This window comes from Myxococcus sp. XM-1-1-1 (genome assembly GCF_020037095.1).
Taxonomy (GTDB): domain Bacteria; phylum Myxococcota; class Myxococcia; order Myxococcales; family Myxococcaceae; genus Myxococcus; species Myxococcus fulvus.
The window spans coordinates 230,687-343,360 of record NZ_JAIQDH010000009.1; the positions used below are offsets into that span (position 1 = coordinate 230,687).

The following is a 112,674-nucleotide window of genomic DNA, read 5'->3' on the forward strand; positions in this document are numbered from 1 at the left end:
GCGCAGTTCCTCGTGTCGACGCAGCGCTTCCTGCCGTGGCGCGCCTTCAACGTACTCACCGGCCTGGGCCTGTTCGTCTACGCCTTCATGCTGCTGGGCCGCGGGCCGTCACCCCTGGGGCTCCTCGCGTCCGTGCTGCTGCTGGGCACCAGCACGCTGCTGTTGTACTCGCTGTGGATATTGACGGTGAGCGCCGCGTTCTTCGTCGTCCGGGTGGACAACCTCACCTTCCTCTTCTCGTCCATCTTCGACTTCGCGCGGTGGCCCTCGTCGGTGTTCAAGGGCGTGGCGCGCGGCGCGTTGACGCTCGTCTTCACCTACGTGATTCCCCTCGCCCTGATGACCACCTTCCCGGCCGAAGCCATGTTGGGCCGGCTGCCGACGGTGTCCCTCGTTGGCGCGGTGGTGGGCTCGGCGCTCTTCGCGTGGGTGGCGCGGCGCGTCTGGATTCGCTCCATCGGCCATTACACCTCGGCCAGCAGCTAATCCCTTTCATCTCGCCCGGTTCCGCCGGGCGGACGGGCGCTTGTCGACTCGGCGGTGGGGTGTATCAACCCCACCTGTCGCAGGGGTGGAGCGTGTTTTTTCAGAGGCGGGATTGGCCTCGCTCCCAGGGATTGGGTTAAGCGCCGCCCTGTGCGGGCCATCGGGCCCCACATCCCCCTCGGGAAAGGACCTCCCTCCATGAAACGATGTATCAGGCTCGGCCACCTGGCCGCGCTGGTGACGGCGCTTGTCCTCACGGGATGCTCACACGAAGAATTTGCAGAGCCGTCGGAAGCCAGGGGGGCGGGTGCGGGGCTGACCGCCGCGCCCGTGCCGGAGCTGGGCTGGTCGTTGACGGCGAGCATGACGTTGCAGCGGGTGGACCACACGGCGACGGTGCTGCGCTCCGGCAACGTGCTGGTGGTGGGGGGGCAGTCTTCCACGAGCGCGGAGCTGTATGACGTGAGGGGCGCGCGCTGGCTCACAGGCGGCACGCTGAACGCGGCGCGGCGGCGACACACGGCGACGCTCCTGGGCAACGGCAAGGTGCTGGTGGTGGGGGGCGACTCGGCGGCGTCGGCCACGGGCACCGCGGAGCTGTATGAGCCGTCGCTGGGCTCGTGGGCGCCGACGGGCAGCCTGGACTCGCTGCGCTCGGGCCACACGGCGACGTTGCTCGGCAACGGCAAGGTGCTGGTGGTGGGCGGGGAGAACGGCGCGGGCGCGGGGCTCGCGAGCGCGCAGCTCTATGACTCGGCCACGGGCACGTGGTCCCAGACGGGGGCGCTGCGCAGGCCGCGCGTGGGCCACACGGCGACGCTGCTGCCCAACGGGCGGGTGCTGGTGGTGGGCGGACGACAGGGGCCTCGGGGCGCGTTCCTGCGCGACGCGGAGCTGTACGAGCCGTCCACCGGGACGTGGAGCGTCGCGGCGAGTCTGCTCGTGGCGCGCGCGGGCCACACGGCGACGCTGCTGTTGTCCGGCAAGGTGCTGGTGGTGGGCGGCTTCGTGGACGAGTTCACCGCGACGCGCGGCGTGGAGGTGTTCGACCCGGGCATGGGGAGCTGGAGCCCCGTCACGCAGGCCTTGCCGGCGGAGCGCGCGCAGCACACGGCCACGCTCCTGCACTCGGGCGAGGTGCTCGTCACCGGAGGCTCGGACGGCAACGAGCCCTACCTGGAGACGGCGCTGCTGTATGACCCGGCGCAGGGGCGCTGGACGCAGGTGGCGTCCATGAGCACGAGCAGGCTGGGCCACACGGCGACGTTGCTGGTCCAGGGCGACGTGCTCGTCACGGGCGGAAGCCCCGACAGCGTGCAGCGCTCCGCCACGGCCGAGCGGTACTCGGTGCCCACGCCGCCGTGGCGCCTCACCACGAGCATGGCGACGACGCGCTATCAGCACACGGCGTCACTCCTGGGGTCCGGCAAGGTGCTGGTGGCGGGCGGCACGATGGGCGGCGCGGGCCTGGGCGGCGCGGAGCTGTATGACGAGGCCCAAGCCACGTGGACGGCGACGGGCAGCCTCGTCACCCCGCGCTTCCTGCACACCGGGACGGTGCTGCCCTCGGGCAGGGTGCTGGTGGCGGGAGGTCAGGCCTCCGGGTCGTCCTACCTGTCCTCCGCCGAGGTGTACAACCCGGACACCGGCCTCTGGAGCACCACCGGCGCGCTCGCGGGGACGCGCTCGCGGCACACCGCGACGTTGCTGCTCTCCGGGCAGGTGCTGGTGACGGGAGGGCGGTCTTCGTCGAGCTTCGGCAGCATCCAGGCCACGGCGGAGCTGTATGACCCGCCATCGGGCACCTGGCGCGCCACGGGCTCGATGAGCGTGAAGCGCATCAACCACACCGCCACGATGTTGTTGTCGGGACACGTGCTGGTGGCCGGTGGCACCACGCCCACGGGGGACACGGCCACCGCGGAGCTCTACGACATGAACACCGGGGTGTGGTCTCCCGCGGGCTCCATGTCGGGCACGCGCTATGGCCACGTCGCGGTGTCGCTGCCGGGAGGCCGCGTGCTGGTGGCGGGCGGCTGGGGCCAGGGGGGCGCGTTGGCCTCGGCCGAAATCTACGAGCCCGCGCTGGGCCTGTGGATGCCGGTGGCGCCCATGTCGAGCAGCCGCTACGGGGCGATGGCGTCGGTGCTGCCGTCGGGCCGGGTGCTGGTCATGGGCGGGGACGCGGGTGCCGCCACGGGGCTGTTGCCCACCTCCGAGGTGTATGACCCGGCCACGGGCCTGTGGACGTCCGCGGGCGCGCTGTCCAATCCGCTGTCGAGCGCGGCGGTGTCGCGCCTGGCGGGCTCGGACCGGTTGCTCGTCACCGGCGGGCTGGGCTCGAGCGGCGCGGTCTCCACCGTGGAGCTCTACTTCCCGGCGCCCTGAGACGCGGTGTCATGTCCCGCGCGTGCGGGATGCCGCGGGCGGGACGTGGCGTGGAGGGCCGCGCTCACGCGCCGGGAGGCGGCGCCTCCGTCTCCTCGGACTCCACGCCGTAGTAGGCCAGACACTCCACCTCGCGGCCCCGCACGACGCGCCGTCCATCCAGCGGCCCGCCGTGCGCGGTGACGACGGTGCACTGGCCCTCGTCGCCGTCCTTGTCGAAGTAGAGCACCACCCACTCGCGCGTCGCGTCCTGCTGGTGCGCGAGCGCCGTGTTGGAGAACAGCGCGCGCACGCTCCACCCGTCCACTTTGCGCCGCAGCACCGGCAGCCACGCCTCGCCCGTGGGGTTGAAGCGCCGGGGCGCGATGGTGCGCAGCTCGCCGGCCTCCGCGCGCCGACGGTACTCCTCGTCCACCTGGAGCAGCAGCCCGACGTCCGGCTGGGGACCGCCTTCCTCCCGTTGCTCCTGCTTGCGCGCCAGCCCGCGCCGGTTGCGGCCCAGCCGCGCCGCCAGCAGGTCGCGCACCTGCTGCCCGCGACGAGGACCGAAGCCCTCCACCGCCTCCAGGTGCCCGTCGTGCGCCGCCTGCTCCAGCTCCTCGAGCGAGCGCACCCCGAGTTCCTCATGGATGCGCCGCGCGAGCTCCGGCCCGATGCCCGGCACGCTGGCGAGCAGCTGCTCGGGAGAGGACTCGTCCTCCAGGCGCTGCAACAGCCCCAGGTGCCCGGTGCGCACCAGCTCCGCGATGGAGGCCGCGATGCTCTTGCCCACCCCGGGCAGCTCCCGGAGACCCGCCTCGCCCTTGGACGCGAGCAGCTCCGCCACGGAGTCCGGCCACTTCCCCACCGTCGCCGCCGCCTTGCGGTAGGCCGATACCCGGAAGGGCATGGCGTCCTGCTGCTCGAGCAGGTCTGCCACGCGCTCCAGCGCGTCCGCGAGGCTGATGTTGTCCTTCCATTCGACGCCCATGGCTCCCTCCAACTTGGAGCGTCGCGTCCCAGGCGGCCACCCCGACCTGGGACACCGGGCGGGCAGGGGAGCGCCCGCTCCTCAGGACGTCGGAGCCGGCGCGTCCGCCACGATGGCGTCCGCTTCAATCTCCACCAGCATCGCCGGGTCGATGAGCTTGCTCACCTCCACCATCGACGTGGCGGGGCGGATGGCGGCGAAGAACTCCCCGTGGGCGCGGCCCACCTCCTCCCAGCGGGAGATGTCCGTGACGTACATGCGCGTGCGCACCACGTCCTTCAGGCTGGCGCCCACGGCCTTCAGCGCGGCCTCGATGTTGCGCAGGGTCTGCGTGGCCTGGAGGTAGGCGTCCCCGGGGCCCACCACCTGGCCCTGGGCGTCCGTGGCGGTGGTGCCGGAGACGGAGACGAAGGGGCCCACGCGCACCGCGCGCGAGTAGCCCACGCGGGGCTCCCAGGGAGTACCTGTCGAGTGGTGGGTCCGCTGCATGGCCGCCTCCAGGGGCGAGAAAGGGTGGGCGGACCCTCCCACGGGCGTCGGGCGGACCGCCAGGGGCTCCTTGCTGGCTGCAAGGAAACACGGCCCGTGGTAGTTGGCCTCGGGTCATGACGAACGAGCTCGACAGGGAGGTCGCCCGGCGGCGCACCTTCGCGATCATCTCCCACCCCGACGCGGGCAAGACCACGCTCACCGAGAAGCTCTTGCTCTACGGCGGCGCCATCCACCTGGCCGGCAGCGTCAAGGCCAAGCGCGCGAGGCGCCACGCCACCAGCGACTGGATGGAGCTGGAGAAGGAGCGCGGCATCTCCGTCACCTCGTCCGTCCTCCAGTTCTCCTACCGGGACCACGCGGTCAACCTGCTGGACACCCCGGGCCACCAGGACTTCTCCGAGGACACCTACCGCACGCTGGCCGCGGCGGACTCGGCGGTGATGCTCATCGACGCCGCCAAGGGCGTCGAGCCGCAGACCAAGAAGCTCTTCAAGGTCTGCCGCATGCGCGGCATCCCCATCTTCACCTTCGTCAACAAGCTGGACCGCTACGGCCGCGAGCCGCTCGAGCTGATGAACGAGCTGGAGCAGGTGCTCGGCATCCGCTCGTACCCGATGAACTGGCCCATCGGCATGGGGCCGGAGTTCCGCGGCGTCTACGACCGGCAGGCCCGCGTGGTCCACGTCTTCTCCGCGGAGGGCTCCCACGGCGAGTCGGAGGTCGCCGAGCGCTCGGTCTCCATCGACTCGGATGAAATCAAGACGGTGCTCACCGAGGCGGAGCTGGCGAAGCTGCACGAGGACATCGAGCTGCTCGACATCGGCGGGGACGAGTTCACCCGCGAGAAGAGCGACGCGGGGCAGTTGACGCCCATGTTCTTCGGCAGCGCGATGACGAACTTCGGCGTGCGCCCGTTCCTCGACGCGTTCCTGGACCTGGCGCCCGCGCCCACCTCGCGCCCGACGACGAGCGGCCCGCGCGAGCCGAACAACCCCAGGTTCGCGGGCTTCGTCTTCAAGATTCAGGCGAACATGGACCCCGCGCACCGCGACCGAATCGCCTTCATGCGCGTGGTGAGCGGCCGCTACGTCAAGGGCATGAACGCGTACCACTCGCGCCTGGGCAAGGAGGTGCGCCTGGCCAAGCCCAGCCAGTTCATGGCCGCCGAGCGCACCGCGATTGAAGACGCGTGGCCCGGGGACGTCATCGGCCTGTTCGACCCGGGGCAGTACCGCATCGGCGACACGCTCGCCGAGGGCACGGACGTGGAGTTCGAGGGCGTGCCGCGCTTCAGCCCCGAGTACTTCGCCGTGGTGCGCTCCAAGGACCCGCTGCGCCGCAAGCAGATGGAGAAGGGCCTGGAGCAGCTGTCGGAAGAGGGCACGGTGCAGATCTTCCAGCAGCTGGCCATGGGCATGAAGGACCCGATTGTCGGCGTGGTCGGCGCGCTCCAGTTCGAGGTCCTCCAGTACCGGCTGGAGCACGAGTACGGGGCGAAGATCGCCCTGGACCGGCTGCCCTTCAGCCACGCGCGCTGGGTGGTGGGGCCCAACTTCGACCCCAAGTCCTTCGACTGGGAGGGCAACCGTCAGACGGTGCAGGACCGCGACGGGCTGCCGCTGGTCCTCTTCCGCGACGACTGGGCGCTCCAGCACGCCGAGGACAAGCACCCGGACCTGAAGTTCCTCAACGAGGCCCCGCAGCTGCGCAAGGCGCTGGCGCTCAACACGGGGAGCTGAGGCTCCCCGCGCGGCGGGCGGCTACTTGTAGACGTTGACCGTGCCGCCGCGGAACTGGGAGTCGCGAAGGACCAGGCCCTCCTTGTAGAGGCGGGCCGCCTTGGGGCCGACGAAGAAGTCCTTCGGCTGGCCCCGGCGGTACGTCTTCTTCACGTGCTCCTCGATTTCGAGGAACAGGCCCCGGAAGCGGTCCGGCGCCGCGTTCTTGCGGCCCGTCTGCGCGGTGATGTCCAGCTCCGCCCAGAGCTTGCCGGAGACCAGCTCGCCCTCCTCGTTGGTGCGGCAGCGCTCCATGAAGATGACGGGGGAGCGCACCTCGTCCACGCGCCAGCTGCCCTTGTCCGGGCCGCGCTTCACCTTGTCGACGATGGCGGGGCCAATCTCGCTGGCCACCAGGTACAGGTCCTCCTGGGGCAGCCGGTCCATGTGGTCCTGGTGGGCGCGGAACGTCACCCAGTCCTCCGGGACGCGGCGGGGGTACACCTCCAGCACGAAGCGCTCCAGGTAGCGGAAGAAGGCGAGCTCGTCGTCGGGGGTCATGAAGAACTGGAGGACATTGGCCATTGCCGGGCCCTCATACCCTTGTGTCCTCCGGGGCGGAAGTCCGGGGTGAGGCGCGCTATAGAGTCCCCATGGATACCTGGCTGCTCTCCCGGATGCAGGAGCTGAAGGACCTCCAGGGGCTCATCGGCCTCGCCACGTGGGACCAGGAGACGTACCTGCCCTCCAAGGCGGGTCCGGCCCGCGCCCAGCAGCTCTCCACCCTCCAGGGGCTCCACCACGAGCGCCTGGTGGACCCGAGGCTGGGAGAGGCCCTCTCCAAGGCCTCCGTGGACCCTGGGCTGACCGGGGACGAGCAGGCCATGGTGGCCGTGCTCCAGCGGGAACGGGAGCGCGAGGTGCGCGTGCCCGCCGCCCTGGTGCGTGCCCTGGCCGAGGCCCAGAGCCATGGCCTCCACGCCTGGCGGGAGGCCCGCAAGGAGCGCCGCTTCGCCCGGTTCCAGCCCGCGCTCCAGCGGCTGTTGTCCCTGCGCCGCGAGCAGGCGGACGCCTACGGGCATGACGGTGAGCGTTACGACGCCCTGCTGGAGGGGTACGAGCCGGGCATGCGGGTCTCCCGACTGACGCCGGTGCTCACGGCGCTGCGCGAGCAGCTGGTGCCCATGGTGGGCAAGCTCACGGGGACGGGGACGCGTCCTCGGCCCGTGTTCGACGGGCGCCGCTTCGACAAGGACGCGCAGTGGCGCTTCACGTTGAAGCTGCTCGAGGGCATCGGCTTCGACCTGGAGGCGGGGCGGCAGGACTTGAGCATCCACCCGTTCACCGGGGGCACGCATGCGCTCGACGTGCGGCTCACCACGCACGTGGACGAGTCGAATCCGCTGTCGGCCATCTTCAGCACCATCCATGAAGCGGGGCACGGGCTGTTCGAGCAGGGCTTCGCGCCGGAGCTGCACCGCACGCCGCTGGCGGCGTCTCCCTCGATGGGGCTGCACGAGTCGCAGTCGCGGCTGTGGGAGAACCAGGTGGGCCGGGGCCGGCCGTTCTGGGAGCACTACTTCCCGCTGCTGCGTGACAGCTTCCCGGAGGCGCTGAAGGGCGTGGACCTGGAGGACTTCCTCGCGGCGGTGAACGAGGTGCGGCCGTCGCTCATCCGCACCGAGTCCGACGAGGTGACGTACAACCTGCACATCGCCGTGCGCTACGAGCTGGAGCTGTTGCTCCTGCGTGACGCGCTCCCGCTGGACGACGTGCCCGCGGCGTGGAACGAGCGCATGGAGCGCTACCTCGGCGTGACGCCGCCGGATGACACGCAGGGCGTGTTGCAGGACATCCACTGGGCCTGGGGCGAGCTGGGGTACTTCCCGACGTACTCGCTGGGCAACCTCTACGCGGCGTCGCTCTACCGCGTCGCGGGGCGGGAGCTGCCGGACCTGGACGCGCAGCTTCGCCAGGGGAAGATGCTGCCCCTGCGCGACTGGCTGCGCGACCGCGTGCACCAGCATGGCTTCCGTTTGCCCGCGGAGGAGCGGGTGCGCGTGGTGACGGGGCAGGGGCTCACCGACGCGGACTTCCTCACGCACCTGCGCTCGAAGTACGGCGCGCTCTACGGCATCACGCTCTGAGTCGAGGCGCGCTCACTTCCCGGAGCGCACCGCGGCCATGATGAACTTGGGCAGCAGCTCCTCACGGAACTTCCGCCAGAGCGCGACGTGGTTGTAGTTGCCCGCGGTGAACATCACGACGAGGTCCAGCTCGGGGACGACCATCACGAGCTGTCCGCCGTTGCCGCAGGCCTCGTACTCGGAGAACACGCGCTCTCCGACCTTCAGCTCGTGACGCCACCACGTGTAGCCGTAGGTCTGCTTCTCGTTCATCGTCGCGTGCTTCGCGATGGACTGCTCCACCCATCGCTTGCTCACCACGCGCCGGCCGTTCCACGTCCCTCCCGAGAGGTACAGCTGCCCGAGCTTCAGCGCGTCGCGCGGGCGCATGTAGATGCCGCCGCCCAGGTACTGCTCGCCGTCCGGCATCAGGTCCAGGTGGTAGTCGCGCATCTGGAGCGGCGTGGCGAGGTGCTCGGTGAAGAACTCCGGAATCCACCGCTTCGTGGTGTTGCGCAGCACGCCGCCCACCAAATTGATGTTCGCCGAGCAGTACACGCCCTTCGTCCCCGGCTCGGACACCATGGGCAAATCCAACGTGTACTTGTACCAATCCGGGACGGAGTCCTCGAGCCGGTCCTCGTTGCCCGGTGACTCCGCGTCATCGTCGTCACACGCCAGCCCCGTGGACATCGACATCAGGTGCGCCACGTCGAGCCTGCGCTTGCGCTCATCCAGGTGCGCCACCTTGCCCTGGTACTCGGGGAGCAGCGAGAGGACGGGTGTGTCGACGGTGAAGGGCGCGCCCTGGTCCAGCGCGATGCCCACCAGCACGGAGGCGTACGTCTTCGCCGCCGAGCGCAGGTCATGCGGACGCTCCTTGTCGAAGCCCTGGAAGTACTCCTCGACCACCAGCTTCCCGCGTCGCGCCACCAGCAGGCCCTGGATGGCCGGCGCCGAATCGGGGCTCGGCTCCTGGTCGAGAATCTGCTGCACCAGCTCGCGCAGCGGCTGCGCGTCCATGCCCACGTCCGCGAGTGACGCCGTCTTCCAGCCGTCATCCTCGGCGACAGGAGGCCGGTAGACGTAGGGGCCCGGCGCGGGCGTGCGCGCGTACAGGCCCACCGCCTGCGAGCGCTCCCGCCGTGTGAAGTCGAACGTCGTCTCGAAGGGCGGGTAGTGCAGCGACAGCCGCTCCGAGTCCGCGTCGAACGTCCCCTGGTACGTGGCCCCGCCCTTCGTCGGCGTCAGTCGCACGGTGTTGCCCTCGACGCTCACGCGGAACAGCACCCGGTTGCCCACGTTGCGCTCGGGGTTGCGCAGGAACGCCGTCACGGTGCCGTCGGTCTCCTTGCGCACCACCAGGTACAGCGAGAACCGGTCCTCCAGCGGCGCCACCTGTCCACGCCACACGTCCGCGCGCAGCGCACGCAGCTCCACCGGCGAGGCGAACTTCATGCCGCTCATCTGGACTCGCGGCTGAATCCAGTGGCCCCGGATGCGCTTGCCGTCCTTCGAGCGCGTGGCGCGCAGCTCGCCCTGTCCGCCCGGCAGGACGACGGAGACCTGGGTGCCCTCCACGCGCGCCGGAGCCTCGAAGCCGGCGATGCGCGCGCGCCACGTGTCTGCCTCGCGCGTCAGCGTCAATTCACCCCGGACCTGGGGACCGAGGACCCGCTCAGTGCCCCAGGTGCCCACCAGCCGCTCGGCGGACACCGGGGGCGCGGCGGCGGTCTGGCCACGCGCGGGGAGGGCGGAGAACACCAGCCCGAGGATGAGGAGGAAGTTGATGGTCGGGTTGTAGATGCAATTCATCTGACGCCGAGCCTAGCGCGGGCTCCGGCGGATGTATCGCGGCTCAGAACGAGAACAGCAGCGGGCGGCACGAGCGGGCGAGCCGCAGCGCGTCCCGGGCGAGCGAGTACGAACTGGCGTCATCCGCGTCCAGCCAGGCCGCGCGGGCCACCTGGTTGCTCAGCTCGAAGCACAGGTTGGTGGTGTGCCGCGCCAGCCGGCTCTCCTTGCGCAGCGCGCGCACGTTGAGCTCGCACAGCTCCGCGCACTGCCGCAGCGCGCGCACGGAGGCGCTGCTCAGCGTCTGGCCCTGGGCCAGCAGGCGCGCCATGCCCGCCTCGCACGACGCCTGACACTGGAGGCTCGCATCGATGCAGCGCGACACGTCCGCGCGAGCACCGCCCAGTCTCGCTCCCGTCATCGCAGGCACCTCCGTTGCGCCCACCAGGGTATGCACGCCGAGCGGCGGAGCAACTGGAAGTGGGCCATGGGATGCCCGATGTTAAACGTTCACCATGCCGAAGCTCACGCTCGTCCCGAATGAAATCGAGGAGTACGCCCGCGCGCACACCGCGGCACCCGCGCCACTGTTCGAGGAACTCAAGGACATCACCCGGTCGCGCACGACCTCTCCCGGAATGCAGGTGGGCCCCGTCGAGGGCGCCTTCCTGAAAATGCTCGTCTCCCTCACGAGTGCGAGGCGCGTCCTGGAAATCGGGACCTTCACGGGATACTCCGCTCTGATGATGGCGGAGGGGCTCCCGGGCGACGGTGAGCTCATCACCTGCGACATCAATCCCGAGACGGCGGAAATCGCGCGCGCCTTCTTCGCCAGGAGTCCGCAGGGTCGGAAAATCCAGCTTCGACTCGGGCCTGCCCTGGAAACCCTGAAGACGCTGCGGGGTCCTTTCGACCTCGTCTTCATCGACGCGGACAAGGGGAACTACGGCGCCTATTGGGACGCGGCGGTGCCGCTGGTGCGTCCGGGCGGGCTCCTGGTCGCGGACAACGTGCTGTGGTCCGGGCGCGTGCTCAGCCCGGAGTCGGAGTCGGACCACGCGATGGTGGCCTTCAACGCGAAGGTCGTGGCGGACGCGCGCGTGGAGCCGGTGCTGCTGACGGTGCGTGACGGGATGATGCTCGCGCGCAAGCGCTGACGTCAGTAGCGCGCGAGGAAGCGCGTGAGCCCGGGGCGCAGGGCCTCGCGCTGCGCGATGCACTGGTCCACGCGCTCCAGCGACTGGGCCAGCACGCGCTCGCCGCCCTCGACGTCGCGGGCGCGCGGGCCGAACACCCGGGCCACCTCGTCGCGGTGCGCGGCGTCGCAGAAGAACCCGCCGCCGCCGAGCAGCCACGTGGTGAGGTCGCGGGGCAGCCGCTCGCGCAGGGCGTCGAAGTGCTCGTGCAGGAAGGTGAAGGCCACCTCGCGTGTGGGCGCCTCCGACAGGAGCCCGAAGAGGATGGCCAGCGCCTCGCGCGTGTCCACCTTCGCGTCCAGCAGCAGCTCCAGGCTCTTCTTCGCGAGCGTCACGTCGCGGAAGCCGCCGAGCGTGGCGAGCAGCAGCCGGCGCTCCTCGTCGGTGGCGGTGCGCGCGGCCGCGCGCAGGCGCTCGTGCAACTCGGCGTCACCCGCCGCGGCGGCCGCGTTGAGGACGGTGGCCCGGTCCTCGGGCGCGAGCGTGCTCCGGTCCTGGAGCCAGCGCAGCGTGAGTCGGCGCGCCTCGGCGCGCAGCCTCGGGTCCTCGCCCTCGGTCGTCGCCATCGAGAGCAGGGAAGGGCGCATCAGCCGCGTCTCTTCACTCTCCCCGGGGCGCGACACGAAGCCCACCGCGCGCGCGCGTCCGCCGAAGAGCCCGCGCACGAAGCGCGCCCGGTGCGAGCGCAGCGAGTCCGGCACCAGGTCCCGATGCACGCTGTCCACCACCTCCGCCGCGCTGCTGACCAGCTCCGCGTCGCCCTCGCCCAGCCGCGCCACCAGCGTGAGCGCCTGGCCGACGTCCAGCTCGCCGCTGCCGACGAGCGCCCGCGCGTCCGCCATCAGCACCAGTCGCTCGGGGACGGTGAGGCGCGCGCCGCCGCGTCGCGCGAGCTTCTCCAGCCCGTCCCCCCGCAGGAGCGCGTGGTAGTAGCCGCGCGCGTCCGCGTTGGGGTGCACCCAGTCCGGGCAGCCCTTCGCCTCGGTCAGCGCCAGGGTGTCACGGGCGCCGGTGAGCACCGTGCATGCGCGGCCCTCCTTCTGGCCCACCGCGTAGCGCACGCACAGCGGCACGCGCCAATCCCGCGTCCCGGAGGTGTCCTTCGCGCCGAGGGGCAGGTAGCGCTTCTGCTCCAGCGCGAGCCGGGGCGCGCCGTCCTTGGGGCACTGGAGCGTCATCGCCACCAGGGGCACGCCGGGCTGGTCCAGGAAGGTGGAGAACGCGGGCGCCACGTCCTGCCCGGCCTCGAGCGACAGCGCGTGGAAGAAGTCCTCCGTGGTGGCGGTGCCGCGCGCGTGGGCGCGCAGGTAGTGACGCACGCCGCGCTGGAACGCGTCCTGTCCCACCCACGACTCGAACATCGCGAGCACCGCGGCGCCCTTGCCGTAGGTGATGCCGTCGAACGCGCCGTGGATGTCGCCGGGTGACTCAATCGGCTGGCGGATGCTGCGCGCGGTGACGAGCCAGTCCTCCTGCATCGCCTGCCCGCGCGCCTCCACGCGGCGCACGTCCGCGCGCCACCCGGGCTGCCAGCGCTTCACCATCTTGAAGGCGAGCCAGTCCGCGAAGGACTCGTTGAGCCACAGGTCGTCCCACCACGCGGGCGTGACCAGGTTGCCGAACCACTGGTGCGCCAGCTCGTGCGCCTGCGTCTCGGCGAAGCCGCGCTGTCGCCACAGCGTGTCCGTCTCCGGCGTGCGGAGCATCAGCGGCGCGCCGAAGGTGATGAGGCCCGGGTGCTCCATGGCGCCGCCCACGAGCCCCGGCACCGCGAGCACATCCAGCTTCGAGTACGGATAGGGCGAGCCGAACCACTCCTCCAGATGGGCGAGCAGCGGCGCGGTCACGGACGCGGCGTACGCGGCCTCCGCTCCCCGCCCACGGGGCACCAGCATGCGCACCGGCACCTTCGCCTCGCCCGCCGTGCCCGCGTCCACCGCGTCGAAGGGCCCCACCGCGAAGGCCACCAGGTACGTGGGCAAGGGCGGCGTCGTCTGGAAGCGCACCGTCTTCCAGCCCTCGGCCCCTGGCTCCTCGGCACGCACGGGCATGTTGGAGAAGGCGGCGTCCTCCGCGCGCACGCGCAGGGTGAGCGACCAGGGAATCTTGAAGCCGGGCTCGTCGAAGCAGGGGAAGGCGCGCCGCGCGTACAGCGGCTGGAACTGCGTCATCGCGTACCAGCGGCCCTCCTCCTCTTCACGGAAGACGCCGCTGTCCTCCTTGTCGTACGCGCGGCCCGAGTACTCGACGTGCAGCGTGACGGTGCCCGGCGGAAGCGGCGCCTGGGCGACGAAGGCGAGCAGGTCCTCGCCCACCGGCATCGCCTCCACCGGCACGCGCGAGTCCGCCGTCTGGACGTGCGCGCGCCGCAGCGCCAGCTCGGTGCCGTGCAGCCAGAGCACGCGCGTGGGCTCCGACAGGGACAGCTCCACGTCCACCTCGCCGCGGAACGTCTCCTGACGCGGGTCCAGCTCCAACGTCACCGACTGCCGCGTGGGACGCACGCCGGCCTCCAGGCGCAGCCCGGGTGGCACGAGCGCTTGGGGCATCTCCACGGGCGCGGGCACGACGCGAGGGCGAGGCATCGGCGTGGGCGCCGCGTCGCGTGAGCGCCCCAGGCACCCCACGAGGAGGAGCGTCAGCCAGAGTCCGAGGATGGCGCCAAGGTGTCCCAACCGCATCGAGGAGCTCCGTCCCGTCCGACACATGCGACGCGTGATGGTGTCCATTCCATCACCGCCGCGACAGGGACGGTAGCGCCTCGATGGGGGTCGCGGGTGACGCGCCCCTCGGAGCGAACGCGCGGTGCGTCAGCCGCCCTGCACGGGGAAGGCGGCGAGCAGCTCGATGAGGGCGGGGCCGTACAGCTTCAGCCGCTTCTCGCCGAGGTAGGGCACCCGGGCGAGCTCCTCCAGGTTCGTGGGCGGCTGGCTGAGCAGCGCATCCATCAGCGGGTTGGTGAGCACCACGCTCGGCGTCACCTTGCGCTCGGTGGCCTTCTCCACGCGGAACGCCTTGAGCGCGTCCTCGCGCTTGCGGCGGTTGGAGTCCTTGGGGCCCTTGTTCTCGCGCTCCGGCGCCAGCTCGCCCTTCTGCGACTTCTCGCGCTGCTCGCGGACGATGGCGAGCACCTCGTCGCCATGGGCCCGCACGAAGACGCCCCGCACGCCGGCCGCGCGCGCCAGGTCCTTGGGCGTGGAGGGCAGCCGCGTGGCGATGTCCGCCAGCGCCATGTTGGAGAGCATGCGCCCCATGGGCACGTTCTCCTGCTCCGCCCACTCCAGCCGCTTCTTGTGCAGCGCGTGCGCAATCGCGTTCGCCAGGGTGAACTGCGCGGGGGACAGCCCGGTGCGCGGCAGCTTGGGCTTGAAGTCCGCGCCCACGTCGGGCCGGGCGACGGCCTCGTCACACAGCCGCTCGCAGTCGAGCGTCACCTCTTCCAGGATGTCCGCGTCGATGCACGCCTGCCGCACCTGCCGGCCCAATTCGCACAGGTAGCGCACGTCGTTGGCGATGTAGGTATGCATGCCCGGGGGCAGCGGGCGCAGCGAGAAGTCCGACTGCTGGTGCTCCTTGGGCAGCTCCACGCCCAGCTTCTCGCGGGCCACGTCCGCCAGGCCTACCTTGGGCCAGCCCAGCAGCGTCGCGGCGCGGTGCGTGTCGAATAGGCCCCGCACGCGCACGCCCGCCTCCGCGAGGAACTGCAGGTCGCCCTGCGCCGCGTGGAAGTACTTGGTGCGCTCCGGGTCGGCCAGCAGCGGGGCGAGCAGCCGGGCCTCCACGTCGGGCTGCAGCGTGTCGAAGAGGAAGACGTCCAGGTCCGTGGCCACCTGGAGGAAGCACAGCCGGGCGCGGAAGGCGTGCATGGAGTCGGCCTCCAGGTCCACGGCCAGCTCACGCGCCGCCTCCAGCTTCTGGAGGGCGCTCCGGGCCCCTGCGGCATCCACCACGTCCACGTCACCCTGCGGGTAGGTAGGCATCGAGCTGAGCAGGCTAGCGGACCGGACCGCCTGAATGACGTGTTTTTTCCCGGGCCGCCGCTAGGATGGCCACGCCGATGAATGACGTCCAGCGCCTGGAGAAGAGTCTGCTTGGCCACATGGGCCGAGCCATCGCGGACCACCGCCTCATCGAGGACGGGGACCGCATCATGGTGGGTGTGTCCGGAGGCAAGGACTCCTACACCATGCTCTACCTGCTCCGGGAGCTGCAGCGCCGCGCGCCGGTGAAGTTCGACCTGCTCGCGGTGAACCTGGACCAAGGACACCCGGGATTCCCCGGCCACGTCCTGGAGGAGTACTTCCAGCGAGAGGGCTACGCGTACAAGCTCCTCAAGGAGGACACGTACAGCATCGTCCTGGAGAAGACCCCGCCGGGGAAGACGCAGTGCGCGGTCTGCTCGCGCATGCGCCGGGGCATCCTCTACACGGCGGCGGTGGAGCTCGGGTACAACAAGATTGCCCTGGGCCACCACCGCGACGACCTCATCCACACGCTCCTGCTGAACCTGTTCTTCGCCGGCTCCATCAAGGCGATGCCGCCGCTGCTCAAGAGCGATGACGGGCGCAACGTGGTCATCCGGCCGCTGTGCTACGCGCCGGAGAAGGACATCGCGAGGTTCGCGGAGCTGAAGGCCTTCCCCATCATCCCGTGCGACTTGTGCGGCACGCAGGAGAACCTGCAGCGCAAGCGGATGCAGAAGCTGATGGAGGAGCTGGGCAAGGAGATTCCCAACGTCCGTCAGAGCGTGCTGAACGCGATGGCCAACGTGCGGCCGTCGCACCTGATGGACCGGACGCTCAACCCGGACCCGCTCAACGCCGGCGGGGCCGAGTCGGGGGCGCCCACTCAAGACACGCAGGACACGCAAGGGGGAGCCAGCCCATGGCTCGAGAGCAGGCAGTGAGCGCGCGCAAGGAACGCAACGCCGCGCTGGTGGAGGTGATGTTGCTGGCGGCGATGGCGGACGGCCGTGTCTCTCAGCGGGAGATGCAGACGTTGATCAGCCGCGTGCTGGAGCGGCCGGAGTTCGAGGGCACGCGTCCGGAGGAGCTCAACGCGCTGGTGGAGTCCAGCGCGGCCCGGCTGTCGGAGGCGCGGGATTTGGAGGACGTGCTGGCGTCGTTGCGGCGGCGGCTGCCGGACCACAAGAACCGGATGCTGGCCTTCGGGCTGGCGGCGGCGGTGGCGCTGGCGGACCAGCGGGCCACGCGCACGGAGCTGGGACTCTTGAAGACGTTCCAGGCCGCGCTGGGCATCTCCGAGGACGAGGTGGCGCAGATCATCGACGTCATCGAGAACGGCGGCAGCCTGGCGGAGGCGCTGGGCGAGCCGCTGGAGCGGCTGTTCGCGGAGGTCATGGTGCTGGTGAGCGCGGCGGACGGGCGGCTGAAGGAGGCCGAGGCCCGGGCGCTGGTGGAGAGCTTCGCGGCGGACCCCCTGTTCGAGAACGTCAGCCCGGAGCGCGCGCAGAGCTTCGTGAGCGAGGCGGTGTCGGCCCTGTCCGCGGAGGGGCTGCCCCAGCGGCTCCAGGTGCTGGCCCACGGCCTGACGACGCACACCCAGCGGCTGAAGGCCTTCCGGCTGGCCACGAAGATTGCCCACGCGGGTGGGGAGCCCAGCCTGCCGGAGCAGCGAATCCTGGACCTGCTCCAGGCGACGTTCGGTCTGGCCGACGACGAAGTGGCGCGACTGGGCAGGGAGGGGTAATCAGGGGGCGGTCATGACCCTTCAAGTCCCTTCCGCGACCCGACACTCGTTCCGCTTCGGACTGCCGCCGTCATTGGGCAGTGAAACGGCGCGGGAGCGCGCGGACCGGCTGGCGGCCTTCCTCCAGCGGGCCATGGGCAAGCTGGTGGAGGTGAGCGTCGCGTCCAGCTACGAGACGCTCGCCAAGGACCTGCTTTCCGGGCGCGCGGACGCGGCGTGGGCGCCTCCCTTCGTGTGCGCGCGGATGGAGGCCATGGGGGTGCGGGTGGTGGTGCGCGGGGTGCGCCGGGGCATGTCGTCCTACCGCTCGGCGCTGGTGTGTCGGGCGGGGGCGGGGCTGTCGGTGGACCGGCTCAAGGGCGCCACGGCGGCGTGGGTGGACCGGGATTCGGTGGCGGGGTTCCTGCTCCCCACCGCGTACCTGAAGGCGCAGGGCCTGGAGCCGGCGCGGGCCTTCTTCGCGCAGCACTTCACGGGCTCGTACCGTGGCGCGCTGGAGTCGGTGCTGGACGGCAAGGCGGACGTGACGAGCGTGTTCTGTCCGCCGGCCTCCACGGGGCTGACGTACACGACGGGCGTGGAGGATGTGCTGGGGGCGGGCGCGGGGCGCCGCTTCGAGCTCATCGCGTACACGGACGAGGCGCCCAACGACGGCGTGCCGGTGGCCATGGGGCTGCAGCCGCAGCTGGTGACGGCGCTGGAGACGACGTTGCAGGGCCTGCAGTCGTCGCCCGAAGGCGTGGCGCTGCTCAAGGACATCTTCAACGCGGAGCGCTTCGAGCCCGCGCCGCGCATGGGCTACCGCGCGCTGTACCGCGTGGCGCTCGCGAGCCTGTAGCGCCTGGCGTGGGGTGGGCCGCATGCCGCGACGCGGCGCGCGTTTTCGCGTGGACGTCCGGGCGAGCGCATGCAGGATGCCGCGCATGAGCGAGCTCAAGAGCTACGAGGGCGGCTGTCACTGCGGGCAGGTGCGCTACGAGGTGAAGCTGGACCTGTCCCAGCCGGCCATCCAGTGCAACTGTTCCATCTGTCAGAAGACGGGGACGATGCTGAGCTTCACGCCGGTGTCGCAGTTCACGCTGCGCTCGGGCGAGAGCGTCCTGACGGACTACCAGTTCAACCAGAACATCATCCACCACCTGTTCTGCTCGAAGTGCGGCGTGCGCTCCTTCGCGCGCGGCAAGGGCCCGGACGGCTCCGAGATGGCGGCCATCAACGTGCGCTGCCTGGACGGCGTCGACCTGAACACGGTGAAGACGTTCCAGTACGACGGCCGCAGCAAGTGAGTCACCGCGCCTCCGGGACACGAGGTCGCGGTGTCCCGGGGGGCGTGGGAGGTCGTTCCGACGCGGGGCAGGGGATGTGATGCAAACACCAGCACCTCGGACTGCGAGCACCTCGAGGTGGGCCCGCGTCCTCGCGGTCGTGGCCAGTGCGTTGCTGTGTCTCTACGTGTTCCGTCCGCTCGACGGATACCTGGGGGAGCTGGCCTCGCTCGCCTTCAGGGAGGACACCGTCTTCGCGCCCGGCTATTCGGCCTTCAAGTTCTGGCGGATTCGCCGGGGGATGACCGAGGCCGAGGTCGAGCGGCTCGTGGGCGGGCCGCTGAAGACGTGGACGCCTCGGGATGTCGACCTGGATGAAGTGTATTGGAGCTACTCCCACTCACCTGGGGATACTCACTACCGCATGCGTCTGGTGTGTTTCCGTGACGGCCGCGTCCACGACCTCCACACCGAGTTCTATGTCGACTGAGGTCGAGCCGAACGCGAGGGTGCCGGGGCTACGGCTCCTCGGGTTCCTCGGGAGGCTCGGGAGTCCGCGTGGGCACGCGCTTGGGCGCCGAGCCCGCTGTCCTGCCCGGAGGCGGTGAGGGCGCCTTGCCGGAGCCGGTGCCTCCCTTGGCGGGCATCGGCGCGGCGGACGAGGTCGAGCCACCGCTTCGCGTGGGCGCCGCCGAGCCACCACTCGTCCCGCTTCGTCCGGCCACCGGCGCCGCAGCCGCGGAGGACCCCGTGGGCGCGCGCCGGGCGGGCGCCATGGGCGAGGTGGACGACGCGGACACACCGCCCGGGTCCTTCACCATCGCTGGCGCCGAGGCCGAGGAGCCTCCAGGCTTGCGCGCCGGCGTCCCCGCGGGCGTCGGACGCGCCGTGGGCCGCTGCCCGGAGCCCGCCGTGTCACCCGCCGCCGCGGCCGCCGCGGCCGCCTGCTGACGGGCCGCGAGCCTCGGGTCGTAGTGGATGACGGTGGGCTCGGCCGCGAGCCGCTCCTCCTCCAGCTCCTCCGAATACGTGTCCTGCATGAACGCCGCGAGGTGCGCGGGCGTCGCGTGCAGCTTCTGCTGCACCAGGAACTCATCCAGCGCGAGCTGCACCTCGCCCGCCGACGCGAAGCGCTCCTCGCGCTTGCGCGCCAGCGCCTTGAGCACGATGGCGTCCAGCGCCTTCGGGATGTCCGGCATCACCTCGGACGGCGGGACAATCTTCGTCCCCACCACCGCCTTGAGCGTGGCGATCTCCGTGTCGCGCTTGAACAGCCGCTGGTGCGTCAGCAGCTCGTAGAACACCGTCCCCAGTCCGAAGATGTCGGAGCGGTGGTCCAACGGCTCGCCCCGCGCCTGCTCCGGGGACATGTACGCGTGCTTGCCCTTGATGGTGCCCACCACCGTCTGGGAGAACTTCCCCGACGCCTTGGCCACCCCGAAGTCGATGAGCTTGACCCCGCCGTTGTAGCCGACGAGCACGTTCTGCGGCGACACGTCCCGGTGGATCAACGCCAGCTTGCGCCCCGACGGGCTGCGCGCGTTGTGCGCCGCATCCAGCCCCGCCGCCGCGTCCGCGATGATGCGGCACTTGAGCCCCAGGGGAATCGTCAGCTTGCGTTGCTGCGCCCTGAGTCCCAGCGGCCCCACCGCCTCGCCGTGCACGTACTCCATGGCGATGAAGTACTGCCCGTCCACGTCACCCAAATCATAAATCTGGGCGATGTTCGGGTGGTTCAGGTGCGCCGCGATGCGCCCCTCGTCCAGGAACATCTCGATGAACTCATCGTCCTCGGACAGGTGGGGCAGCAGCCGCTTCACCACCAGCAGCTTCTGGAAGCCCACCGGCCCCTTCTGCCGGGCCAGATAGACGGCGCCCATGCCGCCGATGGCGATCTTCCGGAGCAGCTCGTAGCGGCCGAATGTCTCCACGTCGACGCCACGATAGCCGCGCCGGGGCCACATGCGGAAGCCCGCGGCGCGTCATTTCCCCGCCACACCCAAGGCCCCACCTCCCGGAGGACGTGGGGCCTCCCGCACTCAGGGGCTCGAGGTGGGCGGCGCCTTGCACACGCTGCGGTAGCGCACCTCCACCGCCTGGCCGGGACGAGGCACCGCCGCGCCGCCGAAGACGATGGAGTTGGTCGCCCCGTCGTATGCCCACTGGCTCTCCGGCACCGCCTGGCCCTGCACGTACACGGACATCTCCGCTTGGCCCGTGGGCGTGGTCGTCAGCGGGAAGTCCGCCTGCAAGTCGCCCGCGCGCTGGATGACCGAGTCGAGCAGCGGCCGGTAGTTGCCCTCGCAGATGGACTCCGCCCGGCCACCCGTGCCGCGCGCCACCTCGACGAAGCGGTCCGCGTCGCTGCCCGCCGTGGTGCAGCGGCCGTCGGTGGGCACCAGCGCGTACAGCTGGCTGCGGTGCGACATGCCCGTGCCCTTCAGCGTCTGGAGGAACTGGATGTAGCTGTCCGGCGCGAAGCCCGAGTTGTCGTCCTCGTCCGCCAGCACCACCACCGCCATGCGCGCCGCCGGCCGCGTGAAGCCCCAGTTGCCGTCGTTGGGCTGAGCGGTGCGCGGGTCATCCGTCTGCTCGGACAGGGGCGCCGACAGGGCCTGCCGCATCGTCTCCAGGCCCTGCACCAGGTTGTGGCACAGGCCCACGTCGATGTTCGCCTGCAGGCCCGCCGCCGCGTTGGGGCTGGAGCTGGACAGCACGCGCGCCCGGTTGCCGTCCACCGGGAACAGGCGCCCGGCCTCGCCGCCGTTGGCCCCGCCGCCGCACTGCGGCCCGCGCTGCACCAGGCCCGTGCTGGTGACGCCCATGCGCACGTCCACGTTCTGCTGCCGCGCGTAGTCGAGCCAGCCCGGAATCGCCGCCTTCAGGCGCTCCTGGTACGGGTCCATGGTCGTCGTGTTGGAGACCACGAAGAGCACGTCCAGCTGGCTGTCGGTGCCCTGCGTGTAGCGGTCCACCTGGATGCCCTCGTGGTTGGTCTCGCCGAGCAGCGGCACCAGGAAGGGCGTCGGGTCCGTCGCGGTGCGCAGGTACAGGGGCGAGTAGTGCTGGCCCAGCACGGTGCGCGAGTAGTCCACCTCCAGCTCGAAGCCCTCGCCCGCCTGCAGCGTGCGCGGCTGGGGGATGGGCGTCAGCAGCGAGAACTGCGTGCTCGTCCCCTGGCCGATGTCCGCGCCCGTCACCGTGAGCGGCTCGCTGCACCGGTTGGAGATGTACGTCTTGCGAGGCGCCGCGGCGCAGTCGTAGCGGATGGGGCCGAAGTCCACGTAGGACGGCGTGGCCACCAGGCAGCTCTGGCGCGACACCCCCTTGAGCGGCAGCGTCACCGTGGGCGCCGCGGGGTTGTTCACCGTGAGCTTGAGCTCACCCGTGTACTCGCCCTCCGTCTGCGGCCGGAAGGCCACCATGGCGCTGAAGGCCGTGTCGTAGAGCACCACGCCGCCCGTCAGCCGGCCGCCCGGCATGAAGAACGCGCCGCCCGCGTCGTTGGACAGGTGCACGTCCTTCACCGCGCACTCGGCCCGGCCGGGGTTCTTGAAGCGGAAGCCCAGCACCGCGCCGCGGCCCGGCACCACGTTGCCGAAGTCCATCATCGGCTGCGGCGACAGCTCGTACACGCACGGGCCGCTGGTGCGCGAGCGACCGGTGAGGATGATTTCGCGCTCCGCGTTGAACAGGTCATCCGAGCGCACGCGCAGCCGGGCCCGGAAGCTGCCCTCCACCGTCGGCTCGAAGTAGACCTTCAGCTCCAGGGCGTCGTTGCCCGGGGCAATCTCCAGCCCGCCCGACTCCAGCGTGGGCCACGCGCCCGACGCCCACGGCAGCCGCTGCGTGCCGCGCGTGGGCACGTCCACGTTGAACTGGTTGCTGTCTCCGTCGGACGCCACGCCCATGAAGCGCAGCGAGCCGTTGGTGCCCGCGTTGGTGATGCGGATGACCTGCTCCACCTTGCCGCCCACCGGCAGCTCGCCGAAGTCCAGCGCCACGGGCGTCACCGCCAGCGTGGGCCGGCCGCCTCGCGCGTCCAGGATGACTTCTGACTGGCGCGGCTTGTCGGACGCGTACTGCACCTTGAGGTCACCCACGTTGGGGCCGGAGAAGCGCGCCGCGAACTCCATGGGCAGCTCCACCACCTCGCCCGGCGCCACCGTGGAGCCCTCCGGCTTGGAGAGCGGCACGAAGGCGTGGTCGCTGGTGATGAGCTGCGAAATCGTCACCGGCCGCCAGGTGATGTTGCGCGCGCGGGTGAACGACTGGGTGCGCTCGTGCACCGGAATCAGGTCGAACGGCACGGGCGCGGGGTCGAAGACGAAGGCGCTCGCCACCGAGTTGCCCTTGAGCTCCACCACCGACGGCGTGCACGCCTCGCACGAGCGGACCTCCAGCCTCGCGTCCATGCTGCCCAGCGCGCGCGGCAGGTACTGCGTGCCCACCTCCACGGTGGAGTTGGGCGGAATGGTAATCGTGTCGGGCGTGAAGGGGTCCGGCCAGTCGCCGCGCACCGCGAGCGTCAGCGGCAGGTCCACCGGGTTGTTGATGGTGACCGTCAGCTTGCGCTCGCTGTCCACCTCCAGCGTCTCGTAGTCGAGCACCGGCGGGAACAGGCCAATCTGCGTCGGCGTGCCCAGGCCGGTGACGCGCACCTGCGCCTGCGCGCCCTGGTTGGCGTCCGTGGAGACGAACACCGTCTCCTCCGTCACGCCCTCGGCCAGCGGATGGAAGCGCACCTTCACCAGGTGCGACTCACCGGGCATCACCCGGCCGCCACCGTCCGTCAGCTCCACCTCGTATGAGGGGTTGCCGATGATGGCCAGTGCCTCGATGGCGAAGAAGGGCACATAGCCGACATTGCGGATGCGCACTTCGCGCTCCCGCCACTCGCCCACCGGCACCTCGCCGAAGTCGAGCACGTCCATGTCCACCACCGCGGTGGCCTGCACCGAGCGGGTTTCATTCCCCTCGTGACACGCCATCGTGGTGGTGACGAGCACCGCCAACGCGAGGACTCGCCCCCTCAACCCCATCCCCATTGTCCGCTCCCTCACCCTTCTCCCCACACGCCCCCGGATGGGTCCGGTGCGTGATCCGCCGAGGCGCGGTAATCCAAATCGCATACCAACCGAAAGGACGAGGACGCTGTCCTGAATTCAAGGGGTTGGGATGCGCAGTGGCGGTAAGGAGCCTGGGGTGGAACCGACTTGCCCACGCCTGGGAAAGAGTTTTCCGGGCGTTCTGACCGGGTGACAGCCCTTCAGCGGATGAAGTCCGCGAGCGCGCGGGCGACATCCTGGGCACGCTCCATGTGGACGTGATGCCCACCCGGGAGCACGAGCGGAGGGCCCGAAAGTGTACGCAGCGCCGCGAGCCGCCGGTCCAGCTTCGCCGCGTCCGGCCACAGCCCGTCCTGGCCCCGGACGAGGAGCACCGGGCAGCGCACCTGCTCCTGCAGCGCCAGCCACTGCGCCTCGTCGTGTCCGTGCGCGAACCTCCGGCGGTGTCGTGGATCAAACGTGAAGACCACGCCTCCTTTCTCATGGGGCCGGGTGCCGTGCCGGGCCAGGTGCAAGGCGGCGGCCGGGGGCAGGGTGGGGTTGTTCTCCCTCAAGCGCGCGGCGGCGGCCTCCACGTCCGGATAGGGCTTGGAGTTCGGCGGCCGGCGCGCGTCGTTCATGAAGGCGCGCAGCCGCTCCACCGCGTACTCGGGCGGGCCGCCGGTGGGGCCCAGGCTCTCGATGAGCGCCACGTCCAGCACGCGCTCGGGCCGCACCGCGGCGTACGTCAGCGCGATGATGCCGCCGAGCGAGTGGCCGACCAGGTGGGCCTGCTCGAAGCCCAGCCCGTCCAGCGCGGCCTCCACGTCCAGGAGGTGGTCTCCCGCCTGGTAGTTCGCCTCGGGCGGGGCGTGGGCGCTCCGGCCCATGCCTCGGAAGTCGAGCAGCGCCACGCGCCAGTCGGCGGGCACGTGCTCGAGCACGGCGTCGAAGCTGTGGGAGTGGTCCAGCCAACCGTGGAGGAACAGGACGGCGGGCCGGGTGGGGGCGCCTGGACGCACGCGCACGTGCAGGCGCAGGCCCTGGGCGTCGACGAAGCGGGATTCGAGAGAGAGGGACACGGGCGGCTCCTGACCCGTGCCTTATCTCATGGTCCGCCTAGCGGACCGGCGACGGCGGACGCGGCGGCCCACCCGTGTCCGGCTTGGACATCACCATGGCCAGCTGCCGGGCCTGGTTCTCCGTGGCGCACCGGTACTCCTGCACCTTGCCGTTCTCCTTCTCGATACGGAGAACCCAGACGTCGTTTTCCTTCGTCACGTTCGGACGTTGAGACATGTGGCGGTTCCTCCCCGCCACGGCGGTAAGCATGTCTCATGCCCGACAACGGGGCTTGAGCCAAATACCTGATATCCGGATGCGCTCCCCCGCACAGGTGGGTGGAGGTGACAAATTTGGTTCGCCGTTGCGACAATTTTTGGAGGCTGACCCCGACAGTCCTTGCGTAGTACCCCAGGGCTGGGTCGGCGTGGACCTGCCGATGTGAGGCATTGCGCTCAGGGGGCGTCGGGCCACTCCCAGGCGGAGCGGTAGCCGGCGCTCGTTTGAGTTCCTTCGATGAAGCGGGCGTAGAAGGGGTGGCCGCTGAGGGTGGCGGAGTCGCCCACGACGAAGAGGTGGCGGCGCGCGCGGGTGAGGGCGACGTTCATGCGGCGCAAATCGTTGAGGAAGCCCACCTGGCCCTCGCTGTTGGAGCGGGTGAGGGAGACGAGGATGGCGTCCTTCTCGCGGCCCTGGAAGGCGTCCACGGTGTCGACCTCCACGTCGGGGGCGAAGGGCTCCAGCCGCTCGCGCAGGCGGTGGGCCTGGGCGCTGTAGGGCGTAATCACGGCGAGCTCGCGCTGGGCCAGGCCGTGGCCGAGCAGCGCGCGCACGCGGGCCTCGATGAGGTCCGCCTCGCCGGTGTTGAAGAGGCTGTGGGTGGTGGGCTCGACCTCCTCGTCGAAGCCCTTGCCGGCGGTGTCGAGGAAGAGGACGGGCGGGGCGTCGACCTCGGTGCCCGGGGGCAGCACGTCCTGGAGCGTGTGGTCCGCGACGGAGGGGTGCGCGCGCAGCTGGCCCGCGTACATCTCGCGCGAGGGGAAGTCCATGATGCGCGCGTTCATCCGATACTGCTCGCGCAGCATGCGCTTGACGCCGTCGCCATGGTCCTCGAGCAGGCGCTCGAAGAGGCTCACCGCCAGGCCCGCGCGCGCGGCTTCCTGTGAGAGCACGGTGGGCGGCAGCTGCTGCGGGTCTCCGGCGAGGATGACGATGGGGGCGCGCAGGAAGCCCAGGAGCGCGAGCGGCTCGGTGGCCTGGGTGGCCTCGTCGAGCAGGGCCAGGTCGAACTTCTCGCCGGCGAGCACGCTGGACTCCAGGCTCGCGAGCGTGACGCAGACGACGTCCGCGTTGGCGAGCACGGAGCGCACGGCCTTCTTCTCCAGCGCGCGGGCCTCGTCGAGCATGGCCTTGGCTTCCGTGGTGGAGGCGCGGGCGTTGGAGAAGCGCTCGCGGCTGCGGCCCTGGGTGCGCTGGCGCCGGGCGTAGCCGAGCAGGGAGAACGCCTCGTCGAAGAGGTCTCGGGAGATGACGCGGTCGGGGTGCTCCTCCACGACGATGTCCAGGGTGTGCTCCTGGAGTCGGGCCGCGACGCGGGCGGGGTGGCCCACGCGGATGGCGCGCAGGCCCTTGGCGAGGCACAGGTCCAACAGGTGGTCCACGGCGGCGTTGCTGGCGGCGGTGCACAAGAGGCGCTGGCCTTTGGCCACGGCCTGGGCGGCGACCTCCGCGAGCACGGTGGACTTGCCGGTGCCCGGGGGGCCGTGGACCAGGAAGAAGTCCTCGGCGGCGAGCGCGCGCTTCACGGCGTCGAGCTGCTCGGGGTTGAGGGGGCGGCTCGGCTCGAAGTCCCTGGGGGTATCGGAGCGCGGGGGCTCGTTGCCCAGCAGGACCTCGCGCTTGCGGCGCTCCAGGCCCTTGTCCATGGCCTTCACGCGCTGCAGGCCCGCGCGCATGCGCTCGTAGGTGATGTCGTTGGGGACGACGTCCAGGCGCAGGAGGCCCTCGTGGACGTAGGGCGGCGGGGAGCGCTCGAAGGCGAGCTGCAGGCGCGTGGCGCTGGCGCGGGAGACGAGGGCGCGCGCGGGCTCGCTCACCTCGGCGCGGCGGGGGAGCACGGCGACCAGGTCTCCGTTGTGGAGCCGGGCGGGCAGGCGCGCGCGGTCGGCGCGGGCGAGCGTCAACAGGACGCGGCCTCCCAGGCCGACCGCCTCCTCCACCGTCTCCAGGTCGAGGACGGACAGGCCCTGCTCCTCGCGCTCGTGGAGGGACAGGCCCTGGGCGAGGGTGGCCAGGCGGGCTTTCTCGGCCTCGCGCTCCTTGGCGAGGAGGGAGCCGAGCTGGTCGAAGAAGGAGACGTCACGGGCCATGGCGCCGAGTCATGCCACGCGGGCGAGTCGGGCGGCCAGTGTCTTGGGTGGGCCCGTGTCGCCCGGAGGGCGGAGCGGTGTTCCCGTGCACGTCGCGATGGTCAGCGCCGAGGCCAGGCCAGCGGACTTTCGCGCGGCGAGGACGCGAAGGACGGCCGCTGGCGGCGCTCCGTGAACGATGGATGCGGACGTCCGAGGCACGCCGCCGGACTCGAGGCGCTTCGGGTGCGCCGCTCGTCAATGTGGGGGCGACCTCGGTCCATCCGCGCGAGGCGGGAGGGCGCCTCGGGGGGCGATGCACCACCGGGGCCGACGGGCCGACCCCGGTGGTGTCCCGTGAGCCATGCGCTCACGGACGAGGTGTTCGGGCACGCGAGCCGAGGCCCGCTTCCCGGTCCCGGCGCGAAGGCGCTACGGGACGATGAGGCCGCCGCTCACCACCAGCGCGTACTTCGCGTCGATGACGCGCGTGGAGAGGTCGGCGTCCTGGACGATTTCGTCGCCCAGCACCTCCACCTTCCAGCTGCCCGCCTCGGGCGAGACGAGGAAGACGTTCTCGACGGTGTCGACCTTGTTGGACACGCCGCCCGCCGTGGAGACGTTGCCCGCGGACAGGCCGTTGTTGCCCCAGTAGACGACGCCCGAGGGCGACGTCACGCGCAGCGACAGGTCATTGATGCGCGCCTGGGCCGCGCCCACCGTGCCGGCCGGGTCCGTGTAGACGAGCGTGACGTTGAACTCCTTCTCGGTGCCCGTCACGGAGACCTTGTACTCGTTGACGCCCAGGGGCAGCAGGGTGTCCGTCTCGTTGATGATGCTGGTGGAGCCGGAGCGGTCATGCAGCCGCTTCAGGTCCGCGGTCCCCCAGCCCTGGCGCACGCGCGTCAGGTCCGCGTTGTTGCCGGTGACGTTCCAGTTGTAGCGGTGCGCCAGGTTGATCATCAGCGCCTTCGCGGTGGCCATCTGCGGGCGGCTGTCGAACACGTCCGCGCCGCCGCCGAAGCCCGCCCACACGCCCTCGTGCCACATCTGGAACAGGAGGCCGAAGTGGCCCGCCGTCTGCGGCGTGGCCGCGCTGGTGCCGCTGAAGTTGTAGTACGACGTGTTGCTCGAGTTGTTGGCCGAGCGGACCGCGTCGTAGAAGAACGACAGGTCCGGCTTGATGCGCCCGTCGGCCGCGGGGCCGATGCTCGCGCCGCCGTTCCAGCGGTCATCGTCGCGGTTGGCGTTGTCGTAGTGGTAGAAGCCGCCCACCGACACGATGTTCTTCGCCCACGCCTGGGGCCGCGAGTTGCGCGTGCCGGAGTTGCTCTGCGACTGGGTGCTCAGGATGGGGTGCTTGAACAGGTAGTCGTCCACCTCGGCGGAGATGGTGGTGTACGCGGTGCCCAGCGTGCTGCCCACGCTGGAGGTCTGGAACACGGCGCGGTAGGGGCCGGCCGGGTCCGTCAGCTCGCGGTTGATGTCGTAGCGCGACTTGGTGCCGCCGAACTGACTGGACTGGCTGTAGAGGAAGAAGATGCCCTGGCCGTCCGGCAGGAGCCCCTTCGCGGTGGCGTCCACGCCCCTGGCGAAGTTGATGCTGTAGCAGCTCGTCCCGTGCGCGCTGCCCGCGCTGGACGTGCTGTGGATGAGCGGCGGCGTCGCCCACTCCTGGTGCGTCGTGCGCAGCTCGGTGTCGAAGATTTCGCCGCGCACGCCCTGGCCGGTGAAGCCCTCGGCCGTCTGGATGTAGTTGGCGCCGCCGACCTCGCGCACGTTGTTCATGTCCACTTCACCCGGCCCGCCCCACCGGTCGATGTACTGGACGGCGTTGGAGCGCGCGAGCCGCTCCAGCTGGTCCTGCGTGAGCGTGGCCTCCACGCGCAGCCCGCCGGCCTCCACCAGCTCCACCGTGCCGCCCAGCTTGCGCACCGTCTCTGCGACCTCGCCCTGACGCGCACTTCCGCGCTCGCCCACCATGATGGAGTAGCGCTGCGGCTCCAGCTTCGCCGCGCGCCCCGTCAGCGACTCGCGCAGCACGTCCTCCACGCGGTACTCGGGATGGTACGGCCCCACCCAGCGCACGAAGGGCAGCTCCGCCACGCGCTTGCGCGCGTCCGCGTCCAGCTCCACCAGGTACGTGTGGTCCGTGAGGAAGCGCAGCACCTTGCCGCCCTCGCGCTCCAGCGCCTCGCGCAGCTCCGGCAGCGGCGTGGCCTGCAGCTGCACCAGCGAGAGCGTGTTCCCCGTGTCCGCGGCCAGCGCGTCGGCCACCAGCGGCGCGCCCTGTCGCACCGGGTCGAAGCTCACGTGCGCCAGTCGCACCTGGTACGAGGTGGGCTGCGCGCGCCCGAGCAGCTCCGTGCCGCCGCGGCTGTAGGCGAAGAAGTCCTGGCGCTTGCCGTCCGCGCCCGTCTCCTCCCAGACGTGCAGCTGCAGCGTCGTCTTGGGGACGGACAGCGTCCTCAGCGACTGGATGGTGTTGTCCGTGCGGTGCAGCACGCGGCCCGCGCCCGTGACGAGCGCGTGACGTCCGCCCGCCGTCGCCACCAGGCCCGTGGCCTGCTTCGCCGAGCCCACCGCCGCCGCGTCCACCACCCGCGCGGGGAGCAGCGACGCGCGCTCCACGCGCGAGGGGGACTTCGAGGCCGCGAGGACCGGAACGGGAGCCACCATTCCCAGGCCCAGGGCCATGACGGAGAGCCGACGCCAACGTAACGCATACGACGAGAGTGAGGTCTTCATGGGTGTCTCCTGCTCGGGTTGCGCTTCGTGCTGCGGCCGCCGCTTCCGGACTCCAGTCCGGGCGGCGGATTACGACATCTCTTAAAAATCAGTAATTCGAGACTTAATTGTTAATCGAGCAAAGCGAGTTGAATCAACACATTCGCCGTGAAAGGCGCGCGAGCTGTGCGGCGGCGTACATCGCGAGCGAATCCGGGTAGACGCGAGGCGGCACGCTCGCGCGACGTGATGAGTGGCGCGAGCGTGTCTCGCGCGCAGCGGCCCGGGGGCGAGCGTCAGCCGGTCTGTCGGCGCCGCGTCCGGAGGGCTTCCGTCATGGAACTCATCCTCTTCATCGGGTTGCAGGCCTCCGGCAAGAGCCGCTTCTTCCGAGAGCGCTTCGCGGACACGCACGTGCTGGTGAGCAAGGACCTGTGGCCGCACGCGCGTCGCAAGGAGGCGCGTCAGCGTCGGCTCGTCACCGAGGCGCTGGTGGCCGGGCGCTCAGTGGTGGTGGACAACACGCACCCCGACTGTGAGCAGCGCGCTCCGCTCATCGCCCTGGGGCACGAGCTGGGCGCGCGCGTCACGGGCTTCTATTTCGAGTCGCGCCTGGAGGACTGCCTCGCCCGGAACGCCCGGCGCGAGGGTCGGGCGCGGGTGCCGGAGGTGGCGCTGTACGCCACGGTGAAGCGGCTGTGCCGGCCGCGCCGCGAAGAGGGCTTCGATTCGCTGTACCACGTGCGCTGGGCCGCCGAGGGCGGCTTCATCGTCGAGGACTGGAAGGAGGACACGGATGCTGGACGCTGACGAGCTGGCCGGACGCATGCGACAGGGGGAGTGTTTCCACGCGCTGCGCCTCCTGCCGGGCGCCTGGGCGGTGCTGCGCGTGGACGGGCGGGGCTTCTCGCGCTTCACGCAGGAGCGCTTCGAGAAGCCCTTCGACCCGCTCTTCCACCGGTGGATGGTCCGCACCGCGAGCACGCTGCTGGAGGAACTCCAGGGCGTGTACGCGTACACGCAGAGCGACGAAATCTCCGTGCTGCTGCGGCCGGACGCATCGCTGTTCGACCGCGCGGTGGAGAAGCTGGTGTCGCTGTCGGCGGGCCTCGCCAGCGCCACCTTCACGCACGCGGCGGGCGTGCCGGCGGTGTTCGACGGGCGCGTGTGGCTGGGCGCGGACGAGCGCGCGGTGCTGGACTACTTCACGTGGCGGCAGGCGGACGGCAGCCGGTGCGCGTTGCAGGGCTGGTGCTACTGGACCTTGCGCAAGGAGGGCTTGAGCGCGGCGCAGGCCACGCGCGAGCTGGACGGCAAGCCGGTCGCCTTCAAGAACGAGCTGCTCTTCCAGCGCGGCATCCACTTCAACGAGCTGCCCTTGTGGCAGCGCCGGGGCTCCGCCATCTTCTGGGAGCGCTACGTGAAGGAGGGCGTGGACCCGCGCGATGGCTCCAGGCACCAGACGACGCGCCGCCGGCTGGGCGTGGACTCGGAGCTGCCGATGAAGGAGGCCTACGAGCGCTACCTGCGAGGCGTGCTTGCCGGGTCCACGCCGGAGCCGCGCTAGCCGGAGGTGACGGCGTCCAGCGGCATCACCCGCCACAGCCGGGGCTTGTCGTACTTGGGCGGAATCATGCCCGGTGGCCAGCCCTCGGCGGTGACCTCGGCGTACTGGTAGCTGCGCCCGCCGTGTCGCAGGCGGGTGCCCGTGCCCGGCAGGCCCACGCCCACCGCCGCGTGGGCCAGCGGGTCCGAGTAGAGCATCACCGCCTCGATTCCCACCTGCCGCAGGAGCATCACCGCGAGCAGCGCCTTGGAGTCGCAGTCCCCCCGGTTCCTCGCCGGCACCAGCGCCGGGGGGATGATGCCGAAGGGCTCATCGGTGGGCACCTCGTACTGGATGCGCTGCACGAAGCCGAGGATGAGCCGCGCGGCCTGCTGTGAGTCCAGCCCGCGCTCGCGGATGGTGACCATGAAGCGCTCGCCCAGCGCCTCCACGGGCCCCGCGTTGCCGCGCATCAGCTCCTCGTAGATGCAGCGCATGTCCGCGGAGCAGCCGCTCGGGGGCTGGTAGGTGAAGCGCTCTTGGCCCAGCGAGCGGTAGCGCAGCCTGCGCCCGAGCACCTTGTGCTGGTCCTCCAGCCACGCGTCCAAGAGCTCACCCAGGCCGTACCCCAGCCGGCTGCCCGGCGGCCGCAGCCCCTCCGTGTTCCAGTCGTACGTGAGCGCGCGCGAGGGCGACGTGTCGGCCGGGATGAGCACCAGGCCCAGGTCCACCACGTCCGCGCTCGGAGGCAGCCCCGGCTCCACGGCCGGCGCCTTCGTGTCCACCAGGTGCCCCACCATGCCCACGCCCAGGCAGCACAGCACGCTGGTCAGCGCGAACCCGGCGAGCAGCAGCTTCAGGGCCGTCTTCAGTCCGGCGCTCGTGGACATGGCCTCGTCCGTCGCCTCCCGTGTCAGGCCGGCGCCACCAGCGTCCCCTCGGGGAGCTGGGGGAAGGGGATGAGCCCGTTGAGGGCCGCCTGGAGCCCGGGCGCCGTCAAGAGCGCGAGCACCAGGAGGATGGCGGAGAGGATGAGCCCCGCGGCGACGTTGCCCTTGCGCACCTCCGCCAGCTCGTCGATGCCGGGCGTCATCCGGTCGAACAGGAGGATGCCCAGCGCCAGCACGGTGACGCCGACGATGAGCGACAGGCCCACGTGCAGCGCGGCCACGGCGACGAGCCCCGGCACCATGGACCATTGCAAGTGAGGGGCGCGCACGGCCAGGTCCACCGCGTCCGACGTGGCCTGCACCGCGTGCTGCACCAGCAGCCCCAGCGACACCAGGCTGGAGGCGTGCACCAGGCCCGCCGCCACGTTGCCCTGGCGCAGCTCCTCCTCCGGCCGGGAGCCGAGGATGCGGCTGAGCCCGCGCAACGCCAGCCAGATGCCCAGCGCGGCCACGAGGCCGCCCAGCACCACCTTGATGAGCCCGACGACGAAGAGGGTGAAGTCCATGGGGAGCGCGAGCGACGCGTCACCCGCGCCGCCACGTCCGGACTCTACACCCTGTGGGGCGTCAGCGGCTCACCCGTACTTGAGGCCCGGGATGAGCGCACCGGCCGTCCAGCCGCGGTTGTGGGCGCTGAAGATGTTCACCCCGTACGCGGAGCCGCGCGCCTCGATGGTGCGCCCGTCGCCCAGGCTGATGGCCACGTGGCCGGGGCGGTACAGGAGCGCTCCGCGCGTGCGCAGGGCCTCGTCCACGGAGATGGTGGTGCCCTTCTGCTTGAAGTACGGCAGCTGGTTCATCGTGCCGTCGGGCACCTTGACGCCCGCCTGGTGGGCCGCCCACTCGACCAGCTCCGAGCAGTCCCACTTCGACGGGTTCTTGTCGCTCATCTTCGTCTCCGCGCCGAAGACGTAGCGGTCCCCGCGCTGCGCGAGCGCCTTCTGCACGAAGGTCTCCGCGCTGCCCTTGGTGCCCGGCTGCTGCGCGGGCGGCTTTGTTCCGCCCGTCTTGTTCAGCGCGCCCCACGTCTTCGGGCCCACGATTCCGTCCTGCACCAGGCCCTTCGCCTTCTGGAAGGACAGCACCGCCGCCTGCGTCTTCGGCCCGAAGATGCCGTCCACGGGGCCCGGGTTGAAGCCCGCGGCGGCCAGCTTCTTCTGCAGCGTCGTCACCGTCGGGCCCTGGGAGCCCTTCTTCACGGTGGGCGGCGTGGCCGCGGTGGCGGAGGTGGAGACTCGACGCGAACCCGCAGGGGAGACAGTCGACATGGGGGACCTCCGTTTAGTGAGCAAAAACGGTTTCCCTTGTTGTCGGTGAGAGGCTTTGAAAGTTGTCATGCCCTCCCGGGCACGTCAGGGTCTGGCATTGCGGACCCACCACACCCGGAAGAAATGCAGACGACGTCCCTGGAAAGTTCCAACCAGCTCGACGTGCTCGTCCATGATTTCGAAGCGGTCCGTGAGGGCGGCGGGAGCGAACGGGCCATCCTCTTCCACCCAGAGCACATCTTTCCCAGGCGGGATGGGGGGCTCTCCCCAGACGTCATATTGGCTGAAGCGGACGGGGCCGGCGGTGCCCACGGGGACGCGGGCGTAGTGTGCGATTTGTGACGCCAGCTGATAGTTGCCGGCGAACACCGCGACGACGCTGTCTGGCTTCATCCCCGGGAAGAGCTTCTCGGGCGTGGACAGCTGGCTGAGCACGTCCCAGCCGTGGGTGCGCCACAGGGCTGTATCGCGTTTGAAGTTCAGCACCGGGAAGAACAGGTGCAGCGTCACCGCGAGCACCACCGCGAGCCCCGAGGAGGCCGCCGCGATTTGCCAGGGCCTGCGCATGCCCGCGACGCCCACGCAGACGCTGACATAGGCCATGGTGGTCCAGTTGACCTCGCCGCGCGCGCGCGACGCCGCGTAGCCGAAGAACAGCAGCGGCACGAGCGCGGCCATGCGCAGGAGGAACTGCTCGCGCGGGCCCTTGAACGCATAGACGAACGCGAGGGGCAGAATCACCAGCCCACCGAAGGCGAGCTGCCCCGCGATGAACTCACCGAGCGTGCCCCAGCCGCCCTTGCCCTCGAGGCCGTGACGCAACTGGAACGCGATGCCCACCCAGTCATGGCGCGCGTTCCACAGCAGCACCGGGAGGAGGCACAGCGCCGCCAGCGCGCCCGTGCCCCACGCGCCCTTGGGCAGGCGGCGCACCTTCACCGCGGTGATGAGGAAGGCCACGCCCAGGAGCACCGCCGGGAACTTGGCGAGCAGCGCGAGCCCCGACGCCACGCCGGCCCACACCCAGCGCTCGCGCCACAGGGCCCACAGGGCCAGCGTCCAGAACAGGAGCAGCGGCGAGTCCGGCGTGGCCCAGACGCCGGCCACCATGCCGCCGGGCACCACGCTCCACAGGGCCGCGGCGCTCCAGGCGGCCTGACGGCTCTGGTACACGTCGCGCGCCAGGCCCCACACCGCGGCGATGGTGCCCGCGCCGCACACGAGCGCGGTGGCGTGGATGCCGAGCAGGGCGATGAGCCACGCGACGAGCGGAGGGTGGTCGTAGTAGCCCCAGTCGAGTCGCCGCGACCATTGCCAGTAGTAGGCGGTGTCGAAGTAGACGTCGGTGCCGAACGCCAGCATGAGCCTCACGATGAGCGCCACGCCCACCAGGGCGATGCACGTCTTCAGTCCGAGGCCGACGGGGTTGGGCGGGGCGGGGGCGAGGGAAACCATGCTCACGTCTTGTCGACAGCGTACCCTGCTCGCGTTCGACAGTGGAGGGTCGCGCCGTTGGGACTTGCTCCGGATGGCGGGGCTCCATATGCCCTGGGTCCGGCAGTTCCCGCCCGGAGACCCCATGGCCACCCACCCTCCGTCGTCCGGCTCCACCAACCGTCTGGCCCAGGAGCCCTCGCCGTACCTGCGCCAGCACGCCGACAATCCGGTGGACTGGTTCGCCTGGGGCGATGAGGCGCTCGCTCGCGCGCGCGCCGAGGACAAGCCCATCCTGCTCTCGGTGGGCTACTCCGCGTGCCATTGGTGTCACGTGATGGCCCACGAGTCCTTCGAGTCGCCCGACACCGCGCGGCTGATGAACGAGGGCTTCATCAACATCAAGGTCGACCGCGAGGAGCGGCCGGACCTGGACCAGATCTACCAGGGCGTGGTGCAGCTGATGGGGCAGGGCGGCGGGTGGCCGCTGACGGTGTTCCTCACGCCGGACCTGAAGCCCTTCTTCGGCGGCACATACTTCCCGCCGGAGGACCGCTATGGCCGGCCGGGCTTCCCCCGGCTGTTGATGGCGCTGCGGGACGCGTGGGCGAACAAGCGCGAGGAGGTGCTGCGGCAGTCCGAGCAGTTCGCCGAAGGCCTGGGGGAATTGGCCGCGTATGGGCTGGACGCGGCGCCCGGCGTGCTGTCCGCGGAGGACGTGGTGACGATGGGCAAGCGCATGGTCCAGCAGGTGGACCCGGTGCACGGCGGCTTCGGTGGCGCGCCCAAGTTCCCCAACCCGATGAACTTCTCGCTGCTCTTGCGCGCGTGGCGGCGGGGCGGTGGCGCGCCGCTCAAGGACGCGGTGCTGCTCACGCTGGAGCGCATGGCGCTGGGGGGCATCTACGACCAGCTGGGCGGAGGCTTCCATCGCTACTCGGTGGATGCGCGCTGGTTGGTGCCGCACTTCGAGAAGATGCTCTACGACAATGCGCAGCTCGTGCACCTGTACGCGGAGGCCGAGCAGGTGGAGTCGCGCCCGCTGTGGCGCAAGGTGGTGGAGGAGACGGTGGAGTACGTGCGCCGCGAGATGACGGACGCGGGCGGCGGCTTCTTTGCGGCGCAGGACGCGGACAGCGAGGGCGAGGAGGGGAAGTTCTTCGTGTGGCGTCCGGAGGAGCTCCACGGGCTGTTGTCGCCCGAGCGCGCGGCGCTGGTGATGCGGCACTTCCACGTCACGCCGCAGGGGAACTTCGAGCACGGGGCCACGGTGCTGGAGGTGGTGGTGCCCGCCGACACGCTCGCGCGGGAGCGGGGGCTCCCGGTAGCGGAGGTGGAGCGCGAGCTCGTCGAGGCGCGGCGCGTGTTGTTCGAGGCGCGCGAGCAGCGGGTGAAGCCAGGGCGGGACGACAAGATTCTCGCGGGGTGGAACGGGTTGATGATTCGCGGGCTGGCGCTGGCGTCGCGGGTCTTCGAGCGGCCGGACTGGGCGCGGCTCGCGGTGGCGGCGGCGGACTTCGTGCTGGCGAAGCTGTGGGATGGGACGCGGCTTTCGCGCTCGTACCAGGAGGGGCAGGCGCGCATCGACGGGTTCCTGGAGGACTACGGGAACCTCGCCTCGGGGCTGACGGCGCTGTACCAGGCCACGTTCGACGTGAAGTACCTGGAGGCGGCCGAGGCGCTGGTGAAGCGGGCGGTGGAGCTGTTCTGGGATGAGGAGAAGCGGGCGTACTTCACGGCGCCGCGCGGTCAGAAGGACCTGGTGGTGGCGACGTATGGCCTGTTCGACAACGCGTTCCCCTCGGGGGCCTCCACGCTGACGGAGGCGCAGGTGGCGCTCGCGGCGCTCACGGGCCACGAGCACCACCTGGAGCTGCCGACGAAGTACGTGGCGAAGATGCGCGAGGGGCTGGTGGCCAACGCGATGGGCTACGGCTACCTGGGGCTCGCGGCGGACGCGCTGCTGGAGGGCGCGGCGGGGGTGACGTTCAGCGGCTCGCGCGAGGCGGTGGCGCCGCTCTTGAGCGTGGCGAACCGCGTCTACGCGCCGACGTTCGCGTTCGGCTGGAAGGAGGAGGGGAGGCCCGTGCCCGCGCTCCTGAAGGAGCTGTTCGAGGGACGCGAGCCGGTGGGCGGCAAGGGCGCCGCGTACCTGTGCCGGGGCTTCGCGTGCGAGGTGCCTCGCACGGATGCGAAGGAACTCGTCGAGCGACTGGCGCTGGCGCCCCGGGGGGCGTGAGCACGTCCCCCGGAGGTTCGCCGCGTTACTTCACCTCGACGACCTTCAGCGTGCCGATGAGGGGCGTGATTTCGGCGTTGCCCTCGTAGCCGAACGCGAAGTGGGTGGCGTCCGCGACGGGCTGGTTGAACGTGGGGTCCATCTGGGTCCACTCCCCCACGAACGCCTCCACCCACTCGTGCCAGTACAGCGCGGGCACGCCGTCCTGGTTCACCATGTAGATGACGCCGTCCACGCGCCGCGCCGGGATTCCCGCCGCGCGCAGCAGCGCCACGCTCAGCAGCGAGTGCTCCGTGCAGTCACCGCGCTTCTGGCGCAGCACATCCGTCGCCCGGTCCGCGCTGGCGCCGTAGTCCTTCTCCAGGTGTGTGGCCACCCACGTGTTCACCTTCTGTGCGGCGCGGTACGCGTCCTTCTCGTCCCCGATGATTTTCTTGGACTGCTCGCGGATGGCCGGCGCGTCGCTCTCCACCATGAGCGTGGACTTGAGGTTCTCCCCGCCGTCCGGGTCCGTCAGCGGCCGGGGCTTGCGGTTCGCCGTCGCGGGCGCCGCGGCCAGGAGCGTCACGTCCACGCCGCCATCCGGCCGGGCCGTGAACTTCTGCCGGTACGTCTCCACGCGGAACTTCTCCGGCAGCCCCTGCACCACCAGCTTCACGTTGCCGGGCACCGCGCGAGCCGCCTCGGGCAGCGGCTTGGGCAGCACCACGCGCGTGAGACCGAACACCTCCACCAGGTCCATCCGCTTGGCGACCGCCTCGGTCTCCTTGCGCGCCTGCATCGTCTTGCCGAAGTCCACCAGCACCATCTCCCCACGCTGCGTCACGTAGGAGTCCACCGGCACCTTCTCCTTCTGCGACAGGCTGCTGGCCTTGCCCAGCTTCACCTTCACCCCGTTGAGCGTGCGCTGCTCCGGGGCCTCCACCGTCGTCGACAGGCCGTAGGTCTCCAGGTCCATCCCGTCGAGCGAGAAGCCCTCCACCTTCGCCTTGCGAAAGAGCGCCACGCGCGCCTGGTCCGCGTCCTCCACGTGCTCCTTCGGCGCGGGCAACAGCGGCAGCACCTCGTCCGCGTAGCCCACGCGCTTGCGCACCACGCGCAGCTTCCCGTCGGGCGTCGTCGTGCCCTCCAGCGTCTGGTCGCCACCATCCCCGCGCTGCGTCACCGTGAAGGACAGGAGCCGTCCGCCGGCCTTCGCCTCGTAGACGCGCTCCTCGCGGTGGTTGCGCTCCGACAGGCGGGTGCCGACCAGCGCCTTGAACACGAGCTGGTTGACGCTCTTCACCTGGGGCACCGCCCCGGGCACCAGCACCAGGTCCGTGAACAGCCAGCCCACCTTCTTGTCCATGAGGTACAGGCCGAAGAACTCGCCGCCCTGGGGGCGCGGCGCCTTCAGCACGTCGGACGCGTCTGCGGGGAGGGAGGCGGCCTTCGCGGGCGCCGCGGCCTTGGCGGGCGCGGCGGCCTTCGCGGAGGGCGCGCCCGTCAAGAGGGCGCACAAGGCCACGAGGGCCAGGGACATCGGTCGGAGCGTGCGGGTCATCACGCCCCTTCTAACGGGGGAGGCGGGCAAAGTCTTCACCCGCCCCACACCCCGTGCGGTGGACTACAGCCGCTTGGTGAGGATGATGAGGTCGTCGCCCACCTTGTAGAAGTCGCGGATGCGCGCCTCCTCGCCGTACTTCATGGACGCGTAGAAGCCGCGCGTGGGGCCGTAGGCCTCCGTGGCGCTCGTCTCCACGCGGATGAGCCGGCCGTTGCGACGGCGCAAATCGCCCTCCATTCCGGACACCAGCGCCGCGCCCACGCCCTGGCCACGCACCTCCGTGGCGGACGCAATCCAGTACAGGTCGTACGTGTCCTCCGTCATCGGCGTGGGGCCGTAACAGACATAGCCCACCAGCTGACCGGCCCGGTCCGCGACGATGATGGCGTAGTCCGTGTTGCCCGACTTCAGGGCCTCGCCCACCAGCTCGATGGCGACCTCAACCTCCTGCGGCGAGAAGGTTTCGATCTTTCGAATCAGCGCGGCGAGGGGCTCCCGGTCCTTTTCTTCGATGGGACGGATGTCCATGGGCTCTTTCGGTAGCGACCTCCACCAGCCGGGCGGCCAGCGCGGCGTAGTCCAGGCCCGCGGAGGCCGCGGCCCTGGCGAACCCGGCTCCCGGATGGAGGTCGCAGTTGGGGTTGATATCGATGACGTAGGGCACGCCCTCCGGAGACACCCGGAGATCGACCCGGCCATAGTCCTGACAATCGAGTGCTGCGAAGGCTTCCAGCGCGACCTGCACACAACGAGCTTCCAGCGCCGCATCCACCTGGCACGGCCCGGCGGGCGTATCCCGGTACTCGTCGGAGCCCGCCTCCCACTTGGCGCTGTACGACACGATGTTCGGCCGGTCCTCGAAGGTCCGTCCGAAGTGGATTTCCGTCAACGGCAGCGCGCGGCGCGGCTGGTTGCCGAGCAGCGGCACGTAGATTTCGCGGCCGGCGATGAACTGCTCCACCAGCGCGGGCTGATGGAACTCGCGCAGCACCCGCTCGCAGGCGCGCACCAGCGCCGCCCGCTCGTGCACCACCGAGTCCCCGCTGATGCCCATGCTGGCGTCCTCGCGCGCGGGCTTCACGATGAGGGGCCAGGACAGGTCCACCGCCAGCGCATCCTCCAGCCGCTCCACCACCCGGAAGCCCGGGGTGGACACGCCGCGCGCACAGAGCAGCTCCTTCGCCTTGGGCTTGTGCAGCGCGAGGCCCAGCGAGAGGGCGGACGAGCCCGTATAGGCCAGGCCCAGCGCGTCCAGCAGGCACGGGACGGCCATCTCCCCGCGGCTGTCGGCGGCGAGCGACTCGCAGAGGTTGATGACCAGGTCCGGCTGCAGCCGCCGCAGCGTGTCCACGAAGTCCAGCCGGTCGCCCTCGATGGCGAGCGGCTCGGCGAGGGTGTCGCCCTTCGTGAGGGCCTCGGCGAGCGCCGCGGCGACCCGCACCACGTCCTCGCGGGCTTCCCGGCCCGGGTCATCCTGGAGGAGCTCGTGGTCGCGGTTGTGCAGCAGAATGATGTGCATTCGGAGGTGGCCGAGGGTTAGCACGTCCCTCGGTCCTCGCCCAGTCCGCAGGTGACGGTTGGTTACCTCCTGGGCTACCTCCCGCCAGGGCTTGAAGTACGGTGGAATACCTCCGGTGGGGGTATCCAGGAGTATGGAAAGGGCATCATGCGCATCCGCGACCCCATCCACGGCACCATCCCGGTGAGCGACGCCGAGAAGGCGGTCATCGACAGCCGGCACTACCAGCGGCTTCGCTATGTGCGGCAGCTCGGCTTCGGCGACCTGGCCTTCCCCGGGGCCACGCACACCCGGCACATCCATTCGTTGGGCGCCATGCACGTGGCCGCGCGGGTGTTCGCCGCGGTGGCCTCGCGCTCCACGCTGCCCGACGACGTGCGCGAGCGCTTCTCCACCGCGGTGCGTCTGGCCGTGCTGTGTCATGACCTGGGGCACATGCCGCTGTCGCACGCCTCCGAGCGCATCGCCCCGAAGCGCTCGCTCCTGCGGCTGCCCGGCTGGCTGGACTCGGCGGCCGAGGGCGAGCAGGCCACCCACGAGGACTACACGGCGAAGATCCTCCTCGACAGCTCGCTGACGCCCATCATCGAGCGCGAGTTCGGGCGGCTCGGCATCACCCCCATGGCGGCGGTGGCGTTGATCACCGGCGCGCGTCCGCCCAAGGACCCGGGCTTCACCTGGCAGGGCGTGGACTGGGCGCCCCTGCTGCGCGCCATCGTCTCCGGCGAGCTGGACGCGGACCGCATGGACTACCTGCTGCGTGACTCCTTCTACACGGGGGTGAACTACGGCCGGTACGACATGGATTGGATCATCAACAACCTCAACCCGGCGGTGAAGGACGGCCGGGCCTATCTGGCGCTGAGCCGGGCGGCGGCGTTCGCCTTCGAGGACTTCCTGCTCAGCCGCTACCACATGTTCGTGTCGGTCTATCTGCACCACACGTCGGTGAGCTTCGACTACATGCTGCGGCGCTACTACGAGGAGTCGCCGGGGGAGTTCGAGATTCCCTCGGACCCGGAGGCGTTCCTGCTCTGTGACGACTCGGCGCTCTGGTACACGCTGCGCCGCTCGCGCAACCGGTGGGCCCAGCGCATCATCACGCGGCAGGGCTTCAAGCTGCTGGCGCAGTTCACCGAGCGCGACGCCGGGTATGACCTGGACGTGCTGAGGAGCGCGCTCGTCTCGTCGGGCTTCGAGCACTACGTCGTCGAGTCCGTGAACGTGCTCAGCAAGTACGCCTCGGGGCCCTCGAGCACGGGGCCGAGCCTCTTCATCGTCGACGCCTCCACGGGTCGGCTGACGGAGGTGGCGCGCTACACGCCGCTGTATCAGCGCTACAGTGGCGCGGTGCGCCTCACCCGGCTGTATGTGAGGCCGGACCAGTCGGCCGCGGCGCACGAGCTGATGGGCCAGCTGTTGGGCCAGACGGTGCGAACATGAGCGAGCGACTCCCCGGTCTGGGCCTCGGCCTGGACCTGCAGCATGTCCCCAGTGAGCCCAGGGGCTCGGCCGTGGCGCTGTTGTACCGACGCGTGGGCGCGGGCGTGGAGGTGTACTGGGTGAAGCGCGGCAAGGCGCTGGCCTTCGCCGGCGGCTTCTATGCGTTCCCCGGAGGCAAGCTGGACGCGGCGGACGCGCAGGTGCCGGTGCGGGGTGTCTCGGGCGAGGAGGCCGCGCTGCGCTCGGCGGCGGCGCGCGAGCTGTTCGAGGAGGCGGGCGTGCTGGTGGCCGAGGGCGCCGAGGCGCTCTCGCAGGAGAAGCTGGACGCCCTGCGCAAGGCGTTGCTCGCGGGGAAGCTCGGGTGGGGTGAGTTGCTGCACGCGGAGGGACTGGCGCTGCGCGCGGACGACTTCCGGGGCGCGGGGCGGTGGATTACGCCGCCGTCGGTGCCGGTGCGCTTCGACACGCACTTCTACCTGGTGGAGCTGCCGCCCAAGGCGCGCGCGGAGCTGTGGCCGGGCGAGCTGTCGGAGGGGGCGTGGATTGCGCCCGAGGCGGCGCTGGCGCGGTGGAACGACGGCACGGCGCTGCTGCATCCTCCGGCGGTGCATGCGCTCCAGGTGCTGGGCTCGTTCAAGGACGAGGCGGATGCGCGGGCGCGGCTGCTGACGCCGCCGTACTGCCCTGGGTACATCTCGCAGCGCATCGAGTTCCAGAAGGGTGTGCGCGTGGTGGCGCTGGAGACGGCCACGCTGCCTCCGGCGACGCACACGAACGCGTACGTGCTGGGCAACGGCGAGCTGTTGCTGGTGGACCCGGGCTCCGGGGACGTGAAGCAGTACGCGAAGCTGTTGTCGCTGGTGTCGAGCCTGAAGGCGGAGGGGTGCAAGCCGGTGGCGGTGGTGCTGACGCATCACCACGGTGACCACGTGGGCGGGGCGCGCGCGGTGAAGGAGCGACTGGGGATTCCGCTCTGGTGTCATGCGAAGACGGCGGAGTGGCTCGACTTCCCCGTCGAGCGGCTGCTGGAGGATGGCGAGGTGCTGGAGCTGGCCGGGGACGTGCCGCAGCGCTGGCGCGTGTTGCACACGCCGGGGCATGCGCGGGGACACCTGTGCCTGGTGGACGAGCGCAGTCGCTCGGCGGTGGTGGGGGACATGGTGGCCGGCGTGGGCTCCATCGTCATCGACCCGCCCGAGGGCAACATGCGCGACTACCTGGCGCAGCTCGCCCGGCTTCGCGACTGGCCTGTCACGACGCTGTACCCGGCGCATGGGCAGCCGCTGCCGGATGGTCCCTCGAAGCTCCAGGAGTACCTGAACCACCGCGCGCAGCGCGAGGCGCTCATCTTCGACGCGGTGCCCGCGGACGGCGTCTCGCTGGCCGAGGTGGTGGAGCGCGCGTACGCGGACACGCCGCCGGTGATGCACCCGGTGGCGGAGCGCAGCGCGCTGGCCACGCTGGAGAAGCTGGTGGCCGAGGGCCGCGTGCGCGAGGAGTCGGCTCGCTACTTCCGACAGGGGAGCTAGAAACGCCCGATGAGACCGAAGCGGGGCCCGTGCTCGGTCATCCCGGCCACGGGCATCAGCCGCACGCCGGTGTCCGCGCGCGTGGGCGCCACGGGCTTCACGGCCGAGTGCGACTGGTGCGACAGTTCGTAGCCCGTGGTGGCGCCGATGACGGGCAGGAAGAGCAGCAGCGCGGAGACGGCCTTGTCGTCGTCGGCCCCGAGCACGAGCGAGCCCAGCAGCGCGCCGCCCCAGCCCACGAGGCTCCCGCCGACGGTCGCGAGGATGGTGCCCTTGCCGTCCATCAGCCGTCCGCCCGCCCACGTCCCCGCGGGCACGCCGATGACGACGCCGGTGAGCCCGCCCACCAGCGAGACGACGTTGCACTCGTCACAGCCCACGGTGGGCGCGCCCAGCAGGTAGCCCACCACGAGCCCCACCGCGCCGCCCGCGATGCCTCCCGCGGTGCCTCCCACGAACTCCACCGCGATGCGCGGGACCGGGTCCTCCACGGCCGCCTTGCGGCTGGGCCGGGCCTCCTCCGCCACCTGCGTCCCCGAGTCGTCCGGGGGCGTGTCCTGCGTCCGTCCGCTCGAGCCCTCGTCGTCGTCCTCGTCCGAGTCGGTCCTGTCGCCAGGGGACACGGGGACGAGTGGAGGAGGCGTCAGCTCGGGCGCGGGGCGCTTCGCGGGCTCGTCCTCGGAGACGTGCTGACCCCACGCGGGGCCCGTGCTCAGAAGGAGCAGGCCCACCAGGAGGACAGGATGCGCGCGCGAAAGCCTCACCCGCACACGCTACCGCAAGGCTGGGGTACTCGTCGCGTCAACTGGCGGACACCTCGGTGACGCGCTCGGGACGGGCCCGCCGACGCAGCAGCACCAGGGCCAGCGGCGCGGCGGCCAGGAGCACCTGGGGCACGAGCGAGAGCAGGTCCGGATAGATGCCCAACAGGTCGATGGTGACGAAGCTCACCGGATAGAGCGGCAGCGCGCCCACCTCCTGCAGCGAGTGCAGGCCCTTGCCCAGCAGCATCACCGCGGTGACGACGAGCACCACCGTGGAGATGTTGAAGAGCGTCTTCATGGGCAACCGGAAGCCGAGCCGGTTGATGAAGAGCACCAGGATGACCAGCGCCACCGAGCCCACCAGCGCGCCCCACGCCACGCCCGCGGGCGAGTCCAGCGCCAGGCCCTGCAGGAAGATGGCGGTCTCGAAGCTCTCGCGCAGCACGGCGGTGAAGGCGATGAGGAACAGGCCGAACAGGCTGCCTCGCCCCAGCGCACCCTTCATCTTCTCGCGCAGCTCCCCCATGAACTGGCTCATGTTGGAGCGCGCGTTGAGCCACAGCGCCGCGTACAGCAGCATGCCCACGGCCACGAGCGCGGCCACGCCCTCCATCCACTCGCGCTCGGCGCCGGCCAGCAGGTGGCGGCCCAGCACGTAGGCGATGGCGCCCACCACCAGCGCGGACATCCAGCCGGCGTGCACCACGCGCACGTGCTCGGTGGCCTTCATCTTCTTCAGGGCCGCCAGCAGCGCGGCGACGATGATGGCCGCCTCGAAGCCCTCGCGCAGCAGGATGAACACGGTGAGCCACAGCGTGGACACCAGGTCCGCCGCGCTGCCGCTGTCCCGGCGCGCCTGGTCGAGCAGCGCAATCAGCTCGCGCCCCTCGTCCTGCAACCTGGGGCTGCTGGTCTCCGCCGCCAGTCGCGCCTTGAGGAAGCCCTGCTCCAGCTTGAGCACCAGCGCGGAGTCGCGCGAGGTCAGCTTGGGCTCCACCGGCTCCAGCCCGTTGAGGTACGCATCCAGGAGCGCGGCCTTCGCGGCGGACGGGTTGCCCGCGGCGCCCTGGCGCATGGCCTCCTGCACGCCGTCGCGCGCCGCCATCAGCGAGCGCTCCTCGTCCACCTGGGGCAGCTTCCGACGCAGGCACGCGAGCTTGTCGGCGCCGAAGTCCTTCACCAGCTCGTCGTCGGTGGCGTTCGCCAGCCGCTCCAGCGACGCGCGCGGAGGCGTCCCCTCGCACGGGGGCAGGCGCAGGGTGAAGGCGAAGAACGCGAGCGACCAGCGCTCGTCCTCGGTCAGCGTGGGGAAGGCGGGCATGGCGGTGCCCGGCACGCCGAAGCTGGTGGTGTTGAACGCCTTGTAGGGCGTGAGGCCGCCCATCAGCTCCGCGTCCTGGAAGTTGGCGGGCGCGGGCTCCATCGTCGCGGCGATGGGCAGGTTGGCGCTGCCGTCCGCGGCGTGGCAGGCCGCGCAGTTCGTCTGGAAGAGCTCGGCGCCGCGCTGGAGGTCCGGCGGGTGACGGGGGCTGCGCGCGAGTCCACCGACGAGCACCAGGTCCTGCACCAGCGCGCCGCAGTCGCGGCTGACGCCCTCCGGGTCCTGCGACTGGTCCACGCGCGCCTGGATGGCCTTCACGCGGGGGACGAAGACCGAGGCCTGCGCACCCAGCTCCCGCGCCGCGGACACCGCCTCCGCCGCGAAGCTCTTCTGCTCCTCCAGCTCGAATGCGGACTGGGACTCGATGGCGGCCGGGTAGTCCGCCTCCAGGTACTGGAGGATTCCCACCAGCCGATGCCAGGTCCGCTCCTCCGCGCCGCTCTCGGCGGCGAAGGCCGACCCGGGCACCATGAAGAGCAGGACGAGGACGACGCGGACCACATGATTCATGCGTCCCGTCTACCAGCGGGGCCCGGTCGTTTCAATTCTGCGACTCAATCTCAAGATGGGGACTTCAGGCGGGAGTCGGAAGGCCCGGAATGGGGGCGGGGTTGCCCAGGGCTGTCCACCGTTCGACCTCCAGCGAGTGGATGCGGAGCCGGGCGATGCGCCAGTCGCCGCCGCGCAGGTGGCCGAGGGCGAGCGAGGCCACGGTGAGCGCGCCGATGGAGACGGCGCCGATGGCGAGCGCGCCCAGGCCGGTGGCGCCGATGGCGGTGGCTCCGACGGCGAGCGCGCGCAGGGCGCGTGGGCGGAAGCGGCGCTGACGTTGCTGGGCCTCGAGCTGACGCGAGAGGCGAGCGAGCGTGGTGGTGTTGGCGAGGGTGAGCGTGGCGCCGAGCAGGGAAGCGGCGCGCCAGGGCAGGCGCGGCGCGGGGAGCCAGGGGCTGAGCGTGAGTCGAGGGCCGAGGGAGGTGCGCATGCCGTTCCAGGTGCGCACGGCGCGGGAGCGAGACAAAGCCGACGTGGAACGCCGCGCTGCTCGACGAGGGAGCAGCGGCGTCAGCGCTCGTAGGTGAGGAACGCGTACGGCGGCTCGGACTCCGGATGCTGCTCCTCCTCGATGAGCCGCCAGCCGGACAGGTCCACCTCGGGGAAGAATGTGTCACCCGGGTAGTCGCGCGCGATTCGCGTGAGGTAGAGCCGCTGGATGCGGTCCATCGTCTGCGCGTACAGGTCCGCGCCCCCCGCGATGAAGACCTCGTCGTCGCCTCGGGCCTCGGCCTGTTGGAGCGCCTCCTCCACCGAGTGCGCCACCGTGACCCCCGATGGCGCGAAGTCCTTCTGCCGCGTGACGACGATGAACGTACGCCCCGGCAGCGGACGGCCGATGGAGTCGTACGTCTTGCGGCCCATCACGAGCGTGTGGCCCATGGTGAGCCGCTTGAATCGCGCCAGGTCCGCGGGCAGTCGCCACGGCAGTTGGTTGTTCGCGCCGATGACCCGGTTCGACGCCAGCGCGACGATGGCCGACAGCTTCATACGGCCACGGGCGCCTTGATGGCGGGGTGGGGCTCGTAGCCCTCGAGCGTGAAGTCCTCGTACCGGAATGCGAAGAGGTCCTTCACCTCGGGGTTGAGCTTCAATCGCGGCAGCGCACGCGGCGCGCGCGAGAGCTGCTCGCGGGCCTGCTCCACGTGGTTGAGGTACAGGTGCGCGTCGCCAATCGTGTGGATGAACTCGTGCGCGACCAGGCCCGTCGCCTGCGCCACCATCATCGTCAGCGCCGAGTACGAGGCGATGTTGAAGGGCAGCCCGAGGAACAGGTCCGCGCTGCGCTGGTAGAGCTGGCAGGACAGCTTCCCGTCGGCCACGTAGAACTGGAAGAGCACGTGGCACGGCGGCAGCTTCATGCCCGGCAGGTCCGCCACGTTCCACGCGCTGACGATGTGTCGGCGCGAGTCCGGGTTCTTCTTCAGCCCGTCGACCAGCGCCTTCATCTGGTCGATGTGGCCCCCGTCCGGCGCGCTCCACGAGCGCCACTGGTGTCCATACACGGGGCCGAGCTTCCCCTCGGCGTCAGCCCACTCATCCCAGATGGTGACGCCCTGCGCCTGCAGCGTGCGCACGTTGGTGTCACCCGCGAGAATCCACAGCAGCTCGTGAAGGATGGACTTCACGTGCAGCTTCTTCGTGGTGACGAGCGGAAACCCCTGCGTCAAATCGAACCGCAGCTGGGGGCCGAAGACACTCAGCGTGCCCGTGCCGGTGCGGTCGCCCTTCTTCGTCCCGTGCTTCAGGACGTGGTCCAGCAGGTTCAGGTAGGGCTGCATGGGGCCCAGCCGTCTAGGCGTCGTTGCCCCCAGTGGCAAGCACGAAGAAACGCAGTGCCCGCAACCCTGCAATCTCACTTGGGTCCACACACGTCCTTCGGATTGGACGCGCGGCGCATCCCGCCGGTAGAAGCCCGGACATGAAAATCTACACGAAGCGCGGAGACGCCGGAGATACCGGTCTATTCGGGGGCGGCCGGGTCCCGAAGGATGACGTGCGCGTGGATGCCTACGGCGAGGTGGACGAGCTGAACGCGACGCTGGGCCTCGTGCGTGGCTTCTCCCCGCCGCCGGAGCTGGACGCGATGCTCCACCGGCTGCAGGACCAGCTCTTCACCGTGGGCGCGGTGATGGCGACGCCCATGGACGCGAAGGCCGCCTCGCACCTGCCTCCGCTGAAGGAGAGCTGGGTGACGGACATGGAGAACGCCATGGACCGGTTCGACAGCGAGCTGCCGAAGATGACGCACTTCATCCTGCCCGGAGGCACGCAGGCGGCGGCCGCGCTGCACCTGGCTCGCACGGTGTGCCGTCGCGCCGAGCGCCGCGCCGTCCCGCTGCTGCGCGAGGGGACGATTCCCAAGGACGTGGTCATCTTCCTCAACCGGCTCTCCGACCTGCTCTTCGTCATGGCGCGCGTGGCGAACCACCGCGCGAATGTGCAGGACGTGAAGTGGATTCCGGAGAAGCCGTCCGAGTCCTAGTCTCTTCAAGGCGTCTTCTTGCTCCCCACCGCTCCGCTTCGTGACCTCGCCCGCTCGGTGGGCTTCGACCTGGTGGGCTTCGCCCGCGCGGAGCCCATCGAGCCGCGCTTCCTCCTGAGCTGGCTGGAGGCGGGCTACGCGGCGGACATGGACTGGATGGGCGAGCGGGCGGAGGAACGCCTGGACGTCGGCCGTCTCCTGCCGGGCGCGAAGACGGTCATCTCCTTCGTCAACAACTACTACCGCGACGAGGAGCCGTCGAAGGGCTCGCCCATCGCCCGGTACGCGCGGGGGCGCGACTACCACTCCACGCTGCGCGACCGGATGAAGGCGTTCCGCAAGGCCATCATCCAGATGGCCCCGGGGCTGGGCACGTACGGGAGCGTGGACAGCGGCCCGCTGATGGAGAAGGTGTGGGCCGCGCGCGCGGGCCTGGGCTACGTGGGCAAGAACGGGTGCTTCATCACCGAGCCCTTCGGCTCGTGGGTGCTGCTGGCCACGCTCGTCATCGACGCGGAGGTGGACGAATACGCGGACGGCCCCACGGCGGACCGGTGCGGCGCGTGTCGTCGGTGTCTCGTGTCGTGTCCCACGGGCGCGCTGGTGGGCAACAGCCAGGTGAACGCGGGAGCGTGTCTGTCCTACCAGACCATCGAGAACCGCGAGCGCGAGGTGCCCGAGGCCTTTCGTTTCAAGTTCAACAACCTCATCTTCGGGTGCGACATCTGTCAGCAGGTGTGTCCGTTGAACCGCAAGCCTGTGTTCGCGGAGCACCCGCGCTTCGCGCCGCGCGCGGTGGCGGAGCTGGGCACGCTGGAGCTGGCGGGGCTGACGACGGAGCAGTACGAGCAGCTCATCCCGGGGACGGCGCTGGCGCGTGCACGCTACGACGTGCTGCGCCGCAACGCCGTGTACGCGCTGGGGGTGGCCAGACAGGCGGACGCGCGGCACCTGCTCGAAAAGCTCAGCGACGATTCGAGCGAATTGGTACGTAGCGCGGCGCAATGGGCACTGCGCCAGCTGGTCCCCTGAACTCCTCCACGCCTTCGCTGCGCGGCGTCTACGCCGCCCTCCTCATCCAGGTGCTCATCAGCGCGGGGACGTACCTCGCCGCGAAGCGCGCCATGGCGGAGCTGCCGCCGCTCACGGTGGTGTTCTGGCGCTTCATGCTCAGCGGGCTCGTGTTCATCGCGCTGCTGGCGCTGGTGCCCGGGCCCAAGCTTCCTCCGCGAAACGCTTGGGGCCGCATCCTGTTCCTCGGGCTGATGGCGGGCCCGGTGAACCAGCTGTTCTTCTTCACGGGGCTGTCGCGCTCCACCGCCGCGCACGGCGCGCTCCTGTATTCGCTCATGCCGCTGGGCGTGTACGTGCTCAGCCTCGCGCGAGGACAGGAGCGTGCCTCGACGCGGACCCTCGCGGGCATCGCCGTGGCCTTCGTGGGCGTGGTGGTGCTGCTGCTCGGCCGAGGGCTCGCGGAGGCGCGCGGCTCGCTGACGGGCGACCTGCTCATCCTCTGCGCGGTGATGGCGTGGGTGGTCTACACGACGGAGGGCAAGCCCTTCGTCGCCATCCATGGGCCGCTGCGCGCCACCGCGTGGTGCATGACGATGGCCACGGTGATGATGCTGCCGTTCGCGCCGTTCGTCGCGAACCCGGAGGCGCTCGTGGCCACGAGCACGCTCGCGAAGGGCTGCATCGTGTACCTGGGCCTGCTGACGTCGGTGGTCGCGTACGTGCTCTGGTACTACGCGCTGTCGAAGGTGTCGGCGTCGAAGGTGGCCATCTTCTCCAACCTCCAGCCCGCCGCCACGGCGCTGGCCGCGTGGGCGCTGCTGGATGAGGCCCTGCACTGGGAGATCGCCGTGGGCGGCGTGCTGGTGCTCGCGGGCGTGCGGCTCACCCAGACGGCCGTGACGAAGCCGCCGGTCCTCGCTCCCACGACGGACCGTCCCGCGACCTGAGGACCTTTTTCTTTCGTGCCTCGCTTTCGCGGTGCCGACGGGGCCTTTGGAGGGATGTTAAGCATTCTTGACATGGAGTCTTGAATGCTTAACATTGTGCGGTACGTGAAGGGAGCGGTTCATGGAGACGCAGATGTCGTCCCGGGAGCGGTTCGCGTGGGTGTTCCTGGTGTTGCTCGTCATCAGCTACGGGACGTACTTCACCGCGGTCGCGGTGCTGGACGCGCGGGGTGAGCTCACGTTCTGGTCGCAGATCATCATGCTGACCGCGTCGGCGGTGTTCCAGGGCGTGGTGCTCGGTGTCTCGGCGATTGTCGGCCGGATGCGTCGGGCACCGGGCGAGAGGACCGGGCCCGACGAGCGCGACCGGGCCATCGCGCATCGCTCCGCGTCCGTCGCGTACTACGTGTTGATGGGCGGGATGATTCTCGTCGGCTGCATCATGCCGTTCGGCGCCAGTGGCTGGAAGGTGGCGAACGCGGCGATTCTCGCCATCGTCATCGCGGAGCTGGTGCACACGGGCCTGACGGTGTCGGGCTACCGCAGGGGCTTGCGTGCCTGAGCCTCGGCTGACCAACGAAATCCGCACGCTGCGCTTCCTCGCGGGCGAGATGACGCAGGCCGCGCTGGGCGAGAAGGTGGGCCTCACGCGTCAGACGATTGCCGCGATTGAGGCGGGCAAGTACTCGCCCAGCCTGGAGACGGCGTTCCGCATCGCGGAGGTCTTCGGCAAGCCGCTCGAGGCGGTGTTCCGCTGGGAGCGCTGAAGCCCGACACCGCGCCTCGTGGGCACTTCCCGAGGCGCGGTGTTCCCACTGGGGCGGGCTACTGCGGGTCCCATCCCGCGTTCACCGTCACGCGGTCCAGCGCGCGCACGGTGACGTAGGGCACGAAGCCCGCGGCGCGCGAGCGGGTGTACGCATCCGCGATGTGGGCGGACTGCGTGGCGTAGTCGGTGGACAGCACCAGCTTGCCCGCGGCGCGCACGCGAGCGGCGTTGGTGCGGTTCTCCTCGCACCAGCCCTCGTCGCAGGCCACGTCGTCGGACCAGTACATGTCCTCCATGCCCAGCCCGTCGATGGCGGGCAGGTAGGCCGGGTCATCGACCAGCTCCGGCGAGTTCTGCGGCACCACCTTGAAGTCCGGGTTGCGCGCCTTCGCGTACGTGTTGATGCGCGCGATGAGGGCCACCATCTTCCGCGCGAGGTCGGCGCGGTTGGTGCCGGCGGAGTTGGCGGGAATCTCCTCGTACGTGACGACCATGTCGAGGTAGCAGCCGTTGAAGCCCGCGGCGAGCGCGCGGTCGATGCGGCCCTGGACGATGGGCCACCAGCGCTCGTCCCAGTACTTCACGTACTGCTCGTCGGGCCAGCCGGACACGGGGCCGAGCTTCAGGTCCGCGGGCACCTGGCTCCACTCGGGGCGGTACTCCTCGATGGCGCCAATCTCGAAGTAGGCGAGCACCTGCTTGCCCCGGGCCTTGAGCGCCGAAATCTCCGCGGCGGTGAAGTAGCCGCTGGAGCCGTCGCGCACGAGCTCGACGATGGCCAGGTCGAACTTCGACGCGGCAATCGCGTCGAGCTTGCCCTGCGGATAGTTGGTGAGCTGGTACGTGAAGCTCTTCACGTTCGCCCAGGGCACCTGCGTGCCCGCGTCTGTCGGAGTCCCCGCGTCGGTGGGCGTGCCCGCGTCCGTCGGAGTCCCCGCGTCGGTGGGCGTGCCCGCGTCGCTCGCCGCCACCTGCACGCGCACGACGAGCAGGTCCAGCAGCGACGCATCCGCGGTGGAGTCCGTGCGGTAGCGCAGCTTCACCGGGCCGCCGGACAGGAAGCGCGCGGGCGTGGGCAGGGCCAGCGACGTGGCCGTCCAGCGCCACGACTGCGCGAAGGTGTTGTCACCCACCAGGGCCCAGCTGTTCGTCGAGTAGTCCCACGCCTCGATGACCCAGCGCATCTGCGCCTTCGCGGGGCCCCGGTAGTTCACGCCGACCTCGGCCGCGACGACGCTGTCCGCGCTCACGCCCGTGGGCAGCGGATAGGTGCACGTGGCGGAGCTGTTCGGCGCGAACTCGACGTACTCGGCCCAGCGGTCCTGCGTTCCGGACAACGTCTGGGTGTTGAGCCCCTGGCCGCTCTGTCCCGAGGGGAGGGCGCCGCGCTCGAACTGGAGCGTGGCGCAGGGCAGGGTCCGCGCGTCGGGCAGGATGGCGTCCTGTCCCGTGTCGAAATCATCGTGCGCGGCCTTGTCGCCACACGCGGCCAGCAGGGCCAGCCAGCTCCAAGCCAACAACCACTTCATCGCGACTCGCATGCAACGGCTCCTCAGGGGTGTGGAGTAGCGAGCCGGCCTTAACGCCGCGCGACGTGTGCGAGCAACGTGAAGTCTGTGCGCACGTCGTCGCTGCGCACGGACTCCCCTTCATCGCTGGAACATTCGTCCGAGCCTGGACGCGGACACGAACCTCGCCGTCCGAATCAGTCCCCGTTCGGGTCCCACTCGGAGATGTCGTACTTGGGGTCCGGCGGCGGCTTGGGGCGCGGAGGCGCCGCGGGTGCGGCAGGCGGCGCCTTCTTCGCGGTGGGCGCGGGCGCCGGCGCGGGCTCGCCGTCGAGCAGCGGGTCCTTCTTCTCCTCGGTCCGCGGGGCGGCCGGGGCCTCGGTCCGGGCGGGCTCCGAGCGCGGCGACGGCCTGGTCGCGGCGGTGGGCGTGGGCGCGGGCGGCGCGTCCAGCGGCTCCAGGTCATCGGGGATGTCCGCCGAGGGCTCCGGTGCGGGCTTCGGCTCGGAGTCCGACGCGCGATAGACGCCCTGCCGCGACACCGGCGGCGGAGGCGGCGACGTGTCGAGCGGCGCGGGCGTCGGCTCCTTCGGCGGGCTCGTGTCCTCGGCGGGAATCTCGTCGGGCGAGCGGTACGCGCCTCGCGGCCCGGGCGGACGCTCCGGACGCGCGTCGCCGAACGGGTCCTCCTCGCGGTTGGTGGTGCGCCGGGGCTCCGAGCTGGAGTTGGCGTCACCGAACGGGTCCTCCTCTCGGTTCACCGGCTTGCCCGGACGGCGCGACGGGCGACGCGGCTCGTCCGCCACCACGCCCGACGGCAGCCCTCGAATCGCCGAGTGCCGGTCGCTGCACTCCTCGCGGTTCTCCGTGCAGATGGAGAGGCACTGGGTGAGCTTCTTGAGCGTGCGGCCGCTGCCGCCGTACTCGATGGAACAGTCCTCCTTGCAGGTGGCGTAGTCCTCCTGACAGCCGGAGGGGACGGTGCCGCGCTGGGCGCTGACGGGGCTGGCGGCGAGCACCAGGAGCAGGACGGGAAGGGAACGCATGGCAATTGCGAAAACTACCAGTCTTCGTGCCTCCCGGCGCCAGGGGGGCGCGGTATGGTCCGGGGAGCGCGGCCGGAGCGCCCAAGGAGGAACATGGCTGTCAGGGTGGGCATCATCGGGAGCCATGGTCTGGAACACCTCCTGGGGTTCAATGGTCGTCTGGAGACCCACACCCTCGAAACGCCCTTCGGTCCCCATGCGGGGCCGCTGTTCTCCGGGGAGTTGGACGGCGTCTCCGTCGTCTACGTTCCACGCCACGGCCAGGGCCACCTCTTCAACGCCACCCGCGCCCCCTACCGCGCCAACCTGTTCGCGCTGAAGCAGCTGGGCGTCACGCACGTGCTCTCCACCAGCACCGTGGGCAGCCTCCAGGAGCACCTGCCGCCGATGCAGCTCGTCGTGCCGGACCAGGTCATCGACCGGACCTACCGGCGCCCCTGCACCTTCTACGACGACGTGGCCGTGCACGTGGAGCTGGGGCAGCCCTTCTGCGCGACGCTGCGCAAGGCGCTGTCCAACGCCGCCCTCGCCTCCAACGCCGTGGTGGCCACCCAGGCCACGTATGTCTGCATCGAGGGCCCCGCGCTCAGCACCCGCGCGGAGAGCCTGCTGTACCGCACCTGGGGCGGGGGCCTGGTGGGCATGACGGCCATGCCGGAGGCGCGGCTCGCCCGGGAGGCGGAGCTGCACTACGCCCTGGTGGCGCTGCCCACCGACTACGACTCCTGGCAGTCGCCTCCTGAGGGCCAGGAGCACGAGGCCCTCCTGGAACGGCTGTCGCAGAACGTGCAGGCCGTCACCTCCAAGGGCGCCGCCCTCATCCGCCGCGCGCTCTCGCGCATCGCGGAGACGCCCGTCACCTGCCGGTGTGACTCCGCGCTGGCCATGGCGCTGTGGACCGAGCGCTCCCGCATCCCCGACGAGGTCCGCTCGCGGCTTCGTCCACTGTTGGGCAGATACCTCCCGCCGAACGTCGTCTAGCAAGGCGAGGGCTCGGTCGGCCGCCTGCTGCCGAACGGCGTCACGCACCCCACCTTCCGTTACCCGAGAGTGGGGAGCGAGGAGGGAAGGATGCGGCTGCCACGGCTCAAGTACCTCACGTGGCGCGAGTTCGCGCGGCGCTTCGTGAAGGAGTTCCAGGAAGACACCGTCACGGACATCGCGGCGCAGCTCTCCTACTACCTGCTGTTCTCGCTGTTCCCCTTCCTGTTCTTCCTCGTCACGCTGGTGGCGTACCTGCCGTTCGCGCCCGGCGCGGTGGACGCGATGCTGGAGCGCCTCCGCCCGCTGGTGCCTGGCGACGCCCTGGGCCTTGTGACGCAGCACCTGACGGCGCTGGTGGACCAGCCCCGGCCCCGGCTGCTCACCGTGGGTCTCGTGCTCGCCCTGTGGTCGGCGTCACGCGGCGCGGACGCCCTGCGCAAGGCGCTCAATCTGGCCTACGACGTGCCCGAGTCCAGGCCCGTGTGGAAGACGCAGGGCCTGGCGGTGGTGGTGACGCTGGTGGGCACGCTGCTGATTCCGCTGTCCTTCGCGGTGTTCCTCCTGGGCGGGCGGCTGGGGGCGTGGCTCGCGACGCGGCTGCAGGTGGAGGAGGCGTTCTACCTGGTGTGGTCCTGGGCGCGCTGGCCCTTCACCGCGGGCCTGGTGATGCTGGTGGTGTCGCTCTGCTACTACCTGCTGCCGGACGTGAAGCAGCGCTTCAAGTACATCACCCCCGGCTCCATCCTGGGCACGCTGGCGTGGATGGGGAGCACGTGGGGCTTCACGCAGTACGTGGAGCACTTCGGCAAGTACAACGTCACCTACGGCTCCATCGGTGGCGTGGTGGTGCTGCTCTTGTGGCTCTACATCTCCGGGCTGGTGTTCATCCTGGGCGGGGAGATCAACGCCATCCTCGAGCACGCCTCCGCGGAGGGGAAGGAGAAGGGCGCGCGCGACTTCGACGAGCCCGCGCCCGCCGAGCCGCCCCTCAAGACGCCGGGGGCCGCCAAGAGCGCCGCCAGCGCGAAGCGCTCGAAGATGGCCTTCTGGCGCTGGCGTCGGCGCGTGGCCCGGGGGAAGTCCCCCGAGCCCTCCGCGGCGGAGCAGCAGCCTCCGCCCTCCACGCTGCACTGACGACGCCCGGGGCTAGCGCGCGCCCAGCTTCTGCTTGATGGCGGGCAGCTGGCCCGGGCTGTTGTTGGTGCCGCGCAGGTTCTTCTCCTTGATGTACTTCTCCAGGTCGCCGATGCGCTGCCGGTTGGTGGGGTGGGTGCTCAGCCACTTCATGACGCCCGGCGTGTCACCGCCCTGCGCCTGGAGCTTCTGGAAGAAGGTGATGAGGCCCTTGGGGTCGAAGCCTGCGCCGGACGAGTAGCGCGCGCCGAACTCGTCCGCCTCCAGCTCCTCGCTGCGGCTGTGCGCGAGCAGCGCGCCGCCGCCCACCAGCTGCGCGGCCACCTGCGCGGCGGCGCCGGGGTTCTGCCCCAGGGCGAGCTGGGTGACGGTCTGGATGCCCATCTGGTTGACCATGGCGCGCGCCGAGTGGCGGCCGACCACGTGGCCCGCCTCGTGGGCCATGACGCCCGCCAGCTCCGCCTCCGTGTCCGAGGCGAGGATGAGGCCCGTGTAGACGTAGAGGTAGCCGCCGGGCGTCGCGAAGGCGTTGACGGTCTTCGGGTCGTCGATGACGTTGATCTTCCACTTCACCCCAGGCCGGTCCTTGGTGGCCTGCTTGAGGATGGGCGCGGACAGGCCCCGCACGTACTCGACGATGGTCGGGTCCTCGACGTATTTGATCTTCTCCTTCTGCTCGAGCTCCTTCTTCACCTGCTGACCGATCTCCTCCTCCTGCTCATCCGAGATGAAGGTCTTCGCGAGAGCCTTCTCCGCCTGGACGCGCTGCGTGGTGCAGCCCGTCGTCACGCCCATGACGAGGGCGAGGCTCCATACCGCCGAGAGAATCCGCTGCATGACCGAATGCGCCTTTCTTGACCGGTTGATGCGTTGAGAGAGCGACTGACTGCCCGGACTCTTGGGCAGCGTCCGCCTCCACGGCAAGCCCCTCGTGACGCTTCCGACCGACAACGGACCCGCGTCGCTCGGGCGTCGCGCGGCTCGCGTGCCCTCCGGTGGTGCGTGCGAGCCTTGCGGCGGTGTCGGAGGCCATCGACGTTTGCAGCGTGGGGTGTCGGTCGTGGGGGACACCGCGAGGAGGTCGACATGGCTCGTCCGGTCTGGGTGGGCTCGCTGAGCTTCGGGCTGGTGACGCTCCCGGTACGGCTGCACGGCGCCGTCTCTTCCCGGCAGGCCCGCTTCCACCTGATTCACGACGCGGACGGCGCCCGCATCCAGAACAAGCGGGTGTGCTCCGCCGATGGCGAGGAGGTGCCGCTCGAGCACGTGGTGCGGGGGTACACGCTGGAGGACGGCCGGCAGGTCACCGTGACGAGCGGTGAGCTGGACGCGCTGGACCCGGTGTCGAGCCGGGTCATCGCGCTGGAGGAGTTCGTGGACCCGGCGGAGGTGGACCCCTTGCTGCTGGACACCTCGTACCACCTGGTGCCGGCGCGTGGCGTGGAGCAGGCGTATGCGTTGATGACGGAGGCGCTGCGCGTGTCGGGACGCGTGGGCGTGGGGCGGGTGGTGCTGTATCAGAAGGGCCACCTGTGTCTGGTGCGGCCCCACGCTCGGGGGCTCGTGCTGTCCACCCTGCACGCCGTGGACGAGGTGGTCTCACAGGAGCAGCTCTCCGAGCTGGAGACGACGGGCGTGGGTGTGGCGCCCGGAGAGCTGGAGGTCGCGCTCCGGCTCATCGAGTCCCGCTCCACCACGTTCGACCCCCGGCGCCATCCGGATGAGCACCGCCAGCGGGTGATGGCCTTCCTGGAGCGACGGGCTCGCGCGCAGGCGAGGTCGAGGCGTGTGCCCCGGGCGGCGCCGGAGGTGGGTGCTCCAGCAGGCGCCAAGGTACGAGGTCCGGAGGTGACGCCGGTGGAAGGGGCGCTGCGGCTGCGTCCACGGCTGGCGGCGCGGGAGGTTCGGGAGGACTCAGGAGGGCTCGGCTCGAAGCCGTTCCGGGTGGAGCCAGGGGTGGGTGGGGCGCCGGATGATCCACGGGAGGCCTCGACGCCCGGGTCGACGACCCCGGAGGGCAGTGGCGGCCTGGGGGCGCCGGATCCGAAGAAGCCTCGCGGCTGAGCGCGTCCGGGGCCCTCCGCAATTAATGCGTGGGCCGGGCTTGGGGCCGGTGCTATGTGCCCGGGCGGATGCCCGAGTTACCCGAAGTGGAGATCGCCCGGCGCAATCTGGTGCGCTGGTTCACGGGCCGTCGACTCGTGCGCGCGGAGGCGGATGACACCCGCGTCTTCCGCGGCGCCGACCGTGCGCGCTTCGCTCAGCTGCAGGGGCGGCTGGAGTCGCTCGTGCGCCGGGGCAAGTACCTGCTCTTCTCCTTCGAGGAAGGCCGGGGCCTGTTGGGCCACCTGGGCATGACGGGCAAGTTCGTGCGCCGCGCCTCCACCGACGTCGTCCCCTACAGCCGCGCCCGCTTCCACCTCGACGACGGTCAGGTGCTGCACTTCGCCGACGCGCGCATGTTCGGGCGCATGGAGCCGACCCCCGCCGCGGGCCTGCGCTCGCTCGACGTGGTGAAGGCCCTGGGGCGAGACCCGCTGGCGGACGGCCTCACCGCCGGCCAGCTGGAGCAGGCCGTGGCGTCCTCGAAGCAGGACCTGAAGGTGGCGCTGATGGACCAGGGGCGCATCGCCGGCCTGGGCAACATCCACGCCGCGGAGGCCCTGTTCCGAGCGGGCCTGCACCCCGCGCGCAAGCCCTCCACCCTCACCCCGGAGGACTGGAAGCGCCTGGTCCAGGCCATCCGGGAGAGCATCGACTTCGGCCTCGAGGAGCAGCAGGGCGAGGAGCCCGTGTACCTGGAGGAGGGTGGCTCGGAGAACCCGTTCCTGGTGTACGGCCGCGGTGAGGGCCCGTGCTCCAGGTGTGGCTCGCCGGTGGAGTCCTTCACCCAGGCAGGACGCACCACCTACGCCTGTCCGAAGTGCCAACCCCGGGGGAGGGCAGGGAAATGACCCCGGGCGTCCTGTCGTCAACGGCGCGAACCGACGTCCCGGTTGGCGTTGACACCCCCCTGTCCCATGGCTTGAATCGCCCGCCTTTCCGACCCGGCCGCCCCGAGCGGCCCTGGAGATCGTTGCCCATGTCTCACGTCCTGCTGGCGGCGCTGCTCGTCGCTTCCTCCACGGCCACCGCCCAGGTGCCCGCCGGGGGCACGCCTCCGCCCGCGCCCGCGGAGGCCGCGCCCGCCCCCGCCCCCGAGGCTCCGGCCACCGCCCCCGAGCAGCCCGCCGCCGCGCAGCCCGCCGCCACCACCGTGCCCGCGGCCGAGGCGGTCACCCAGGACGACCTGGAGGCCACCAAGCAGGAGCTGCGCGGAGAGATTCGCGCCGAGGCCGCCAAGCAGTCCCTCAACGGCGAGGAGTGGAGCGAGGAGTACCCCGAGGAGAAGCGCAAGCTGGAGGTCTTCCAGCTCGACGGCTACTTCCGCCTGCGCCCCACGCTCTTCTACAAGTTCGACCTGGGCCGCGTCCCGGCCACCATCGCGGGCCAGGACCTCTTCCCGCGCTCCTCGCGCACGTCGGCGAACACCCAGTCGTTCGCCACCATGCGCCTGCGCCTGGACCCCACGTTCAACATCTCCGAGCAGGTGAAGATCAAGCTCCAGGTGGACGGCCTGGACAACCTGGTGCTGGGCTCCACGCCGGACACGCTCTACCCGGGTGACGCGCGCAACGTCTTCACCATCTTCTCCGAGGACCAGGAGTCGCTGGGCAACACGCTGTCGGACTCCATCAAGCTGCGCCGCGCCTACGGCGAGGTGAACACGCCGGTGGGCATCCTGCGCTTCGGCCGCATGGGCAGCCACTGGGGCCTGGGCATGCTGCGCAACGACGGCAACTGCTTCGACTGCGACTTCGGCGACACCGTGGACCGCATCCAGTTCGTCACCGAGCCGTTCGCCGGCTGGTACGTCACGCCGATGCTGGACTTCAACTCCGAGGGCTCGGTGTACCGCACGGGCGCCCAGGGCGAGCCGGTGGACCTGACCCAGGCCGATGACGCCCACAGCTGGGTGCTCGCCATCGCCCGCCGGGACACGGACGCGCAGATCCGCTCCAAGCTCGACAACAACCAGGGCGTGCTCCAGTACGGCCTGCACTTCACCTACCGCACGCAGAACTACCAGGACATCACCAACGACACGACGGGGCAGGTGAGCTTCATCCCCCGCGACGCCAAGCTGTACGTCCCGGACTTCTGGCTGCGCTACGAGGAGCGCTCCTGGCGCATCGAGATGGAGCTGGCGGCGGTGCTCGGCAGCATCAACAGCCGCGGCCTCAGCCTGAACGAGGCGATGGCGGACCCCAGCCTGCGCGTGGCCCAGTTCGGCGGCGTGCTCCAGGGTGAGGTGAAGGCGGTGGAGAACAAGCTGACGGTGGGCCTGGAGCTGGGCTTCGCCTCCGGTGACAAGGCGCCGGGCTTCGGCAACTACCCGGGCCGCACCGGCTCCGGCAACCCGAACGGCCCCAACAACTACACCCAGCCGGGCGACGTGGAAGGCCCCCAGTACCGCTGCGACGCGGGCGGCTGCGCGGATGACGCCATCCGCAACTTCCGCTTCAACCGCGACTACCGCGTGGACCTCATCCTTTGGCGCCAGCTCATCGGCGGCATCACCGACGCGTTCTACATCCGCCCGTCCGTGAAGTACGCGGTGGCGCCGGGCATCGACGTGTACGGCCGCCTCATCTACTCGCAGGCGCTCTACGCCGAGTCGACGCCGTCGTTCACCAGCAAGTCGCTGGGCATCGAGCTGAACGCGGGCGTGGACTACACCACCGAGGACGGCTTCATCGCGGGCCTGGCCTACGGCATCCTCTTCCCGATGAGCGGCCTGCAGCAGTACCAGGAGGTGCTGCGTCGGGACCTGGAGACGCCGCACACCATCCGCGGCTGGCTGGGCGTGAAGTTCTAGTCATGAAGCGCGCCCTCTCTTCGCTGAGCATCGCCGCCCTCCTCGTGCTGGGGGTGGTGGCGTGTGGCATCAAGGGCGCGCCCAAGCCGCCGCTGGCGCCGAGCGCGCCCGCGACGGAGACGCCTCCTCCGCCGTCGGACACCGCGCCGACGACGGTGGCGCCCACCGGGCCCTCCGTGTCTCCGACGACGGATGGTGGCGTGGTGACGCCGACCACCACCACCGACGCGGACGCCGGAGTCCCGTGAGCTTCTTCACCTATCGAAAGGGCGTGCTGCACGCGGAAGGCGTGCCGCTGCCCGCCATCGCGGACGCGGTGGGCACGCCCGCCTACGTCTATTCCTCCGCGGCGCTCACCGGCCACTTCAGCGCCGTCGTCGACGCCTTCGGCGAGGCCCGGCCCCTCATCTGCTACTCGGTGAAGGCCAACTCGAACCTCTCCATCCTGCGGCTGTTCGCGGGGCTGGGCGGGGGCTTCGACATCGTCTCCGGCGGAGAGCTGGCCCGCGTGCGGCAGGCGGGCGGCGAGGCCGCGAAGACGGTGTTCGCGGGCGTGGGCAAGACGCCGGAGGAGATGGCGGCCGCGCTGGACGCGGGCCTGCTCCTGTTCAACGTGGAGAGCGCCGAGGAGCTGGAGGCGCTGGACGCGGTGGGCCGGCGGCTCGGGAAGAAGGCGCCGTTCGCCCTGCGCGTGAACCCGGAGGTGGACGCGCGCACGCACCGCTACATCGCCACCGGGCTGAAGACGTCCAAGTTCGGCGTGCCCTTCGAGGAGGCGGTGGCGCTGTACGAGCGCTCCAGGAAGATGCGGGGCCTCAAGGCCTTCGGCCTGGACTGTCACATCGGCTCGCAGCTCACGCAGAGCTCGCCGGTGCGCGCGGCGCTCACCAAGGTGGCGGGCCTGTACCGCGAGCTCAAGGCGCGCAAGCACCCGCTGGAGTACCTGGACGTGGGCGGTGGGCTGGGCATCACGTACACGGACGAGACGCCTCCGTCAGTGGCGGAGTACGCGCGCGTGGTGCTCGCGGCCACGAAGGACACGGGCGCGCGGCTGGTGCTGGAGCCGGGGCGCTCGCTGGTGGGCAACGCGGGCGTGCTGCTCACGCGCGTGCTGTACCGCAAGCAGACCCCGGCCAAGCGCTTCGCCATCGTCGATGCGGGCATGAATGACCTGCTGCGGCCCGCCCTCTACGAGGCCCACCACGGCTTCGTCCCGCTGGTGAAGCGGCGGGGCAAGGAAGTGGAGGTGGATGTGGTGGGGCCGGTGTGTGAGTCCACCGACGTGCTGGCCCAGGCGCGCTCCCTGGTCCTCCCCCAGCCGGGCGAGCTGTATGCCTTCCTCAGCGCCGGGGCTTACGGCATGAGCATGGCTTCCAACTACAACTCCCGCCCCCGTCCGGCGGAGGTGCTGGTGGCCGAGGAGGCCTGGCGGGTGGTGCGGGAGCGCGAGCGCACCGAGGATCTCTGGCGCGGCGAGCGGGCCTGAACATATAAGCGCCGGCATGAAGACCTTCGAAGGCTCCATGACGGCGTTGGCCACCCCGTTCCGCAACGGCGCGCTCGACGAGTCGGCCTACCGGGCGCTGGTGCGGCAGCAGCTCGAGGGCGGCACCAGCGTGCTCATCCCCATGGGCACCACGGGTGAGTCGGTCACCATGTCCGCGGACGAGCGCGCCCGCGCGGTGCGCGTGGTGGTGGAGGAGTCGAAGGGCCGGGCCCTGGTGGTCGGCGGCGCGGGCTCCAACAACACCGCCGAGGTCATCGAGGGCGTGGCGCGCGTGCGGGACGCGGGCGCGGACGGCACGCTCATCGTCACGCCGTACTACAACAAGCCCACGCAGGCGGGCCTGGTGGAGCACTTCCGCGCGGTGGCCAGGGCGCACCCGGGCTTCCCCATCATCGCGTACAACGTCCCCGGCCGCACCGGCGTGGACCTGCTGCCGGAGACGGTGCAGCGGCTGTGCGACTTCCCGGAGGTGGTGGCCATCAAGGAGGCCACCGGCAACATGGCTCGGGCGGTGGACATCCTGGAGAAGTGCGGCGAGCGGCTGACGCTCCTGTCCGGTGACGACTTCACGGTGCTGCCCTTCATCGCCTGCGGCGGCAAGGGCGTCATCTCCGTGTCGTCCAACGTGGCGCCCCGGATGATGGCGGACCTGGTGGCGTCCGCGCGGGCCGGCGACATCGCCAAGGCGCGCGAGCTGCAGGTGAAGCTCAACCCCCTCCACCGGCTGCTCTTCGTGGAGTCCAGCCCCATCCCCGTGAAGTGGGGCCTGCACCTGCTGGGCCTCTTCGGGCCGGAGGTGCGGCTGCCGCTGGTGCCCATGACGGAGCCCAACGCGACGAAGCTCGCCGAGGAGCTGCGTCAGCTGGGCCTGCTGAAGCACTGAAGCCGCTCTGCCGAGCGCCACACGCCACGACACGCCAGGAGCGCGGCCCACCATGATTCGCACCGTCATCACCGGCATCACCGGACGCATGGGCAGCACGCTCCTGCGCCTGTCGCGCGACGCGGAGGACCTCCAGGTCGTCGGCGCCACGGAGCGGCCCGGCAGCGCCTCGGTGGGCCTGGACGCGGGGCTTGCGGCGCGCATCGGCGCGCTCGAGGTGCAGGTGTCCGACGACCTGGGCCGCGCGCTGGATGCGGCCAAGGCGGACGTGGTCATCGACTTCACCAGCGCGGAGGTCAGCGTGGCCCACGCGAAGGCGTGCGCCGAGCGCGGCGTGGCCTTCGTGTGCGGCTCCACCGGCTTCTCTCCGGAGGCGTCGCAGGCGCTGGCCGAGAGCGCGAAGCAGGTGCCCATCGTCGCCGCGCCGAACATGTCGGTGGGCGTCAACCTGGTCATCCGCGTGGCCGCGGAGCTGGCGCGTGTCCTGGGCCCGGGCTTCGACGTGGAGGTGCTGGAGGCGCACCACCGGATGAAGAAGGACGCGCCCAGCGGCACGGCGCTGCGGCTGGCGGAGGTGCTCGCCTCCGCGCTGGGCCGCACGCAGGACGACCTGACGTTCGCGCGCCACGGGCAGACGGGCGCGCGCCCCGCGAAGGAGATTGGCGTGCAGACGCTGCGCGGGGGGGATGTGGTGGGCGAGCACACCGTGTACTTCTTCGGCGAGGGCGAGCGCATCGAGCTGACGCACCGGGCGACCAGCCGCGACCAGTTCGGGCTGGGGGCGCTGCGCGCGGCGCGCTGGGTGGTGGGCCGCCCGCCGGGGCTGTATGACATGGCCGACGTGCTCGGCTTCCAGAGGACTTCATGACGACCGCCCGCTACTGCCGCTTCCTCTACGAGGGCCGCGCGCACCACGGCCGCGTCGAGGGCACCGAGGTGGTGGTGCTCTCCTCGGCGCCCTGGCTGACCGGCGTCAAGGACACGGGCATCCGCCGCTCGCTGTCCGCGGTGACGCTGCTGGTGCCCGCGGACGCGTCGAAGGTCGTCTGCATCGGCCAGAACTACCGCAAGCACGCGGAGGAGATGGGCAAGCCCGTGCCCGTCGAGCCGCTCATCTTCACCAAGCCCTCCACCGCGCTCAACGGCCCCCGCTCCCCCATCCGCATCCCCAAGGCGAGCCAGGAGGTGCACTTCGAGGCGGAGCTGGCGCTCGTCATCGGCGAGAAGCTCAAGAACGCCGACGAGATGACCGCCGCGCGCGCCATCTGGGGCCTGACGTGCTTCAACGACGTCACCGCGCGAGACATCCAGAAGCGCGAGACGCAGCACACGCGCGCCAAGGGCTACGACACCTTCGCGTGTGCGGGGCCGTGGGCGGTGACGGGCCTGTCGCCCGCCGACCTCCAGATTTCCTGCCGGGTGAACGGGCAGGTGCGCCAGGACAGCCGCACCTCCGACATGGTGTTCAGCCCCGCTCGCCTGGTGTCGTTCATCTCCCACATCATGACGCTGCTCCCAGGGGACATGATTTCCACCGGCACGCCCTCGGGAGTGGGGAAGCTTGCGGCCGGTGACTCGGTTGAAGTGGAAATCGAGGGAATCGGGACGCTGCTCAATCCAGTTGAGCTGGAGCCGTGAGCACCATCGTCTACGTCGGGTTGGGCTCGAACGAGGGGGACCGCGAGTCCCACCTGGTCGCCGCCCTCACCGCGCTGTCCCGCATCGATGCGGTGGCGGTGCTTCGTTGTTCCTCTCTTTTCGACAGCGCCCCCGTCGGGCCGCCGCAGCCGCGCTATCTCAACGCGGTGGTGGCCCTGGACTGCGCGCTGTCCCCGCAGCGCCTGTTGGTCATCCTCCAGCAGATTGAAAAGGACCTGGGCCGGCGCCGCGAGCAGCACTGGGGCCCGCGCACCATCGACCTGGACATCCTCTTCTGGGAGGGCCAGGTGGTGGCGGACCCGCACCTCCAGGTGCCGCACCTTGAATTGCACAAGCGTCGCTTCGCGCTGGAGCCGTTGGCGGAGCTGGCGCCGGACCTGCTGCACCCCGTGTTGGGGACGACGGTGAAGGAGCTCCTCGGGAAACTCGCCCCGCAGGATGTCCGCAGGAGTGAAGCCACCTGGTGGCCCGAAGCGAGCCTGCCGAGCAACGAGACATGAACCTCTCCCTGGCCCTGGCCACCGCGGCGCTGCTCGCCGCCGAGCCCTCTTCTCTGCCCCCTGGTCACCCGCCCGTCCCCCCGGGGACGCAGGCGTCCCCCACCGCGCCGTCCATGGGCGCGGGGGGCGCGCTGCCGCAAGGGCATCCTCCGCTCGAAGGGCAGATGCCGACGTCTCCGGACGCGCTGCCCTCGGGGCACCCGCCGCTGTCGGGCACGGGCAAGGCGCCTCCGTCCGCGGACGAGCTGCTGCGTCAGCTCGACTCCACGGAGGGGCTGAAGGGGCGCGAGAAGACGTTCGAGATCGCCGCGTCGCTGGGCCGGCTGTACTACGTGAACGGCCGCAACGTGGACGCGGACACGTACCTGCAGCAGGCCGAGGAGCGAGCGAAGCCGGTGCGCGACCTGTTCCTGGCGCAGAAGAAGAAGCTGGGCAAGACGCCGGTGCCGACGGCGGAGGCCGCGAAGTGTGGCTTCACGCCCGGGCAGCCGCTGGAGGCGATGGGGCAGGTGGCGAGCGAGCGCGCGAAGAAGGGTGACGCGGCGGGCGCGGCGGCCTGTGCTCGCGCGGCGCTGGAGCCCGCGCTGGAGACGGGCGTCATGCGCGCCAACGCGCTGTACCTGGGCGGAGATTCGGCGGCGGCGCTGGCGGCGTACGGCGCGGTGCTGGAGGTGGAGCCCCGGCACGAGGAGGCGCTCTACGGGCGCGCCTCGGTGTTGTTCGAGACGAAGGGCGAGGACCTGGCGGCGCTGAAGCAGGCGCACGAGGGCTTCGAGGCGGTGCAGGCCCTCAACCCCAACTCCGCGCGCGCGGCCACGGCGAAGCGGATGTCGGCGCTGGTGGACGAGACGGTGAAGGCGGGTGGGCGCGCGAAGCTGCTCGCGGCGCGCGCCGAGGATCGCCGCATCCGGTTGTCGCAGGCGCTGGCCGCCGCTCCCGCGCAGGACGCGCCGCGTCCGCTGACGCCGGAGATGGTGGACGCGGTGAAGAACACCGAGCGCACGCCGGAGCTGGAGCAGGGCCTGACGAAGCTGGTGGAGGAGGGTGAGGAGCACCTGGCGAAGGGGCGCTTCCAGGAGGCGCTCGGCAACTACACGCGTGTGGTGCCCTTCCAGCCGGAGAACGGCCGCGCGAAGGCGGGCATGGCGTGGGCGCTGGTGGGCCTGGGGCGGCCCATGGCCGCGCGCGTGTGGGGCGTGGCGGTGCAGTCGGACCCGGCGTCGGTGGAGAAGCTGGGCGACATGCTGCTCGAGAAGGGTGACGCCAAGGGCGCCAAGGCCCTGTGGGAGAAGCTGTCCTCGGACGCGCCCGACTACAACAAGGCCGGCCTCCAGGCGAAGCTGTCGCGGTAGGCGTCGGCTGGGCCCGCGCCGCCAAGAGGCGGTGCGATGGCTCGTGGCATCGCGGGGAATCCCGCCCGTCGCGAGATGCCAGGATGTGCACCGTGTGGTCCGCACTGCGTCGGCGGTGCGTTGACGCTGGTGGTGCAGGTCCGTCCGTCCAGGCGAGCGAGATCGATGCTGACGCGGGCGCTGCCTGGGGGCGCTGGCCCTGGCGAACGCAGGGGCGTCCGTACCGTTCAGGGATGCCGGTGCTTGCGCGGGCGCGGCACCACCGAGTTGATGCGATGGCGCCGTGCTTTGAGTCCACACGCGGCGAGGTGCTCCTTGAGGCGCGCGTGGGTGGCACGAACCCACGGACCCCTCCGGTGGGCACGTCGGCGAGCGCCCGCGCGTCGCGGCCCGTCAGACGAACTTCGCGGCGAGCAGGTCCTGCACGTCGAGCAGGCCCACGGCGCGGCCCTCGACGTCCACCACGGGCAGCTGGTCCACCTTCAGCTCGCGCATCTGCGCGGTGGCCGAGAGCGCCAGCGTCTCCGGCGTCACGCAGCGCGGCTGCTTGCCCATCACGTCGCGCACCTGGATCTTGAAGTCGGTGAGCCCCTGCTCCACGCGGCGGCGCAGGTCGCCGTCCGTGAAGATGCCCACCAGCCGCCCCGTGCGGTCCACCACGCAGGCCGCGCCCGGCCGGCCCGGTGTCTTCGTCATCACCCCCACCACCTCCGACAGCGTGGCGGTGTCGCGCACCAGCGGGTTGGCGGGCCCCGTGCGCATCAGCTCGAACACGCGCTGCACCGAGCGGCCCAGCTTCCCACCCGGGTGGAGCAGCGCGTAGTCATCCGTCCCGAACGGCCGCGAGCGCAGCACCGCCATCGTGAGCGCGTCCCCCAACGCATGCAGCGCCGCCGTGGACGCCGTGGGGACCAGCCCCATCGGACACGCCTCCTCGATGTGGCCAATCTCCAGCACCACGTCCGAGCCACGCGCCAGCGCGCTCTGCGTGTCCGCCGTCAACGCGATGACCGGCGTGGCCATGCGCTTGAACGACGGGAGCAGCCGCACCAGCTCCTCCGTGGAGCCGCTGTTCGACAACGCCAGGATGACATCCCCGCGCGCCACCCGGCCCAGGTCCCCGTGCACCGCCTCCGCGGGGTGCAGGAACACCGAGCGGACACCCGTGGACGCGAGCGTGGCGGAGAGCTTCTGGCCGATGTGGCCCGCCTTCCCCATGCCCGTCACGATGACCTGTCCCTGACACTCGCGCACCAGCCGCACCGCGCGCACGAAGGGCGCGCCCAGCCGCGCCGTCACGCCGAGGATGGCGCGCGACTCCGCCTCCAGCACGTCGCGCGCGCACGCGAGCAGGGCCTCGTCGTCCAGCTCGGACGTGGGGGCCGGGGTGGAGCGGCCGGGGAGGGCGCGCAGACGGGGCTTCTTGGCGGCGGAGCGTGGGGAGCGGGCCATGGCGACGGCTTCGCCTTCTACCTCCCACTCCCGCCTGGGGCCACCCTTGACGCGTGGGGGGGCATCGGTTACGCGCCTGCTCGCCCGGCTCCCTCGGAGCCGACCCCATCCCTCGCCCTCATTCGCGGGCCCATCCAGGAGAGTGACCAGATGAAGTTCTTCATCGACAGCGCGGACGTGGAGGAGATTCGCAAGGCCCACGCGATGGGCTGCGTGGACGGCGTGACGACGAACCCCTCGCTCCTGGCCAAGGTCGGCCGCGGCCTCGAGGAGACCATCCGGGAGATCTGCTCCATCGTCGACGGCCCCATCAGCGCCGAGGCCGTCTCCCTGGACGCCGAGGGGCTCATCGCCGAGGGCCGCACCCTGGCGAAGATCCACGACAACGTCGTGGTGAAGATTCCCATGGGCGTCGAGGGCGTGAAGGCCGTCAAGGCGCTCACCGCCGAGGGCATCCGCACCAACGTCACCCTCATCTTCTCCGCCAACCAGGCCCTGCTGTGCGCCAAGGCCGGCGCCACCTACGTGTCGCCCTTCGTCGGCCGGCTGGACGACATCTCCCAGGACGGCATGGAGCTCATCTCCAACATCCTGGAGATCTATCAGAACTATGACTTCGACACGCAGGTGCTCGTCGCCAGCGTGCGCAACCCCGTCCACGTGCTCCAGTCCGCTCGCATGGGCGCCCACGTCGCCACGCTGCCGTACAACGTCATCACCCAGCTGGCCAACCACCCGCTGACCGACGCGGGCATCAAGAAGTTCCTCGCGGATTGGGAAAAGGTCCCCAAGGCCGCGAAGTAATCACGTGCCTCGTCCCCGGGTGCCAGAGGACAGGCCCCCGGGGCGTCGGCCGACCCCCCGCGCACCACTCACTTCCCAGGCGGGTTGGGCTGGAGATTTCTCGTGACGGCATGTATTCGTTGACTCCCGAGTCAACACGTCGACCCCATCACGAGGAATCTCATGGAATTCGAGCTCTCCGAGGACCAGCGCGCGCTGCAGCAGACGGCGCGGAAGTACGCCCGCGAGGTCGTCCGCCCCAAGGCGGCGCACTACGATGAGACGGCGACGTTCCCTCGGGACCTGCTGGCCACCGCGTTCGAGCTGGGCCTGCTGAACATGGCCATCCCGTCCGAGTACGGCGGGGTGGGCCTGTCGCACCTGGACCAGACCATCGTCGCGGAGGAGCTCAGCTGGGGCTGCGCGGGGGTGGCCACGTCCATCATCGCCAACGACCTGGCCAACCTGCCCATCATCCTCGCCGCCACCGAGGAGCAGAAGAAGCGCCTGCTCGGCCACTTCGCCGAGAAGCTGAAGTTCTCCTCGTTCTGCCTCACCGAGCCCGAGGCCGGCAGTGACGTGGCCAACATGCAGACCACGGCGCGCCGCGAGGGTGACGAGTACGTCATCAACGGCGCGAAGTGCTTCATCACCAACGGCGGTCACGCCGAGCAGTACACGGTGTTCGCCACCGTGGACAAGGCGAAGAAGCACAAGGGCATCACCTGCTTCGTCGTCGAGGGCCGCCCCAAGGGGCTGTCCGTCAGCAAGCACGAGAACAAGATGGGCCAGCGCGCCAGCGACACCGTGTCGCTCACGTTCGAGGACGTGCGCGTGCCGGTGGCAAACCGCATCGGCGAGGAGGGCCAGGGCTTCGCCATCGCCATGGCCACGCTGGACAACAGCCGCCCGCTGACCGCCATGTTCTCCGTGGGCATCGCCCGCGCCGCGCTCGAGCACTCCATGGAGTACGCCTCGCAGCGCAAGACGTTCGGCAAGCCCATCATCGAGCACCAGGCCATCCAGTTCATGATTGCCGACATGGCCATGAACACCCACGCGGCCCGCATGCTCACCTACGAGAGCGCGTGGCTGTTGGACCAGGGCAAGCGCAACACCCTCCAGTCCAGCTACGCCAAGTCCTTCGCCGCCGACATGGCCATGAAGGTCGCCACCGACGCGGTCCAGGTCTACGGCGGCTACGGGTACATCAAGGAGTACCCCGTGGAGAAGCTGATGCGCGACGCGAAGCTCATCCAGGTGTACGAGGGGACCAGCCAGGTCCAGCGCCTCGTCATCGCTCGAGAACTGTTCAAGTAGAAAAGCAGAACTGGGCCCGGCGGCCGTTTCCCGTTGCCGCCGTGGTGCCCGGATGCCTATTAACCCAGGCCGTTCGCGCGTCGCGTCAATCCAAGCGCGCCGGACTGTTTTCCAGCCTTCTAAAACGCCTCCCGCAAGGAGAAGCCGCCGTGAAGATCCTCGTCACCGCCAAGCGCGTGGAAGACCCCGAGTCGAAAATCAAGGTGAAGCCCGATGGCTCGGGCATCGTCCAGGAGGGGCTCAAGTACAAGATCAACCCCTTCGATGAGATTGGCGTGGAGGAAGGCCTCCGGCTCGTCGCCAAGCACCAGGGTGAAGTGGTGGTGGTGTCCATCGGCGGCAAGGAGGTGCAGGAGCAGCTGCGCCACGCGCTGGCCATGGGCGCGCACCGCGCCGTGTGGGTGAACCACACGGGCCCGTTGGATCAGCTGGGCATCGCCGGCCTGCTCCAGAAGGTGACCGAGAAGGAGAAGCCGGACCTGGTCATCCTGGGCAAGCAGTCCATCGACGACGACCAGAACCAGGTGGGCCAGTACCTGGCCGAGTTCCTGGGCTGGGGCCAGGCCACGTTCGCCTCCAAGGTGGAGTCGCTGGAGAGCGCCGAGGAGAAGAACAAGGAGCCGGCCGTCAAGCTCACCGCGGACAAGAAGGCCGTCCAGGTGGTGCGCGAGGTCGACAACGGGCTCGCGACGCTGGAGTGCCAGCTGCCCGCCGTCGTCACCACGGACCTGCGCCTGAACCAGCCGCGCTACGCGAGCCTGCCGGGCATCATGAAGGCCAAGAGCAAGCCCATCGAGGAGCTGACGCCGGCCGGTCTGGGCGTGGACGTGGCCCCGAAGATCCAGGTGCTGAAGCTGGCGTCTCCGCCCGCGCGCAAGGCCGGCATCAAGGTGCCGGACGTGGCCACGCTGGTGGACAAGCTGCGCAACGAGGCGAAGGTCGTCTAACCCTCTCGGAAGATACGGAGACACTCCAATGCCAATCGTTCTCATCGTCGCCGAGCAGCAGCCGGACGGGAACCTCCGCAAGGCCTCCCTGAACGCCATCACCGCGGGCAAGCAGCTCGCGGACAAGGCCGGGGCGGAGTTGCACATCGCCATCCTCGGCAAGGACCCGGCCAAGGTGGCCGAGGAGCTCAAGGGCACCGGCGCCAAGGCCGTGCACGTGGGCGCCGCCGCGGAGCTGGAGCACTACCTGGCGGAGACGTACGCCCCCGCGCTCGCCGCGCTCGCCACCGAGCTCAAGGCGGACTTCGTGGGCATGGCGTCCACCGCGCAGGGCAAGGACCTGATGCCCCGCCTCGCCGCGCGTCTGAAGGCCGCCATGGCCACGGACATCACGGGCCTGGGTGGCTCGGGCGCGGACATCACCTTCCACCGCCCGATGTGGGCCGGCAACGTGTTCGCCGAGGTGAAGCTCACCACGCCGGTCAAGGTGTTCACCGTGCGCGCCACGGAGTTCACCGCGGCCGCCGGTGGCCAGGGCGCCGCCGAGGTGAAGGCCTTCGCTCCCAAGATCGAGGCCTCCAAGACGAAGTTCGTCGAGTTCAAGGAAGTGAAGAGCGCTCGCCCGGAGCTGACCGAGGCGCGCGTCGTCGTCTCCGGTGGCCGTGGCACCAAGGGCGACTTCAAGGAGATCGAAGCGCTGGCCGATGACCTGGGCGCCGCGGTGGGCGCGTCCCGCGCGGTGTGCGACGCGGGTTGGGTTCCCAACGACCTGCAGGTCGGTCAGACGGGCAAGGTCGTGGCGCCGGCGCTGTACATCGCCGCGGGCATCAGCGGCGCCATCCAGCACCTGGCGGGCATGAAGAGCTCGAAGACCATCGTCGCCATCAACAAGGACGCCGAGGCCCCCATCTTCCAGGTGGCGGACTACGGCATCGTCGCGGACCTGTTCAAGGTCCTCCCCGAGCTGCGCTCGGAGCTGCAGAAGCTGAAGTAGCGCTTCGGGCCCGTTCGGGCTGACGAGGGGCGGGAGTGGGGACCTCAGGGCTCCCACGCTCGCCCCTTCGTCGTTTCCGGGGGCACACCCGACGGCGGGCGAGCACGCCCCCGTGGGCTTGCAGGGGCGCAGGGCGGGCGAGGCCCATGGTCGCGAGGCACTCGCCCCACGCCCCGTGGGCTTCCACGGGTATGGCGCGGGCGGGGCGCATGGCCGCGCAGTGCCCGCGCGCCTTGTCGTGTCGCTACAGCTCGATGTCGCTGTCGCGGCCACCGCGGGCCGGGACGTTCTCGTCGGCGCCGGGGGGCTCCGGGGGTGGCGGCAGCGGCTCGTCGTCCTCGGGCGTCTCCTCGCTGGGGAACGCGTCGGGGGCATCGGGCGCGTCGTCACGCAGGTCGATGCGGCTGCCGTCCTCCAGCTCCACGGCGAGCGTGTCGTAGCGCCACTCGTCCTCGCCCTGCTTCGTCGCGTCGATGAAGAGCGTGCCGTCGGCCTGCGGGCCATCCAGGGGGATGGTGAACTTCGCGTGTGTCTGGCCGTTGATGGACTGGACCGCCGACTGCTTCGGCAGGCCCGTCTGGATGGGAGTGCCGAGCGCGCGTCGCACCTGCGCGTCGGACTGGGCGATGGCCACCGCGTCCGTGTACGCGCCCATGTTGCTCAGCGACTTCATGCCGAGCCCCACCATCGCGAAGCCCAGGCAGCCGCACGAGGCCAGCAGGCCCAGGCAGCCCACGGGCACCACCCACTTCCAGTTCCGACTCCACCAACCCCGCTGCGGCACCAGCGAGCCCTCGGGCGTCGCGTCCATGACCTCACTCCTCCTTGCGCCGCCCTCCGGCCGGTGGGTGGCGTCCTCCTCTTAGCGGGACCCAGGGGCGGTTGATAGGGCCGGGTCCGGGTCGGTTGGTGTGGGAGAGCGAAGGGGCTACATTCCGGCGGACGAGGGGAAGGCACGAGCAGGGCCGGACTTCCCCGGAGGTGGCGTGTGCCGCCGCGGAAGACGCCTTCCACCGAGGTGCTGCTGGACGTGCTGAGGGCGCTGCCACCCGGGCAGAAGCTCTGGGTGCGCGGTGTGGGCGGGGGCCTGTTCCCGCTGCTACGCGCCGGTGACTCGGTGCGGGTGCTGCGCTGCGGGCCGGACGAGACGGCGCGTGGTGACGTGGTGCTGGTGCGCCAGGGGCGGATGCTGACGGCCCAGGTGGTGGTGGCCACCCAGCCGTGGAGCACGGCGCCGCTGCTGGGCGCCGAGGAGCGGTCGGACGGGGAGCTGCTGGGGCGCGCCGTCGCGCTGCGGCGTGGAAGGTGGCTGCTCCCGCTGCCCCGGCCCTTGGGTCCGGCGCTGTGGGTGACGCAGTGGACGCTGGCGACCGCGTGGGCACAGCCCCGGACCCGGCTAGTCTATCGGGGCGTGCGGGACTTCTTCTTCTCCAACTGGTCCAGGCCCCTGCGGCGCCACCTGGTGGGGCCGCTGGAGATACGCCTGCTGCGGGCCGAGGATTTGGACGCGCTCGTCACCTTCGCGAGCGAGCGCCTGGTCGTCTCCGCCAGCTTCCTGCGCCGGCAGCTCCAAGAGCGCTGGGGCCTGGAGCCGACCCAGCGGCGGGGCGCGGCGGCGGGCGCGCTGGACTCGAAGGGGCGGCTGCACGGCTTCGCGTGGGTGGACTCGTATCGCCAGGAGGGGTTGCCCCTGGACGGCGTCTGGGTGCGCTCGCTGGTGGTGGCGCCGCAGGCCCGGCGGATGGGTGTGGCGACGCAACTGCTGGAGTGCCTGCTGGAGGAGTCCCACCGACAGGGCGAGCCGAGCGTGCAGGCGGACGTGGACGAGGACAACGCCGCGTCGCTGAAGACCTTCGAGGGCCTGGGCTTCCGCCTCGCCACGGAGGCGCTGACCCGGCGCACGAACGAGGCGTGGGACGCGGCGGGTCGCTCCAAGCGCCTGGTCGTCCTGGAGCGGGCCTCCGCGCCCTGACGCGACGGGGGTTGCGCGGCACGCCGGGGTAGGCGAAACGTCGTGCCCTCCGTGAGCGCCTCGACTCCCGACAGCCTGGGCCGTGAGCCATCCTTCCTGGCGAGACTCCGGGGTCTCCAGGCGGACGGCGCGCTCGTCTTCATCACCCTCATCTGGGGTGTCACCTTCGTGGTGGTGAAGGACGCGCTGAGCTACGCGGACCCGTTCACCTTCCTGTCGCTGCGCTTCGGGGTGGGCGCGGTGGCGCTGAGCGCGCTCGCGGGGCGGCAGGTGTTGAACCCGACGAACCTGCGCCACGGCGCGCTGCTGGCGACGTTCCTGTTCCTGGGCTTCGCGCTCCAGACGTGGGGGCTGACGTTCACCACGCCGTCGCGCTCGGCGTTCATCACCGGGATGTGCGTGCTGTTCGTCCCGCTGCTGACGCTGCTGGTGTTCCGGCGGGCGCCGAAGCCCGCGGCGCTGGTGGGCGTGGCGCTGTCGGCGGCGGGGCTCTACCTGCTCACCAGGCCCGCGCCGGGGGAGGGCGGCGGGTGGTTGAACCTGGGGGAGATGCTGTCGCTGGGCTGCGCGGTGGCGTACGCGGCGCACATCACCTTCACGGAGCGGTACGCGTCGAAGGAGGGCGTGCTGGGGATGGTGGCGGTGCAGCTGTGGGGCGTGGCGTTGATGTCCGCGGCGTGCCTGCCCTTCGTCACGCGCAGGGTGGAGTGGCAGCCCTCGCTGGTGATGGCGGTGCTGGTGTGTGGGCTGTTGCCCAGCGCGTTCGCCATCAGCGTGCAGACGTGGGCGCAGGCGCGCACGTCCGCGGTGCGCGCGGCGGTCATCTACGCGCTGGAGCCGGTGTTCGCGTCCATCTACTCGGTGGTGCTGGGCTACGAGCGGCTGGGCGCGCCGGAGGCGATGGGCGGCGGGCTCATCCTCCTGGGTGTGCTGGTGGCGGAGCTGGGCTCACCGGCCTGGGCGTGGTGGAAGTCACGCACAGTCCAGGGGCCGGGCTGACGCCCCCCGAGCGGCCATGCGGCGGGCCGAAGAGAAGCGGCGCGCCGGGCCCGTGACGCGCTATATCCGCGAGCCTTCCCATGAGCGTGGAGCTGCGTCGAAACGGGATGCACCTGACGGGCACCCTCCTGTCCCTGGACGCGAAGCGCAAGTCGCCGTTGTGCTTCGTGAGCCATGGGCATTCGGACCACATCGCCCGGCATGAGCGCACCATCGCCACGGCGGCGACGCTGCGCTTCATGGAGCATCGGCTGGGGCCGGTGAGCGCGCCCCTGGCCGCGCCGTACCGTCGGCCGTTCGAGCTGGGGCCGTTGGTGTTGGAGCTGCTGCCAGCGGGGCACATCCTGGGCAGCGCGCAGCTGCGGGTCATCCGCTCGGATGGTCGGCGCGTGGTCTACACGGGGGACTTGAACGTGGTGCCATCGCTGACGGCCGAGGCGACCGAGGTGGCCGAGTGCGACACGCTGGTCATCGAGTCGACCTTCGGGCATCCGCGCTATCGCTTCCCGCCGCGTGACGAGGTGATGGGGCAGGTGGAGGCGTGGGTGCGTCGGCAGCTCGAGCGGGGTGCGGTGCCGGTGGTGCTCGGGTATCCGCTGGGCAAGAGCCAGGAGTCGATGAAGTTCCTCGCGGGCCGGGGGTTCTCGCTGGTGGCGCACCCGTCCATCTACGAGGTGGCCCGGCTCTACGGAGAGCTGGGGGTGCCGATTGAAAACCTGCGCTGCTACACGGGGACGGTGGAGCCGGGCGAGGTGCTGTTCTTCCCGCCGCATCAGGCGCGAGGTGGGGCGCTGGCGCACCTGTGGCCTCGGGGGACGGCGGTGTTGACGGGGTGGGCGATGGACCCGGGGGCGGCGCGGCGCTACGGCGCGGACGTGGCGTTCCCGGTGTCGGACCACGCGGACTTCCCGTCGTTGAAGGCGTACGTGAAGGCGACGGGGGCGAGCGAGGTGATTACGTGCTTCGGCTTCGCGGAGGAACTGGCGCAGGCGCTGCGGGACGACGGGGTGGATGCCCGGCCACTCGGGGGCAAGCCGCAGCAGCTCGCGTTGCTGTGAAGCGGTAGGGGAGCGGAGTAGAAGAGGGGCATGCCTCCGTCTCCGCAGCTCTTCGGCCGCGCGGTCCGAGTCCTGGTGTGCACCGAGAAGAAGACCTTCGTCACGCGCGAGCTGGCGGAAGTGCGCGTGACGTTCGAGGGCATCGACGGGGACAGGCACGCGGGACACACGCGGCCGGCGGACGTGCGTACGCCGTGGTACCCGAAGGGGACGCCCATCCGGAACACGCGGCAGCTGTCGCTGGTGTCGACGGAGGAGCTGGCGGTGGTGGCCCAGACGCTCGGCATCCCGAAGGTCCTGGCGTCATGGCTGGGAGCCAACCTGGAGCTGGTGGGCATCCCCCGGCTGACGTTCCTGCCACCGGGCTCGCGCATCTTCTTCCCGGAGGACGCGGTGCTGGCGGTGGAGGGGGAGAACGAGCCCTGCATCGGGCCGGGCAAGGTGATTGGCGAGCACCATCCAGACAAGGAGAAGCTCGCGAGCCGCTTCGTGAAGGCCGCGTGGGAGAAGCGGGGGCTCGTGGCCTGGGTGGACCGGCCCGGCGTCATCCGCGCGGGGGATGAAGTCCGCGTGATGCTGCCGAAGCCGGTGACGTACGTGTTGCCGTGAGGCTCAGCGCGCCTCGCGCGACAGGTGTCGGAGCAGGGCGTTCATGCCGGTCTCACGCGTGCGCGGCTGTGCGGGTGCGCCCAGGAGCGCGGAGGCAGGGAGGCGAGGGCCCGACAGCCGCGTGACGACGTCGATCTCCACCGGCCCCTCGCCACATTCTCCCGTGAGCAGTGAGCGGAGCGAGATGTCCAGGTCGCCCTCGCGGTTGATGTAGCCCCAGCCTCCATGGAAGGCCATGACGAGGGTGCAGCCCGGCGCGGGACTGGCCGTGCACGTCTTCGGGAAGACGAGGAAGGAGCGGGGGCTCGTCTGGAGGGAGGGCATCTCGCAACCCTCGAACGAGAGGATGGAGACCCCCAGTCCAGGGGCCGCGCCGCGAGGGGTGACGTTGACGACGTCGAAGGTCTCCACCGCCTCCGTCACGCCATCCTCGGTGAAGTACATCGTGCCGGTGGTGTCGAAGCTGCCGGTCACCGCGTCCCGGAGGTCCAGGGACTGGGTCTGCTGGCTGAGCTGCCCATCGGGCCGAGGGGTCTCGGGGCTCGCGGTGACGTCCTCCGCTCCGCAGGCACCGAGCAACATCGCGCCCACAATCCATCCTGCTCCACGCATGGTTGTTTCCTCTCGAGGCTGGTTCATCGCCGTGCTGCGTGTGGAGAGAACCTTGCGGCCTCGAGATTGCGCACGCCTTTGTCAGTGGAGTCGCGCGGCACGGGAGCGTGCGAGCAACGAACGCTCGTACTCGTGGCGCCCACGTGAGGTCGCTCGAGCAAGACGTGTTGTCGTGCGGGGACGCGAGTCAGGTGACCCAGGTGCTCGCCGCGTGGGACAGATGCACGCGCTGGAGGAAGCGTCGCAGGTGGAAGGCGATGTCGTTCAGGTGCGTCTCCAGCGCCCAGTGTCCCGCGTCGAGCATGTGCAGCTCCGCGTCCGGCACGTCGCGCAGGTACGCGCGTCCAGCGCCCTCGGGCATGTAGCCGTCGTGGGGCCCCCATAGAATCAGCGTGGGTGGACGGTGCTCACGCAGATACGCCTGATAGCGCGGCATCCACGCGAGCGTCGTGCGTTGGTCCTCCAGCAGGTGGACCAGGTTCATGCGCCGGTCGAAGCGCTGCACCAGCGCCCAGTGGAGCGTCCACAGGTCCGGGCTGATGCGGTCGACGAGGTGCTCGGGAATCTCGCCGATGAACTCGTCCTTGAATCCCTCCTCGCTCACCGCGGCCACCAGCTTCCTGCGGCCCTCCGGTGTGGGGTTCGCCCACTGCTCCTTCAGCATCCGGTACTTGGGGCCGAACTGGTCCTCGTAGATGTCGCCGTTCTGGATGATGAGCGCGGCCACGCGCTCCGGTGCACGCAGCGCGAGGCGGAAGCCGAACTGTGAGCCGTAGTCATGCAGGTACAGCGCGTAGCGCGTGAGTCCCAGTGTCTCCACGAAGCGCTCGAGGAAGCGCGCGTATCCATCGAACGTGTAGCTGAACCTGCGGGGTGACGGTGTCGCGCTGTAGCCGAAGCCCGGAGCGTCCGGCGCAATCAGCCGCCACGAGTCCGAGAGAGCGGGCAGCAGGTTGCGGAACTGGAAGGACGAGCACGGATAGCCATGGGGCAGCAGCACCAGGGGCGCGTCCTCGGGGCCCGCCTCACGGTAGAAAATCTCGAGGCCATCCACGTCCACCGTCTTGTGCTGGACCGCCGGCATGCTGGCTCCTCCCCGGATGTCGCGGACAAGCTGAGCATCACTCCGCCCTCTCGTGAGCACCTCGCGGAGAGCTTCCGCTTGGTCGCCTGGGGCCCCTGGGGACTGGCGTGGGAGGCTGCTCAGTCCAAGAACCAGTCGATGAATCGCGGTGTGCTGAAGAACGCGAACACCGTCGTGGCGAGGCACAGCGCCGTGCCCAGGATGAGCGCGCGAGAGATTCGATGTCGCTCCTGGAAGAGGCGATAGCCGATGCGAGGCACGGCGACCAGCGCGATGGGATAGAGCATCAGGGCTTCGCAGCCGGGGACATACCCGACCGAGCCGTAGGGATGCATCAGCCCCGCGGGGTCGAAGTCCCAGGTGCGCGCCTCACCCATGTAGGCGCGATAGATGCCCAGCGCGTAATACGGGAAGTTCCTCAACCCGATGACGCAGATGCACAGCAGCAGGCTCACTTGAAACAACGCGAGCCCGAGGTGCATGTGTCTCCTCTTCCATGCGAGGAGCGCGAAGGGCATCGAGAAGAGTGGAACCCAGGCCCCGAGCGCGATGAGCCGCCACCGCACGGGGAACATCGGGTCCTCCCTGTGCGGAGCGTTGTAGGGGCCGTCGACGTAGATGCGCTCGAAGGGCACCATCGACATCGCATACGGAACCGCCGCGAACAGGACGACGGCGAGCAGCAACTGCGCCATCAGCCCCCACCTGGACCAACCATCCAGGGGCACCGCCGCCACCCGAGCGTCGTCGACCATCCCCCGAGCGTGCGCGAGCACCGCGCGCACAGTCAATCCATACGGCTCAGTCCCTCAGGTACTCTTCACGGAAGCGGTGGTCCGGCGTTCCCACGACTGCCATGGGGCGGTCACTTCTCCGAGGACAGGCCATGAAGCTTCGCGGGGCAATGCTGTTGCTGCTGTTGGTGGCTGTCTCGGGTTGCTCGAAGACTCGAGTGGTGCGCCTGGACACCGGTCAGGATTCCGCCGTCGTCACGCCTCGTGAGGCGCCGGGTGCTGAAACGGCGGAGGCCGAGCTCGATGAGGACGAGTTCGAGCAGGCCATGGTGGAACTCGCCCAGGACGTACGTCCCGTCCACAACCCCATGAAGGAAGCGCGAGCCCTCTTTGGCGTTCCCTCCCGCGCCGGGGTGTACCGCTTCGAGCAGCGTCCATCGCGGCTCATCCCCCAGCAGCAGTCGGACGGGGATGGCTCTTTCCTTCTGGCGTCCTACGCAGACGAGGAACTGACGCGCGCCTATGGCCAGTGGTGCGAGCGGAAGGACCAGCCTGGGGATTGCCTGCGCTTGCTGGACGAGGGGCCCCTGTTGGCCAGCGATGGCAAGTACACGTTGGCTCTGGCCATCGCGATGGACTCCGTGTGGGACGAGACCGCCGAAGCGCTGGTGGACATGACGGACCCCGGTGCGGTCATGGCCAGCGTCACCTCCGCGGCGACGATGTACCTTCTGCTCTGGGCGTTACCCGAGCCCTTCTCGAAAGGAGCCGCCGCGACGCTGACAGCTCTCGCCATTGCCTACCTGGGAGTGGACACGGTGTGGCGCCTCCTGGATGGATGGTTGACCCTGGTGCGAGACGCGAACGAAGCGACCACCTTCGCGCAACTCCGTGCGGCGGGGGAGTTGTACGGCGAAGTCCTCGGGGAGAACGCGGCCCGCGTCTTCGTGATGCTGTCCACGGCGGCCATTGGAAACACGGCAGGGCTCGTCGCCAAGTCAGGAGGACTCCCTGGCTCGGCTCAGGCGGCGCTGGCCGTGGAATCCCAAGCCGGCTTCCAGTACGCCGCAGTGGGTGGCGTCCGGTCCGTCGCCTTGACGGCCGAGGGCTTCACCATCGCGCTCGCGCCCAACGCCCTCGCCATGGCCAGCCAGGAGATGGGCTCTGGCAGTCGGGGACACCGTCATCACCTCGCGACGAACAAGAATGAGAAATCCTTCGCGAGAGGTGGTCCCTGGACGCCACGTTTCCAGGAACTCTTCACGAAGGCTGGGATGACACTCAAAGACCCGGACAACATCGTCGAAGTCGTGGGCCACAAGGGGCCCCATCCCGAGGCGTACCACTCGTTCGTCTTCAAGCGCCTGTCGGATGCATTGAGAGGCTGCCGGAAGGTGGTCGATTGTCAGGGGGCCCTCACGCTGGAGCTTCGCGCGCTCGCCAATGAAGCGCAGACGCGGGGCACGAAGGTCCACAGGCTTTTGACTGAGCGACGGTGACGTGGCTAGGACCTCCACCATGGCGAACCGGGTTCGATACTTCAGCCTCAACGAGGACGTGAAGGGAGGGAGTTGGTACCTCGGAGACCCGTTGGATGACGCGGGCCACGAGCTCGAGGACATCTGGGAGTTCACTGAGGGACGGCCTGTCCGCAGCACAGGCCACCTGAAGTTTCCCATCCGAGAGTCGGGACGACGGTTGGACTACAGCGCCGCGGGCGTCGCCATGACGCCTGTCCTCCACATCAGGGTGGCCACCCTGTTCGCGGAGTTGGCCCCCGATGACGTGCAGCTCCTCCCCGCTGACATCACGGACTGCCCGGAGCAGTATGTCGTGCTCGTGGCCACGAAGCTCATCCGCTGCATCGATGACGAAGCCTCGGAGGAGATACTGCGCTGGAAGCCAGAGGACGGGCGACCGGAGCGGGTCGGTCAATACCGGAGCGTGGCGGGGCTGCGAATCGACCCCGCGAAGGTGGGCGACGCCAAGGTGTTCCGCACCTGGGGATGGAAAGGTGCCCTCATCGTCTCGGAGGACATCAAGACCGCCGTCGAGCGCGCGAACGCCACGGGCGCGCAGTTCGAGGAGGTCTAGGCTCAGCCCCCAAACACCACGGGGCCGCCAGGTCCCGAAGAGGGAACCCCAGCGGCCCCGAGGGCTCACACCGTGCAACGCGCCGTCACTCCTCCGGCGATTGGACGATGAGCTTCTCCTTGCCACACACGTCACAGCGCAGGTGGATGAACAGGTCCCCGTCGCTCTCCTCGGGCACCTCGCCCTCGGGCACGCCGAGCTCCGCCTTCGCCAGCGCCGCCACCTTGGTCGGGATGTCCTCCGCCTTCAGCGACTGCACGTACGTCATCTCCCGGTTGTCGCACTCGCGCGTCTCCGGGCCGTTCAGCCACGACGGCTCCATCCCCTCCGGCAGCCGGCTCACCAGCTCCAGGTTGGTCACCGACTCGGCCAGGTAGGCCAGCCGGCGCAGCCGCGCCTCCTCGGGCAGCGCCGAGAAGACCTGGAAGCCCTCGAACAGCGCGTCACGGTCCTCGCCCGTCGCCTCACGCGCCAGCTGCATCGAGAACTCGCTCGACTCCAGCGCCTCGTCCCAGTTGTTCTCCGGGTTGAAGCCCGCCTCCAGGAGCGCCGTGTACAGCTGCGTCGCCGCCAGCCGCTGCCGCGCCACCGGCAGGTGCTCCACCACCTCGTGCGTCAGCCGCAGCTCCAGGAGCGCGCCTGTCGTCCGCGGGTCGATGGAGCCCGTCAGGTCATCCACCTCCACCTCCTCGCGCAGCGCCTTCTTCAGCACCTGCGCCGCGGAGAAGCGGAACAGCGGCACCACGCCCACCTCGCGCAGGTACATGGCGCCCACCGCCGCGTCCTTCGCGCCCAGGTGCAGCGCCTTCTGCGCCTTCTCCACCACCGAGCTGTCCGCCAGCGGCTTCTTGTTCTCCAGCCGCGTCTTCACCGCCTCGCGGTAGAGCGTCTCCAGCGAGCTGCCCGGCGGCATCCGCTGCGGCACCAGCGGCCTCAAGCCCGGCACGTCCAACACCCACAACGGCGGCATCGCCAGGCGCTTCAGGCCCCGGAAGAACAACGAGCCGGGCGGGTCCTGCGGCTTGAACGGCGGCAGCTCCTCCTGCGTGGGCTCACCCTGGAGCAGCGCCGAGGCCTGCACCCCGAGCGCCTTCTCCCGCTGTTCGCGGGTGAACGCCGTGATTCCCTGGGCCGGCGGGGGCGGCGGAGGCGGGGCCTCCTCACCGTCCAGACCGACGACGCGGTCCATGTCCACGTCGTCCATCTCCAGGTCATCCAGACCCTTGGCGCCCGTGAAGTCGCAGCGCAAGAGCTTCAGCTTCTCGAAGGTCGCGCCCTCGAGGTTCGCACCCCGGAAGTCACAGTCCTGCAGCCGTCCGCCGTGGAAATAGGCGTTCGACAGGTCCGAGTCCCGGAAGTTGATTTTGGACAGATCGCACCGCTCCCACTCGGAGCCCACGAGCCCGAGGCCCGACAGGTCCGCGTTCGCGGAGAAAAGTTGCGTGAAGGTGGCGCCAGTGTGCTCGGTCGGGACCTGACCGCCCTTGCGCAGTCGGTTCCACTCGGCCGACCCGTTCTGGAGGAGCTTCTCGATACTGGGGGCTTTCGGCATGGACCGGGGATTATTCGTATGGTCTGGTCCGCGCGCCAGCACAAATGATCGAGTACCGAATCGAGACCGACACCGCCGGGATGCGCCTGGACAAGCACCTGCGCAAGCGCCTTCCCACCGTTCCCGTCAGCCACCTGTTCAAGATGATTCGCACCAAGAAGGTGCGGGTGAACGGGAAGCGCGCCCAGCCCGAGCAGTTGCTCGCCGAAGGAGACGTGCTCACCATCCGGGGCGACGAGCAGACGCTCAAGGGGGAGGACCGTCCGAAAGTGGACCGTCCGCCCCCGCCGGTGGACCCCAGCCGGCTGGTGATTCTCAGAGAGGACGATTGGCTGATGGCGGTGGACAAGCCCAGCGGGATGGCCGTCCATACCGGCTCCGGAATCACCGGGGGCACGCTGGTGGACTACGTGCGCGCCTACCTGGGGCCCAAGGCCGTCCGCAACGACTTCACCGCGTCCCCCGCCCACCGGCTGGACCGGGAGACCTCCGGCGTCATCCTCGTCGCCAAGCGGCGCCCGGCGATGGTGCACTTCACGGAGGTCTTCACCCACGGGCTCTCCAAGAAGCGCTACCTCACCCTGGTGAAGGGGAAGATGCCCAAGGAGTCCGGCGTCATCGACCTGCCCCTGTCGGAGCACCAGCAGACGGCCGAGTCCAAGGCCCGCCGCGGGGTGAACATGCAGGAGGCCCTCACCCGGTGGAAGGTCGTCAAGCAGTCTGGCGAGGTGGCGCTCCTGTCCTGCGCCATCGAGACCGGGCGCACCCATCAGATAAGAAGGCACCTGGCGGCCATCGGGCACCCCGTGGTCGGCGACAAGAAATACGGTGACTTCGCCTTCAACCGCGACGTGCAGGCGCGCTGGGGGCTCAAGCGGTTGTTCCTGCACGCCGAGCGCATCGAATTTCCCCACCCGGAGGGCGGTGGCAAGGTGGCCGTGGAGGCCCCCCTCCCACCCGAGCTCCGAGACGTGCTCAAGCGGGCCGCACTGCTGCCCTGAGGCATTGGAAGCCCGCGAGGTTTCGAAACACGTATGTCCGACTCCAAGACGACTGACCGCAGCCGCTCGAAGCTGGTGCTGAAGGGGGTCCCCCCGGGCCGCTGGTGGAAGGTGCTGCTGAAGCTGGGTGGGTGGCTGGCGCTGACGGGCGCGACGGCGGGCGCGGTGGGCCTGGTCGCCATCTACTACGTGTACGCGGACGGGCTGCCCGCCATCCCCAAGGTGGACGAGTACTGGCCGCCCATCGTCACGGAGGTCTACACCGACGACGCGGTGCTGGCCGGCGAGTTCTACAACGAGCGGCGCAAGGTGGTGCCCTACGAGCGCATCCCGAAGCGCCTGGTCCAGGCCTTCATCGCCAGCGAGGACTCCAGCTTCTTCGACCACTTCGGCGTGGACGTGCTGGGCACCGCGCGCGCGGCGTTCAAGACCATCGGCTCCAAGCTGGGCCTGCGCTCCGGCGGCATCCAGGGTGGCTCCACCCTGACGCAGCAGACCGCGAAGGCGGTGCTCATCTCCGCCGAGGGCTACAAGTCCGCCACGGCCAAGACGCTCACCCGCAAGATTCGCGAGGCCATCCTCGCGCTCCGGCTGGAGCAGTCGCTGACCAAGGAGGAGATCCTCTACCTCTACCTGAACAACGTCTTCCTCGGGCACCACAGCTACGGCGTGCAGAGCGCGGCGGAGAACTACTACCGCAAGGACGTGCGGGATTTGACGCTCGGGGAGATGACGCTCATCGCGGGCCTGCCCCAGGCGCCCAGCCGCTACTCGCCGTTCCTGCGTCCGGAGGCGGCCAGGAAGCGCCGCGCCTACGTGCTGCGCCGCATGCTGAACGAGGGCATGATTTCGCAGGCCGAGCACGACACGGCCAACGCGGAGGCGGTGAAGGTGTTCCCCGTGGAGGACGTCTTCCACGAGTTCGCCCCGTACTTCGTCGAGCAGGTCCGCAAGGACGTGGTGGACCGCTACGGCAACCCGGTGCTCCTCAAGGAGGGCCTGAAGATCTTCACCACCATGGACAGCGAGCGTCAGCGCGCCGCCCAGGACGCGGTGATGGAGGGCCTGTTGTCCGTGGACAAGCGCCAGGGCTGGCGCGGGCCGGTGAAGCAGCTGACGGCCGACGAGCTCAAGGTCTTCCTCGACAAGTCGCGCAAGGCCATGGGCCAGGACGAGCTCGTGGAGGGGCGGCTGTACGTGGCGGCCGTCACGAAGATTGACGACGACGGCAAGGGCGCGGACATCCAGGTGGGCCCGCACGCGGCGCGGCTGCCGCTCCTGGGCATGCGCTGGGCGCGCAAGGTGAACCCGGAGGGCTACTACCCGGCGATGATGATTTCGTCGGTGAAGAAGGCCATCGCGGTGGGCGACCTGGTCGTGGTGCGCCACGTGACGAAGAAGGACCTCACCGACGACAAGGAGCAGTGGGACAAGAAGCTGGCCGAGGACATCCCCGCCGAGGGCGTGAAGCTCTTCCGGCTGGAGCAGACGCCCGAGGCCCAGAGCGCGCTCGTGTCCGTGGACCCCCACCGCCAGTACCTCACGGCGATGGTGGGCGGCTACGACTTCGACGACAACGAGTTCAACCGCGCCTTCCAGGCGTGCCGTCAGCCGGGCTCCTCGTTCAAGCCGTTCGTGTACTCGGCGGCGCTCGAGCAGCTCAACTGGTCGGAGGCCACCGTCATCGTCGACTCGCCCATCGTCGAGCACGACCCGGACAACAAGGTGTCCTGGAAGCCGGCCAACTACAGCGAGGAGTTCGTGGGGGACGTGCTCTTGCGCACGGCGCTGGTGAACTCGATGAACATCCCCGCGGTGAAGACCTTCGGCGCGGTGGGCGTGAAGAACATGGCGGCGTGGAGCACGAAGCTCGGCATCACCACGCCCATGAACATGGACTTCTCCGCGGCGCTCGGCTCGTCGTGCGTGTATCCGGTGGACCTGGCCAACGCGTACGCGACGTTCAACCGCTACGGCCGCAAGAAGCCCACGTACTTCGTGCGCAAGGTGGAGGACCGCTGGGGCCGCACGCTGGAGGACCACACCGCGTTCGACGACGCGTGGGCGCCCCTGCAGGACCGCGTGGCCGCCGGCTACGCGCGCCTGTTCGAGCCCGGTGAGCAGGTGATGAGCCCGGAGGTGGGCTTCATCCTCACGCACCTCCTGCGCGGCGTGGTGCTCCAGGGCACTGGTGGCCCGGCGACGCGGCTGGGCAAGCCCGCGGCCGGCAAGACGGGCACGACGAACGACTCGTTCGACGCGTGGTTCGCGGCGTACACCCGGGACCTGGTGACGGTGGCGTGGGTGGGGTACGACTTGAACCCGCATCCGCTGGGCCGCTACGAGACGGGTGGCCGCGCGGCGCTGCCCATCTGGCTCAACTACATGAAGCGCGCGCTGGAGGGCCGGCCGCAGTCGGAGTTCTACCCGTGGCAGTCCATGGACCTGGTCCGGCTGCACATCGACAAGAAGACGGGGAAGATCGCCCCCGCGGGCTCGAAGAACTCCGAGCTGATGTTCTTCAAGAAGGGCACCGAGCCGAAGGACGCCGTGCCCGACAAGAACACCGTCGACGTGGACCAGTTCATGATGGGCGCGCAGTAGCGCCCGTCCCCGCCGCGCGAGTCTTTGGGCCCCGTGCGCCTCCTCCGGGAGGACGCGGGGCCTGAGTCGTTTCAGGCGCCCCGGCGGAAGCGGCGCGCGGGCTCCACGTGGCGGAGAATCGCGGCGCGCAGCGCACCGACCTCCGGCCCCGCCTCGAGCACCGAGCGCGTGGCGGTGGGGATGACCTGCGCCTCGCGACCCGCGAACAGCCGCTTCAGGTCGTCGAAGCCCGCACCCTGCGCGCCGATGCCCGGCGTCAACAGGAGCGCGCCGCCCAGCCGCTCGATGACGCTCCGGTCCGAGTCGGGCAGGGTGGCGCCCATCACCGCGCCCGCGGGCAGCACGCCCGGGCCCGCCTTCTCGTTCAGCTCGCGCAGGCCGTCCGCCAGCGCCTCGGCCACCGTGCGTCCATCCTCGCCCTTCGACTTCTGGAGCGAGGTGCCCTCCGGGTTGGACGAGCGCACGACGAGGAACGCGCAGGCGCCGGACGCCCGCGCCCGCTCAATCGTCTTCACCAGCGCGCCCAGCCCCAGGTATGCGGTGAACGTCGCCGCGTCCGCCTGGTAGGCGCTGTCCGGTCCGAACACCGACTCGGCATACGCATCCATCGTGGAGCCGATGTCGCCGCGCTTCACGTCCAGCAGCGCGAGCGAGCCCGCGGCCTGGAAGCGCTTCATCAGCTTCTGGAGCACCTGGAGGCCCGCGGGGCCGTGGCGCTCGAAGAAGGCGCTCTGCGGCTTCACCACCGCGACGCTGTCACCGGCGGCCTCCGCGATGCGCTCGCAGAAGTCGGACAGCCCCTGCGCGGTGTCGGGCAGTCCCCAGCGGTTGAGCAGGTCCCGCGACGGGTCGACCCCGAGGCAGAACGGCGAGCGCTCGTCGGCGAGCCGGGCGAAGCGCTGGGCGAAGGACGGGGGAGTCGTCGAGGACATGGGACCTCAGCGCAGCCGGCGGGCGGCCGCGTCGAAGAGGGGGTTGGGCAGCACCTTCGCCAGCCTGGACGGGATGGCCAACTGCCACGGGAAGGAGACCTCCGTCTCACCGCGGAGGATGGCCGAGCCCATCAGCTCCACGGCCGCGTCCGTCTCCATCAGGAAGGGCATGGGGAAGTGGTTGGCGGCGGTCATCTCGCTCTTCACGAAGCCGGGGAAGATGCAGGTGACGCACACGCCGGTGCCCGCCAGGTCCACGCGCAGGCTCTCCATGAACGTGGCGAGGAACGCCTTCGACGCCGAGTAGGCCGCGTGTCCCGCCAGCCCCCGGTGCGCCGCGAGGCTGGAGATGCCCACCACGTGCCCGCGCCGGCGCTCCACCATGCTCGGCAACACCGCCGTCAGCGTGGCGACCGCGCCCGTGACGTTGGTGTCGATGATGGAGCGGACCTTGTCCCACTCCAGCCGCTTGCCGTGCGTGACGCCGCCGACGCCCGCGTTGGCGATGACCAGGTCCAGCCCGCCGCACTCCGAGTCGAGCTCGCGCAGCTTCTCCATGAGCGGCTCCGCGCGCGAGACGTCCAGCTCCACGGGCTCCACCGTGGCGCCCGCGGCCTGGGCCTCGGCGGCCAGGGCCTGCAACTGGGGGACGCGCCGGCCCGCCGCGAAGACGCGCAGGCCCCGCCGGGCCAGCCAGAGCGCCAGTCCGCGTCCCAATCCGCTCGAGGCGCCCGTCACCAGCGCCGTCCGGTAGCTCATCTCCGCCATGGTGTCTCCTCGTGAGGTGGCCGCGAGGGTGCTTCTCGCATGGTTGAAGAGGAAGGGGGGACACAAATCCAAGTCGCCCGGTGGAACCGCCAGAAGTCCACGGACGCTGGAGCGCCGCCTCGCCCGGCTGGTGGGAATGGCGGGCGCGAGGTGTCGTCACGCCGACGCGCGGCGGCCTTTGGGGGAGGCCCGGGCGTGGGGGTGATGACGTGTGCGCCGCGCGTCCTCACCTTGAGTCAGGAGGAGGGGCTCGACCATGCTCAACTGCGTGCTGGCGGTCGATGACGACCCGGACATCCTGATGGCCTTCAAGGACGTGCTCGAGCTGGAGGGGCACCGCGTGCTGCTGGCCCGAGGAGGCCGCGAGGCGCTGGAGCTGCTCGGGCGAGGCGAGCGACCGGACGTGATCCTGTTGGACCTGATGATGCCTGACGGCAACGGCTGGGAGTTCCGGGACCGGCAGCTCGCCGACGCCTCGCTCGCCTCCATCCCCGTGGTGGTCATCTCCGGCCAGGGCGTGAGCGCGCGCGAGGTGATTGCGCTCGGCGTGGACGACTACCTGCGCAAGCCCGTGGACGTGGAGCGCCTGCTGGGGGCCGTGTCCCGCTTCGCGGCCTCTGCCGAAGGGGACTCGCCGCACGCATGAGGAACCGGGCCCGCGCCAGGTCGAGCGCGCGGGCCCTTCTCGTCACTTCCTCAGTGCAGGCCGGACGGGGCCTGCTCCAGCTTCTCCATCACCTGGTCCACGGAGAAGCTCGACGGGCGCTGGCGCGGGGGAACTCGCGGAACGTCGAGAGGAAGCGGGCCACGGCCTGCTGCGCGGGCACGAAGTAGAACGCGTGGTCGATGAGCCAGGCCTGGTAGCCGACGGCGTCCTCGGAGCGCACCAGCGGGTCGGCGCGCAGGTCGAACGCGAGCGGGGCCCGGCGGACGGTGAAGGGCTCGCCCCAGGCGTCGATGCCCTTGGACTCAGGCCGTCGCGAGTCCTCCGCCTGCCCGAGGGCGTCGCGGCGAGCGAGCCGTCGAGTCACCCTGGAGGGCGGGGTGTGCGTCCAGCGCGAGGGCGCTCACCTCGAGTGACAGGTGTCGGAGTCCTCGCACGCGTGCGCTCCGCGACGATGGTTCGATGCCAGGGGAGGCTCTGCCCGCATGACTGACGCTCGAACCGACGACATGCCCTCGAGCGAGGACGCCACGGTGGCGGTGCTCCTGGACCTCGCGCGGGCGCTGCACCTGTCGTACGTGCCGGCCTTCGGCGTGGAGCAGCGCGTGCGTCGCGCGGCGAGGGCGTGGGGGCTGGAGGTGGAGGTCTTCACGCTGCAGACGCTCGCGGTGACGGAGGTGCGCTCCGGCGCGGCCCGCCGTGTCGACATCCAGCGGCTGCCCTTCAATCCCCACTGGAACCTGCGTCGGGCCGCCGGGCTCCTGCTCCTGTCGGAGTCGATTGCCCGCGGGCGGCTCGACGTGCCGGGCGCGCGCGCCGAACTGGACCGCATCATGACGCCGCATCCCGCCCACCCCGAGTGGCTCGTGCTGCTCGCCTATGGCGTGTACGGCGGCGCCGTGGCCGTGCGCGTGGGAGGCGGCCTCTGGGAGCTGGTGGCGGGGCTCGTCGTGGGCGTGCTCGCGGGGGCCATCCACTTCGGCACGCTGCGCTCCATGCGCGTGGACCTGCAGAAGAGCTTCCTCGGCGCGTTCCTCGGCACGCTGCTCGCGTTCGGGCTGACGTTCGTCCTGCCGACGTTCGACGCGGCGCGGGCGCTCTTCGGGGGCATCACGCTGCTGGTGCCCGCGATGGTGGTGACGCTGGGGTCGGCGGAGCTGGTGGGAGAGTCCGTGGAGGCGGGCCTGTCGCGCCTCACCTATGGCCTGTTGCGCTTCCTGATGCTGGCGGTGGGAATCATGGCCGCGGCCACGCTGTGGCGCTTCTTCGGGCCGCTGCCGCTGCAACTGCGCGCGCAGTCACTGCCGGACACGGCGGTGCTGCCCATCATCGCGGTGGGCGGCCTGGCCCTCACGGTGTGCATGTCCGCGCGTCGTCGCGACACCCCGTGGATTGTCGGCGCGGTGCTGCTCGCGTGGGGCGTCCAGGAGCTCACCAAGGGCGTGCTGGGGGACAGGGGCAGCCCGCTCGTCTCCGCGTTCATCCTGGGCGTCGCGGGCCAGCTCTACGGGCGCATGCCCGAGCGGCTCGCGTCCACGCTCATCATGCCGGGCCTGCTTCAGCTCGCGCCCGGGTTCATCGGGACACGGGCCATCCTCGCGCTGCTCGGCGTGCCGGGGCAGGGGGACGACGCGCGCGTGTTCGACATCCTCCTGGTCGCGCTGCAACTGGTGCTGGGCCTGATGTTCGCCTTCATGCTCGGCCTGTCCCACGACGCCCGCGCTTCGGCGGAGGAGCGGGGTGAGCGTCCGGCGCGGACGAAGCCGCCGGAGCCCTCGGGGCCGCGAGGCGGAGGACTCCGGAGACCCGCCGAGGCGAACTAGGACAGCGCGCTCCAGTACGGCTTGAGCGCCTGTCGGCTCTCGCGCAGCGCGTCCCGCGCGTCGGTGTGCGTGTCGCCGGTGGGGAAGCTGTCGGAGCGGCCGGCGAGCACCTCGACGCAGGCGTGTACGGACTGCGACAGCCCCTCCAGCGAGTAGCCGCCCTCGAGCAGCAGCACGAGCCTGCCATCGCAGACCTGCTCGGCGAGCGAGCGCAGCGAGGAGCACATGGCCGCGAAGCCACGCTCGGTGACGTCCATGCCGCCAATCGGGTCGTGCTGATGCGGGTCGAACCCCGCGGATACCACCACCAGCTGGGGACGGAAGGCCTCGGCCACGGGGAGCAGCAGCTCCTCGAAGAGCATCCCGTAGTCCGCGTCCGAGTTGCCGCCCGGCAGGCCCACGTTGACGGTGTAGCCCTCGCCGGCGCCCTGGCCCACCTCGGGGGAAGCGCCGGTGCCCGGGTAGTAGGGGAACTGGTGCACCGACTGGTACATCACGTCACGCCGGCCCCAGAACGCCGCCTGCGTGCCGTTGCCGTGGTGCACGTCCCAGTCGAGCACCAGCACCCGCTCGGCGCCCAGCCGACGACCGGCCTCCGCGGCGATGGCCGCGTTGTTGAAGAGGCAGAAGCCCATGGCGCGGTCCGGCTCCGCGTGGTGCCCCGGCGGACGCACCAGCGCGAAGGCGTTGCGCGCCTGGCCCGCCATCACCGCCTCCACGGACTGCACCGCCGCGCCTGCCGCCAGCCTCGCCGCGTCCACGCTGTCCGGGGACACGACGGTGTCCGCGTCGATGCGCGCGGTGTGTCCGTTGAGCTGGCGCAGGCGCTCGAGCAGGGCGGGGGTGTGCACCGCCAACAGCTCCTCGTTCGTCGCGGAGCGCGGCGAGCCCATCACCGTGCCCCGCACGGGGGTGCTCGCGAGCACCCCGAGGATGCGCTGCAGGCGCGCGGGGGACTCGGGGTGACCCTCTCCCGGGTCGTGCTTGAGGAAGAGGGGGTCGGTCAGGAGCAGGGTGGGCTTCATCAGGGTAGGACCTTACGCATCCAAGCGCGGGGATGTCAGGCTCCCGCCGGGCGGAGGGGCGGCCGAGGGGCCTGACCCCGGTTCTTGCCCTGCCGGTGTTTCCATTCCTACAGTGGCCCGCCTTGGCTCCGCGCTTCAAGAAACCCGGCCTGCGCAGCATCCTGCTCGGCTCCTTCGCCGTGGTGCTCGCCCTCATCCTCGGGACGCTCTACTTCGTCGTCCCGTCCCGGGTGGAGGACTTCCTGGAGACGCGCCTGACGAAGCACGGCGACGACAAGGCGCTCCAGGCGTCGCGTGACCTGGCCAACCTCTCCCTCACCATCCTGCCGCCCCTCTTGGAGTCGCTCCACGGCGGCGACGACGACTTCGCGCTCATCGCCCTCATCACCCCGGATGGCCGCGTGCAGGCCGTGCATCCCCCCAGCGCGGAGGGGTGGCTGCTCAACAACCTGCGCGAGCAGCCGTCGAAGGACCCCGCCACGCTGGACGGCGCCGTCTTCGAGAACGGCAACAAGGCCAGCGTCCGTCCGGTGTCCCTGCACGAGGGGCCGGCTCACGTGCTGGTGGCGGTGAACTTCAGCTCGCTGGAGGAGGTCGTCACCTCGCTGCGGCACGTGGTGCTGCTGGCGTTCGGCATCGGCCTGGCGCTCTTCCTGGTGGTGGCCTTCTTCATCTCGCGCGCGTTCATCCTGGTGCCGCTGGACGCGATGATGACCATGGCGCGAAGGCTCGCGGAGGCGGACCTGACGGGCCGCGTGGACGTGGGCTCGCGCGACGAGCTGGGCCTGCTCGCCGAGGCGCTCAACCGCATCGCCCAGAGCTGGCGCGACACGCTGGGCCGGGTGCGCGGCGTGTCGGACGTGGTGGCCGGCGTCATCGAGCAGATCCACCGCACCGGCACCACCGTGTCCTCCGGCGCCAGCACCGTCCAGGCCCGCGTGGAGGAGACGTCCTCCTCCATGGTGGAGATGATGGCGTCCTTGCGCGGCATCGCGGAGAACGTGGAGGTCCTCTACCAGAGCGCCGAGGAGAGCAGCTCCTCCATCATGGAGATGGCCGCCACCAACGACGAGGTGGCGGAGAACGTCACCGCCATGGCCGCCAGCGTGGAGGAGACCACCAGCGCGATTGAAGAGATGACCTTCTCCATCAAGGAGGTCGCCAAGAACATCCAGGAGCTGTCCGCCTCCACGGAGGAGACGTCCTCGGCCATCAGCCAGATGGACGCGGCCATCGGTCAGGTGGAGGCCAACGCCAAGGAGACCGCGCGCCTGTCCGAGCAGGTCTTCGACGACGCGCAGACGGGCGTGGAGGCGCTGCGCAAGACGCTCACCGGCATCGACCGCATCAAGGGCTCCAGCCGCGCCGCCGCGGACGTCATCGACAGCCTGGGCCGGCGCATCTCCGAGATTGGCAACATCCTCAACGTCATCGACGACGTGGCCGAGCAGACCAACCTGCTCGCCCTCAACGCGGCCATCATCGCCGCGCAGGCCGGCGACCACGGCAAGGGCTTCGCGGTGGTGGCGGAGGAGATCAAGGACCTGGCCGAGCGCACCGGCGCGTCCACCAAGGAGATCGCCGAGCTCATCCGCAGCATCCAGGAGGAGAGCCGCAACGCCGTGGTGGTGATGAACCAGGGCGCGCGCAACGTGGAGGAGGGCGTGCAGCTGGGCCGCGAGGCGGAAGGGGCGCTGCGGAAGATCAACGACAGCACCCAGAAGTCCACGCAGATGGTGAAGGCCATCGCCCGTGCCACCGTGGAGCAGGCCCGTGGCAGCAAGCAGGTCACGGCCTCCATCCACCGCATCAGCGAGACGGTGCAGCAGATTTCGAAGGCCTCCAACGAGCAGGCCAAGGGCGGCGAGCAGATCATGAAGAGCGCGGAGAAGATGAAGGCGCTCACCGCCCACGTGCAGCGCAGCAGCCAGGAGCAGGCGCACGGCAGCAAGCAGATCACCCGCTCCATCGAGAGCATCAACGAGATGGTGACCCACCTGAACCGCGCCCAGAAGGAGCAGACCAAGGGCAGCGAGCAGGTGCTCAAGGCGGTGGAGACCATCAAGGGCGTCTCCGAGCACCAGACACGCTCCGTCAAGCAGCTGGAGGAGGCCATCGACAACCTCCAGCGGCAGGCGGAGATCCTCCGGGGCGAGGTGCGCCGTTTCCGTGTCTAGCCGTGCGCGCGGCCCGCGAATGGCTTAAGGACAGGAGGACATGCCGACAGAGCGACAGGTGTCCGAGCGCTGGGTGGTCTTCCTGATTGGCGCGGTCCAGTTCGTCAACATCCTGGACTTCGTGATGGTGATGCCGCTGGGGCCCGACTTCGCCAAGGGCCTGGGCATCGCCTCGTCGCACATCGGCACCATCGGCGGCGCGTACACGGCGGCGGCCAGCGTCGCGGGGCTGTTGGGCGGCTACTTCCTGGACCGGTATGACCGGCGCCGGGCGCTGGCGGTGTCCATGCTGGGGCTGGTGGTGGCCACGGCGGCGGGAGGGCTGGCCACGGGGCTGTCCACGCTGATGCTCGCCCGGGTGGCCGCGGGCATCTTCGGCGGGCCCGCCACGTCGCTGTCCTTGTCCATCATCGCGGACCTGATTCCGGTGGAGCGGCGCGGACGCGCGCTGGGCGCGGTGATGGGCGCGTTCTCCGTGGCCTCCGTCGCGGGCGTGCCCATGGCGCTGAAGCTGGCGGAGCACGGCGGCTGGCGCCTGCCGTTCTTCGTCGTCGCGGCGCTGGGCCTGCTCGTGGTGGTGGGCGCCATCTTCTTCCTGCCGCCGATGCGCGGACACCTGACGGGTGCCACCGGACGGGCCCCGAGCGTGGGCGTGCTGGAGCTGCTCGGCCGCCGCGAGGTGCAGCTGTCCTACCTCATGACGGCGGTGGTGATGATGGCGGGCTTCGTGCTCATCCCCAACATCTCCGCCTACCTCCAGCAGAACCTGGGCTACCCGCGTGACCTGCTCTGGTTCCCGTACTTCGTGGGCGGCATCGTCAGCTTCGTCACGCTGCGGCTGGCGGGGCCGCTGGTGGACCGCTACGGCGCCTTCAGGCTGGGGACGGCGGGCTCGGTGCTGCTGCTGGTGGCGACCTACGTGGGCTTCGTGGACTACCCGCGCTGGCTGCCGATTCCGCTGCTCTTCGTGCTCTTCATGACGGCCATGGGCGTGCGCAACGTGTCCTACAACACGCTGACCTCGCGCGTGCCGGACAACCCGGTGCGCGCGCGCTTCATGTCGCTCCAGTCCGCCATCCAGCACATGGCCTCCGCGGTGGGGGCCTTCCTCAGCGCGCAGCTCCTGACGGACCTGCCGGACGGCACCCTGGGCGGCATGACGCGCGTGGCCTGGGTGTGCATGGGCCTGACGGTGGCGCTGCCGCCGATGTTGTGGGTGGTGGAGCGGCAGGTGCGCTCCCGGGAGCAGGCGCGCGCCCTGGCGGTGCCTGCTTCCCAGGGGCTGGCCGTCCCCCTGTCTCCCCAGGCGCACCCACACCAGTAGTCTCAGGCCCTTGGAAAGGGCCCGGCCGTCCCCCGGCCACGGTGTCGGGCGGACGTCCGGAAGCGTCGAGCGGTTGCGCCAGGGGGCCTGGGGCGCGATAAACCGGGCTGCTTCGGGGAGAGCCGTCAGGACATGTTCAACATCGGCGCAGGCGAAATGGTGCTCATCGCGGTGGCCGCGCTGCTCATCCTCGGGCCGCAGCGGTTGCCCGAGCTGGCGCGTGCCATCGGCAAGTTCATGCGGGAGTTCCGTCGCCAGACGGACGAGGTCCGCAACGTGGTGGAGCGCGAGTTCTACACGATGGACCAGGACCTGAATCGCGAGCCTCCGCCTCCGGTGCGTCCCACGCCCGTCTTCCCGCCCTCGCCCGCGCCCCAGGCGCTGCCGCCCGAGGGGCTGCACCAGGCCGCCGCGCCCGGGGAGCCCGGCGCCGAGCCGCCCTCCGTGGAGGCGCCTCGCGCCCGCGCCCCGCTGGGGCTGGACGGTGACGAGCACCCCATGGTCCCCGAGCCCGTCGCAGAAGCGCAGCCGGGCCTCCAGCCGCCCGAGCCGCAGCCCGCCGAGCCGGCTTCCTCTTCCTCCCCGTCCGCCGCCGCCGAGAGCGTGGGCGCGGATGGCCTGCCTCGACTCGCGCCGCTGCCTGGAACGGTGGCGCGCAACGCGCCGAAACGGAGCTGACCCCTGAGTCCCCAGCCTCTCGCCGACTCCGAGCTGCGGATGAGCTTGATGGAGCACCTGTCGGAGCTCCGCTCGCGGCTGCTCAAGTGCACCCTGGCCGTGCTCGGGCTGGGCCTGGTGTCGCTGCTGTTCGCCAAGCCCATCTTCGGCGTGCTGATGCGGCCCGTGCTGGACGCGCTGCCGGAGGGCAACCGCGCCCTCATCTACACGTCCGGCATCGAGGAGCTGAACGTCCTCATGAAGGTGGGCGTGTACTGCGGCGTGTTCCTCACCACGCCCGTCATCCTCTGGCAGATCTGGGGCTTCGTCTCGCCGGGGCTCTTCCCGGAGGAGCGCAAGTACGCGGCGCCGTTCGTCCTGTTCGGCTCGCTCGCGTTCATCCTGGGCGCGTGCTTCTGCTACTTCGCGGTGCTGCCCTCCATGTTCAAGTTCCTCCTCAACGAGGAGGAGACGCTCGCGCTGGAGCAGCGGCTGGACACGGCGCGGCTGCGCGCGGATGACGCCCTGCGCTTCCTGCGCGTGGGCGACGCGGAGCGGGCGGGGGTGCTCGCGAAGGAGACCAGCGCGTCGCTGCGCGCGGAAGGTGAGGGGCAGCTGACCGAGCCCGCGCGCTCGCCGTCGCAGGCGGTGGAGCTGAAGTCGCGGCTGGATGGCCTGGGCAAGCTGCTGGACGCGGCGGCGGACGGCTACGGTGTCCAGTCGCGCGCGGTGTTGCGGCAGGCGGTGGAGAAGAAGGTCGCGGCGGTGACGGCCTACGGCAAGCAGGACTACGTGGCGGCGTCGGTGGCCATGGACGAGGCGGCGAGCCTGCTGGCGGGGGTGGCGCCCACGCGCAGCGAGGAGCTGTCGGGGCTGTGGAAGCTGGAGAAGGAGCTGTCGGCGGGCGAGGCGCGGCACGAGGCGGAGCGGTGGACGCGGCCCATGCTGACGATGCACGAGCAGCTGTCGCTGGTGCTGCTGCTCATCCTGGCCTTCGGCATCATCTTCGAGCTGCCGCTGGTGATGGCGCTGTTGGGCATCGTGGGCGTGGTGCAGTCGCGCTGGCTGTTCAAGTACCAGCGGCACGCGTTCGTCTTCTGCCTCATCGCCGCGGCCATCATCACGCCCACCGGCGACGTGGTGAACCTGTCGCTGATGGCTGGCCCCATGCTGATGTGCTACGAGCTGGGCGTCTTCCTGGTGTGGCTGGTGGAGCGGCGCCGGGCGCGCAACGCGGCGGAGACGGGCATCACCCCGGTGTCCTGAGGAGGGGCGGCAGGCCATGTTCGGCTCCCGACGACACCTGAGAGCCAACCTGCGCTACCTGCGCGCGTTGCTGCGCCGCTTCCGCACCACGCTGGTGCTGGCGGCGGGGCTGTTCGTGCTGGGGCCGCTCCTGTTCCACTGGCGCTACATCGGCCCGGACGGGGTGCCCATCTCCTTCGGGGAGGCGCTGCACCACGTCTACTTCCTGCTCTACGGGCAGCCGTCGCTGCCGTACGTGCATGACTGGGCCATCGAGGCGCTCAACGTGGTGATTCCGCCGGCGGGCATCGCCCTGGTGGCGGACGGCGTGGTGCGCTTCGCCTACCTCTACTTCGCCCGACACAAGAACGACAAGGAGTGGATCGAAGTGGTCACCGAGACGATGAAGGGCCACGTCGTGGTGTGCGGGGCGGGGCGGGTGGGCTACCGCGTGGTGACGCAGTTGAAGGAGATGGACAAGGACGTGGTGGTGGTGGAGAAGCGCGAGGACGCGGCCTTCGTCTCCGCGCTGCGGGACGAGAACGTGCCGTTGCTCATCGACGACACGCGCAGCCCGCTGTGCCTGCCGCGCACCAACGTGAAGCACGCCTCCGCGATTGTGTGCGCCACGGACGACGACCTGGCGAACCTCAACATCGCGCTGGATGCGCGGAAGTTGAACCCGAACATCCGCGTCGTCATCCGCCTGTTCGACGAGGACTTGAGCGGCAAGGTGCGCGACACGTTCAAGGCGGAGGCCCTGTCCAGCTCGTCGCTCGCCGCGCCCGCCATGGCGCTGGCGGCGATGGACCCTCGCATCATCCACTCGTTCCACCTGGGCAAGCACCTGATGGTGGTGTCCCTCTTCGAGGCGCGCGAGGGCTTGCCGGGGCTGAACATCTCCGCCATTCGAGATCGCTTCGGCGGGCTGGCGTTGTCGCTGTTGCGCGACGGCCACGAGCAGCTCCACCCGGTGGGGGACGAGGTCATGCGCGCAGGGGATGTGCTGACGGTGCAGGCGTCGTATCCGGAGTACTGCCGCCTGCGCGCCTTCACCAACGAGGCGGACCCGCCCATCTTCGCGCACCAGGACCAGATTGGGCCGGTGTGGCCGCGCAAGGCGGGCTGAGTCCGCGGGGCCCGCGAATCACCCGGGCGCGGACGGCGTCCCTGACACGGCGCGCGAGGCCGCTCGATTCATGACGCGCGAGTACATCGAGTGTCCTCATCCGCGACTCGAGCCATGAGCGCGGAGCGCGCGAGCGCGAGCCCCGAGGGCAGGGTGAGGGCCCGGGCAAGCAGTGCCGCAAGGGGCGCCCATTCGATGAGGAAGCCATCGTGGCCGTGTGGGCTGGACAGCTCCGCGTGCTCGGCGTGGATGCCCTGGGCACGCAGTCGCTGCGCCAGCGTCTCCATGTGCTGGGGGAAGAAGAGCAGGTCCTTGTCGATGCCCACGCACAGGGCGCTCGCGCGGATGCGCTCCAATCCTCCATGCGGCGCGCGCGAAAGGTCGTGGTGGTCCATGGCCCCCAACTGCGCCAGGTACGCGCGCCCGTCGAAGCGCGCCTCCAGCTTGCGGCCCTGGTGCTCCAGGTAGCTCTGCACCGGGTGCAGCGCGCGCGAGGACCACGTCGCGGGACGCGGCTGGTTCGTGTCCAATCCCGGCTCCGCGCGATACGTGAGCATGGCGAGCTGTCGCGCCAGCTCCAGTCCCCGGTGTGACGACTCGGGGAACCCCGGGTCCAGCAGCAGCGCCTGTCGGGCCACGTGATTGAGCCCCACCACCCACGCGGAGGCCGACTCCGCGGCGGCGATGGGCGCCATGCGCGCGAAGCGCTCGGGCGCGAGCGCGGCGAGGCAGAGCACAATCATTCCCCCCAGCGAGCCGCCGGTGACGAGCTCCACCTCCTGGATGCCCAGGGTGTCGAGCGTGAGGAGGATGCTTCGCGCCTGGTCCCACGGCGTGAGCGTGGCGGGCAGGTGTTGCTCGTCCTGGCGCAAGTCACCCTTGGCCAGCACGGGCGCGGGGCCGAAGCGCGAGTCGTCGGTGCGTCGGGGGAAGCCCTCGTCCGCGGGACCGACGGTGCCGTAGCAGGAGCCCAGGTTGTTGAAGCACAGCAGCCGCATGCGCGTCGGGTCCAGCACGCGGCCCGCGCCGATGAGGGGTTCCCACCAGCCGCCCTCGCCACCCGCGCGCATGTCGCCCGTGAGCGCGTGCACCAGCAGCACGGTGGGGACGCGCGTCGAGGGGCGTGCGCCGCCGTGACGACGGGCACGCTCGGCGGCGTGGAGCAGCTCCTCGCGCGTGCGGCGCACGAGGCGTGGCGTGGTGGCCTGGGAGTCTTTCGCCGAGAAGAGATGCGCGCGGGACTGGAGCCAGGGCAGGTCGTCCTTCGGGCCCCACCACCACCCGCGCACCAGGTGCGGAGTGATACGGGCACCAGCTTCCAGCGTCAGCTCTGGCGCGGTGACTTCGAAGAGGCGCGGCGAGGTCGCGCGAGTGAGGGGTGCCAAGGGACGTCTCCGGACAGACGGGGGGCTGCGCGGGCGCGAGCGTGCGCCCGTGAGGGAAGTGGAAGTGGGGTGTGAAGTGAACGGACGGCGGGGCTGGCTTCGCTGCGCTCCTGCGGGTGATGCGAGGGCGCTACGGGAGGGCCAGGAACGACGAAGCCCACCGACCCTCGCGGGTGGGTGGGCTCGGTGGCTCGCCAGGGTCGGACGCGACGTCAGCCGACACAGGCGGGCGCGAGCCCACCGGTCATCGACATTCGACGCATGGCGAAGAAGGACGTCATGGCCCTCACGGATAAACGCTCACCCCTCGCGAGTCAAGTCGACCCACGGACGAGTGCCCCATGTGGCACACCTCCGACATGGGATTCCGCGACGACGCGTGATTCTCCGTGCGGGCTCGCGCGTCACGGCGCGGTGACCATCGCGTTCGCCGGATACGGGGCGAGCGCACCGATGTGCCCGGGCTGGGCCTTCACCCGCGCGAGCCACCGGGACACCGCGGGGAAGTCCTCCAGGGACAGGCCCATGTCGGGCGCGAGATGCGCATAGGCATACAGCCCGATGTCGGCGACCGTGGGGCGCCCGCCGACGAGGAAGTCCTCGTGTTGGAGGTGTCGCTCCAACGTGGTGAGGGCGGCGCGGCCGGCCTCGACGCGCACGCGGAGGACCTCGGGAGGGTGCAGGCGAGCGCGCCCGGTGAGCACCCAGAAGCGCGCGGTGCCGATGTTGGGCTCGACGCAGTTCTGTTCGAAGAAGAGCCACTGGTGGACCTGGGCGCGCTCGAAGGCGTCGCGAGGCAGCAGCGGCGTGTCCTCGGCGAGGAACAGGAGGATGGCGTTGGACTCGGCGAGGAAGCGTCCGGGCTCCGGCTCCAGCACGGGGATGCGTCCGGCGGGGTTCTTGTGGCGCAGGAAGTCGGGGGTGTGGCTCTCGCCCGCGAAGATGTCCACGGGGACGAGCTCATAGGGCCGGCCGAGCCAGGACAACAGGTGGCGCAGCTTGTAGCCATTGGCGGAGGCCGCGCAGTCGTAGAGACGCATGGGGGCACTGTAAGTCGCCCACCAGCGGGCGGACGACCCGGTCCTTGCTGCGCGCCGGAGGGGGATGGCCGCAAGAACCGGGTTGAAGGGCGCGGGCCCTGGGGCCATACCCAGGGATGGACACACCTATTGGGAGCCGGGACATGGCCAACAGCGACTACGCCCGAATCGAGCAGGCGATTCTCTATCTCGATGCGCACGCGCGTGAGCAGCCCTCCCTGGACGACGTCGCCGCGCACGTGGGCCTGAGTCCCTTCCACTTCCAGCGCCTGTTCACCCGCTGGGCGGGAATCAGCCCCAAGCGCTTCCTCCAGATTCACACGCTCAGCTCGGCGCGCCGGCTGCTGGCCGAGCGGCGCAGCGTGCTCGACACGTCCTTCGCCGTGGGGCTGTCCGGAGGCGGGCGGCTGCACGAGCTGTTCGTGACGCTGACGGCGATGACGCCCGGGGAGTTCAAGCTCGCGGGGGACGGCCTGACGATTCACCATGGCGTGCACGCGTCGCCCTTTGGTGACTGCCTCATCGCCGTCTGCGAGCGCGGCATCTGCGGACTGCACTTCCTGACGGGCGAGTCGGAGGTCGAGGCGCTGGAGTCCCTGCGCGAGCAGTGGCCGAAGGCGAGCTTCATCGAATCCACGAAGCTGACGGCGCCGTGGGCCGGACGCATCTTCCCCCAGACGCCGCCGCGTGAGCGCACGCCGCTGTCGGTGCTGGTGAAGGGGACGCCGTTCCAGGTGCAGGTATGGCAGGCGCTGCTGCGCGTGGCGCCGGGCGACGTGGCGACGTACGAGGACCTGGCGAAGGCCATCGGCAGGCCCAAGGCGGTGCGCGCCGTGGGCTCCGCGGTGGGGGACAACTCGGTGGCGTTGCTGATTCCCTGCCACCGCGTGCTGCGCAAGACGGGCGTCATCGGCGACTACCGGTGGGGCAGCTCACGCAAGCAGGTGATGCTCGCGTGGGAGACGCTGCGCCGCGAGGCCGACAACGAGGACGGGGACGGCGAGGCCCTCCAGTCCGGACTGGCGTGACGCGGCTCAGCCCAGCGCGGCGAGCGCCGACACCTTGGCGATGATCTCCGGCGCGGCCTGCACCAGGGTGGCGATCAGCAGCAGCCAACCGATGACCCCCGAGACGGCGCGACTGACCAGCCGGATGACGAGTGACAGCACGGTCCCGGCGAGCCCGATGGCCGCCGACACCCGCTCCAGGCGCCCGAGCAGCTGTCGCGCGTCCGCCACCGATGCCTGCGCGTCGATGAACAGCACCGTGTCGCAGTCCATGTTGAGCCGGCAGCCCATGTCCAGCCGGGGCGCGGGAGGCAGCAGCTGTCCGCCCAGGAAGATGCCCACGCCATCCGCGAACGCGGTGGCCGCGCGGCCAATCGCGCCCAGCACGTCGTTGGCGACCTGGAAGAGGGAGCGGAACACGTTGCGCGCCAGCGTCTTGAAGAACTCCCCGACGGACCGGAAGATGCTCACCACCGTCTCACCGAGCCGCTGCACCTGGCGCTTGAGCCACTTGAAGGTGCGCTTGATGCCGTCCCAGAGGAAGAAGTCCGAGTTGTCGACCTCGCTCGTCCAGTAGTCCTGGAGCTCGGCCTGGTTGTTCTCGACGAACTTCACGAGGTCGTCGCGGGACACGTCCTCCTCGCGCTGCTGGCGCACGAAGTCCTCGAAGAGCGCGGGCGTCACCTGCGTGGTGTGCAGCAGCACCAGCGCCTCGAACGTGGGCCGCGCCGGGCTGTTCCTCCAGTACTGGTCCAGCGCCTTGCGCAGCTTCGACGCGGTGACGGGCTCGCGGATGTCTCCCATCGGGTAGCCGTTCAGCCACAGCTCGTTGCGCGCGAGCCGCAGGAGGAAGCGCCGCGACGCGGTGGGCAGCTTCTTCTCCTCCAGCTCCCGCTCGGGGAGGAAGCTCCGCAGCTCGGGCGTGCCCTGGGCCACCTTCTCCAGCAGCTCATCGTGAGACATCAGCAGCCGCAGCGTCTCCCGCTCGGTGATGCTCGAGGATGCGGTCAGGCCCAGCTCGAACATCACGGCCCGGAAGCGCGCCAGCTGGATGCGCAGGTTGTTCGTGTCGCTCGGGTCGACCTTGACGTTGTCGCGCAGGCCCAGCGTCGTCAGCCGCAGCTGCGCGGCGCGCAGGAGCACGGGCTTCGCCACGCCATGGGCGGGGTACCACCGGTCGATGTCGAGCGGGTCCTCCAACGTGACGAGCTCCTGGAGCGCATCCCACGTCGCCTGCTCGATGGTGGCGCCGCTGGGCGCGAGCCCGATGTCCACGCGGAACGGGTTGAGGCCCTTGAGCAGCGCCGCGTCCATCTTGTCGCTGGTGGGGTCCCCCACGTCGTAGCCCAGGTGACTCAGGCGCAGGCGGACGGCGCGCACCACCAGCTTGTAGCGCTCATAGTTGGCGCCCTGCGACGAGGGCGTCAGCTCCGACAGAGGCACCAGCCCCGCGTGCTGCTCCAGGACCTGGAGGTTCTCCTCCAGGTTCATGGCGGTCTCCAACGGGTCGAGCCCACGGCCCTTCAGCGGCACGCCTCGCGCCGCGGGGAGCCGTGTCGGCGCGTCGAACAGCGCCGCGATGCGGACCGACTCGGGAGAGGACGGCATCGTCGCTCAGCCCTTCTTGACGATGTCCTTGAGCAGGTCGCCGAAGAAGTCCACGACGGACTTGCGCGCGGCGATGCTGGTCTCCACCGACTTGCGATGCAGGTCGAGCAGCTCCTGCAGCCGGGGGATGTCCTGCTCATCGGTCTGGAAGAGCTTCATGTCGCCATCGAACTTCACCTGCGTCGCGGCGACGAGCTTGATGGTGGCCTGGGTCGTCGCGCTTCCCACGGAGCTCGTCGTCAGGTTGTCCCAGTCGATGGTGGGCTTGCCGCCGGTGGTGTTGATGATGTGCTTCACCTGACCGGTGTAGGTGATGACCTCCAACGTGACGAGGTCGTCGACCGCCGTGTTGAGCTTCTCGATGGCTTGCTTGAGTCCCATGTGGTGTTCCCCCTCGAAAGGCTCGCGGAGTCACGCGAAGCCCGTAAGCCGGGGAGTCTAGCGTGGGCTCGAACGCCGGCGTCAACGTCGGCGGTGCGTAGGGTGGAGTCCACACGGGTCGTCGACGACCTTCGAGACGCGTCTGCCATTGTGTAGGGTCGTCCCGGGATTCGTCACATGGCCTTCCTCGCCCTGGCTCCGCACACCACGCTCTCGCCGCAGGTCCTCGGTTATTGGTTCATCGAGGACCTGGAGGGTTCGTACGAGGGCAAGCCCATCCGCACCACGCCCACCGCGGCGGCGGTGCTGACGCTCAACTTCGGCCGACCGTGTGGGAGTGAGTTCTCGGCCGGAGCGCCGCGCGCCTCGTTGCTGGGCGTCCAGAGTCGTCCGCGCAGCTGGAGCTCCGGGGAGGGGTGCTCCTTCGTCATGGTGATGTTGCGGCCGCCAGGACTGGCGCGGCTGTTTCCCTCGACGGGGTTGGAGAGCCGTGACGACCTCATCGAGCTGGGCGGGCTGCTGGGGGACGGGCCCGCGCGAAGGCTCTGTGACGACCTCGCGGCGGCGGGGACTCCCAGGCGGGTCGCGGACCGGCTGGATGCGTGGCTGCTCCAGCGGATGCGGATGGGCGGTGAACTGGAGCGGCTCGAAAGGGCCTGGGCGACGTTGGCGAGGACCTCTCGCGTGAGCACGACGGCGCGAGGAATGGGGGTGTCGACGCGACAGCTGGAGAGGTGGTTCCGGGCGCACGTGGGTTGTACGCCCAAGCAACTGCTCGGGCTCGACCGCGTCCAGGCGAGCCTCCATGCGACGCAGACGGGGCAGGGTGACCCGCTGCACGGGTTCAGCGACCAGGCCCACCAGATTCGCCAGTGGCGTCGCTACCTCGGCGTGACGCCGGGACGGTACGAGCGGAGGAAGTGGTCCATCCTCGCCGAGTACTTCGCCCAGGCGCGAGACGCCGCGCCCGACGGACTTGCGCACTTCTTCTGAAAGACGGGCTCAAGTGCATTCGCCCTGAAGAAAGTCGACCCCATGCATCGCCGATGGGCACGGCGCCGCACCAGTGCGCCTCCCCGCAACGGTAGGGCCGCGGCGAGGACTGGAGGCGAATCATCGCGACAACGGCGCTGCTCGCGTGAGCGGAGGGCCCACGGGCATGTCGCATTCGTTCAAGACCCGCGCCGCGCCCGGCTCCAGATTGTCGCTCCGCAGGCAGCGAGGAGGCACGGTGATGTCGGGACAGCAGGAGGCAGTCATCCACGGTGAGCCCGTGGAGTATCGCGAGGGAGAAACCCTCTGTGAGGGTTACGTGGCCTGGGACCGTCGGGAGGACGGCCGTCGTCCCTGCGTGCTGCTGGCCCATGCCTGGGACGGCCTCAACGCGCCCATCCGCGCGAAGGCGGAGGAGTTCGCTGGGCTGGGCTACCTGTGCTTCGCGGTGGATGTGTACGGCAAGGGCGTGCGAGGCGGCGTCGCGGACGACAACTCGCGCCTGATGGGGCCCCTGATGGAGGACCGCGCCCTGCTGCGTCGCCGGATGGTCGCTGGCTTCGAGGCCGCGCTGCGCCATCCGCTCGTCGACCCGGAGCGCATCGTCGTCATCGGCTACTGCTTCGGAGGCCTCTGCGCGCTGGACCTCGCGCGCAGCGCGGTGCCGGGCCTGAAGGCCGCCGTGAGCTTCCACGGAGTCCTCGTGCCGCCGAGGCTCGGGCCTCAGCCCCCCATCACGGCCCAGGTCCTCATCCTGCACGGCTGGGAGGACCCCACCATCTCGAAGGAGGACGTGCTCGCGGTGGCGCGCGAGCTGACGGAGGCGGGCGCGGACTGGCAGCTCCACGCGCACGGCCACGCGATGCACGCCTTCACCTATCCAGGGCTCCACAACCCCGAGGCCGGGCTCCAGTACCACCCCGACGCGGCCCGGCGGACCTGGGCCGCGATGCGCGCGTTCCTCGACGAGGTCTTCGTGGGCGCCGAGCCCCGGTGAGTCCCACGCGGGCTCAGGACATCTTCGCGACGAGCTTGAGCGGCAGGTTGCGCAGGAGGAAGCCGACGACGCCCCACGGCCAGCCGGGGACGTAGGCGCTCACCGGCTCCTTCTCGATGGCCTTCACCAGCGCGCGCGAGCCCCGCTCCGAGTCCACCGCGAAGGGCAGGTTCTTCGCCCCCGCGTTCAGCTCCGTGTGGATGTAGCCGGGATAAATCGTGGAGACCTTGATGGGCGTGCCGAGCAGCTCCGCGCGGATGCCCTCGGTCAGCGTGGCCAGCCCTGCCTTCGTCGCCGCGTACACGGTGAGGTGACGGGGCAGCCCGCGCATGGCGCTCATCGAGGAGATGGTGACCAGGTGTCCGTGGCCCTGCTTGCGGAGGATGCCCACGGCCGCTTCGCACTGGGCCACGGCGGCCACGAAGTTCGTCTGGGCCGTCTTCGCGTTGGTGGCGAAGTGGCCCGTGCCGATGCGCTTCCCCACGCCGATGCCCGCGTTGATGATGATGCGGTCCAGCCCGCCGAGGTCCTGGGCGAACGCCTCGAAGACCTCGAACACCCGCTCGTGCTCGTTCACATCCAGCGCGCGCACGGAGACCTGGATGCCGGGGTGCTTCGAGAGCAGCTCCGCGCGCAGCGCCTCCAGCCGGTCCGTCCGTCGAGCGCACAGCGCGAGGTTGCGTCCCCGCGCCGCGAACTCGCGGGCCATGCCCTCACCCAGTCCGGAGCTCGCGCCCGTAATCAGGATGTTCCTTCGCATGGCCCGAAGCTCCCTCAGCGGTAGGTGATGAGGGCCTGGTTCGGCCCCTCGAAGTGCGTGTGCTCGTTGAGCGAGGACAGGTAGCGCCCGCGCTCACTGTAGATGACCTTCGTCACGCCGCAGTTGGCCAGCGTCCAGTTGAGCCGGAACGCGTGCTCGTCGGGAATCTGGAGCAGCTGCTGACAGATGGCGGTGACGGGGCCGCCCGAGGTGAACACCAGCGCCGTCTTGGATGGCCCCAGCCCGTGGATGAGCGAATCGAGCGCGCGCAGGCAGCGCTCGCGGAACACGGGCCAGGGCTCGGTGTACTCGGCGTCGTGCTTGCCGGCGACCCAGCGGGCCACGGCCTCGGTGAAGAGCGCCTGGAACGCGCGGCGCGGCTCCGGCGTCGAGGCGAGGTCCTCGGCCAGCGCGGCGTGGTTGGCGTAGCGGGGCGTGTGGCGGACGACCAGCTCGTCGTGGTCGAACTCGTTGAAGCCGGGGCTGCGCGTGGGCATCAGGTCCACGCCCATGGCCGAGAGGCATGTCTCCGCCGTCTGCCGGTGACGGGTGAGCGTGCCGGCCACCACCGCGTCGAGACGCGGCAGCCGCGTCTTGAGCGCCTCGCCGAGCAGTCGGGCCTGCACGAAGCCGGTCTCGGAGAGCTGGTCGTAGTCCTCCGCGCCGAAGGACGCCTGTCCATGGCGGATGAGGTACACGACGCCCATCACCGCCCTCCCTTCTTGATGAGCCGCTTGCAGCGCCAGTCGTAGTACGTCACCAGCGTCCAGAAGTTCTTGAACGCCGGGTTGCGCGTCTGCTTGTGGTGATAGCGGTAGTAGATCTGCTGGATGATGCCGGCGAGCCGGAAGATTCCGAAGACCTCGTAGAAGGTCCAGCTGGCGGGCTTCAGGCCGGAGCGCTGGAGGTAGTAGTCGACGACCTCCCGGCGGCTCATCATGCCCGGCATGTGCGTGGGCTGACGGCGCGTGGCGCGCATGAAGAAGTCGTCATCCGACTCGACCCAGTACGCGAGCGCGCTGCCCAGGTCCATCAGCGGGTCGCCCAGCGTGGCCATCTCCCAGTCGAGCACGCCGATGACCTGCGTGGGCTCGCCCGGGTCCAGCACCACGTTGTCGAAGCGCCAGTCGTTGTGGATGACGCAGGTGGCGATGTCGTCGGGGATGTGGTCCTTGAGCCAGTCGCGCACGTACTTGAAGCTCGGCACGTTCCACGTGCGCGCCTTCTCGTAGCGGTCCGACCAGCCCTCCACCTGGCGGCGGGGATAGCCCGCGCCCTTGCCGAGCGATGACAGGCCGACGGCCTGGGCATCCACCGCGTGCAGCTCCAGCAGCTTGTCGATGACGTTGACGCACAGCTTGCGCGTCTCGCCGGCGCTCAGGTTCATCCCGCGCGGCATGTTGGCGCGAGGGATGATGCCCTCGATGCGCTCCATGACGTAGAAGTCCGCGCCGATGACGGACGCGTCCTGGCACAGCGCCACCATCTCCGGCACGAACGGGTAGGCGGGCCGGAGCGCCTTCTGCACGCGGTACTCGCGCGACATGTCGTGCGCGGACTTCGCCTTGGTGCCCGCGGGAGGGCGGCGGAGGATGAGGTCGCGCTTGGGGTACTTGAGCCGGTAGGTCCAGTTGGACGCGCCGCCGGAGAACTGCGTCACGGTGGGCAGGCCCTCGAGCGTCGGTACCTGCTTCTTGAGCCAGGCATCGACGGCGGGGACGTTCAGCTCCTCACCGGCGCGGACGGAGCTGGGTGAATCCAGGGTGGATTTCGGGGCGGCGTGGGTGGCCATGGTGCGTCACCTCTTGGAGAAGCCGCGCTTGGCCAGCTCGATGCGGGCGATGACGCCCTTGTGCACCTCGTCCGGGCCGTCCGCGAGCCGCAGCGTGCGCGCCTGGCCGAAGAAGCCCGCGAGCACCGTGTCGTTGGACACGCCCGCGCCGCCGTGAATCTGGATGGCATCGTCGACGATGCGCTGGAGCACGCTGGGGGCCACGACCTTGATGGCGGAGATTTCGGTCATCGCGCCGAGGGCGCCCACCTGGTCCATCTTCCACGCCGCGTAGAGCGTGAGCAGGCGGGCCTGGTCGATGGCGATGCGGGCCTCGGCCACGCGCTCGCGGTTGCCGCCCAGGTTGAGCAGGGGCTTGCCGAAGGCGGTGCGGTTCATGCCGCGGTCGATCATCAGCTCCAGCGCCCGCTCGGAGGCGCCGATGCAGCGCATGCAGTGGTGGATGCGGCCGGGGCCCAGGCGCCCCTGGGCGATCTCGAAGCCCATGCCGGGGCCGCCGATGATGTTGGAGACGGGGACGCGCACGTTGGTGAAGTGCACCTCGCCGTGGCCGTGGGGGGCATCGTACTCGCCGAAGACGGGGAGCATGCGCTTGATGGAGACGCCCGGCGAGTCCAGGGGCACGAGCACCATGGAGTGCTGGTGGTGGCGGTCGCCGCCGGTGTCGGGCGTGCGCGCCATGAAGATGGCGATCTTCGCCTTGGGGTGGCCCAGGCCGGTGGTCCACCACTTGGAGCCGTTGAGGATGACCTCGTCCTTCTCGACGACGGCGGTGGCCTCCATGTTGGTGGCGTCGGAGGAGGCGACGCCGGGCTCGGTCATGCAGAAGACGGAGCGGATTTCGCCGGCGAGCAGCGGGGTGAGCCACTGCTTCTGCTGGGCGGGGGTGCCGTACTTCCAGAGCACCTCCATGTTGCCGGTGTCGGGGGCGTTGCAGTTGAAGACCTCGGGGGCCATGAGGCTGCGCCCGGTCTCCTCGGCGATGGGGGCGTACTCGAGCGTGGACAGGCCCGGGGCGAGCTTCTCGTCGGGGAGGAAGAGGTTCCAGAGCCCGGCCGCGCGGGCCTTGGCCTTGAGGTCCTCCATGACGGAGGACACGGGCCAGGTCTTCCAGTCACCGCCGCGCGAGGCCTCCATGACCTCCTGGTAGTAGCGGGCCTCGTTGGGCTCGATGTGCTCGCGCATGAACTGCTTCACGCGCTCCAGGTAGTCCTTGCCTCTGGCGCTCGGCTCGAAGTCCACGGTGCTGCCTCCTCTCACGAGAGGCGCTCATCCTTGGCACCCGGCCCTTGTTGAATCCACTGAATGTTGGTCATGTGTCGTCATGAGCCCAGTTCAGGATTCCACCCGGCGCCCCGGGCCCCCGGACCTCAACCTCTTCCGGGTGTTCGACGTCGTCTATCGGGAGCGGAATCTGACGCGCGCGGCGGAGGTGCTGTTCCTGAGCCAGTCCGCGGTGAGCCATGCGCTGGCGAGGCTGCGGGAGCAGTTGGGGGCGCCCCTGTTCGTCCGGCAGGGGAGGGGCGTGGCGCCGACGCCGTTGGCGGAGCGGGTGGCGCCGGAGATTCGGGAGGCACTCGCGCTGCTCCAGCAGGCGGTGCACCACACGCGCGGCTTCGAGCCGGCGCGGGACGTGGGGACCTTCACCCTGGCGATGAGCGACATGCTGGAGCCGTCGATTGTGCCCCGGCTGGTGGCGCGGCTTCAGGAGCGGAGCCCGGAGGCGCGCATCAGCAGTGTGCGGTTGGAGCGGACGCGGCTGGAGCGGGACCTGGCTTCAGGACGGTTGGACCTGGCCATCGACGTGGAGCAGCCGACGAGCGCGGAGCTGCGGCACACGGCCTTCACGCGGGACGCGTTCTGCGTGGTGAGTCGCAAGCGCAGGCGACTGGACGTGGCGGCGTACATGGCGGCGAAGCACGTCACGGTGTCCTCGCGCCGCACGGGGCTGGCGGTGGAGGACCTGGTGCTCAGCCGGCTGGGGTATCAGCGGGAGGTCACGGTGCGTTGTCGGCACTACGAGACGGCGTGCCGCATCGTGTCGGGCTCGGACCTGTTGCTGACGATGCCCCGGCGGAGAGCGGAGGAGATCAACGGGGTGCTCGACGATGACTTGCACCTGTTGCCCATGCCGCTCGCGCTGCCGCGACTGGAGCTTCACCTGTACTGGCACCGCTCCGAGGACAGCGAGCCTCGGAGTCAGTGGTTGCGCTCGGAGCTTCAATCCCTAGCGAAGGTGTTGATGGGACCGCGGCGTGGCACGTGAGGGACGTGAAGGACTCTTCAGTTCACGCAGTCCAGGTTGCAGTCCGCGAGCTCGCCCGCGCAGGCGTTGAAACAGATCATGAGTGGGAGTGGGTCGGTCAGCGTGAGCTTGCAGTCTGCGACGCACTCGATGGACTCTTCTCGACATTCATTGGTGCAGTTCACCAGTCCGGTCGCGTGGACCGTCCCGTCCTCGGTGGGGGCGTCGTCCAGGACGGGCATCTCGGCGCGCTCATCCTCGATGGGACCGCAGCCCACCGCGAGCAGCAACGCACCCACTCCAGCCAACCACGACATGCGATTCGACATGGTGATTCCTCCCTGCGCGAGTGGAGGGGAGCATCGTCGCAGTCGCATCGGCGGGATATTGTACGCAGGTTCACTCGTCGGAGGACGCTGCCGTGGGTGCGGGCTTTGGGGTCGCGGAGGCGGATGTCCGACGGTTCTTGCATCGATGACGCGGTGATGGAGGGGGCGGGCAATGTCTCCAGGCAGCACGATGGAACAGTTCTTCACGGCATCAGGCGTTCGGCTCCGGCGACGAGGTGCCCGTCCGGGGGCCTTCAACTGGCTGCTCCTCCCGGGCGGGCCAGGGATTGGCGCGGAGAGCCTGTTCGGACTGGCGGACGCGCTGGATGTTCCGGGGACGTGCTGGATGGTGGACCTGCCAGGAGACGGGTCCAATGTCTCGCCTCCGGGGGCTCCAGCGAATCCCCATGACGTGTGGCCCAGGGTGCTCATCGAGGCTGCCCAGGCGCTTCCGAACTGTGTCTATCTGGGGCACTCCACGGGAGGCATGTATCTGCTGTCCGTGCCGGAACTGGAGTCGCTCCTGGTGGGGCTCGTGCTCGTGAGCACGGCGCCGGACGCGGGCTGGCGTGCGCCGTTCTTCGAGATGACCCAACGGCATCCGCTGCCCGAGGTCGACGCGGCGACCCGGCGCTACGAATCCGAGCGCACGGATGAGCGGCTGCGAGACATCGCGGTGGCGTCGGCGGAGTGGAACTTCACGCCGGAGGGCGTGACGGAGGGGCGAGAGCTGCTGCGACGGATGCCCTACAACCGCGCGGCGGTGGACTGGTCGGACCGGAACTTCGACGAGACGTATGTCCACACGTGGTTGCCGCGCACGCTGCCCACGCTCATCATCAGCGGCGCCGAGGACCGAATCGTCCAGCAGACACCGTGGTCACAGGCCGCTTTCCAGGGACCGCACATCCTCCACAGGACCGTGGCAGGAGCCGCGCACTTCCTCTGGGTCGAACGTCCGGAAGCCGTGGCCTCTGCGATGCGAGAGCTGGTGTCATGGATGACGATGGGACACTGAGCATGCCATAGCGCAGGTTTCAAAGAGCTTGTAGAGCAAGACAACTATGGCTGGGTCGATGTGGACCGCCTGGACAAGGCATAGAGCCTTGAATAGCGTCCCTTGGTTAGTGCTTGGTGTGTCTGCGGGAGGGATGAGATGCGTGTTGAGGAGTTGAGCATTCGAAATATCATTAACATGATTGTCAATGGCGAGGTTCGGATTCCTGCTTTCCAGCGAGGGTTTGTATGGGAACCAGAGCGCGTAGCCTTCCTTTTGGATTCGATCCATAAGGGATACCCATTTGGCTCTGTGCTTCTTTGGCGTAGTAAAGAAGAGATGAAGGCCGAACGAAAACTCGGACCGTTCGATCTTCCCGGTAGGAAAGCTGACTATCCTCTGTTTTATGTTCTTGATGGGCAGCAGAGAATAACGAGTATCTTCGGAGTCTTTCAGACAGAATTGACGCCTACTGCTCCGGCTCCGTGGACGAACGTATATTTTGATTTGGCCGCAAAGCCGGATGCTAGGGAGTCACAGTTTCTTGTATTAGCTCTAAATGAGGTTGATCCTAGTCGGCACTTCCCGCTTCGGACAATTTTCGATCCGGTTAAGTATCGAGAGGCGTCTGCAAAGTTCAATTCCGAGCAAATTATTCAGCTCGACAAGATGCAGACCATATTCAAGGAGGCGAGAATACCGGCCCAGATTACTTCGGCGACTGATCGCGCAACGGTTGCGATTGTCTTCGAACGAGTGAACAGACAGGGGGTGGCACTGGATACGCTCCAACTCTTGTCTGCGTGGACTTGGAGTGATCAGTTTCACTTGCAGACGGCATTTGCCGAGTTGAGCGAAGAGTTTGAGCCGTTCGGGTTCAAGGACGTAGGAGAAGATATCACTCTGCTGCTGCGATGTTGTGCAGCAGTTGTTGCGGGTGATGCTGCTCCAGAGACGTTGGTTGAAGTTCGTGGCGATATTGTTCGAGATCGATTTGAGGAGATTGCGAACGGTATTCGAGGTGCGATTGATTTTCTGCGCAGGAATTTCCATGTAGAGAAGTTGGATAATTTGCCATACTCAACCTTGCTTGTTCCGTTGACGGTTTTCTTTGCGATTAAGGGCACGACGCAAGTGCTTGTGTCTGCGGAGCAGGCGAAGACATTGGTTCGGTGGTTTTGGCGTTCATGCTATAGTCGACGGTACAGCAGCGGTACTCTTCGGTATCTTAAGACCGATATTGAGGAGATGAATAAGCTGAGGGCGGGGGAGAGGTCGGAGTTGGGGAATTTCCCTGTTTCGGTGGGGGTTGATTTTTACCTAAACAATGCATTCAGGATTGATTCTGTTAATTCGAAGACGTTTATCCTGCAGC

Annotated in this window: 104 protein-coding genes (2 of these 104 only partly in view); 57 read left to right on the forward strand and 47 right to left on the reverse strand. The window is 70.0% G+C overall.

Annotated features, from left to right (window positions below; genetic code table 11):
- Positions 1-486, forward strand: the 3' portion of a protein-coding gene (locus tag K8640_RS19850; RefSeq protein WP_223748438.1) for an ABC transporter permease. Its footprint begins 318 nt before the window's first position; the window shows 486 of its 804 coding nt (coding positions 319-804); its start codon lies off the left edge, out of view; it ends in the stop codon at positions 484-486.
- Between the two features lie 198 nt (positions 487-684).
- Positions 685-2,874, forward strand: coding sequence for a kelch repeat-containing protein (locus tag K8640_RS19855; protein WP_223748439.1), 2,190 nt, complete (start codon positions 685-687; stop codon positions 2,872-2,874).
- Between the two features lie 64 nt (positions 2,875-2,938).
- Here K8640_RS19855 and K8640_RS42885 read toward each other — a convergent pair whose 3' ends face one another.
- Both K8640_RS42885 and K8640_RS19865 read right to left on the reverse strand, forming a co-directional pair.
- A complete protein-coding gene (locus K8640_RS42885; protein ID WP_223781637.1) occupies positions 2,939-3,844 on the reverse strand; it encodes a helix-hairpin-helix domain-containing protein in 906 nt (301 codons plus the stop codon).
- 81 nt (positions 3,845-3,925) lie between these two features.
- The gene (locus tag K8640_RS19865) at positions 3,926-4,333 is read right to left on the reverse strand and encodes a RidA family protein (RefSeq protein ID WP_223748440.1); all 408 of its coding nucleotides are present in this window, start codon (positions 4,331-4,333) and stop codon (positions 3,926-3,928) included.
- Between the two features lie 116 nt (positions 4,334-4,449).
- On the opposite strand from K8640_RS19865, the gene K8640_RS19870 reads away from it, so the two are divergent.
- On the forward strand, positions 4,450-6,075 hold the full coding sequence (locus K8640_RS19870; protein WP_223748441.1) for a peptide chain release factor 3: 1,626 nt from the start codon (positions 4,450-4,452) through the stop codon (positions 6,073-6,075).
- A 21-nt stretch (positions 6,076-6,096) separates the two neighbouring features.
- On the opposite strand, the gene K8640_RS19875 is transcribed toward K8640_RS19870, so the two are convergent.
- Complete coding sequence (locus K8640_RS19875; protein ID WP_223748442.1) at positions 6,097-6,639, reverse strand: hypothetical protein; 543 nt, start codon at positions 6,637-6,639, stop codon at positions 6,097-6,099.
- A 68-nt stretch (positions 6,640-6,707) separates the two neighbouring features.
- Here K8640_RS19875 and K8640_RS19880 point away from each other — a divergent pair, with 68 nt between their 5' ends.
- The gene (locus K8640_RS19880; RefSeq protein ID WP_223748443.1) at positions 6,708-8,201 is read left to right on the forward strand and encodes a carboxypeptidase M32; all 1,494 of its coding nucleotides are present in this window, start codon (positions 6,708-6,710) and stop codon (positions 8,199-8,201) included.
- A 12-nt stretch (positions 8,202-8,213) separates the two neighbouring features.
- Here K8640_RS19880 and K8640_RS19885 read toward each other — a convergent pair whose 3' ends face one another.
- Together K8640_RS19885 and K8640_RS19890 are read right to left on the reverse strand one after the other, a co-directional pair.
- Positions 8,214-9,995 carry a serine hydrolase gene (locus K8640_RS19885; protein ID WP_223748444.1) on the reverse strand — a complete coding sequence of 594 codons (1,782 nt, stop codon included), beginning with the start codon at positions 9,993-9,995 and terminating at the stop codon, positions 8,214-8,216.
- A 43-nt stretch (positions 9,996-10,038) separates the two neighbouring features.
- Entirely contained in the window at positions 10,039-10,395 is a 357-nt protein-coding gene (locus K8640_RS19890) for a hypothetical protein (RefSeq protein WP_046715845.1), read from the reverse strand.
- Between the two features lie 94 nt (positions 10,396-10,489).
- On the opposite strand from K8640_RS19890, the gene K8640_RS19895 reads away from it, so the two are divergent.
- Entirely contained in the window at positions 10,490-11,131 is a 642-nt protein-coding gene (locus K8640_RS19895) for an O-methyltransferase (RefSeq protein WP_223748445.1), read from the forward strand.
- A gap of 2 nt (positions 11,132-11,133) precedes the next feature.
- Here K8640_RS19895 and K8640_RS19900 read toward each other — a convergent pair whose 3' ends face one another.
- Together K8640_RS19900 and K8640_RS19905 are read right to left on the reverse strand one after the other, a co-directional pair.
- Entirely contained in the window at positions 11,134-13,851 is a 2,718-nt protein-coding gene (locus K8640_RS19900) for a M1 family metallopeptidase (protein ID WP_223748446.1), read from the reverse strand.
- Positions 13,852-13,980: 129 nt separating this feature from the next.
- Positions 13,981-15,150 (reverse strand): ribonuclease D, encoded by a 1,170-nt coding sequence (locus tag K8640_RS19905; RefSeq protein ID WP_223748447.1) that lies wholly within the window; start codon positions 15,148-15,150, stop codon positions 13,981-13,983.
- Positions 15,151-15,215: 65 nt separating this feature from the next.
- Here K8640_RS19905 and ttcA point away from each other — a divergent pair, with 65 nt between their 5' ends.
- The 5 genes from ttcA (at position 15,216) to K8640_RS19930 (ending at position 18,634) form a co-directional block, all read left to right on the forward strand.
- Positions 15,216-16,076, forward strand: a complete 861-nt coding sequence (gene ttcA, locus K8640_RS19910) for a tRNA 2-thiocytidine(32) synthetase TtcA (protein ID WP_223748448.1) — start codon at positions 15,216-15,218, stop codon at positions 16,074-16,076.
- Positions 16,055-16,879 carry a TerB family tellurite resistance protein gene (locus K8640_RS19915; protein WP_223748449.1) on the forward strand — a complete coding sequence of 275 codons (825 nt, stop codon included), beginning with the start codon at positions 16,055-16,057 and terminating at the stop codon, positions 16,877-16,879. Before ttcA ends, K8640_RS19915 begins: the two co-directional genes overlap by 22 nt.
- Positions 16,880-16,892: 13 nt before the next feature.
- Positions 16,893-17,717 (forward strand): phosphate/phosphite/phosphonate ABC transporter substrate-binding protein, encoded by an 825-nt coding sequence (locus K8640_RS19920; RefSeq protein ID WP_223748450.1) that lies wholly within the window; start codon positions 16,893-16,895, stop codon positions 17,715-17,717.
- A gap of 85 nt (positions 17,718-17,802) precedes the next feature.
- A complete protein-coding gene (locus K8640_RS19925; RefSeq protein ID WP_223748451.1) occupies positions 17,803-18,165 on the forward strand; it encodes a GFA family protein in 363 nt (120 codons plus the stop codon).
- A 139-nt stretch (positions 18,166-18,304) separates the two neighbouring features.
- Positions 18,305-18,634, forward strand: a complete 330-nt coding sequence (locus K8640_RS19930; RefSeq protein ID WP_223748452.1) for a hypothetical protein — start codon at positions 18,305-18,307, stop codon at positions 18,632-18,634.
- A 28-nt stretch (positions 18,635-18,662) separates the two neighbouring features.
- Here K8640_RS19930 and K8640_RS19935 read toward each other — a convergent pair whose 3' ends face one another.
- The 6 genes from K8640_RS19935 to K8640_RS19960 form a co-directional block, all read right to left on the reverse strand.
- Positions 18,663-20,075, reverse strand: coding sequence for a serine/threonine-protein kinase (locus K8640_RS19935; RefSeq protein WP_223748453.1), 1,413 nt, complete (start codon positions 20,073-20,075; stop codon positions 18,663-18,665).
- Between the two features lie 108 nt (positions 20,076-20,183).
- Positions 20,184-23,192, reverse strand: coding sequence for a choice-of-anchor D domain-containing protein (locus tag K8640_RS19940; protein WP_223748553.1), 3,009 nt, complete (start codon positions 23,190-23,192; stop codon positions 20,184-20,186).
- A gap of 221 nt (positions 23,193-23,413) precedes the next feature.
- Entirely contained in the window at positions 23,414-24,274 is an 861-nt protein-coding gene (locus K8640_RS19945) for an alpha/beta fold hydrolase (RefSeq protein WP_223748454.1), read from the reverse strand.
- A gap of 37 nt (positions 24,275-24,311) precedes the next feature.
- Positions 24,312-24,491, reverse strand: a complete 180-nt coding sequence (locus tag K8640_RS19950; protein WP_223748455.1) for a hypothetical protein — start codon at positions 24,489-24,491, stop codon at positions 24,312-24,314.
- A 218-nt stretch (positions 24,492-24,709) separates the two neighbouring features.
- Positions 24,710-26,623: an AAA domain-containing protein gene (locus K8640_RS19955; protein ID WP_223748456.1), complete on the reverse strand. Its 1,914-nt coding sequence runs from the start codon at positions 26,621-26,623 to the stop codon at positions 24,710-24,712.
- Positions 26,624-27,034: 411 nt separating this feature from the next.
- Positions 27,035-29,350, reverse strand: a complete 2,316-nt coding sequence (locus tag K8640_RS19960) for a S8 family serine peptidase (RefSeq protein WP_223748457.1) — start codon at positions 29,348-29,350, stop codon at positions 27,035-27,037.
- A gap of 315 nt (positions 29,351-29,665) precedes the next feature.
- Between K8640_RS19960 and K8640_RS19965 the strand changes: the two genes are divergently transcribed.
- A complete protein-coding gene (locus K8640_RS19965; protein WP_223748458.1) occupies positions 29,666-30,139 on the forward strand; it encodes an ATP-binding protein in 474 nt (157 codons plus the stop codon).
- Positions 30,126-30,896, forward strand: a complete 771-nt coding sequence (locus tag K8640_RS19970; RefSeq protein ID WP_305070668.1) for a tRNA(His) guanylyltransferase Thg1 family protein — start codon at positions 30,126-30,128, stop codon at positions 30,894-30,896. Before K8640_RS19965 ends, K8640_RS19970 begins: the two co-directional genes overlap by 14 nt.
- Here the strand turns inward: K8640_RS19970 and K8640_RS19975 are convergent.
- The 4 genes from K8640_RS19975 to K8640_RS19990 form a co-directional block, all read right to left on the reverse strand.
- Positions 30,893-31,765, reverse strand: coding sequence for a transglutaminase-like domain-containing protein (locus K8640_RS19975; protein WP_223748459.1), 873 nt, complete (start codon positions 31,763-31,765; stop codon positions 30,893-30,895). The two genes, K8640_RS19970 and K8640_RS19975, sit on opposite strands and share 4 nt — an antisense overlap.
- Positions 31,766-31,788: 23 nt before the next feature.
- Positions 31,789-32,331: a DUF350 domain-containing protein gene (locus K8640_RS19980; protein WP_223748460.1), complete on the reverse strand. Its 543-nt coding sequence runs from the start codon at positions 32,329-32,331 to the stop codon at positions 31,789-31,791.
- 69 nt (positions 32,332-32,400) lie between these two features.
- Positions 32,401-33,093, reverse strand: a complete 693-nt coding sequence (locus tag K8640_RS19985; RefSeq protein WP_223748461.1) for a peptidoglycan-binding protein — start codon at positions 33,091-33,093, stop codon at positions 32,401-32,403.
- 84 nt (positions 33,094-33,177) lie between these two features.
- A complete protein-coding gene (locus K8640_RS19990) occupies positions 33,178-34,548 on the reverse strand; it encodes a glycosyltransferase family 39 protein (protein ID WP_223748462.1) in 1,371 nt (456 codons plus the stop codon).
- A gap of 124 nt (positions 34,549-34,672) precedes the next feature.
- Here K8640_RS19990 and K8640_RS19995 point away from each other — a divergent pair, with 124 nt between their 5' ends.
- The gene (locus K8640_RS19995) at positions 34,673-36,766 is read left to right on the forward strand and encodes a thioredoxin domain-containing protein (RefSeq protein WP_223748463.1); all 2,094 of its coding nucleotides are present in this window, start codon (positions 34,673-34,675) and stop codon (positions 36,764-36,766) included.
- A gap of 25 nt (positions 36,767-36,791) precedes the next feature.
- Here the strand turns inward: K8640_RS19995 and K8640_RS20000 are convergent, their stop codons facing one another.
- The 3 genes from K8640_RS20000 to K8640_RS20010 all read right to left on the reverse strand — a co-directional run bounded on the left by K8640_RS20000 (position 36,792) and on the right by K8640_RS20010 (position 39,831).
- Positions 36,792-38,309 carry a transglutaminase family protein gene (locus tag K8640_RS20000; RefSeq protein ID WP_223748464.1) on the reverse strand — a complete coding sequence of 506 codons (1,518 nt, stop codon included), beginning with the start codon at positions 38,307-38,309 and terminating at the stop codon, positions 36,792-36,794.
- 63 nt (positions 38,310-38,372) lie between these two features.
- A complete protein-coding gene (locus tag K8640_RS20005; RefSeq protein WP_046718419.1) occupies positions 38,373-38,840 on the reverse strand; it encodes a GNAT family N-acetyltransferase in 468 nt (155 codons plus the stop codon).
- Complete coding sequence (locus K8640_RS20010; protein ID WP_223748465.1) at positions 38,752-39,831, reverse strand: D-alanine--D-alanine ligase; 1,080 nt, start codon at positions 39,829-39,831, stop codon at positions 38,752-38,754. Before K8640_RS20010 ends, K8640_RS20005 begins: the two co-directional genes overlap by 89 nt.
- A gap of 147 nt (positions 39,832-39,978) precedes the next feature.
- On the opposite strand from K8640_RS20010, the gene K8640_RS20015 reads away from it, so the two are divergent.
- Positions 39,979-41,274 (forward strand): HD domain-containing protein, encoded by a 1,296-nt coding sequence (locus tag K8640_RS20015; protein WP_223748466.1) that lies wholly within the window; start codon positions 39,979-39,981, stop codon positions 41,272-41,274.
- Positions 41,271-42,803 (forward strand): MBL fold metallo-hydrolase, encoded by a 1,533-nt coding sequence (locus tag K8640_RS20020; protein WP_223748467.1) that lies wholly within the window; start codon positions 41,271-41,273, stop codon positions 42,801-42,803. The genes K8640_RS20015 and K8640_RS20020 overlap by 4 nt, the downstream gene beginning before the upstream one ends.
- Here K8640_RS20020 and K8640_RS20025 read toward each other — a convergent pair.
- The 5 genes from K8640_RS20025 to K8640_RS20045 form a co-directional block, all read right to left on the reverse strand.
- A complete protein-coding gene (locus tag K8640_RS20025; RefSeq protein ID WP_223748468.1) occupies positions 42,800-43,567 on the reverse strand; it encodes a GlsB/YeaQ/YmgE family stress response membrane protein in 768 nt (255 codons plus the stop codon). The two genes, K8640_RS20020 and K8640_RS20025, sit on opposite strands and share 4 nt — an antisense overlap.
- A 37-nt stretch (positions 43,568-43,604) precedes the next feature.
- Complete coding sequence (locus K8640_RS20030; protein WP_223748469.1) at positions 43,605-45,458, reverse strand: FTR1 family protein; 1,854 nt, start codon at positions 45,456-45,458, stop codon at positions 43,605-43,607.
- Between the two features lie 64 nt (positions 45,459-45,522).
- Positions 45,523-45,930, reverse strand: coding sequence for a hypothetical protein (locus tag K8640_RS20035; RefSeq protein ID WP_223748470.1), 408 nt, complete (start codon positions 45,928-45,930; stop codon positions 45,523-45,525).
- Between the two features lie 80 nt (positions 45,931-46,010).
- Positions 46,011-46,490, reverse strand: a complete 480-nt coding sequence (locus K8640_RS20040) for a dihydrofolate reductase (RefSeq protein ID WP_223748471.1) — start codon at positions 46,488-46,490, stop codon at positions 46,011-46,013.
- Positions 46,487-47,281, reverse strand: coding sequence for a thymidylate synthase (locus K8640_RS20045; RefSeq protein WP_223748472.1), 795 nt, complete (start codon positions 47,279-47,281; stop codon positions 46,487-46,489). Before K8640_RS20045 ends, K8640_RS20040 begins: the two co-directional genes overlap by 4 nt.
- A gap of 140 nt (positions 47,282-47,421) precedes the next feature.
- Here K8640_RS20045 and K8640_RS20050 point away from each other — a divergent pair, with 140 nt between their 5' ends.
- From K8640_RS20050 to K8640_RS20070, 5 genes are all read left to right on the forward strand, one after another.
- On the forward strand, positions 47,422-47,985 hold the full coding sequence (locus K8640_RS20050) for a cob(I)yrinic acid a,c-diamide adenosyltransferase (protein ID WP_223748473.1): 564 nt from the start codon (positions 47,422-47,424) through the stop codon (positions 47,983-47,985).
- 18 nt (positions 47,986-48,003) lie between these two features.
- The gene (queG, locus tag K8640_RS20055; RefSeq protein WP_223748474.1) at positions 48,004-49,017 is read left to right on the forward strand and encodes a tRNA epoxyqueuosine(34) reductase QueG; all 1,014 of its coding nucleotides are present in this window, start codon (positions 48,004-48,006) and stop codon (positions 49,015-49,017) included.
- Complete coding sequence (locus K8640_RS20060; RefSeq protein ID WP_223748475.1) at positions 48,990-49,946, forward strand: DMT family transporter; 957 nt, start codon at positions 48,990-48,992, stop codon at positions 49,944-49,946. The genes queG and K8640_RS20060 overlap by 28 nt, the downstream gene beginning before the upstream one ends.
- 121 nt (positions 49,947-50,067) lie before the next feature.
- Positions 50,068-50,508 (forward strand): hypothetical protein, encoded by a 441-nt coding sequence (locus K8640_RS20065; RefSeq protein ID WP_223748476.1) that lies wholly within the window; start codon positions 50,068-50,070, stop codon positions 50,506-50,508.
- A complete protein-coding gene (locus K8640_RS20070; protein ID WP_046715820.1) occupies positions 50,501-50,713 on the forward strand; it encodes a helix-turn-helix transcriptional regulator in 213 nt (70 codons plus the stop codon). The genes K8640_RS20065 and K8640_RS20070 overlap by 8 nt, the downstream gene beginning before the upstream one ends.
- Before the next feature lie 58 nt (positions 50,714-50,771).
- Here K8640_RS20070 and K8640_RS20075 read toward each other — a convergent pair whose 3' ends face one another.
- The gene (locus tag K8640_RS20075; RefSeq protein WP_223748477.1) at positions 50,772-52,256 is read right to left on the reverse strand and encodes an endo alpha-1,4 polygalactosaminidase; all 1,485 of its coding nucleotides are present in this window, start codon (positions 52,254-52,256) and stop codon (positions 50,772-50,774) included.
- A gap of 164 nt (positions 52,257-52,420) precedes the next feature.
- Positions 52,421-53,269: a hypothetical protein gene (locus K8640_RS20080; protein ID WP_223748478.1), complete on the reverse strand. Its 849-nt coding sequence runs from the start codon at positions 53,267-53,269 to the stop codon at positions 52,421-52,423.
- A gap of 93 nt (positions 53,270-53,362) precedes the next feature.
- On the opposite strand from K8640_RS20080, the gene K8640_RS20085 reads away from it, so the two are divergent.
- The gene (locus tag K8640_RS20085) at positions 53,363-54,250 is read left to right on the forward strand and encodes an MTAP family purine nucleoside phosphorylase (RefSeq protein ID WP_223748479.1); all 888 of its coding nucleotides are present in this window, start codon (positions 53,363-53,365) and stop codon (positions 54,248-54,250) included.
- A 90-nt stretch (positions 54,251-54,340) separates the two neighbouring features.
- Complete coding sequence (locus K8640_RS20090) at positions 54,341-55,387, forward strand: YihY/virulence factor BrkB family protein (RefSeq protein WP_223748480.1); 1,047 nt, start codon at positions 54,341-54,343, stop codon at positions 55,385-55,387.
- 12 nt (positions 55,388-55,399) lie between these two features.
- Here the strand turns inward: K8640_RS20090 and K8640_RS20095 are convergent, their stop codons facing one another.
- Positions 55,400-56,224: a M48 family metallopeptidase gene (locus K8640_RS20095; protein ID WP_223748481.1), complete on the reverse strand. Its 825-nt coding sequence runs from the start codon at positions 56,222-56,224 to the stop codon at positions 55,400-55,402.
- Between the two features lie 249 nt (positions 56,225-56,473).
- Here K8640_RS20095 and K8640_RS20100 point away from each other — a divergent pair, with 249 nt between their 5' ends.
- From K8640_RS20100 to K8640_RS20145, 10 genes are all read left to right on the forward strand, one after another.
- The gene (locus tag K8640_RS20100) at positions 56,474-57,451 is read left to right on the forward strand and encodes a Ku protein (protein ID WP_223748482.1); all 978 of its coding nucleotides are present in this window, start codon (positions 56,474-56,476) and stop codon (positions 57,449-57,451) included.
- Positions 57,452-57,519: 68 nt separating this feature from the next.
- Entirely contained in the window at positions 57,520-58,341 is an 822-nt protein-coding gene (gene mutM, locus K8640_RS20105) for a bifunctional DNA-formamidopyrimidine glycosylase/DNA-(apurinic or apyrimidinic site) lyase (RefSeq protein ID WP_223748483.1), read from the forward strand.
- 128 nt (positions 58,342-58,469) lie between these two features.
- Complete coding sequence (locus tag K8640_RS20110) at positions 58,470-60,305, forward strand: TIGR04551 family protein (protein WP_223748484.1); 1,836 nt, start codon at positions 58,470-58,472, stop codon at positions 60,303-60,305.
- A gap of 2 nt (positions 60,306-60,307) precedes the next feature.
- The gene (locus K8640_RS20115) at positions 60,308-60,553 is read left to right on the forward strand and encodes a hypothetical protein (protein WP_223748485.1); all 246 of its coding nucleotides are present in this window, start codon (positions 60,308-60,310) and stop codon (positions 60,551-60,553) included.
- Positions 60,550-61,791: a diaminopimelate decarboxylase gene (gene lysA / locus K8640_RS20120; RefSeq protein ID WP_223748486.1), complete on the forward strand. Its 1,242-nt coding sequence runs from the start codon at positions 60,550-60,552 to the stop codon at positions 61,789-61,791. The genes K8640_RS20115 and lysA overlap by 4 nt, the downstream gene beginning before the upstream one ends.
- 16 nt (positions 61,792-61,807) lie before the next feature.
- Positions 61,808-62,695, forward strand: a complete 888-nt coding sequence (gene dapA / locus K8640_RS20125; protein WP_223748487.1) for a 4-hydroxy-tetrahydrodipicolinate synthase — start codon at positions 61,808-61,810, stop codon at positions 62,693-62,695.
- 52 nt (positions 62,696-62,747) lie between these two features.
- Positions 62,748-63,563: a 4-hydroxy-tetrahydrodipicolinate reductase gene (gene dapB / locus K8640_RS20130; protein WP_223748488.1), complete on the forward strand. Its 816-nt coding sequence runs from the start codon at positions 62,748-62,750 to the stop codon at positions 63,561-63,563.
- Positions 63,560-64,333 carry a fumarylacetoacetate hydrolase family protein gene (locus tag K8640_RS20135; protein ID WP_223748489.1) on the forward strand — a complete coding sequence of 258 codons (774 nt, stop codon included), beginning with the start codon at positions 63,560-63,562 and terminating at the stop codon, positions 64,331-64,333. Before dapB ends, K8640_RS20135 begins: the two co-directional genes overlap by 4 nt.
- Positions 64,330-64,854 (forward strand): 2-amino-4-hydroxy-6-hydroxymethyldihydropteridine diphosphokinase, encoded by a 525-nt coding sequence (gene folK / locus K8640_RS20140; protein WP_046715810.1) that lies wholly within the window; start codon positions 64,330-64,332, stop codon positions 64,852-64,854. Before K8640_RS20135 ends, folK begins: the two co-directional genes overlap by 4 nt.
- Positions 64,851-66,206 (forward strand): hypothetical protein, encoded by a 1,356-nt coding sequence (locus tag K8640_RS20145; protein WP_223748490.1) that lies wholly within the window; start codon positions 64,851-64,853, stop codon positions 66,204-66,206. Before folK ends, K8640_RS20145 begins: the two co-directional genes overlap by 4 nt.
- Positions 66,207-66,599: 393 nt before the next feature.
- On the opposite strand, the gene K8640_RS20150 is transcribed toward K8640_RS20145, so the two are convergent.
- Positions 66,600-67,658, reverse strand: a complete 1,059-nt coding sequence (locus K8640_RS20150; RefSeq protein WP_223748491.1) for an SIS domain-containing protein — start codon at positions 67,656-67,658, stop codon at positions 66,600-66,602.
- Between the two features lie 150 nt (positions 67,659-67,808).
- On the opposite strand from K8640_RS20150, the gene fsa reads away from it, so the two are divergent.
- From fsa to K8640_RS20170, 4 genes are all read left to right on the forward strand, one after another.
- Positions 67,809-68,462, forward strand: coding sequence for a fructose-6-phosphate aldolase (gene fsa, locus K8640_RS20155; protein WP_141327363.1), 654 nt, complete (start codon positions 67,809-67,811; stop codon positions 68,460-68,462).
- 162 nt (positions 68,463-68,624) lie between these two features.
- Positions 68,625-69,761 carry an acyl-CoA dehydrogenase family protein gene (locus K8640_RS20160; RefSeq protein ID WP_223748492.1) on the forward strand — a complete coding sequence of 379 codons (1,137 nt, stop codon included), beginning with the start codon at positions 68,625-68,627 and terminating at the stop codon, positions 69,759-69,761.
- 149 nt (positions 69,762-69,910) lie between these two features.
- Entirely contained in the window at positions 69,911-70,708 is a 798-nt protein-coding gene (locus K8640_RS20165; RefSeq protein WP_046715805.1) for an electron transfer flavoprotein subunit beta/FixA family protein, read from the forward strand.
- Between the two features lie 28 nt (positions 70,709-70,736).
- Positions 70,737-71,702 (forward strand): electron transfer flavoprotein subunit alpha/FixB family protein, encoded by a 966-nt coding sequence (locus tag K8640_RS20170; protein WP_223748493.1) that lies wholly within the window; start codon positions 70,737-70,739, stop codon positions 71,700-71,702.
- 244 nt (positions 71,703-71,946) lie between these two features.
- Here K8640_RS20170 and K8640_RS20175 read toward each other — a convergent pair whose 3' ends face one another.
- Positions 71,947-72,513: a cytochrome c oxidase assembly factor Coa1 family protein gene (locus tag K8640_RS20175; RefSeq protein ID WP_223748494.1), complete on the reverse strand. Its 567-nt coding sequence runs from the start codon at positions 72,511-72,513 to the stop codon at positions 71,947-71,949.
- Between the two features lie 177 nt (positions 72,514-72,690).
- Here K8640_RS20175 and K8640_RS20180 point away from each other — a divergent pair, with 177 nt between their 5' ends.
- The 4 genes from K8640_RS20180 (at position 72,691) to K8640_RS20195 (ending at position 76,340) form a co-directional block, all read left to right on the forward strand.
- Positions 72,691-73,674 carry a GNAT family N-acetyltransferase gene (locus K8640_RS20180; RefSeq protein WP_223748495.1) on the forward strand — a complete coding sequence of 328 codons (984 nt, stop codon included), beginning with the start codon at positions 72,691-72,693 and terminating at the stop codon, positions 73,672-73,674.
- Positions 73,675-73,725: 51 nt separating this feature from the next.
- On the forward strand, positions 73,726-74,673 hold the full coding sequence (locus K8640_RS20185) for a DMT family transporter (RefSeq protein WP_223748496.1): 948 nt from the start codon (positions 73,726-73,728) through the stop codon (positions 74,671-74,673).
- Positions 74,674-74,753: 80 nt separating this feature from the next.
- Positions 74,754-75,731, forward strand: a complete 978-nt coding sequence (locus tag K8640_RS20190) for an MBL fold metallo-hydrolase (protein ID WP_141327351.1) — start codon at positions 74,754-74,756, stop codon at positions 75,729-75,731.
- 30 nt (positions 75,732-75,761) lie between these two features.
- Positions 75,762-76,340, forward strand: coding sequence for an MOSC domain-containing protein (locus K8640_RS20195; RefSeq protein ID WP_046715801.1), 579 nt, complete (start codon positions 75,762-75,764; stop codon positions 76,338-76,340).
- 3 nt (positions 76,341-76,343) lie between these two features.
- Here the strand turns inward: K8640_RS20195 and K8640_RS20200 are convergent, their stop codons facing one another.
- The 3 genes from K8640_RS20200 to K8640_RS20210 form a co-directional block, all read right to left on the reverse strand.
- Entirely contained in the window at positions 76,344-76,952 is a 609-nt protein-coding gene (locus K8640_RS20200; protein WP_223748497.1) for a hypothetical protein, read from the reverse strand.
- Positions 76,953-77,139: 187 nt separating this feature from the next.
- On the reverse strand, positions 77,140-78,036 hold the full coding sequence (locus K8640_RS20205; RefSeq protein ID WP_223748498.1) for an alpha/beta fold hydrolase: 897 nt from the start codon (positions 78,034-78,036) through the stop codon (positions 77,140-77,142).
- Positions 78,037-78,155: 119 nt separating this feature from the next.
- Positions 78,156-78,791, reverse strand: coding sequence for a hypothetical protein (locus tag K8640_RS20210; RefSeq protein ID WP_223748499.1), 636 nt, complete (start codon positions 78,789-78,791; stop codon positions 78,156-78,158).
- Between the two features lie 131 nt (positions 78,792-78,922).
- On the opposite strand from K8640_RS20210, the gene K8640_RS20215 reads away from it, so the two are divergent.
- Both K8640_RS20215 and K8640_RS20220 read left to right on the forward strand, forming a co-directional pair.
- On the forward strand, positions 78,923-80,269 hold the full coding sequence (locus tag K8640_RS20215; RefSeq protein ID WP_223748500.1) for an AHH domain-containing protein: 1,347 nt from the start codon (positions 78,923-78,925) through the stop codon (positions 80,267-80,269).
- Between the two features lie 19 nt (positions 80,270-80,288).
- Positions 80,289-80,864, forward strand: a complete 576-nt coding sequence (locus tag K8640_RS20220) for an imm11 family protein (RefSeq protein WP_223748501.1) — start codon at positions 80,289-80,291, stop codon at positions 80,862-80,864.
- A gap of 85 nt (positions 80,865-80,949) precedes the next feature.
- Here the strand turns inward: K8640_RS20220 and K8640_RS20225 are convergent, their stop codons facing one another.
- Positions 80,950-82,416 (reverse strand): pentapeptide repeat-containing protein, encoded by a 1,467-nt coding sequence (locus tag K8640_RS20225; RefSeq protein WP_223748502.1) that lies wholly within the window; start codon positions 82,414-82,416, stop codon positions 80,950-80,952.
- Positions 82,417-82,460: 44 nt separating this feature from the next.
- On the opposite strand from K8640_RS20225, the gene K8640_RS20230 reads away from it, so the two are divergent.
- Together K8640_RS20230 and K8640_RS20235 are read left to right on the forward strand one after the other, a co-directional pair.
- Positions 82,461-83,417: an RluA family pseudouridine synthase gene (locus tag K8640_RS20230; RefSeq protein ID WP_074950880.1), complete on the forward strand. Its 957-nt coding sequence runs from the start codon at positions 82,461-82,463 to the stop codon at positions 83,415-83,417.
- Positions 83,418-83,450: 33 nt separating this feature from the next.
- The gene (locus K8640_RS20235; protein ID WP_223748503.1) at positions 83,451-86,021 is read left to right on the forward strand and encodes a penicillin-binding protein 1A; all 2,571 of its coding nucleotides are present in this window, start codon (positions 83,451-83,453) and stop codon (positions 86,019-86,021) included.
- 71 nt (positions 86,022-86,092) lie between these two features.
- Here K8640_RS20235 and pyrF read toward each other — a convergent pair whose 3' ends face one another.
- Both pyrF and K8640_RS20245 read right to left on the reverse strand, forming a co-directional pair.
- Positions 86,093-86,953, reverse strand: a complete 861-nt coding sequence (gene pyrF / locus K8640_RS20240; RefSeq protein ID WP_223748504.1) for an orotidine-5'-phosphate decarboxylase — start codon at positions 86,951-86,953, stop codon at positions 86,093-86,095.
- Between the two features lie 6 nt (positions 86,954-86,959).
- Positions 86,960-87,721, reverse strand: coding sequence for an SDR family NAD(P)-dependent oxidoreductase (locus tag K8640_RS20245; RefSeq protein ID WP_223748505.1), 762 nt, complete (start codon positions 87,719-87,721; stop codon positions 86,960-86,962).
- Positions 87,722-87,977: 256 nt separating this feature from the next.
- On the opposite strand from K8640_RS20245, the gene K8640_RS20250 reads away from it, so the two are divergent.
- Positions 87,978-88,367 carry a response regulator gene (locus K8640_RS20250; RefSeq protein WP_223748506.1) on the forward strand — a complete coding sequence of 130 codons (390 nt, stop codon included), beginning with the start codon at positions 87,978-87,980 and terminating at the stop codon, positions 88,365-88,367.
- An 88-nt stretch (positions 88,368-88,455) separates the two neighbouring features.
- Here K8640_RS20250 and K8640_RS20255 read toward each other — a convergent pair whose 3' ends face one another.
- Positions 88,456-88,752, reverse strand: a complete 297-nt coding sequence (locus K8640_RS20255; protein ID WP_223748507.1) for a hypothetical protein — start codon at positions 88,750-88,752, stop codon at positions 88,456-88,458.
- 118 nt (positions 88,753-88,870) lie between these two features.
- Between K8640_RS20255 and K8640_RS20260 the strand changes: the two genes are divergently transcribed.
- Positions 88,871-90,208 carry a threonine/serine exporter ThrE family protein gene (locus K8640_RS20260; RefSeq protein ID WP_223748508.1) on the forward strand — a complete coding sequence of 446 codons (1,338 nt, stop codon included), beginning with the start codon at positions 88,871-88,873 and terminating at the stop codon, positions 90,206-90,208.
- Here the strand turns inward: K8640_RS20260 and K8640_RS20265 are convergent.
- The gene (locus tag K8640_RS20265; RefSeq protein WP_223748509.1) at positions 90,205-91,233 is read right to left on the reverse strand and encodes a histone deacetylase; all 1,029 of its coding nucleotides are present in this window, start codon (positions 91,231-91,233) and stop codon (positions 90,205-90,207) included. The genes K8640_RS20260 and K8640_RS20265 overlap by 4 nt on opposite strands.
- 122 nt (positions 91,234-91,355) lie before the next feature.
- Here K8640_RS20265 and K8640_RS20270 point away from each other — a divergent pair, with 122 nt between their 5' ends.
- From K8640_RS20270 to K8640_RS20290, 5 genes are all read left to right on the forward strand, one after another.
- Complete coding sequence (locus tag K8640_RS20270) at positions 91,356-93,410, forward strand: HAMP domain-containing methyl-accepting chemotaxis protein (RefSeq protein ID WP_223748510.1); 2,055 nt, start codon at positions 91,356-91,358, stop codon at positions 93,408-93,410.
- Between the two features lie 40 nt (positions 93,411-93,450).
- Positions 93,451-94,734, forward strand: a complete 1,284-nt coding sequence (locus K8640_RS20275; protein WP_223748511.1) for an MFS transporter — start codon at positions 93,451-93,453, stop codon at positions 94,732-94,734.
- A 132-nt stretch (positions 94,735-94,866) separates the two neighbouring features.
- Positions 94,867-95,412: a Sec-independent protein translocase protein TatB gene (gene tatB, locus K8640_RS20280; RefSeq protein ID WP_223748512.1), complete on the forward strand. Its 546-nt coding sequence runs from the start codon at positions 94,867-94,869 to the stop codon at positions 95,410-95,412.
- Between the two features lie 39 nt (positions 95,413-95,451).
- Positions 95,452-96,657, forward strand: coding sequence for a twin-arginine translocase subunit TatC (locus tag K8640_RS20285; RefSeq protein ID WP_223748513.1), 1,206 nt, complete (start codon positions 95,452-95,454; stop codon positions 96,655-96,657).
- Positions 96,658-96,673: 16 nt separating this feature from the next.
- On the forward strand, positions 96,674-97,765 hold the full coding sequence (locus K8640_RS20290; protein WP_223748514.1) for a TrkA family potassium uptake protein: 1,092 nt from the start codon (positions 96,674-96,676) through the stop codon (positions 97,763-97,765).
- 68 nt (positions 97,766-97,833) lie between these two features.
- On the opposite strand, the gene K8640_RS20295 is transcribed toward K8640_RS20290, so the two are convergent.
- Positions 97,834-99,150, reverse strand: a complete 1,317-nt coding sequence (locus tag K8640_RS20295) for an alpha/beta fold hydrolase (protein ID WP_223748515.1) — start codon at positions 99,148-99,150, stop codon at positions 97,834-97,836.
- 404 nt (positions 99,151-99,554) lie between these two features.
- Entirely contained in the window at positions 99,555-100,190 is a 636-nt protein-coding gene (locus K8640_RS20300) for a glutathione S-transferase family protein (protein WP_255653251.1), read from the reverse strand.
- Positions 100,191-100,333: 143 nt separating this feature from the next.
- Here K8640_RS20300 and K8640_RS20305 point away from each other — a divergent pair, with 143 nt between their 5' ends.
- Positions 100,334-101,218 (forward strand): bifunctional transcriptional activator/DNA repair enzyme AdaA, encoded by an 885-nt coding sequence (locus K8640_RS20305; RefSeq protein ID WP_223748517.1) that lies wholly within the window; start codon positions 100,334-100,336, stop codon positions 101,216-101,218.
- Between the two features lie 6 nt (positions 101,219-101,224).
- On the opposite strand, the gene K8640_RS20310 is transcribed toward K8640_RS20305, so the two are convergent.
- Entirely contained in the window at positions 101,225-102,805 is a 1,581-nt protein-coding gene (locus K8640_RS20310; protein WP_223748518.1) for a hypothetical protein, read from the reverse strand.
- A 6-nt stretch (positions 102,806-102,811) separates the two neighbouring features.
- Positions 102,812-103,186: a hypothetical protein gene (locus K8640_RS20315; protein ID WP_223748519.1), complete on the reverse strand. Its 375-nt coding sequence runs from the start codon at positions 103,184-103,186 to the stop codon at positions 102,812-102,814.
- Positions 103,187-103,363: 177 nt separating this feature from the next.
- Between K8640_RS20315 and K8640_RS20320 the strand changes: the two genes are divergently transcribed.
- Together K8640_RS20320 and K8640_RS20325 are read left to right on the forward strand one after the other, a co-directional pair.
- A complete protein-coding gene (locus K8640_RS20320) occupies positions 103,364-104,179 on the forward strand; it encodes a helix-turn-helix domain-containing protein (RefSeq protein ID WP_223748520.1) in 816 nt (271 codons plus the stop codon).
- A gap of 166 nt (positions 104,180-104,345) precedes the next feature.
- Entirely contained in the window at positions 104,346-105,176 is an 831-nt protein-coding gene (locus K8640_RS20325; RefSeq protein ID WP_223748521.1) for a dienelactone hydrolase family protein, read from the forward strand.
- A 13-nt stretch (positions 105,177-105,189) separates the two neighbouring features.
- Here the strand turns inward: K8640_RS20325 and K8640_RS20330 are convergent, their stop codons facing one another.
- From K8640_RS20330 to K8640_RS20345, 4 genes are read right to left on the reverse strand one after another with little or no spacing between them, the layout of a single operon-like run.
- Complete coding sequence (locus K8640_RS20330) at positions 105,190-105,936, reverse strand: SDR family oxidoreductase (protein ID WP_223748522.1); 747 nt, start codon at positions 105,934-105,936, stop codon at positions 105,190-105,192.
- A gap of 14 nt (positions 105,937-105,950) precedes the next feature.
- Positions 105,951-106,643, reverse strand: coding sequence for a histidine phosphatase family protein (locus tag K8640_RS20335; protein WP_223748523.1), 693 nt, complete (start codon positions 106,641-106,643; stop codon positions 105,951-105,953).
- Positions 106,643-107,728, reverse strand: coding sequence for a phosphotransferase family protein (locus K8640_RS20340; RefSeq protein WP_141323568.1), 1,086 nt, complete (start codon positions 107,726-107,728; stop codon positions 106,643-106,645). Before K8640_RS20340 ends, K8640_RS20335 begins: the two co-directional genes overlap by 1 nt.
- 6 nt (positions 107,729-107,734) lie before the next feature.
- Positions 107,735-108,970, reverse strand: a complete 1,236-nt coding sequence (locus K8640_RS20345; RefSeq protein WP_223748524.1) for an acyl-CoA dehydrogenase family protein — start codon at positions 108,968-108,970, stop codon at positions 107,735-107,737.
- 82 nt (positions 108,971-109,052) lie between these two features.
- On the opposite strand from K8640_RS20345, the gene K8640_RS20350 reads away from it, so the two are divergent.
- Positions 109,053-109,994 carry a LysR family transcriptional regulator gene (locus K8640_RS20350; protein ID WP_223748525.1) on the forward strand — a complete coding sequence of 314 codons (942 nt, stop codon included), beginning with the start codon at positions 109,053-109,055 and terminating at the stop codon, positions 109,992-109,994.
- Positions 109,995-110,011: 17 nt separating this feature from the next.
- Here K8640_RS20350 and K8640_RS20355 read toward each other — a convergent pair whose 3' ends face one another.
- Entirely contained in the window at positions 110,012-110,302 is a 291-nt protein-coding gene (locus K8640_RS20355; RefSeq protein WP_223748526.1) for a hypothetical protein, read from the reverse strand.
- 172 nt (positions 110,303-110,474) lie between these two features.
- Between K8640_RS20355 and K8640_RS20360 the strand changes: the two genes are divergently transcribed.
- Positions 110,475-111,320: an alpha/beta fold hydrolase gene (locus K8640_RS20360; protein ID WP_223748527.1), complete on the forward strand. Its 846-nt coding sequence runs from the start codon at positions 110,475-110,477 to the stop codon at positions 111,318-111,320.
- Between the two features lie 138 nt (positions 111,321-111,458).
- On the forward strand, positions 111,459-112,674 hold the 5' portion of the coding sequence (locus tag K8640_RS20365) for a DUF262 domain-containing protein (protein WP_223748528.1). It continues 356 nt past the right edge of the window; only the first 1,216 of its 1,572 coding nucleotides appear in the window; the start codon lies at positions 111,459-111,461; its stop codon lies beyond the right edge, outside the window.

Coding starts and splice junctions, on each gene's coding strand:
- mutM (WP_223748483.1), top strand. CDS start 57,520: ATGCCCGAGTTACCCGAAGTGGAGATCGCCCGGCGCAATCTGGTGCGC.
- dapA (WP_223748487.1), top strand. CDS start 61,808: ATGAAGACCTTCGAAGGCTCCATGACGGCGTTGGCCACCCCGTTCCGC.
- K8640_RS19905 (WP_223748447.1), bottom strand. CDS start 15,150: ATGCCTACCTACCCGCAGGGTGACGTGGACGTGGTGGATGCCGCAGGG.
- K8640_RS20030 (WP_223748469.1), bottom strand. CDS start 45,458: ATGAATCATGTGGTCCGCGTCGTCCTCGTCCTGCTCTTCATGGTGCCC.
- K8640_RS20100 (WP_223748482.1), top strand. CDS start 56,474: ATGGCTCGTCCGGTCTGGGTGGGCTCGCTGAGCTTCGGGCTGGTGACG.
- K8640_RS19995 (WP_223748463.1), top strand. CDS start 34,673: ATGGCCACCCACCCTCCGTCGTCCGGCTCCACCAACCGTCTGGCCCAG.
- K8640_RS20005 (WP_046718419.1), bottom strand. CDS start 38,840: ATGGACATCCGTCCCATCGAAGAAAAGGACCGGGAGCCCCTCGCCGCG.
- dapB (WP_223748488.1), top strand. CDS start 62,748: ATGATTCGCACCGTCATCACCGGCATCACCGGACGCATGGGCAGCACG.
- K8640_RS19895 (WP_223748445.1), top strand. CDS start 10,490: ATGCCGAAGCTCACGCTCGTCCCGAATGAAATCGAGGAGTACGCCCGC.
- K8640_RS19920 (WP_223748450.1), top strand. CDS start 16,893: ATGACCCTTCAAGTCCCTTCCGCGACCCGACACTCGTTCCGCTTCGGA.
- K8640_RS20085 (WP_223748479.1), top strand. CDS start 53,363: ATGGCTGTCAGGGTGGGCATCATCGGGAGCCATGGTCTGGAACACCTC.
- K8640_RS20245 (WP_223748505.1), bottom strand. CDS start 87,721: ATGGCGGAGATGAGCTACCGGACGGCGCTGGTGACGGGCGCCTCGAGC.
- K8640_RS19885 (WP_223748444.1), bottom strand. CDS start 9,995: ATGAATTGCATCTACAACCCGACCATCAACTTCCTCCTCATCCTCGGG.
- K8640_RS19915 (WP_223748449.1), top strand. CDS start 16,055: ATGGCTCGAGAGCAGGCAGTGAGCGCGCGCAAGGAACGCAACGCCGCG.
- K8640_RS19965 (WP_223748458.1), top strand. CDS start 29,666: ATGGAACTCATCCTCTTCATCGGGTTGCAGGCCTCCGGCAAGAGCCGC.
- K8640_RS20080 (WP_223748478.1), bottom strand. CDS start 53,269: ATGCGTTCCCTTCCCGTCCTGCTCCTGGTGCTCGCCGCCAGCCCCGTC.
- K8640_RS20350 (WP_223748525.1), top strand. CDS start 109,053: ATGAGCCCAGTTCAGGATTCCACCCGGCGCCCCGGGCCCCCGGACCTC.
- K8640_RS19985 (WP_223748461.1), bottom strand. CDS start 33,093: ATGTCGACTGTCTCCCCTGCGGGTTCGCGTCGAGTCTCCACCTCCGCC.
- K8640_RS20150 (WP_223748491.1), bottom strand. CDS start 67,658: ATGGCCCGCTCCCCACGCTCCGCCGCCAAGAAGCCCCGTCTGCGCGCC.
- K8640_RS19960 (WP_223748457.1), bottom strand. CDS start 29,350: ATGAAGACCTCACTCTCGTCGTATGCGTTACGTTGGCGTCGGCTCTCC.
- K8640_RS20305 (WP_223748517.1), top strand. CDS start 100,334: ATGGCCAACAGCGACTACGCCCGAATCGAGCAGGCGATTCTCTATCTC.
- K8640_RS19955 (WP_223748456.1), bottom strand. CDS start 26,623: ATGGCCCGTGACGTCTCCTTCTTCGACCAGCTCGGCTCCCTCCTCGCC.
- K8640_RS20260 (WP_223748508.1), top strand. CDS start 88,871: ATGACTGACGCTCGAACCGACGACATGCCCTCGAGCGAGGACGCCACG.
- K8640_RS20315 (WP_223748519.1), bottom strand. CDS start 103,186: ATGGGACTCAAGCAAGCCATCGAGAAGCTCAACACGGCGGTCGACGAC.
- K8640_RS20020 (WP_223748467.1), top strand. CDS start 41,271: ATGAGCGAGCGACTCCCCGGTCTGGGCCTCGGCCTGGACCTGCAGCAT.
- K8640_RS20190 (WP_141327351.1), top strand. CDS start 74,754: ATGAGCGTGGAGCTGCGTCGAAACGGGATGCACCTGACGGGCACCCTC.
- K8640_RS19980 (WP_223748460.1), bottom strand. CDS start 32,331: ATGGACTTCACCCTCTTCGTCGTCGGGCTCATCAAGGTGGTGCTGGGC.
- K8640_RS19975 (WP_223748459.1), bottom strand. CDS start 31,765: ATGTCCACGAGCGCCGGACTGAAGACGGCCCTGAAGCTGCTGCTCGCC.
- K8640_RS20110 (WP_223748484.1), top strand. CDS start 58,470: ATGTCTCACGTCCTGCTGGCGGCGCTGCTCGTCGCTTCCTCCACGGCC.
- K8640_RS20310 (WP_223748518.1), bottom strand. CDS start 102,805: ATGCCGTCCTCTCCCGAGTCGGTCCGCATCGCGGCGCTGTTCGACGCG.
- K8640_RS19870 (WP_223748441.1), top strand. CDS start 4,450: ATGACGAACGAGCTCGACAGGGAGGTCGCCCGGCGGCGCACCTTCGCG.
- K8640_RS20175 (WP_223748494.1), bottom strand. CDS start 72,513: ATGGACGCGACGCCCGAGGGCTCGCTGGTGCCGCAGCGGGGTTGGTGG.
- ttcA (WP_223748448.1), top strand. CDS start 15,216: ATGGCCACGCCGATGAATGACGTCCAGCGCCTGGAGAAGAGTCTGCTT.
- K8640_RS20015 (WP_223748466.1), top strand. CDS start 39,979: ATGCGCATCCGCGACCCCATCCACGGCACCATCCCGGTGAGCGACGCC.
- K8640_RS20230 (WP_074950880.1), top strand. CDS start 82,461: ATGATCGAGTACCGAATCGAGACCGACACCGCCGGGATGCGCCTGGAC.
- K8640_RS20265 (WP_223748509.1), bottom strand. CDS start 91,233: ATGAAGCCCACCCTGCTCCTGACCGACCCCCTCTTCCTCAAGCACGAC.
- K8640_RS20035 (WP_223748470.1), bottom strand. CDS start 45,930: ATGCGCACCTCCCTCGGCCCTCGACTCACGCTCAGCCCCTGGCTCCCC.
- K8640_RS19875 (WP_223748442.1), bottom strand. CDS start 6,639: ATGGCCAATGTCCTCCAGTTCTTCATGACCCCCGACGACGAGCTCGCC.
- K8640_RS20135 (WP_223748489.1), top strand. CDS start 63,560: ATGACGACCGCCCGCTACTGCCGCTTCCTCTACGAGGGCCGCGCGCAC.
- K8640_RS19950 (WP_223748455.1), bottom strand. CDS start 24,491: ATGTCTCAACGTCCGAACGTGACGAAGGAAAACGACGTCTGGGTTCTC.
- K8640_RS20300 (WP_255653251.1), bottom strand. CDS start 100,190: ATGCGTCTCTACGACTGCGCGGCCTCCGCCAATGGCTACAAGCTGCGC.
- K8640_RS20335 (WP_223748523.1), bottom strand. CDS start 106,643: ATGGGCGTCGTGTACCTCATCCGCCATGGACAGGCGTCCTTCGGCGCG.
- K8640_RS20160 (WP_223748492.1), top strand. CDS start 68,625: ATGGAATTCGAGCTCTCCGAGGACCAGCGCGCGCTGCAGCAGACGGCG.
- K8640_RS20045 (WP_223748472.1), bottom strand. CDS start 47,281: ATGCAGCCCTACCTGAACCTGCTGGACCACGTCCTGAAGCACGGGACG.
- K8640_RS19855 (WP_223748439.1), top strand. CDS start 685: ATGAAACGATGTATCAGGCTCGGCCACCTGGCCGCGCTGGTGACGGCG.
- K8640_RS19890 (WP_046715845.1), bottom strand. CDS start 10,395: ATGACGGGAGCGAGACTGGGCGGTGCTCGCGCGGACGTGTCGCGCTGC.
- K8640_RS19880 (WP_223748443.1), top strand. CDS start 6,708: ATGGATACCTGGCTGCTCTCCCGGATGCAGGAGCTGAAGGACCTCCAG.
- K8640_RS19925 (WP_223748451.1), top strand. CDS start 17,803: ATGAGCGAGCTCAAGAGCTACGAGGGCGGCTGTCACTGCGGGCAGGTG.
- K8640_RS20200 (WP_223748497.1), bottom strand. CDS start 76,952: ATGCGTGGAGCAGGATGGATTGTGGGCGCGATGTTGCTCGGTGCCTGC.
- K8640_RS20320 (WP_223748520.1), top strand. CDS start 103,364: ATGGCCTTCCTCGCCCTGGCTCCGCACACCACGCTCTCGCCGCAGGTC.
- K8640_RS20285 (WP_223748513.1), top strand. CDS start 95,452: ATGAGCTTGATGGAGCACCTGTCGGAGCTCCGCTCGCGGCTGCTCAAG.
- K8640_RS20290 (WP_223748514.1), top strand. CDS start 96,674: ATGTTCGGCTCCCGACGACACCTGAGAGCCAACCTGCGCTACCTGCGC.
- K8640_RS20115 (WP_223748485.1), top strand. CDS start 60,308: ATGAAGCGCGCCCTCTCTTCGCTGAGCATCGCCGCCCTCCTCGTGCTG.
- K8640_RS20195 (WP_046715801.1), top strand. CDS start 75,762: ATGCCTCCGTCTCCGCAGCTCTTCGGCCGCGCGGTCCGAGTCCTGGTG.
- K8640_RS20330 (WP_223748522.1), bottom strand. CDS start 105,936: ATGCGAAGGAACATCCTGATTACGGGCGCGAGCTCCGGACTGGGTGAG.
- K8640_RS20275 (WP_223748511.1), top strand. CDS start 93,451: ATGCCGACAGAGCGACAGGTGTCCGAGCGCTGGGTGGTCTTCCTGATT.
- K8640_RS20250 (WP_223748506.1), top strand. CDS start 87,978: ATGCTCAACTGCGTGCTGGCGGTCGATGACGACCCGGACATCCTGATG.
- K8640_RS19900 (WP_223748446.1), bottom strand. CDS start 13,851: ATGCGGTTGGGACACCTTGGCGCCATCCTCGGACTCTGGCTGACGCTC.
- K8640_RS20205 (WP_223748498.1), bottom strand. CDS start 78,036: ATGCCGGCGGTCCAGCACAAGACGGTGGACGTGGATGGCCTCGAGATT.
- K8640_RS20060 (WP_223748475.1), top strand. CDS start 48,990: ATGGGCACTGCGCCAGCTGGTCCCCTGAACTCCTCCACGCCTTCGCTG.
- K8640_RS20010 (WP_223748465.1), bottom strand. CDS start 39,831: ATGCACATCATTCTGCTGCACAACCGCGACCACGAGCTCCTCCAGGAT.
- K8640_RS20355 (WP_223748526.1), bottom strand. CDS start 110,302: ATGTCGAATCGCATGTCGTGGTTGGCTGGAGTGGGTGCGTTGCTGCTC.
- K8640_RS19940 (WP_223748553.1), bottom strand. CDS start 23,192: ATGGGGATGGGGTTGAGGGGGCGAGTCCTCGCGTTGGCGGTGCTCGTC.
- K8640_RS19865 (WP_223748440.1), bottom strand. CDS start 4,333: ATGCAGCGGACCCACCACTCGACAGGTACTCCCTGGGAGCCCCGCGTG.
- K8640_RS20235 (WP_223748503.1), top strand. CDS start 83,451: ATGTCCGACTCCAAGACGACTGACCGCAGCCGCTCGAAGCTGGTGCTG.
- K8640_RS20210 (WP_223748499.1), bottom strand. CDS start 78,791: ATGGTCGACGACGCTCGGGTGGCGGCGGTGCCCCTGGATGGTTGGTCC.
- K8640_RS42885 (WP_223781637.1), bottom strand. CDS start 3,844: ATGGGCGTCGAATGGAAGGACAACATCAGCCTCGCGGACGCGCTGGAG.
- K8640_RS20215 (WP_223748500.1), top strand. CDS start 78,923: ATGAAGCTTCGCGGGGCAATGCTGTTGCTGCTGTTGGTGGCTGTCTCG.
- K8640_RS20075 (WP_223748477.1), bottom strand. CDS start 52,256: ATGCGAGTCGCGATGAAGTGGTTGTTGGCTTGGAGCTGGCTGGCCCTG.
- K8640_RS20225 (WP_223748502.1), bottom strand. CDS start 82,416: ATGCCGAAAGCCCCCAGTATCGAGAAGCTCCTCCAGAACGGGTCGGCC.
- K8640_RS20090 (WP_223748480.1), top strand. CDS start 54,341: ATGCGGCTGCCACGGCTCAAGTACCTCACGTGGCGCGAGTTCGCGCGG.
- K8640_RS20325 (WP_223748521.1), top strand. CDS start 104,346: ATGTCGCATTCGTTCAAGACCCGCGCCGCGCCCGGCTCCAGATTGTCG.
- tatB (WP_223748512.1), top strand. CDS start 94,867: ATGTTCAACATCGGCGCAGGCGAAATGGTGCTCATCGCGGTGGCCGCG.
- K8640_RS20170 (WP_223748493.1), top strand. CDS start 70,737: ATGCCAATCGTTCTCATCGTCGCCGAGCAGCAGCCGGACGGGAACCTC.
- K8640_RS20050 (WP_223748473.1), top strand. CDS start 47,422: ATGAAAATCTACACGAAGCGCGGAGACGCCGGAGATACCGGTCTATTC.
- K8640_RS19970 (WP_305070668.1), top strand. CDS start 30,126: ATGCTGGACGCTGACGAGCTGGCCGGACGCATGCGACAGGGGGAGTGT.
- pyrF (WP_223748504.1), bottom strand. CDS start 86,953: ATGTCCTCGACGACTCCCCCGTCCTTCGCCCAGCGCTTCGCCCGGCTC.
- K8640_RS20360 (WP_223748527.1), top strand. CDS start 110,475: ATGTCTCCAGGCAGCACGATGGAACAGTTCTTCACGGCATCAGGCGTT.
- K8640_RS20340 (WP_141323568.1), bottom strand. CDS start 107,728: ATGGCCACCCACGCCGCCCCGAAATCCACCCTGGATTCACCCAGCTCC.
- K8640_RS19990 (WP_223748462.1), bottom strand. CDS start 34,548: ATGGTTTCCCTCGCCCCCGCCCCGCCCAACCCCGTCGGCCTCGGACTG.
- K8640_RS20145 (WP_223748490.1), top strand. CDS start 64,851: ATGAACCTCTCCCTGGCCCTGGCCACCGCGGCGCTGCTCGCCGCCGAG.
- K8640_RS20000 (WP_223748464.1), bottom strand. CDS start 38,309: ATGACCCGCACGCTCCGACCGATGTCCCTGGCCCTCGTGGCCTTGTGC.
- K8640_RS20065 (WP_223748476.1), top strand. CDS start 50,068: ATGGAGACGCAGATGTCGTCCCGGGAGCGGTTCGCGTGGGTGTTCCTG.
- K8640_RS20220 (WP_223748501.1), top strand. CDS start 80,289: ATGGCGAACCGGGTTCGATACTTCAGCCTCAACGAGGACGTGAAGGGA.
- fsa (WP_141327363.1), top strand. CDS start 67,809: ATGAAGTTCTTCATCGACAGCGCGGACGTGGAGGAGATTCGCAAGGCC.
- K8640_RS20040 (WP_223748471.1), bottom strand. CDS start 46,490: ATGAAGCTGTCGGCCATCGTCGCGCTGGCGTCGAACCGGGTCATCGGC.
- K8640_RS20095 (WP_223748481.1), bottom strand. CDS start 56,224: ATGCAGCGGATTCTCTCGGCGGTATGGAGCCTCGCCCTCGTCATGGGC.